99 protein-coding genes and 1 tRNA gene (2 of these 100 only partly in view) are annotated in these 114,162 nt (G+C 71.9%); 52 read left to right on the forward strand and 48 right to left on the reverse strand.

The window, feature by feature from the left end; translation table 11 throughout:
- Together OG943_RS04965 and OG943_RS04970 are read left to right on the forward strand one after the other, a co-directional pair.
- On the forward strand, positions 1 to 1,413 hold the 3' portion of the coding sequence (locus OG943_RS04965; RefSeq protein WP_328608477.1) for an ABC transporter substrate-binding protein. 414 nt of this gene lie to the left of the window's left edge; 1,413 of the gene's 1,827 nt are visible here — the last part of the coding sequence; its start codon lies off the left edge, out of view; the stop codon is at positions 1,411 to 1,413.
- Between the two features lie 227 nt (positions 1,414 to 1,640).
- Entirely contained in the window at positions 1,641 to 1,841 is a 201-nt protein-coding gene (locus tag OG943_RS04970; RefSeq protein ID WP_328608478.1) for a hypothetical protein, read from the forward strand.
- A gap of 183 nt (positions 1,842 to 2,024) precedes the next feature.
- Here OG943_RS04970 and OG943_RS04975 read toward each other — a convergent pair whose 3' ends face one another.
- Positions 2,025 to 2,489 carry a mycothiol transferase gene (locus OG943_RS04975; protein ID WP_328608479.1) on the reverse strand — a complete coding sequence of 155 codons (465 nt, stop codon included), beginning with the start codon at positions 2,487 to 2,489 and terminating at the stop codon, positions 2,025 to 2,027.
- Positions 2,490 to 2,613: 124 nt separating this feature from the next.
- Here OG943_RS04975 and OG943_RS04980 point away from each other — a divergent pair, with 124 nt between their 5' ends.
- Entirely contained in the window at positions 2,614 to 3,390 is a 777-nt protein-coding gene (locus OG943_RS04980; protein ID WP_328608480.1) for an SDR family NAD(P)-dependent oxidoreductase, read from the forward strand.
- Between the two features lie 80 nt (positions 3,391 to 3,470).
- On the opposite strand, the gene OG943_RS04985 is transcribed toward OG943_RS04980, so the two are convergent.
- A complete protein-coding gene (locus OG943_RS04985) occupies positions 3,471 to 3,779 on the reverse strand; it encodes a hypothetical protein (protein ID WP_328608481.1) in 309 nt (102 codons plus the stop codon).
- A 295-nt stretch (positions 3,780 to 4,074) separates the two neighbouring features.
- On the opposite strand from OG943_RS04985, the gene car reads away from it, so the two are divergent.
- The 6 genes from car to OG943_RS05015 all read left to right on the forward strand — a co-directional run bounded on the left by car (position 4,075) and on the right by OG943_RS05015 (position 11,334).
- Positions 4,075 to 7,560: a carboxylic acid reductase gene (gene car / locus OG943_RS04990; protein WP_328608482.1), complete on the forward strand. Its 3,486-nt coding sequence runs from the start codon at positions 4,075 to 4,077 to the stop codon at positions 7,558 to 7,560.
- Positions 7,561 to 7,791: 231 nt separating this feature from the next.
- Complete coding sequence (locus tag OG943_RS04995; RefSeq protein WP_328608483.1) at positions 7,792 to 8,748, forward strand: chitinase; 957 nt, start codon at positions 7,792 to 7,794, stop codon at positions 8,746 to 8,748.
- A 160-nt stretch (positions 8,749 to 8,908) separates the two neighbouring features.
- The gene (locus OG943_RS05000) at positions 8,909 to 9,454 is read left to right on the forward strand and encodes a methylated-DNA--[protein]-cysteine S-methyltransferase (protein ID WP_328608484.1); all 546 of its coding nucleotides are present in this window, start codon (positions 8,909 to 8,911) and stop codon (positions 9,452 to 9,454) included.
- Positions 9,455 to 9,491: 37 nt separating this feature from the next.
- Positions 9,492 to 10,106, forward strand: coding sequence for a hypothetical protein (locus OG943_RS05005; RefSeq protein ID WP_328608485.1), 615 nt, complete (start codon positions 9,492 to 9,494; stop codon positions 10,104 to 10,106).
- Entirely contained in the window at positions 10,103 to 10,669 is a 567-nt protein-coding gene (locus tag OG943_RS05010) for an RNA polymerase sigma factor (protein WP_328608486.1), read from the forward strand. Before OG943_RS05005 ends, OG943_RS05010 begins: the two co-directional genes overlap by 4 nt.
- Positions 10,666 to 11,334, forward strand: a complete 669-nt coding sequence (locus OG943_RS05015; protein WP_328608487.1) for a methylated-DNA--[protein]-cysteine S-methyltransferase — start codon at positions 10,666 to 10,668, stop codon at positions 11,332 to 11,334. Before OG943_RS05010 ends, OG943_RS05015 begins: the two co-directional genes overlap by 4 nt.
- A gap of 49 nt (positions 11,335 to 11,383) precedes the next feature.
- Here OG943_RS05015 and OG943_RS05020 read toward each other — a convergent pair whose 3' ends face one another.
- Positions 11,384 to 12,439, reverse strand: a complete 1,056-nt coding sequence (locus OG943_RS05020; RefSeq protein ID WP_328608488.1) for a LacI family DNA-binding transcriptional regulator — start codon at positions 12,437 to 12,439, stop codon at positions 11,384 to 11,386.
- Positions 12,440 to 12,664: 225 nt separating this feature from the next.
- Between OG943_RS05020 and OG943_RS05025 the strand changes: the two genes are divergently transcribed.
- The 14 genes from OG943_RS05025 to OG943_RS05090 all read left to right on the forward strand — a co-directional run bounded on the left by OG943_RS05025 (position 12,665) and on the right by OG943_RS05090 (position 27,779).
- Complete coding sequence (locus OG943_RS05025) at positions 12,665 to 14,182, forward strand: sugar ABC transporter ATP-binding protein (protein ID WP_328608489.1); 1,518 nt, start codon at positions 12,665 to 12,667, stop codon at positions 14,180 to 14,182.
- A 334-nt stretch (positions 14,183 to 14,516) separates the two neighbouring features.
- A complete protein-coding gene (locus tag OG943_RS05030) occupies positions 14,517 to 15,497 on the forward strand; it encodes an ABC transporter permease (protein ID WP_328612006.1) in 981 nt (326 codons plus the stop codon).
- On the forward strand, positions 15,490 to 16,551 hold the full coding sequence (locus tag OG943_RS05035; protein WP_328608490.1) for an ABC transporter permease: 1,062 nt from the start codon (positions 15,490 to 15,492) through the stop codon (positions 16,549 to 16,551). The genes OG943_RS05030 and OG943_RS05035 overlap by 8 nt, the downstream gene beginning before the upstream one ends.
- A gap of 17 nt (positions 16,552 to 16,568) precedes the next feature.
- Positions 16,569 to 17,642 carry a rhamnose ABC transporter substrate-binding protein gene (gene rhaS / locus OG943_RS05040; protein WP_328608491.1) on the forward strand — a complete coding sequence of 358 codons (1,074 nt, stop codon included), beginning with the start codon at positions 16,569 to 16,571 and terminating at the stop codon, positions 17,640 to 17,642.
- 21 nt (positions 17,643 to 17,663) lie between these two features.
- Positions 17,664 to 17,984 (forward strand): L-rhamnose mutarotase, encoded by a 321-nt coding sequence (locus OG943_RS05045; RefSeq protein ID WP_328608492.1) that lies wholly within the window; start codon positions 17,664 to 17,666, stop codon positions 17,982 to 17,984.
- 34 nt (positions 17,985 to 18,018) lie between these two features.
- Positions 18,019 to 19,194: an L-rhamnose isomerase gene (gene rhaI / locus OG943_RS05050; protein WP_328612007.1), complete on the forward strand. Its 1,176-nt coding sequence runs from the start codon at positions 18,019 to 18,021 to the stop codon at positions 19,192 to 19,194.
- Positions 19,195 to 19,197: 3 nt separating this feature from the next.
- Positions 19,198 to 21,240 (forward strand): bifunctional aldolase/short-chain dehydrogenase, encoded by a 2,043-nt coding sequence (locus OG943_RS05055; RefSeq protein ID WP_328608493.1) that lies wholly within the window; start codon positions 19,198 to 19,200, stop codon positions 21,238 to 21,240.
- A 53-nt stretch (positions 21,241 to 21,293) separates the two neighbouring features.
- Positions 21,294 to 22,721, forward strand: coding sequence for an L-fucose/L-arabinose isomerase family protein (locus tag OG943_RS05060; RefSeq protein WP_328608494.1), 1,428 nt, complete (start codon positions 21,294 to 21,296; stop codon positions 22,719 to 22,721).
- 5 nt (positions 22,722 to 22,726) lie between these two features.
- Positions 22,727 to 24,178, forward strand: coding sequence for a rhamnulokinase (locus OG943_RS05065; protein ID WP_328612008.1), 1,452 nt, complete (start codon positions 22,727 to 22,729; stop codon positions 24,176 to 24,178).
- A complete protein-coding gene (locus OG943_RS05070; protein WP_328608495.1) occupies positions 24,175 to 24,900 on the forward strand; it encodes a (Fe-S)-binding protein in 726 nt (241 codons plus the stop codon). Before OG943_RS05065 ends, OG943_RS05070 begins: the two co-directional genes overlap by 4 nt.
- A gap of 17 nt (positions 24,901 to 24,917) precedes the next feature.
- Complete coding sequence (locus OG943_RS05075) at positions 24,918 to 26,369, forward strand: lactate utilization protein B (RefSeq protein WP_328612009.1); 1,452 nt, start codon at positions 24,918 to 24,920, stop codon at positions 26,367 to 26,369.
- The gene (locus OG943_RS05080) at positions 26,366 to 26,944 is read left to right on the forward strand and encodes a LutC/YkgG family protein (protein ID WP_328608496.1); all 579 of its coding nucleotides are present in this window, start codon (positions 26,366 to 26,368) and stop codon (positions 26,942 to 26,944) included. Before OG943_RS05075 ends, OG943_RS05080 begins: the two co-directional genes overlap by 4 nt.
- A gap of 10 nt (positions 26,945 to 26,954) precedes the next feature.
- The gene (locus OG943_RS05085; protein WP_328608497.1) at positions 26,955 to 27,152 is read left to right on the forward strand and encodes a LuxR C-terminal-related transcriptional regulator; all 198 of its coding nucleotides are present in this window, start codon (positions 26,955 to 26,957) and stop codon (positions 27,150 to 27,152) included.
- A 42-nt stretch (positions 27,153 to 27,194) separates the two neighbouring features.
- Positions 27,195 to 27,779: a uracil-DNA glycosylase family protein gene (locus tag OG943_RS05090; protein WP_328608498.1), complete on the forward strand. Its 585-nt coding sequence runs from the start codon at positions 27,195 to 27,197 to the stop codon at positions 27,777 to 27,779.
- 31 nt (positions 27,780 to 27,810) lie between these two features.
- Here OG943_RS05090 and OG943_RS05095 read toward each other — a convergent pair whose 3' ends face one another.
- The 3 genes from OG943_RS05095 to OG943_RS05105 form a co-directional block, all read right to left on the reverse strand.
- Entirely contained in the window at positions 27,811 to 28,275 is a 465-nt protein-coding gene (locus OG943_RS05095; RefSeq protein ID WP_328608499.1) for an HNH endonuclease, read from the reverse strand.
- A gap of 98 nt (positions 28,276 to 28,373) precedes the next feature.
- A tRNA-Cys gene (locus tag OG943_RS05100) sits at positions 28,374 to 28,444 on the reverse strand.
- Positions 28,445 to 28,844: 400 nt separating this feature from the next.
- Positions 28,845 to 29,447, reverse strand: coding sequence for a TetR/AcrR family transcriptional regulator (locus OG943_RS05105; RefSeq protein ID WP_328608500.1), 603 nt, complete (start codon positions 29,445 to 29,447; stop codon positions 28,845 to 28,847).
- Between the two features lie 77 nt (positions 29,448 to 29,524).
- Between OG943_RS05105 and OG943_RS05110 the strand changes: the two genes are divergently transcribed.
- Entirely contained in the window at positions 29,525 to 30,475 is a 951-nt protein-coding gene (locus tag OG943_RS05110) for an SDR family NAD(P)-dependent oxidoreductase (RefSeq protein WP_328608501.1), read from the forward strand.
- 27 nt (positions 30,476 to 30,502) lie between these two features.
- On the opposite strand, the gene OG943_RS05115 is transcribed toward OG943_RS05110, so the two are convergent.
- Complete coding sequence (locus tag OG943_RS05115; RefSeq protein ID WP_328608502.1) at positions 30,503 to 31,354, reverse strand: LysR family transcriptional regulator; 852 nt, start codon at positions 31,352 to 31,354, stop codon at positions 30,503 to 30,505.
- 68 nt (positions 31,355 to 31,422) lie between these two features.
- Here OG943_RS05115 and OG943_RS05120 point away from each other — a divergent pair, with 68 nt between their 5' ends.
- From OG943_RS05120 to OG943_RS05130, 3 genes are all read left to right on the forward strand, one after another.
- A complete protein-coding gene (locus OG943_RS05120; RefSeq protein WP_328608503.1) occupies positions 31,423 to 32,295 on the forward strand; it encodes an EamA family transporter in 873 nt (290 codons plus the stop codon).
- A 154-nt stretch (positions 32,296 to 32,449) separates the two neighbouring features.
- Entirely contained in the window at positions 32,450 to 34,378 is a 1,929-nt protein-coding gene (locus tag OG943_RS05125; RefSeq protein WP_328608504.1) for a hypothetical protein, read from the forward strand.
- A 119-nt stretch (positions 34,379 to 34,497) separates the two neighbouring features.
- The gene (locus OG943_RS05130; RefSeq protein ID WP_328608505.1) at positions 34,498 to 35,697 is read left to right on the forward strand and encodes an HNH endonuclease signature motif containing protein; all 1,200 of its coding nucleotides are present in this window, start codon (positions 34,498 to 34,500) and stop codon (positions 35,695 to 35,697) included.
- Positions 35,698 to 35,908: 211 nt separating this feature from the next.
- On the opposite strand, the gene OG943_RS05135 is transcribed toward OG943_RS05130, so the two are convergent.
- Both OG943_RS05135 and OG943_RS05140 read right to left on the reverse strand, forming a co-directional pair.
- On the reverse strand, positions 35,909 to 38,332 hold the full coding sequence (locus tag OG943_RS05135; protein ID WP_328608506.1) for an alpha-L-rhamnosidase-related protein: 2,424 nt from the start codon (positions 38,330 to 38,332) through the stop codon (positions 35,909 to 35,911).
- A 167-nt stretch (positions 38,333 to 38,499) separates the two neighbouring features.
- Positions 38,500 to 39,639 (reverse strand): glycoside hydrolase family 88/105 protein, encoded by a 1,140-nt coding sequence (locus OG943_RS05140; RefSeq protein WP_328608507.1) that lies wholly within the window; start codon positions 39,637 to 39,639, stop codon positions 38,500 to 38,502.
- 213 nt (positions 39,640 to 39,852) lie between these two features.
- On the opposite strand from OG943_RS05140, the gene OG943_RS05145 reads away from it, so the two are divergent.
- Complete coding sequence (locus OG943_RS05145) at positions 39,853 to 42,588, forward strand: ricin-type beta-trefoil lectin domain protein (protein ID WP_328608508.1); 2,736 nt, start codon at positions 39,853 to 39,855, stop codon at positions 42,586 to 42,588.
- Between the two features lie 67 nt (positions 42,589 to 42,655).
- On the opposite strand, the gene OG943_RS05150 is transcribed toward OG943_RS05145, so the two are convergent.
- Positions 42,656 to 43,465: a maleylpyruvate isomerase family mycothiol-dependent enzyme gene (locus OG943_RS05150; protein ID WP_328608509.1), complete on the reverse strand. Its 810-nt coding sequence runs from the start codon at positions 43,463 to 43,465 to the stop codon at positions 42,656 to 42,658.
- Positions 43,466 to 43,894: 429 nt separating this feature from the next.
- Here OG943_RS05150 and OG943_RS05155 point away from each other — a divergent pair, with 429 nt between their 5' ends.
- Positions 43,895 to 46,174 carry a tetratricopeptide repeat protein gene (locus OG943_RS05155; protein ID WP_328608510.1) on the forward strand — a complete coding sequence of 760 codons (2,280 nt, stop codon included), beginning with the start codon at positions 43,895 to 43,897 and terminating at the stop codon, positions 46,172 to 46,174.
- Positions 46,175 to 46,410: 236 nt separating this feature from the next.
- Here the strand turns inward: OG943_RS05155 and OG943_RS05160 are convergent, their stop codons facing one another.
- Positions 46,411 to 46,962 (reverse strand): hypothetical protein, encoded by a 552-nt coding sequence (locus tag OG943_RS05160; RefSeq protein ID WP_328608511.1) that lies wholly within the window; start codon positions 46,960 to 46,962, stop codon positions 46,411 to 46,413.
- Between the two features lie 66 nt (positions 46,963 to 47,028).
- Here OG943_RS05160 and OG943_RS05165 point away from each other — a divergent pair, with 66 nt between their 5' ends.
- The 3 genes from OG943_RS05165 to OG943_RS05175 all read left to right on the forward strand — a co-directional run bounded on the left by OG943_RS05165 (position 47,029) and on the right by OG943_RS05175 (position 53,603).
- Positions 47,029 to 50,385: a serine hydrolase gene (locus tag OG943_RS05165; RefSeq protein ID WP_328608512.1), complete on the forward strand. Its 3,357-nt coding sequence runs from the start codon at positions 47,029 to 47,031 to the stop codon at positions 50,383 to 50,385.
- A 37-nt stretch (positions 50,386 to 50,422) separates the two neighbouring features.
- Entirely contained in the window at positions 50,423 to 52,042 is a 1,620-nt protein-coding gene (locus OG943_RS05170; RefSeq protein WP_328608513.1) for a PucR family transcriptional regulator, read from the forward strand.
- Positions 52,043 to 52,376: 334 nt separating this feature from the next.
- Positions 52,377 to 53,603 (forward strand): IniB N-terminal domain-containing protein, encoded by a 1,227-nt coding sequence (locus OG943_RS05175; protein WP_328608514.1) that lies wholly within the window; start codon positions 52,377 to 52,379, stop codon positions 53,601 to 53,603.
- 195 nt (positions 53,604 to 53,798) lie between these two features.
- Here OG943_RS05175 and OG943_RS05180 read toward each other — a convergent pair whose 3' ends face one another.
- Positions 53,799 to 54,539 (reverse strand): alpha/beta fold hydrolase, encoded by a 741-nt coding sequence (locus OG943_RS05180; RefSeq protein WP_328608515.1) that lies wholly within the window; start codon positions 54,537 to 54,539, stop codon positions 53,799 to 53,801.
- 77 nt (positions 54,540 to 54,616) lie between these two features.
- Between OG943_RS05180 and OG943_RS05185 the strand changes: the two genes are divergently transcribed.
- Positions 54,617 to 55,204, forward strand: coding sequence for a TetR/AcrR family transcriptional regulator (locus OG943_RS05185; RefSeq protein ID WP_328608516.1), 588 nt, complete (start codon positions 54,617 to 54,619; stop codon positions 55,202 to 55,204).
- 96 nt (positions 55,205 to 55,300) lie between these two features.
- On the opposite strand, the gene OG943_RS05190 is transcribed toward OG943_RS05185, so the two are convergent.
- From OG943_RS05190 to OG943_RS05205, 4 genes are all read right to left on the reverse strand, one after another.
- Positions 55,301 to 55,675 (reverse strand): RNA-binding S4 domain-containing protein, encoded by a 375-nt coding sequence (locus OG943_RS05190; protein ID WP_328608517.1) that lies wholly within the window; start codon positions 55,673 to 55,675, stop codon positions 55,301 to 55,303.
- A 395-nt stretch (positions 55,676 to 56,070) separates the two neighbouring features.
- Entirely contained in the window at positions 56,071 to 57,855 is a 1,785-nt protein-coding gene (murJ, locus tag OG943_RS05195) for a murein biosynthesis integral membrane protein MurJ (protein WP_328608518.1), read from the reverse strand.
- 106 nt (positions 57,856 to 57,961) lie between these two features.
- Positions 57,962 to 59,443 carry a carboxylesterase/lipase family protein gene (locus OG943_RS05200; protein ID WP_328608519.1) on the reverse strand — a complete coding sequence of 494 codons (1,482 nt, stop codon included), beginning with the start codon at positions 59,441 to 59,443 and terminating at the stop codon, positions 57,962 to 57,964.
- A 55-nt stretch (positions 59,444 to 59,498) separates the two neighbouring features.
- Entirely contained in the window at positions 59,499 to 60,128 is a 630-nt protein-coding gene (locus OG943_RS05205) for a TetR/AcrR family transcriptional regulator (RefSeq protein ID WP_328608520.1), read from the reverse strand.
- A 78-nt stretch (positions 60,129 to 60,206) separates the two neighbouring features.
- On the opposite strand from OG943_RS05205, the gene OG943_RS05210 reads away from it, so the two are divergent.
- Positions 60,207 to 61,403, forward strand: a complete 1,197-nt coding sequence (locus tag OG943_RS05210; RefSeq protein ID WP_328608521.1) for an amidohydrolase — start codon at positions 60,207 to 60,209, stop codon at positions 61,401 to 61,403.
- A 2-nt stretch (positions 61,404 to 61,405) separates the two neighbouring features.
- Here OG943_RS05210 and OG943_RS05215 read toward each other — a convergent pair whose 3' ends face one another.
- On the reverse strand, positions 61,406 to 61,819 hold the full coding sequence (locus OG943_RS05215) for an acyl-CoA thioesterase (RefSeq protein WP_328608522.1): 414 nt from the start codon (positions 61,817 to 61,819) through the stop codon (positions 61,406 to 61,408).
- A 19-nt stretch (positions 61,820 to 61,838) separates the two neighbouring features.
- Positions 61,839 to 62,642, reverse strand: coding sequence for a helix-turn-helix domain-containing protein (locus tag OG943_RS05220; protein ID WP_328608523.1), 804 nt, complete (start codon positions 62,640 to 62,642; stop codon positions 61,839 to 61,841).
- Positions 62,643 to 62,730: 88 nt separating this feature from the next.
- Here OG943_RS05220 and OG943_RS05225 point away from each other — a divergent pair, with 88 nt between their 5' ends.
- Complete coding sequence (locus tag OG943_RS05225; protein WP_328608524.1) at positions 62,731 to 63,285, forward strand: isochorismatase family protein; 555 nt, start codon at positions 62,731 to 62,733, stop codon at positions 63,283 to 63,285.
- A 34-nt stretch (positions 63,286 to 63,319) separates the two neighbouring features.
- On the opposite strand, the gene OG943_RS05230 is transcribed toward OG943_RS05225, so the two are convergent.
- Both OG943_RS05230 and OG943_RS05235 read right to left on the reverse strand, forming a co-directional pair.
- On the reverse strand, positions 63,320 to 63,958 hold the full coding sequence (locus OG943_RS05230; protein WP_328608525.1) for a DJ-1/PfpI family protein: 639 nt from the start codon (positions 63,956 to 63,958) through the stop codon (positions 63,320 to 63,322).
- A gap of 11 nt (positions 63,959 to 63,969) precedes the next feature.
- Positions 63,970 to 64,938, reverse strand: coding sequence for a GlxA family transcriptional regulator (locus OG943_RS05235; RefSeq protein ID WP_328608526.1), 969 nt, complete (start codon positions 64,936 to 64,938; stop codon positions 63,970 to 63,972).
- Positions 64,939 to 65,067: 129 nt separating this feature from the next.
- Between OG943_RS05235 and OG943_RS05240 the strand changes: the two genes are divergently transcribed.
- Positions 65,068 to 66,033, forward strand: a complete 966-nt coding sequence (locus OG943_RS05240) for a hypothetical protein (protein WP_328608527.1) — start codon at positions 65,068 to 65,070, stop codon at positions 66,031 to 66,033.
- Positions 66,034 to 66,129: 96 nt separating this feature from the next.
- Complete coding sequence (locus OG943_RS05245) at positions 66,130 to 66,870, forward strand: SDR family oxidoreductase (RefSeq protein WP_328608528.1); 741 nt, start codon at positions 66,130 to 66,132, stop codon at positions 66,868 to 66,870.
- Positions 66,871 to 67,054: 184 nt separating this feature from the next.
- Here the strand turns inward: OG943_RS05245 and OG943_RS05250 are convergent, their stop codons facing one another.
- Complete coding sequence (locus tag OG943_RS05250) at positions 67,055 to 67,945, reverse strand: transposase family protein (protein WP_328603197.1); 891 nt, start codon at positions 67,943 to 67,945, stop codon at positions 67,055 to 67,057.
- Between the two features lie 164 nt (positions 67,946 to 68,109).
- A complete protein-coding gene (locus tag OG943_RS05255) occupies positions 68,110 to 68,577 on the reverse strand; it encodes a hypothetical protein (RefSeq protein ID WP_328608529.1) in 468 nt (155 codons plus the stop codon).
- 126 nt (positions 68,578 to 68,703) lie between these two features.
- On the opposite strand from OG943_RS05255, the gene OG943_RS05260 reads away from it, so the two are divergent.
- Complete coding sequence (locus OG943_RS05260) at positions 68,704 to 69,498, forward strand: TetR family transcriptional regulator (protein ID WP_328608530.1); 795 nt, start codon at positions 68,704 to 68,706, stop codon at positions 69,496 to 69,498.
- A gap of 95 nt (positions 69,499 to 69,593) precedes the next feature.
- Here the strand turns inward: OG943_RS05260 and OG943_RS05265 are convergent, their stop codons facing one another.
- The 5 genes from OG943_RS05265 to OG943_RS05285 all read right to left on the reverse strand — a co-directional run bounded on the left by OG943_RS05265 (position 69,594) and on the right by OG943_RS05285 (position 75,309).
- Positions 69,594 to 71,216, reverse strand: coding sequence for a M4 family metallopeptidase (locus tag OG943_RS05265; RefSeq protein WP_328608531.1), 1,623 nt, complete (start codon positions 71,214 to 71,216; stop codon positions 69,594 to 69,596).
- Between the two features lie 296 nt (positions 71,217 to 71,512).
- Positions 71,513 to 72,613, reverse strand: coding sequence for an NADH:flavin oxidoreductase/NADH oxidase (locus tag OG943_RS05270; protein ID WP_328608532.1), 1,101 nt, complete (start codon positions 72,611 to 72,613; stop codon positions 71,513 to 71,515).
- A gap of 163 nt (positions 72,614 to 72,776) precedes the next feature.
- On the reverse strand, positions 72,777 to 73,616 hold the full coding sequence (locus OG943_RS05275; protein WP_328608533.1) for a helix-turn-helix domain-containing protein: 840 nt from the start codon (positions 73,614 to 73,616) through the stop codon (positions 72,777 to 72,779).
- Positions 73,617 to 73,623: 7 nt separating this feature from the next.
- Entirely contained in the window at positions 73,624 to 73,989 is a 366-nt protein-coding gene (locus OG943_RS05280) for a nuclear transport factor 2 family protein (protein WP_328608534.1), read from the reverse strand.
- Positions 73,990 to 74,121: 132 nt separating this feature from the next.
- Positions 74,122 to 75,309 carry a glycoside hydrolase family 64 protein gene (locus tag OG943_RS05285; protein ID WP_328608535.1) on the reverse strand — a complete coding sequence of 396 codons (1,188 nt, stop codon included), beginning with the start codon at positions 75,307 to 75,309 and terminating at the stop codon, positions 74,122 to 74,124.
- A 413-nt stretch (positions 75,310 to 75,722) separates the two neighbouring features.
- Between OG943_RS05285 and OG943_RS05290 the strand changes: the two genes are divergently transcribed.
- The 6 genes from OG943_RS05290 (at position 75,723) to OG943_RS05315 (ending at position 83,176) form a co-directional block, all read left to right on the forward strand.
- Positions 75,723 to 76,727, forward strand: a complete 1,005-nt coding sequence (locus OG943_RS05290) for a LacI family DNA-binding transcriptional regulator (RefSeq protein ID WP_328608536.1) — start codon at positions 75,723 to 75,725, stop codon at positions 76,725 to 76,727.
- Between the two features lie 107 nt (positions 76,728 to 76,834).
- The gene (locus tag OG943_RS05295; RefSeq protein WP_328608537.1) at positions 76,835 to 78,457 is read left to right on the forward strand and encodes an FAD-dependent oxidoreductase; all 1,623 of its coding nucleotides are present in this window, start codon (positions 76,835 to 76,837) and stop codon (positions 78,455 to 78,457) included.
- Positions 78,458 to 78,484: 27 nt separating this feature from the next.
- Positions 78,485 to 80,623, forward strand: coding sequence for a hydantoinase/oxoprolinase family protein (locus OG943_RS05300; protein ID WP_328608538.1), 2,139 nt, complete (start codon positions 78,485 to 78,487; stop codon positions 80,621 to 80,623).
- Between the two features lie 8 nt (positions 80,624 to 80,631).
- On the forward strand, positions 80,632 to 81,153 hold the full coding sequence (locus OG943_RS05305) for a hypothetical protein (RefSeq protein WP_328608539.1): 522 nt from the start codon (positions 80,632 to 80,634) through the stop codon (positions 81,151 to 81,153).
- A complete protein-coding gene (locus OG943_RS05310; RefSeq protein WP_328608540.1) occupies positions 81,153 to 82,427 on the forward strand; it encodes a transporter in 1,275 nt (424 codons plus the stop codon). Before OG943_RS05305 ends, OG943_RS05310 begins: the two co-directional genes overlap by 1 nt.
- Positions 82,424 to 83,176, forward strand: a complete 753-nt coding sequence (locus tag OG943_RS05315) for an alpha/beta hydrolase family protein (RefSeq protein WP_328608541.1) — start codon at positions 82,424 to 82,426, stop codon at positions 83,174 to 83,176. The genes OG943_RS05310 and OG943_RS05315 overlap by 4 nt, the downstream gene beginning before the upstream one ends.
- A gap of 118 nt (positions 83,177 to 83,294) precedes the next feature.
- On the opposite strand, the gene OG943_RS05320 is transcribed toward OG943_RS05315, so the two are convergent.
- On the reverse strand, positions 83,295 to 83,813 hold the full coding sequence (locus tag OG943_RS05320) for a lytic polysaccharide monooxygenase auxiliary activity family 9 protein (protein ID WP_328608542.1): 519 nt from the start codon (positions 83,811 to 83,813) through the stop codon (positions 83,295 to 83,297).
- Between the two features lie 266 nt (positions 83,814 to 84,079).
- Complete coding sequence (locus OG943_RS05325; protein ID WP_328608543.1) at positions 84,080 to 84,517, reverse strand: MarR family winged helix-turn-helix transcriptional regulator; 438 nt, start codon at positions 84,515 to 84,517, stop codon at positions 84,080 to 84,082.
- A gap of 73 nt (positions 84,518 to 84,590) precedes the next feature.
- On the opposite strand from OG943_RS05325, the gene OG943_RS05330 reads away from it, so the two are divergent.
- Positions 84,591 to 85,535, forward strand: a complete 945-nt coding sequence (locus tag OG943_RS05330) for an NAD-dependent epimerase/dehydratase family protein (protein WP_328608544.1) — start codon at positions 84,591 to 84,593, stop codon at positions 85,533 to 85,535.
- Between the two features lie 13 nt (positions 85,536 to 85,548).
- Here OG943_RS05330 and OG943_RS05335 read toward each other — a convergent pair whose 3' ends face one another.
- Both OG943_RS05335 and OG943_RS05340 read right to left on the reverse strand, forming a co-directional pair.
- A complete protein-coding gene (locus OG943_RS05335; protein ID WP_328608545.1) occupies positions 85,549 to 89,400 on the reverse strand; it encodes an ABC transporter ATP-binding protein in 3,852 nt (1,283 codons plus the stop codon).
- The gene (locus OG943_RS05340) at positions 89,397 to 89,858 is read right to left on the reverse strand and encodes a MarR family winged helix-turn-helix transcriptional regulator (RefSeq protein WP_328608546.1); all 462 of its coding nucleotides are present in this window, start codon (positions 89,856 to 89,858) and stop codon (positions 89,397 to 89,399) included. Before OG943_RS05340 ends, OG943_RS05335 begins: the two co-directional genes overlap by 4 nt.
- A 116-nt stretch (positions 89,859 to 89,974) precedes the next feature.
- On the opposite strand from OG943_RS05340, the gene OG943_RS05345 reads away from it, so the two are divergent.
- The gene (locus OG943_RS05345; RefSeq protein ID WP_328608547.1) at positions 89,975 to 91,501 is read left to right on the forward strand and encodes a long-chain-fatty-acid--CoA ligase; all 1,527 of its coding nucleotides are present in this window, start codon (positions 89,975 to 89,977) and stop codon (positions 91,499 to 91,501) included.
- Positions 91,502 to 91,534: 33 nt separating this feature from the next.
- Here the strand turns inward: OG943_RS05345 and OG943_RS05350 are convergent, their stop codons facing one another.
- Complete coding sequence (locus OG943_RS05350) at positions 91,535 to 92,107, reverse strand: CGNR zinc finger domain-containing protein (protein WP_328608548.1); 573 nt, start codon at positions 92,105 to 92,107, stop codon at positions 91,535 to 91,537.
- Between the two features lie 105 nt (positions 92,108 to 92,212).
- Here OG943_RS05350 and OG943_RS05355 point away from each other — a divergent pair, with 105 nt between their 5' ends.
- Together OG943_RS05355 and OG943_RS05360 are read left to right on the forward strand one after the other, a co-directional pair.
- A complete protein-coding gene (locus OG943_RS05355; protein WP_328608549.1) occupies positions 92,213 to 93,154 on the forward strand; it encodes a polysaccharide deacetylase family protein in 942 nt (313 codons plus the stop codon).
- Between the two features lie 28 nt (positions 93,155 to 93,182).
- Positions 93,183 to 94,043, forward strand: coding sequence for an alpha/beta fold hydrolase (locus OG943_RS05360; protein WP_328608550.1), 861 nt, complete (start codon positions 93,183 to 93,185; stop codon positions 94,041 to 94,043).
- On the opposite strand, the gene OG943_RS05365 is transcribed toward OG943_RS05360, so the two are convergent.
- The 13 genes from OG943_RS05365 to hpnC form a co-directional block, all read right to left on the reverse strand.
- Complete coding sequence (locus OG943_RS05365; protein ID WP_328608551.1) at positions 94,040 to 94,222, reverse strand: hypothetical protein; 183 nt, start codon at positions 94,220 to 94,222, stop codon at positions 94,040 to 94,042. The genes OG943_RS05360 and OG943_RS05365 overlap by 4 nt on opposite strands.
- Before the next feature lie 238 nt (positions 94,223 to 94,460).
- The gene (locus tag OG943_RS05370; RefSeq protein WP_328608552.1) at positions 94,461 to 95,639 is read right to left on the reverse strand and encodes a cytochrome P450; all 1,179 of its coding nucleotides are present in this window, start codon (positions 95,637 to 95,639) and stop codon (positions 94,461 to 94,463) included.
- A gap of 11 nt (positions 95,640 to 95,650) precedes the next feature.
- Complete coding sequence (locus tag OG943_RS05375; RefSeq protein WP_328608553.1) at positions 95,651 to 96,028, reverse strand: carboxymuconolactone decarboxylase family protein; 378 nt, start codon at positions 96,026 to 96,028, stop codon at positions 95,651 to 95,653.
- Positions 96,025 to 96,870, reverse strand: a complete 846-nt coding sequence (locus tag OG943_RS05380; RefSeq protein WP_328608554.1) for an NAD(P)-dependent oxidoreductase — start codon at positions 96,868 to 96,870, stop codon at positions 96,025 to 96,027. The genes OG943_RS05375 and OG943_RS05380 overlap by 4 nt, the downstream gene beginning before the upstream one ends.
- Complete coding sequence (locus OG943_RS05385; protein WP_328608555.1) at positions 96,867 to 97,061, reverse strand: ferredoxin; 195 nt, start codon at positions 97,059 to 97,061, stop codon at positions 96,867 to 96,869. Before OG943_RS05385 ends, OG943_RS05380 begins: the two co-directional genes overlap by 4 nt.
- 134 nt (positions 97,062 to 97,195) lie before the next feature.
- Positions 97,196 to 97,882: a TetR/AcrR family transcriptional regulator gene (locus tag OG943_RS05390; RefSeq protein WP_328608556.1), complete on the reverse strand. Its 687-nt coding sequence runs from the start codon at positions 97,880 to 97,882 to the stop codon at positions 97,196 to 97,198.
- A gap of 78 nt (positions 97,883 to 97,960) precedes the next feature.
- On the reverse strand, positions 97,961 to 98,962 hold the full coding sequence (hpnH, locus tag OG943_RS05395; protein WP_328608557.1) for an adenosyl-hopene transferase HpnH: 1,002 nt from the start codon (positions 98,960 to 98,962) through the stop codon (positions 97,961 to 97,963).
- Between the two features lie 3 nt (positions 98,963 to 98,965).
- A complete protein-coding gene (gene ispH / locus OG943_RS05400) occupies positions 98,966 to 100,432 on the reverse strand; it encodes a 4-hydroxy-3-methylbut-2-enyl diphosphate reductase (RefSeq protein ID WP_442874776.1) in 1,467 nt (488 codons plus the stop codon).
- 56 nt (positions 100,433 to 100,488) lie between these two features.
- The gene (gene shc, locus OG943_RS05405) at positions 100,489 to 102,408 is read right to left on the reverse strand and encodes a squalene--hopene cyclase (RefSeq protein ID WP_328608559.1); all 1,920 of its coding nucleotides are present in this window, start codon (positions 102,406 to 102,408) and stop codon (positions 100,489 to 100,491) included.
- Positions 102,408 to 103,445, reverse strand: coding sequence for a polyprenyl synthetase family protein (locus OG943_RS05410; RefSeq protein ID WP_328608560.1), 1,038 nt, complete (start codon positions 103,443 to 103,445; stop codon positions 102,408 to 102,410). The genes shc and OG943_RS05410 overlap by 1 nt, the downstream gene beginning before the upstream one ends.
- Positions 103,442 to 104,809 (reverse strand): hydroxysqualene dehydroxylase HpnE, encoded by a 1,368-nt coding sequence (gene hpnE, locus OG943_RS05415; protein WP_328608561.1) that lies wholly within the window; start codon positions 104,807 to 104,809, stop codon positions 103,442 to 103,444. The genes OG943_RS05410 and hpnE overlap by 4 nt, the downstream gene beginning before the upstream one ends.
- Complete coding sequence (gene hpnD, locus OG943_RS05420; RefSeq protein WP_328608562.1) at positions 104,806 to 105,666, reverse strand: presqualene diphosphate synthase HpnD; 861 nt, start codon at positions 105,664 to 105,666, stop codon at positions 104,806 to 104,808. Before hpnD ends, hpnE begins: the two co-directional genes overlap by 4 nt.
- The gene (gene hpnC / locus OG943_RS05425; protein ID WP_328608563.1) at positions 105,663 to 106,550 is read right to left on the reverse strand and encodes a squalene synthase HpnC; all 888 of its coding nucleotides are present in this window, start codon (positions 106,548 to 106,550) and stop codon (positions 105,663 to 105,665) included. The genes hpnD and hpnC overlap by 4 nt, the downstream gene beginning before the upstream one ends.
- Positions 106,551 to 106,703: 153 nt before the next feature.
- On the opposite strand from hpnC, the gene OG943_RS05430 reads away from it, so the two are divergent.
- Positions 106,704 to 107,900, forward strand: coding sequence for a PucR family transcriptional regulator (locus OG943_RS05430; protein ID WP_328608564.1), 1,197 nt, complete (start codon positions 106,704 to 106,706; stop codon positions 107,898 to 107,900).
- A 110-nt stretch (positions 107,901 to 108,010) separates the two neighbouring features.
- Here the strand turns inward: OG943_RS05430 and OG943_RS05435 are convergent, their stop codons facing one another.
- Both OG943_RS05435 and OG943_RS05440 read right to left on the reverse strand, forming a co-directional pair.
- Positions 108,011 to 108,775 (reverse strand): SDR family NAD(P)-dependent oxidoreductase, encoded by a 765-nt coding sequence (locus tag OG943_RS05435; RefSeq protein WP_328608565.1) that lies wholly within the window; start codon positions 108,773 to 108,775, stop codon positions 108,011 to 108,013.
- Entirely contained in the window at positions 108,775 to 109,428 is a 654-nt protein-coding gene (locus OG943_RS05440) for a VC0807 family protein (protein WP_328608566.1), read from the reverse strand. Before OG943_RS05440 ends, OG943_RS05435 begins: the two co-directional genes overlap by 1 nt.
- A gap of 150 nt (positions 109,429 to 109,578) precedes the next feature.
- On the opposite strand from OG943_RS05440, the gene OG943_RS05445 reads away from it, so the two are divergent.
- Genes OG943_RS05445 through OG943_RS05455 form a run of 3 tightly spaced genes read left to right on the forward strand, consistent with a single transcriptional unit; the run spans position 109,579 to position 113,522 of the window.
- Entirely contained in the window at positions 109,579 to 110,529 is a 951-nt protein-coding gene (locus OG943_RS05445; protein WP_328608567.1) for a DMT family transporter, read from the forward strand.
- A gap of 54 nt (positions 110,530 to 110,583) precedes the next feature.
- The gene (locus OG943_RS05450) at positions 110,584 to 112,977 is read left to right on the forward strand and encodes a WS/DGAT domain-containing protein (protein ID WP_328612010.1); all 2,394 of its coding nucleotides are present in this window, start codon (positions 110,584 to 110,586) and stop codon (positions 112,975 to 112,977) included.
- Positions 112,974 to 113,522: a GNAT family N-acetyltransferase gene (locus OG943_RS05455; protein WP_328608568.1), complete on the forward strand. Its 549-nt coding sequence runs from the start codon at positions 112,974 to 112,976 to the stop codon at positions 113,520 to 113,522. Before OG943_RS05450 ends, OG943_RS05455 begins: the two co-directional genes overlap by 4 nt.
- 15 nt (positions 113,523 to 113,537) lie before the next feature.
- On the opposite strand, the gene OG943_RS05460 is transcribed toward OG943_RS05455, so the two are convergent.
- Positions 113,538 to 114,162, reverse strand: partial view of a DUF427 domain-containing protein gene (locus OG943_RS05460; protein ID WP_328608569.1) — the 3' portion only. Its footprint extends 143 nt past the window's final position; the window shows 625 of its 768 coding nt (coding positions 144-768); its start codon lies off the right edge, out of view — the gene reads right to left on this strand; its stop codon occupies positions 113,538 to 113,540.

Below are 114,162 nucleotides of genomic sequence, written 5' to 3' on the forward strand. Positions count from 1 at the left end.
AAGGCGAACTGGTACGGCTACGTGCCCGGCCAGTTCCCGGACAACGTCAAGTCGGCGACGGCCACCGGGCCGCAGCAGGTGACGCTGCAGCTCACCGACTCGTACTCGCCGACCTGGTTCACCGGTCAGGAGCTGGCGCAGGTCGCGCCGTTGCCGATGGCGTGGGACAAGACGTCCGACGCCGCGGCGTCGGGCAGCGGCGGCTGCGCGGACGACCGCGCGAAGTGCGACGCCGTCTACAAGTACCTGTACGGCAAGAGCAAGGACCTCTCGACCTACGCCACCGATCCGCTGTGGCAGGTCGTGGACGGGCCGTGGCACCTCACCGCGTTCGACGCCGAGGGCAACATCAGCTACGACCCGAACCCGAAGTACAGCGGGCCGGACAAGCCGCACCTGGCGCACTACAAGATGCAGCCGTTCACGAGCACCAGCGCGGAGTTCAACGCGCTGCGCAGCGGGAAGACCGTGAACGTCGGCGGGGTGCAGGGCGCGGACCTGCCGCAGAAGAAGGCGTCGGAGAAGCTGCCGGCCACGAACCCGTTGCAGGCCAACTACAATCTGGTGCCCGCGTACGGCTGGGGCTGGAGCACCACGCTGCTGAACATGGACAACCCGACGTTCGGGGCGGCGTTCAAGCAGCTGTACCTCCGGCAGGCCATGCAGCAGACGCTGGACCAGGAAACCGACGTGAACGTCGCGTTCCGCGGTTACGGCGCGCCGACCACGGGGCCGGTGCCGGTCAACCCGGACAACGAATACGTGACGGCGGCCGAGCGCGGCGCCGGCCCGTACCCGTTCGACAAGGCGAAGGCCAAGGGCCTGCTCACCGGCCACGGCTGGACCCTGCAGAACGGCGCGATGACCTGCACCAGCCCCGGCACCGCGCCGAACCAGTGCGGTGAGGGCGTCGCGGCGGGCACGCGGCTGGAGTTCTCGCTGCAGTACTCGACGGGCAACCCGGCGTACGGCCGGATCATGCAGCAGTGGAAGTCGGACGCCGCCGAGGCGGGCATCGTGTTCGACCTGAAGGGCCAGGAGTTCAACGCGCTGATCAACGACATCAGCAGCTGCCACGGCTCGGGCCCGACCTGCGAGTGGCAGATGGGCTTCTTCGGCTACCAGCAGTACAACGCGGTGCCGACGGGTGACCAGCTGCTGCTGCCCGGCTCGACCGGCAACATCGGCAACTACAACGACCCGAAGCTCAACTCGCTCATCCAGGCCACCCTGCACAGCGACGACAAGAACGCACTGGCCGCGTACGAGGACTACGCGGTGAACACGTTGCCGGGGCAGATCAACATGCCGCTGCGCACGTACATCGAGGTGGTGGACAAGAAGCTCGGCGGGGTGGCGTTCCCCGCCGTGCAGACGGCCCGCGCCCCGGAGGAGTGGTACTTCACGAAGTAGGCCCGGACCCACTCGCTCGGCGGGCCCCGCGTCCGCTGAGCGAACGAGCGGGAGTGCCGGCCTCCCCCTTCCGGAGGCCGGCACTCCCGCTCGAGTCCATTGGACACCGTGAGTGGCCGTCGGCGGGAGAGATCACGAAGAGTCACACTCGAACGGATTATGAACGACCTCGGGTGTCCTTCGTTCGGCGGCGTCGCTCTACTCCGAGTGGCAGTAACCTTCGCGCCATGGACGACCGAAGGACCGCTTGCCGCACGGTCCAGATGGCGGGCCTCGGCCTCGTGGCCGGGCTGGGTTTCCTGGTTTCGAGCCTGTGGTGGGCGGCCGCCGTGTGGTGGACGTGGCTGGTCGGCAGCCTGCTGGTGGGGCTGCTGACGTGGATCCTCGTGTTCGAGCTGATGCGCCTGCGTCGCGGCGGCGGCGACTGAGCGGCGCCTGTCACCTTGGCGCACCTGTCACCCCGGGGCACCTTTCACCCCGCCGCGGTTTCACCCCGCTGCGGGCGCTGGCCGGCAACCACTGAGCCGTCGCGCCACTGTCCCGCGGCCGTCGGCGCGTCTGTCCACATCGGACGCAATATCCGGGGTGCTGCCCGGAAACCCGGCGGACGGTTATCCGCGGCCGGCCAGCAGGAGGTCCCGGGTCAGCTCGAGGTGGCCGCGGTGCTGCGCCAGCTCCTCGTAGATGTGTTGCAGCGCCATGCCCTGGCTTTCGCAGATCGGGGTGTCGCGGTATTTCGGCGGCGCTTCACCGTGGCAGGGGTCCGCCGGGACCGCCGCGGCGACGTCCGCCGCGAGCTGGCCGCGGACGGCGTGCAGCCGGGCCACCAGCTCGTCGACCGGGCCGGTGGCGGTGAACTCCGCCGCCCGGTCGCGCGGCACGGCGCGGCCCGCGACGACCTGCCCGCCCCAGAAGGAGACCACGCCGAGGCAGTGCGTGACGATCGCGTACGGCGAGTTGCCGCCCGGCAGCTCCGGGCGGCGGTTGGCCAGGTCGTCGCCGAGCCCGGTGAGGACGGCGGCCATCCCGTCCAGCGCGAGGTCGACGAAGTACAGGTATCCCTCAGCGGTGATCACGCGGGGAAGCGTAGTCGCCCGAACGGATGGATCGACGAGATTTCGCGACGGGCCGTGCGCTTCGCCGCCGTCCCTGGCATGGGGTCACGGAGCATGGGGTCACGGCCGGACGAAGGAGGAGCTTGTGACAACAGGGCGTTTCACGGACAAGGTGGCGTTGGTGACGGGTGGCAGCCGCGGTATCGGGGCCGCCGTGGCGGCGCGGCTGGCGGCCGAGGGCGCGGCGGTGGCGATCGGCTACCGCGGCAACCAGGCGGCGGCCGACGACCTGGTCGCGCGGCTGCGCGCCGACGGCGCACGGGCGTTCGCCGCACAGGCCGACGTCGCCGACCCCGAGCAGACGAAGGCGCTGGTCGAGGCGGCCGTCGCCGAGTTCGGCCGGCTCGACGTGCTCGCCTCGTGCGCGGGCATCGAGCACTTCGGCGCGCTGGAGAACCTGACCCCGGCGGACTTCGACCGGGTCTTCGCGGTCAACACGCGCGGCCAGCTGTTCGCGGTCCAGCACGCCGCGGCGCACCTGCCCGACGGCGGGCGGATCGTGCTCACGTCTTCGGTCAGCGCCTCGCGCGCGGTGTTCGGCCACACGCTGTACGCCTCGTCGAAGGCCGCGGTGGAGTCGATGGTGCTGAACCTGTCGGCGGAGCTGGGGAAGCGCGGCATCACCGTCAACGCCATCGCGCCGGGCGGCACGGCCACCGACATGGCGGCGGAGAACGCGGCCCACTACCAGCACCCGGACCTGGCCGGCCGGCTGTCGATGGACGAGTGGCTCACCTCCCACGGCGCGCTCGGCCGCCTGGCCACCCCGGCGGAGGTCGCGGCCGGGTACGCCTTCCTCGCCTCCGGCGACGCCGCCTACATGACCGGGCGCACCCTTCAACTGGACGGCGGTTTCTTCTGAGCCATCAGGGGTTCCGCGCAAATGGTGCGGAGCATCAGTCCACTCAGGACACTCGGCGATCCCGGGCGGATCAGGGCAGATCAGGGCAGGGGGAACAGCGTGATCTGCGCGGGATCGTCCGGGATCCCGATGAACCGGGCGCACTTGCGGCAGGTGACCGGCCGCCGGGACGGGGTGATCTCGCCGCCGGAGCCGAGGCCCGACCAGCCCTGATGGCAGGCGGGGGCGGGCAGTGTCAGCGAGTTGAGCCACTCGACCCAGACGACGGCGTGGACGACGTCGGAGCGGCCGATGTGCAGCCGCCGGCCTTCGAAGAGCCGGTGTTGCGCCTCGGCGAAGGCCTCCGGGTCGATCCGGTTGACCGGGAACAGGGGAATCGGCTCGCTCACCGCGTCATTATCGCCGCGCCGGGCGCCGGGGCCGGGCTCCGCGCGGTACCCGGCGTGGCGGGCGGGCCTGCGACCGTCCACAAAGGCCTATTCAGGGCCGGGTAAAGACTGAGCCGTTCGGCCTAAGATCGCTACCATTAGTGAGCGTGAAGGCACAAGGAGCCATATCTCACAAGCCGCAGCCCTGTAGGCAGTGAATCACCGACTGTAAATTTAGTTGTCGTACTACATCTAAGCGCAGGGGATCAGTGTCGCTCCCGAACGTGCGTAGCCGAAGTTCACGGGAGGGCTGACCATGACGACCGCAAGCACGGGCACCGACGAGCGGCTGGAACACCGAGCCGCCGCGCTGTACGCCGGTGACCAGCAGGTTCGCGCAGCCGATCCGCTTGACTCCGTGAGTGCGGCGATCCGGCGGCCGGGGCTGTCGCTCCAGCGGGTCGTCGCCACGATCATGGAGGAATACGCGGACCGGCCGGTGCTGGGGGAGCGGGCGAAGGAGCTCGTCACCGATCCGGCGACCGGCCGCGTCACGCTGGAGCTGGTGCCGCGGTTCGAGACGATCACCTACGGCGAGCTGTGGGACCGCGTCGGCGCCGTCGTCGCCGAGTGGCACCACGACGCGCGAAACCCGTTGGCGCCCGACGAGTTCGTCGCCATCCTCGGGTTCACCAGCACCGACTACACGACCCTCGACCTGGCGTGCACGCGGATCGGCGCGGTCTGCGTGCCGCTGCAGGCCGGCGCGACCGCGGGGCACCTGAAGCCGATCATCGCCGAGACCGAGCCGCGCATCCTCGCCGCGAGCGTGGAGAACCTGGACACCGCCGTCGAAGCGATCGCGGAGAGCGCGTCGGTGCGACGGCTGCTGGTGTTCGACTACCACGCCGAGGTCGACGAGGAGCGCGAGCAGTTCGAGGCCGCGCGGCAGCGGCTCGCGGAGTCCGGCAGCACGGTGGTCCTCGACACGCTGGCCGACGTGATCGCGCGCGGGCAGGCGCTGCCGCCGGCGCCGGAGTTCGACCCGGGCCCGGCCGGCGACCGGCTGGCCCTGCTCATCTACACCTCCGGCAGCACCGGCACGCCCAAGGGCGCCATGTACACCGACCGGCTGGTGCGCGAGCTGTGGTTCGGGTTCTGGCCGGAGAAGACCGGTTACGCGGTGCTGGGCATCAACTACATGCCGATGAGCCACGTCGCGGGCCGCGCGCTGCTGCTCGGCACGCTGGCCGACGGCGGCACCTCGTACTTCGTCGCGAAGAGCGACGTGTCGACGTTGTTCGAGGACATCGCGCTGGCGCGCCCCACCGAGATGATGATGGTGCCGCGGATCTGCGACATGCTGTTCCAGCGCTACCAGAGCATGCTGGACACCGGCTCCGGGACCGAGGAAGAGGTGAAGGCGCAGCTGCGCGAGAAGGTCCTCGGCGGCCGGCTGCTGTGGGCGGGCTTCGGGTCCGCGCCGCTTTCGGCCGAGATGGCGGCGTTCATCGAGTCCTGCATCGAGATCCCGCTGCACGACGGCTACGGCTCGACGGAGGCGGGCGCCGTCCTGCTGGACCACTTCATCTCACGGACGCGGGTCACCGGCTACAAGCTGGTCGACGTCCCCGAGCTGGGGTACTTCACCACGGACCTGCCGCACCCCCGGGGCGAGCTGCTGATCAAGTCGTCGGCACTGGTGCCGGGTTACTTCAAGCGGCCGGACGCCACGGCCGAGGTGTTCGACGGCGACGGCTACTACCGCACCGGCGACATCATGGCCGAGCTCGGGCCCGACGAGCTGGTCTACCTCGACCGCAGCAAGAACGTGCTCAAGCTGTCGCAGGGCGAGTTCGTCGCCGTCTCCCGGCTGGAGGCGGTGTTCGCGACCAGCCCGCTGGTCCGGCAGATCTACGTCTACGGCAGCAGCGAGCGCTCGTACCTGCTCGCGGTGGTCGTGCCGACGCCGGAGGCACTGGAGCGCGGCGGCGATCTGAAGGCGGCGGTGAGCGAGTCGCTGCAGCAGATCGCGAAGGAGGCGGACCTCAACTCCTACGAGATCCCGCGTGACTTCCTGCTGGAGACCGAGCCGTTCACGCCGGAGAACGGCCTGCTGTCGGGGATCCGGAAGCTGTTGCGCCCCAAGCTGAAGGAGTTCTACGGCGAGCGGCTGGAGCAGTTCTACCAGGAGCTGGCCGACCGCGAGGCGAACGAGCTGCGCGCGCTGCGCCGCACCGGCGGCGACGAGCCGGTGTTCGACACGGTGGTCCGCGCCGCGCGGGCCGTGCTCAGCTCCTCGGCCGGTGACCTGGCGCCGGACGTGCACTTCATGGACCTGGGCGGCGATTCGCTGTCCGCGCTGTCGTTCTCCACGCTGCTCAAGGAGATCTTCGACGTCGAGGTCCCGGTGGGCGTGGTCATCAGCCCCGCCAACGACCTGCGGCACCTGGCCGCGTACATCGAGGCCGCGCGTGAGTCCGGCGTGCGGCGGTCGACCTTCGCCAGTGTGCACGGCGAAGGCGCCACCGTGGCCCGGGCCGCGGACCTCACGCTCGACAAGTTCATCGACGCGGAAACCCTGGCCGCGGCGAAGGATCTGCCGCGTCCGAGCGGTCAGGCGCGCACCGTGCTGCTGACCGGCTCGAACGGCTACCTCGGCCGGTTCCTGTGCCTGGAGTGGCTGGAGCGGCTCGACGAAACCGGCGGCAAGCTGATCTGCATCGTCCGCGGCAGCACGGCCGAGGCGGCGCGCAAGCGGCTCGAAGACGCGTTCGACAGCGGTGATGCGGGCCTGCTGCGGCACTTCCGGGAGCTGGCCGCGGAGCACCTGGAGGTCCTCGCGGGCGACATCGGGGACGCGGACCTCGGGCTCGACGAGCCGACCTGGCGCCGGCTGGCCGACACCGTCGACCTGATCGTGCACCCGGCCGCGCTGGTCAACCACGTGCTGCCCTACGACCAGCTGTTCGGGCCGAACGTCGTCGGCACCGCGGAGCTGATCCGGCTGGCGCTGACCACGCGGGTCAAGCCGGTCACCTACCTGTCGACGGTGGGCGTGTTCACCGAGGAGGCCGCGGGCACCGACGAGTACTCCGACATCCGCGTCACCTGCCCGGTGCGCGCGATCAACGAGGAGTACGCCAGCGGTTACGGGACGAGCAAGTGGGCCGGCGAGGTCCTGCTGCGCGAGGCGCACGACCTGGCGCGGCTGCCGGTCGCGACGTTCCGCTCCGACATGATCCTGGCGCACAGCCGGTACGCGGGGCAGCTCAACGTGCCCGACATGTTCACCCGGCTGCTGCTCAGCCTCATCGTCACCGGCATCGCGCCGCGGTCCTTCTACAACAGCGACCGGCCCGCGCACTACGACGGGCTCCCGGCCGACTTCACCGCCGAGGCCATCACGACCGTCGGGCTGGCCGACGCCGAGGGGTACCGGACCTACAACGTGATGAACCCGCACGAGGACGGCATCTCGCTCGACGTCTACGTGGACTGGCTGAACGAGGCCGGCTACCGGATCCAGCGGATCGACGACTACGCCGAGTGGTTCACCCGGTTCGACAGCGCCATCCGCAGCCTGCCGGAGCTGCAGAGGCAGCACTCGCTGCTGCCGCTGCTGCACGCGTTCGCCCGGCCGGCCGAGGCCGTCGACGGGGCGGGCGACATCCCGACCGAGCGCTTCCGCACGGCCGTCCAGGTGGCGAAAGTGGGCGCGGACAAGGACATCCCGCACGTGTCCGCGGCGCTCATCCGGAAGTACGCGACGGACCTCGAGAGTCTGAACCTCCTCCTCTGACCCGCTGAACTGCCGTCAAGGCCTCCTTACCCGCGTGGCACGCGGGTAAGGAGGCCTTGACGGACAAAAGGGTCTTATGGGGACGGCGCGAGCGGGGCGGGGCCGCGGGCTCTTGACTTCGCTGCGTGCGGAGTCCTACCGTCTGAGTCACTTCGGTAGGAATCTTTCCTAACACCGGGCTCCTGCCGGGCACCGCCGCCTTGGTCCCCGTTGTCCCCGGAAGGATTTCCCATGGCCAGCTCTCTTTGCCGAGCCCTGACGATCGCCGCGGCGGCGCTGCTGCCCGCGGCCGCGCTGGCGGCCGGTGGTGTCGCCCAGGCCTCGCCCCAGTCACCGCTCCAGTCGTCGCCCCGGTCGTTCCCGGCGAAGTTCGCCGCGCCCTACCTCGAACTCAGCGGCGACACCGTCGGCGACATGGCCGCCGACAAGAGCGCGTCCGGCGTCGACCACTACACGCTGGCGTTCCTGATCCCGAAGAGCGGCTGCACCGCGAAGTGGGAGAACGGCGATTCCGCGGTCGGCGCGTTCAAGTCCCAGATCAGTTCGCTGCAGTCGGCGGGCGGCGACGTGATCATCTCGTTCGGTGGTGCCGAAGGCGGTGAGCTGGCTCAGACCTGCACGTCCGCGAGCAGCCTGCAGGCCGCGTACGCGAACATCGTGAAGACCTACAACGTGCACCGGCTGGACTTCGACATCGAGGGCGGCCCGCTGGACGACACCGCGTCCGTCCAGCGCCGGGACACCGCGCTGGCGGCGCTGCAGAAGGCCGACCCGTCGGTGCAGGTCGACTACACGCTGCCGGTCGCCCCGGACGGGCTGGAGGGCAACGCGCTCTCCCTGCTCAAGGACGCCAAGAGCAAGGGCGTGAAGGTCAGCACGGTCAACATCATGACCATGGACTTCGGCGACGGCGAGAACGCGCTCAACGACGCGGAGTCCGGGGCGAACGCCACTGAGAAGCAGCTCGCGAGCCTGTACGGCGAGTCCGCTTCGGCGGCGTGGGCACAGCTCGGGCTGACGCCGATCGCGGGCCGGAACGACGACAACGAGAACTTCACCCAGGACAACGCCAAGACGCTGGAGGCGTTCGCGGCGTCCAAGGGTGTTTCGCTGCTGGCGTTCTGGGAGGTCGACTCTTACGACAAGAAGGTCGGTTACGCGTACTCGAAGATCTTCGGCAAGATCTGAGCGACGCGGGACGGCCCGGCCGGGGACAGGTGCCCCCGACCGGGCCGTTTCGCGTTTCCCGCCGGGCCGCCGAAGTCCGGACCTCACGTTTCCGGCAGTCTGGACGTCTTCACGGTGGAGGGAGCACGAGGCAACCACCGGGAGCGAAGGGACGAGGGGCATGGGTGTCCGGCACACGGTCATGGACTCGCCGGTGGGGGAGCTGACGCTGGTCGCGGACGGGGACGCGCTGATCGGCGTCTACTTCGACGGGCACAAGCGCGCGCCGCGGCTGGACGGCCTCGGGCCGCGCGAGGACTCGGTGTTCGAGGACTCGGTGGTCGGCGAGGCGGCGTTCGGCGGGGGAGTGTTCGGCGAGGCGGTCCGGCAGCTGCGTGAGTACTTCGCGGGCGAGCGGACCGAGTTCGACCTTCCGCTCGCGCCCCGTGGGTCGGAGTTCGAGCGGAAGGTCTGGGCGCTGCTGACGAAGATCCCGCATGGCGAGACGCGCACGTACGGCCAGCTCGCGGCCGAGCTGGGCGACCCCGGTGCCGCGCAAGCCGTCGGGAACGCCAACGGCTGGAACCCGATCAGCATCGTCGTGCCGTGCCACCGGGTGGTCGGCGCGAGCGGCGGGCTCACCGGCTACGCGGGCGGCGTCGAGCGCAAACGCTTTCTCCTGAGCCTGGAGGAGCCGCCGGCGGCCGAGGACGGCAGGCTGTTCTGAGAATTCTGATGCGCGTGAAGGCAGGGGAGGGGGAGTCGTGACGGGCCGGAACCGGGTCACGCCCACGGGGGAGATCGAGGCGTTCGCGCTGCGCGGCGCGTGGACGGGCAACCGCGGCATCCTCCACTCGGGCCGGGAGATCGTCCGGTTCCACGCGAGCGACCTCTGGATCACCTGCGCGCTGGAGTTCCGCGGGCGGTGGCGTGCGCAGTGGCTGCCGAACCGCTGGACGCCGCTGTACTTCCACGACGAGGCGGTGGCGTTCGCTGCCGGGCACCGGCCGTGCGGCGAGTGCCGGCACCAGGACTACCGGGCCTACCGCGACGCCTGGGCCGAGGAGTCGCGGGTGCCGCAGCCGTCGGCGAAGGAGATGAACCGGCAGTTGCACAGCGAGCGCCTCTTCCGCGGCACGCACCGGCGGCGGTTCCACGAGCTGCCGTGGGCCGGGCTGCCCGACGGTGTCTTCGTGCTCCGTGACGGAGTCCCCGCGCTGGTGATCGACGGGCACCTGACCGAGTGGACCCGCGAGGGCTACGGCGCTCGCCGGCCGCGGCCGAAGGCGGGCACGGCGATGGTCGTCACGCCACCGTCCACAGTGGCCGTTCTCCGCGCCGGCTACCCGGTGCAGGTCGACGACGGGGCCCGCCGGTGAGCGCGCGGCCGTTCGAGCGGGTGGTGGACGAGCACGGGCCGATGGTGCTGCGCGTCTGCCGCGCCGTGGTGGGCCCGACCGACGCCGAGGACGCGTGGTCCGAGACGTTCCTGTCCGCGCTGAAGGCGTACCCGGAGCTGCCCGCGGACGCGAACGTCGAGGCGTGGCTGGTCACGATCGCGCACCGCAAGGCGATCGACCTGCTGCGCGCGCGGGCGCGGCGGCCCGTCCCGGTGGACGCGCTGCCGGAGGAGCCGAGCCGCACCGGCCGCCCCGAGGACTGGGACGGCGACGTGTGGCACGCGCTCGCGGAGCTGCCGGACAAGCAGCGCGCGGCGGTCGCCTACCACTACCTGGCCGGCTTCCCCTACCGCGAGGTCGCCGCGATCACCGGCGGCACCGCCGACGCGGCCCGGCGCGCGGCCGCGGACGGCATCAAAGCGTTGCGGCTGAAGGACTTGCGCGCTACGGAGCCGGGCGGCGCAGAATCGGGCGGCGCAGGGTCGGGCACGCGGGCGCCGGGCGCAGGCCGCCGGGCCGAGACCGAAGGAGCACCCGCATGACCGAGCTGTCCAGGCCCGAGCTGTCCAAGACCGAGCCATCCAACACCGAGCCATCCGGCACCGAGCTGTCCAAGACCGAGCTGCTGACAACACTGCCGGGCCCGGACGAGGCCACCGAAGCCAGGCTGCGCGCGCGACTCGCCGAGCTGGCCCAGCGCGACGGCCTGCTCGACGTCGCCTACCGGACCGTCGACTCGCCGGTCGGGCCGCTGCTGCTCGCCGCGACCGAGCAGGGCCTGGTGCGCGTCGCGTTCGGGATCGAAGGGCACGAAGACGTGCTGGCGGAGCTGGCCGGGGCGGTCAGCCCGCGGATACTGGCCGCGCCCGCGCGGCTGGACCCGGTCGCCCGGGAGCTGGACGAGTACTTCACCGGGCGACGGCGCGCGTTCGATGTGCCGCTGGACTTCCGGCTGTCCAAGGGTTTCCGCCGCGAGGTGCTCACGCACCTGGCCGAGATCCCTTACGGCCGAACGGAAAGCTACGCCGAGGTCGCCGCCGCGTCGGGCAGTCCGAGGGCGGTGCGCGCGGTCGGCACGGCGTGCGCGACGAACCCGCTGCCGCTGGTCGTCCCGTGCCATCGGGTGGTCCGCTCGAACGGCACGTCCGGGCGCTACCGCGGTGGCGAGGCCGCGAAGCTCACGCTGCTCACCCTGGAAGGCTCGTGAGTGTTTATGACGGTTAGAACCGTCATAAACACTCACGAGCCAGTCCCGGTCAAGCCCGCGGGTAGGTGGACGCGCGCACGACCAGCTCCGGGGTGAACGTCACCTGCTGGTGCTCGTGCGCCGGGTCGGTGGTCTCCTGCATCAGCAGCTCCGCGGCCGTCCGGCCGAGCTGGCGGCGCGGCTGGCGGACCGACGTCAGCGGCACGGTGGCGGCCGCGGCGAACTCGATGTCGTCGTAACCGACGATGGCCAGGTCGTCCGGGACGCGCAGGCGCAGCGCGGCGCACACCTGCAGCAGGCCCAGCGCCAGCAGGTCGTTGGCGCAGAACGCCGCGGTCGGGCGGGACGCGGCGGGCAGGCCGGCCAGGCGCTGGCCCGCGTTGCCGCCGTCGGCGACCCCCATCTGCGACGTCGTCAGGTCGACCAGGTGGTCCGGGCCGAGGCCGGCCGCGCGCAACGCCCGCAGCGCGCCCTCGCGACGGTCCCGCACCTGGCCGATGCCCAGCTGCCCGCCCACGAACCCGATCCGCTCGTGCCCCTGCTCCACCAGGTGCCGCACCGCGATCTCGCCGCCCACCACGTCGTCGACGGCGACCGAGCAGTGGCTGGCCGTGTGCCGGGTGCGGTCGACGATCACCAGCGGCGTGCCGCGCCGCGCGATCTCGTCGAGCTGGGGCGAGCCGGGGTCGACGGGCGTGATCAGGATGCCCTGCACCCGCTGCTGCTCCAGCCGGCCGAGGTAAGCGGCCTCGCGGGTGGCGAGATTGGCGCTGTTGCACAGGAACAGCGACAGGTCCTCTTCGTCGGCGGTGTCCTCCATGCCCGCGGCCACGTCGGTGAAGAACGGGTTGCGGCCGTCGAGCATCACGTACGCCAGCACGCGGCTGTGCCCGGCGCGCAGCTGCCGCGCCGATTCGTTGCGCACGAACCGCAGCTCGGCCATCGCGGCCTCGACCTTCGCCCGGGTGCCGGGGCTGACCCGGTCCGGCCGGTTGAGCACGTTGGAGACCGTGCCGAGGGAGACCCCGGCCGCGGCCGCGACGTCCTTGATGCCGGCGGCGCGGGCCTCGGCGGGCCCGGACCCGGGGGAGTCTTGCACCGTCATCGCGGCCCTTCGTGCGGAACCGGCCGGTCGGAAACCGCTGTCGGACAAGCTGCCGAACCGGTGATCGAACCCGCTGGTGAGCGGGGGTGTTGAAACGTGCCAATTGGCCTGAACCGACTGAAAAATCGTTTCATTCCTGGTTTTCGCTCGTCATTGACTTCACCTTCTGACGCATAGTAGCGTCACCGCGCCAGGTTTGTGAAACCTTTCAATCCGGAGGTCGCGATGAGGCGGCAGGAGCCGGGCCGCGTGCCCCTACTGGAGGTCCGCGGCGTGACCAAGTCGTTCGGCGCGGTCGCGGCGGTCGCCGGGGTGTCGTTCCCGCTGTTCGCCGGCGAGGCCCACGCGCTGGTCGGGGAGAACGGCGCGGGCAAGTCGACCATCGTCAAGATGCTCGCCGGGGTGCACCGGCCAGACGAGGGCGCGCTGCTGCTGGACGGCGAGCCGGTCGCGTTCTCCTCGCCCGCCGGCGCCAAGGCAGCCGGCATCGCGGTCATCTACCAGGAGCCCACGCTGTTCCCCGACCTCTCGGTGGCGGAGAACATCGTGATGGGCCGGCATCCGCGCCGCGGCCTCGGGATGATCGACCGCGCCGCCATCCGCGCCGAGGCCGAGCGGCTGTTCGCGCGGCTGGGCGTGCGGATCGACCCGGGCCGTCCCGCGCGCGGGCTGTCGATCGCCGACCAGCAGATCGTCGAGATCGCCAAGGCGCTCAGCGCGGACGCGCGGGTGCTGGTGATGGACGAGCCCACCGCGGCGCTGAGCCTGGTCGAGGTCGAGCGGCTGTTCTCCGTCGCGCGCGCTTTGCGTGACGAGGGCGCGGCGATCATGTTCATCTCCCACCGGTTCGAGGAGATCACCGAGCTGTGCCAGCGCGTGACGATCATGCGCGACGGCAAGCACGTCTCCACCGACCCGGTCGACGAGGTGACCGTCGAGGAAATGGTGCGCCGCATGGTCGGACGTGACCTGGACGCGTTGTTCCCCAAGCAGGACGTGGAACCCGGCGCGGTCGTACTGGAGGTCGAAGGCCTTGCGCGCGAAGGCGTTTTCCACGACATCTCGTTCTCGGTCAGGGCGGGCGAGATCGTCGCGTTCGCCGGGCTGGTCGGCTCGGGGCGGTCGGAGGTCGTGCAGGCGGTGTTCGGAGTGGACGGACGCGATGCCGGAGTCGTGCGCCTGAACGGAAAGAAGCTGCGCGCCGGCTCGCCGCGCGCCGCGATGTCCGCCGGGATGGCGCTGGTCCCGGAGGACCGGCGGCAGCAGGGCCTGGTGATGGACCTGTCGATCGAGCGGAACGTGACGCTGCCGCGTTCGCGCGCGCTCTCGAAGCTCGGCCTGCTTCTCGGCCCCGGTGAACGCCGCGAAGCGGTGCGCTGGACGGAGCGGCTGCGCACGAAGTACCGGCGCCTCGGCGATCCCGTCGCCACGCTTTCGGGCGGCAACCAGCAGAAGGTGGTGCTGGCCAAGTGGCTCGCGATGGCGCCGAAGGTGCTGATCGTGGACGAGCCGACGCGCGGCATCGACGTCGGCACCAAGGCCGAGGTGCACCGGCTGATGTCCTCGCTCGCGGCCGAGGGCGTCGCCGTGGTGATGGTGTCCTCGGAGCTGCCGGAGGTGCTCGGCATGGCCGACCGGGTGCTGGTCATGCGCGAGGGCCGGATCGTCGCGGAGATCCCGCGGGCCGAGGCCACCGAAAGCTCGGTGATGTTCGCGGCGATGGGACAGGGAGCGGCGGCGTGAACCCGATCAAGGCAGCGCAGGTGGCGGCGAGTGTGAGTGCGGCTAGGGCTGCGCAGGCGGCGGCGTGCGTGGCCGCGATCGAGGCGGCGCAGGTAGTGGCGAGTGTGAGTGCGACCAGGGCTGCGCAGGTGGCGCCGAGTGTGAGTGCGGCTAGGGCGGCGCAGATAGCGGCGAGTGTGCGTGCGGTTAGGGCAGCGCAGATAGTGGCGAGCGTGGCCGCGATCGAGGCGGCACAGGGAGCGGCGGCGTGAACGCGACCAAGACGGGGCCGGAGGCGGCGGGCGAAGTGGCGGCGCCTCCGCCCCACGAACCGACCGCGTCGTCCCGGAAATCGTTGCTGGGCGCGATTTTCCGGGCGCGGGAGTCGGGCATCGTGCTCGCTCTCGTCGTGCTGGTCGTGGTCACCGTGACGCAGAACCCGAGGTTCCTGTCCGGGCAGAGCATCCGCGACATCCTGCTGGGCACGGCGATCCTCGCGGTGCTGGCGGTCGGGCAGTCGGTCGTGATGATCACCCGCAACATCGACCTGTCCGTCGGGTCGGTGCTGGGGCTCTCGGCGTTCGCCGTCGGGTCGCTGCTGCGCGGGAACCCGGGCCTGCCCGTGGTGGTGGCGCTGCTCGCCGGGCTCGCGGTCGGCGCGGTCTGCGGGCTGGTCAACGGCGCGGTGGTCCGGTTCGGGCAGGTGCCCGCACTGGTGGTCACGCTCGGCACGCTGTACGCCTTCCGCGGCGTCAGCTACTTCTGGGCCGGCGGCCAGCAGATCAACGCGGACCAGCTGCCGGGCTCGTTCCTCGGCTTCGGCGACTCGTCCGTGCTCGGCGTGCCGTGGCTGGTGCTGATCGCGGTGGTGGTGATGGTGGTGGCCGGTGTGGTGCTGCGGAACTACCGAGGCGGCCGCGAGCTGTACGCGATGGGCTCGAGCCCGCAGGCCGCCCGGCTGGCCGGCATCAAGGTCGGGCGCAACACCACCGTCGCGTTCCTCGTCAGCGGGGCGCTCGCCGGTCTGGCCGGGGTGCTGTTCGCGGCGCGCTTCGGCACCATCGACGCGGCCGCGGGCACCGGGTACGAGCTGAACGTGGTCGCCGCCGCCGTGGTCGGCGGGGTCGCGGTGTTCGGCGGCAGCGGCTCGGTGTGGGGCGCGAGCCTCGGCGCCCTGCTGCTGACCGTCATCGGCAGCGCGCTGGCCGTGCTCGACATCAACCAGTTCTGGCAGCAGGCGATCGTCGGCGCGCTGATCCTGCTGGCCATCGGGGCGGACCGGCTGGTCGCCGTGCGCGTCACGCGGTCACTCAAGAAGAGGAACTCCCATGTCTGACACCGCAGCGCCGTCCGGCGGCCGGCCCGCCTGGCTCTCGCGCCTGGCGAGCTGGGACGCCGCCGTCATCCTGGTCACGGTGGTGGTGCTGCTGGTCGCCTCCGGCGCGGTCGACAACTTCGGCACCAGCCGCAACTACACCTTCCTGCTGCTCGACCTGCTGCCGATCGCGCTGATCGCGCTGCCGATGACGTTCATCATCGTCACCGGCGAGATCGACCTCTCGGTGGCGAGCACGCTCGGGCTCACCTCCGCGGTGATGGGCTCCCTGTGGAACACGGGGATGACGATCGAGTCGATCATCCCGATCAGCATCGTGCTCGGCGCGGTGCTGGGCGCGGTGAACGGCTTCTTCGTCACGGTGCTGAAGCTGCCTTCGCTGGCCGTCACCATCGGCACCATGGCGCTGTACCGGGGCCTGGCGTTCGTGGTGCTCGGCGACGGTGCGGTGGCGGACTTCCCGCGGGCCTACACCTCGTGGGTCACCGGGACCCTCGGCGGCGGCCCGATCCCGAACGTGCTGGTGCCGCTGGTGGTACTGGCCCTGGTCTTCGGCGTGGTCCTGCACGCCACGCCGATCGGGCGCGCGGTGTTCGCGGCCGGAGCGAGCGAGCAGGCCGCGCGGTTCGCCGGCGTCCGCACCGGGCGGCTGAAGTTCTGGCTGTACGTGGTGTGCGGCGCGATGTCCGGGCTCGCCGGGGTGCTGTGGACGCTGCGCTACTCCAGTGCCCGCGCCGACAACGGCTTCGGCATGGAGCTGGCCGTGGTCGCCGCCGTGCTGCTCGGCGGCGTGTCGATCTTCGGCGGCAAGGGCACACTGCCGGGTGTGCTCGCCGGGGTGGTGCTGCTGGCCGGGCTGCAGAACGCGCTGCGGCTGCAGGACGTCTCGAACGAGGCGCTCAACATCGTCACCGGGGTGCTGCTGATCGTCTCGGTGCTGCTGCCCAACATCCTCTCCTCCGCCCGCGCGGCCCTGCGGCGCCGGCGAAGGCGCTCCCCGTCCCCTGACCCCCCATCCTCTGACCCCGGAGTGCTCGCCGGTATCGAGCAGTGATCAGAAAGGTGACGAAGATGTCCCGTCGATTTCTCACCGGCGCGCTCTCGGCGGCCACCGCGGCCGGGCTGGTGCTCAGCCTGGCCGCCTGCGGTGGCACGACCAAGAACGACAGCTCCGGCTCCGGGCCCGCGCAGTCGACCGCGACCGCCGATCCCGGCGCCGCGAGCAAGCAGGGCGTCAAGATGGCGTTCCTGCCCAAGCAGCTGAACAACCCGTACTCCGACATCGAGGTGGGCGGCGGCAAGACCGCGCTCGACGAGCTCAAGGGCGTCTACAAGCTGGTCGGGCCCAACGACGCCAGCGCGTCGTCCCAGGTCAGCTACATCAACACGCTGATCCAGCAGCAGCAGGACGTGATCGGCATCGCGGCGAACGACCCGAACGCGGTCTGCCCGTCGCTGAACCAGGCCCGCAGCGCCGGCATCAAGGTCGTCGCGTTCGACTCCGACGCGGCGAAGGACTGCCGCGACGTGTTCATCAACCAGGCCTCCACGCAGGGCATCGGCGAGCAGCTGGCGAAGATGGCCAGTGAGCTGGCCGGCGGCGAGGGCGAGATCGCCATCCTGTCGGCGACCCCCAACGCCACCAACCAGAACGCCTGGATCGAGGTGCTCAAGCAGCAGCTGGCCAAGCCGGAGTACGCGAAGCTGAAGCTGGACAAGATCGCCTACGGCAACGACGACGACCAGAAGTCGTTCCAGGAGGCCCAGGGCCTGCTGCAGTCGTTCCCGAACCTCAAGGTGATCGTCTCGCCGACCACGGTCGGCATCGCGGCCGCCGCGCGTTACGTCAGCACGTCGAGCTACAAGGGCAAGGTCCAGGTCACCGGGCTCGGCACGCCGAACCAGATGCGCGCGTTCGTCAAGGACGGCACCGTGAAGAAGTTCGCGCTGTGGAACCCGGCCGACATCGGCTACCTCGCCGCGTACGCCGGCGTCGCGCTCAGCTCCGGCCAGATCACCGGCGCGCCGGGGCAGAAGTTCAAGGCGGGCAAGCTCGGCGACTACACCGTCGGGGCGAACGGCGAGATCGTCCTCGGCCCGCCGACCGTGTTCGACTCGGCCAACATCGACAAGTTCAACTTCTGATCTGTCCACAAAGGATTGACCATGGCGCGGTACTGCTTCTGCCTCCAGGTGAAGCCCGAGCGGATGGCCGAGTATGCCGAGCGGCACCGCTCGGTCTGGCCGGAGATGCGGGCCGCGCTGGCGGACAGCGGGTGGCGCAACTATTCGCTGTTCCTGCGCGAAGACGGCCTGCTGATCGGCTACGTCGAGGCCGAAGACCTAGCCGACGCCCAAGCCGCGATGGCCCGCACCGAAGTGAACGCCCGTTGGCAGGCGGAGATGGCCGGGTTCTTCACCGGGCTCGGCGGGCGGGCCGCGGACGAGGATCCGTGGCTGCTCACCGAGGTCTTCCATGCTGCTTGACAACACCGCGCGCAAGCGCCTGATGAGGAAAGACGTGATCGACTTGTCCGACCTGACGGCCGTGAAATCCGCGCTGCGGGCGCAGCGGATCGAGACGCCCTCCTGGGCGTTCGCCAACTCCGGCACCCGGTTCAAGGTGTTCCCGCAGGCCGGGGTGCCGCGCACGCCCGAGGAGAAGATCGCGGACGCGGCGACGGTGCACCGCTTCACCGGCGCGGCCCCGAGCGTCGCGCTGCACATCCCATGGGACCGCGTGGACGACTTCGGCGCGCTGACCCGGTACGCCGAAGACCTCGGTGTCGAGGTCGGCGCCATCAACACCAACGTCTTCCAGGACGAGGACTACAAGCTCGGCTCGGTCACCAACCCGGACCCGGGGGTGCGCCGCAAGGCCACCGACCACCTGCTCGAGGCGATCTCCATCATGGACGCCACCGGCTCGCGGGACCTGAAGCTGTGGTTCTCCGACGGCATCAACTACCCCGGCCAGGACGACCTGCGCGACCGGCAGGACCGGCTGGCCGAGGCGTTGCTGGAGGCCTACAACCGGCTCGGTGACGACCAGCGGCTCCTGCTGGAGTACAAGCTGTTCGAGCCCGCCTTCTACGCCACCGACATCCCGGACTGGGGCACGTCCTACGCGCACTGCCTGGAGCTGGGCGAGCGGGCGACCGTGTGCATCGACACCGGCCACCACGCGCCGGGCACGAACATCGAGTTCATCGTCGCGTTCCTGCTGCGGGCGGGCAAGCTCGGCGCGTTCGACTTCAACTCGCGCTTCTACGCCGACGACGACCTGATGGCCGGCGCGGCCGACCCGTTCCAGCTGTTCCGGATCATGTACGAGATCGTCCGCGGCGGAGCCCTCGACCCGGCGTACGGCATCCGGTTCATGCTCGACCAGTGCCACAACATCGAGGCGAAGATCCCGGCGATCATCCGCTCGGTGATGAACGTGCAGGAGGCCACGGCCAAGGCGCTGCTGGTCGACCGCGACGCCCTGCGCGCGGCCCAGCGCGAGGGCAAGGTGCTGGAGTCCAACGCGATCCTGATGGACGCCTACAACACCGACGTCCGCCCGATCCTGTCCGACCTGCGCACCGAGTCGGGCCTGGACCCGGACCCGATCGCGGCGTATCACCGCAGTGGGTACCAGGAGAAGATCGTCGCTGAACGAGCTGACGGCCAGCAGGCCGGATGGGGAGCCTGAGCTGTGCCTGACCAGAAGAGCGTGGCAGCCGAACTCGTCGCGCGCAGCAACGCGCTCGGCGCCGATCCGCGCAACACCAACTACGCCGGGGGCAACACGTCGGCCAAAGGGTCCACAGTGGACCCGGTCACCGGAGGACCCACGGAACTGTTGTGGGTCAAGGGTTCCGGCGGCGACCTCGGCACGCTGACCGAGGCCGGGCTCGCCGTGCTGCGGCTCGACCGGCTGCGCGCGCTCGTCGACGTGTACTCCGGCGTCGAGCGTGAGGACGAGATGGTCGCCGCGTTCGACTACTGCCTGCACGGCCGGGGTGGCGCGGCGCCGTCCATCGACACCGCGATGCACGGCCTCGTCGACGCGCCGCATGTCGACCACCTGCACCCGGATTCGGGCATCGCGCTGGCGACCGCGGCCGACGGCGCCGCGCTCACCAAGGAGTGTTTCGGCGACCGCGTCGCGTGGGTGGACTGGCGGCGGCCCGGGTTCCAGCTCGGGCTGGACATCGCGGCGGTCAAGGCGGCGAACCCGCAGGCGATCGGCGTGATCCTCGGCGGGCACGGCATCACCGCGTGGGGCGCGACTTCCGAAGAGTGCCAACGGAATTCGCTGGAGATCATCCACACCGCGGAGAAGTTCCTCGACGACCGGGGCCAGGCCGAGCCGTTCGGCGCCGTCGTGCCCGGGTTCGAGGCACTGTCCGAAAAGGACCGCCTGGCCCGGGCGGCCGCGCTCGCGCCGGTGGTGCGCGGGCTGGCGTCGACCGACCAGCGCCAGGTCGGGCACTACACCGGCGCCGACGTGGTGCTGGAGTTCCTGGCGCGGGAGAAGCTCGCGCCGCTGGCCGCGCTCGGCACCTCGTGCCCGGACCACTTCCTGCGCACCAAGGTCCGGCCGCTGGTGGTCGACCTGCCCGCGACGGCGCCGCTGGAGGACGTCGTCGCGCGGCTGAAGGAGCTGCACGCCGGGTACCGCACGGAGTACCGCGCCTACTACGAGCGGCACGCGACGCCGGACAGCCCGGCGATGCGCGGCGCCGACCCGGCGATCGTGCTGGTGCCGGGCGTCGGCATGTTCTCCTTCGGCAAGGACAAGCAGACCGCGCGCGTCGCGGGGGAGTTCTACGTCAACGCCATCAACGTGATGCGCGGCGCCGAGGCGGTGTCGACGTACGCGCCGATCGCGGAGAGCGAGAAGTTCCGGATCGAGTACTGGGCGCTGGAAGAGGCGAAGCTGCGGCGGATGCCGAAGCCGAAGCCGCTGGCCGGGCGGATCGCGCTGGTCACCGGGGCGGGTTCGGGGATCGGCAAGGCGATCGCCGAGCGGCTCGCGGCCGAGGGCGCGTGCGTCGCGATCGCGGACCTGAACGCGGACGCGGCGGCCGAGGCGGCCCAGGGCATCGGCGGGCCGGACAAGGCCGTCGCGGTGACCGCGGACGTCACCGAGGCGAGCGCCGTCCAGGCGGCGGTGGACGCCACCGTGCTCGCGTTCGGCGGGATCGACCTGGTGGTGAACAACGCCGGGCTGTCGATCTCGAAGCCGCTGCTGGAGACCACCGAACGCGACTGGGACCTGCAGCACGACGTGATGGCCAAGGGCTCGTTCCTGGTCTCGCAGGCCGCGGCGAAGGCGATGGTCGCGCAGGGCATCGGCGGCGACATCGTGTACATCTCGTCGAAGAACTCGGTGTTCGCGGGCCCGAACAACGTCGCCTACGGGGCCGCGAAGGCCGATCAGGCGCACCAGGTCCGGCTGCTCGCGGCCGAGCTGGGCGGGCACGGCATCCGGGTCAACGGCGTGAACCCCGACGGCGTGGTCCGCGGCTCCGGCATCTTCGCCGGCGGCTGGGGCGCGCAGCGGGCCGCGGTGTACGGCGTGCCGGAGGAGAAGCTCGGCGAGTTCTACGCCCAGCGCACCATCCTCAAGCGCGAGGTGCTGCCCGAGCACGTGGCCGCGGCGGTTTTCGCGCTCACCGGGGGGGATCTGACCCACACCACCGGGCTGCACGTGCCCGTGGACGCCGGCGTGGCGGCCGCGTTCCTGCGCTGAGACACCGCTGAGGCACCGCTGAGGCACTGACAATCGAGACTGGAGAGGACACCATGGCCGGCACCCTCGACCGGATCACCCCGCGCCGCACCCGCGTCGGCCTGGTGGCCGGCGGCCTCGGCGCGTACTGGCCGCAGTTCCCGGAGCTGCTGCCGCAGCTGCGGGCCTCGGCCCGGCGGGTCGCCGATCGTCTGTCCGATCTGGACTGTGAAGTGGTGGACGTCGGCTTCGTCTCCGACGCCCAGGAAGGCGCGGCCGCCGCGGAGCAGCTGCGGGTGGCCGACTGCGACCTGATCATCGGGTTCCTCACCACGTACCTGACCTCGAGCATGCTGGCGCCGATCGCGCAGCGCAGCGGCTCGCCCGTGCTGCTGCTGAACCTGCAGCCGACCGAGGCGATGGACCACGCGAGCTTCGACACCGGCGCGTGGCTGGCTTACTGCGGCGCCTGCCCGTTGCCGGAGATGGCGAACACCTTCCGCCGCGTCGGCGTGGAATTCCGTTCGGTGTCGGGGTACCTGGAGGACGAGCGGGCCTGGACGCGGATCGGGCGGTGGGTCAAGGCGGCGGGCGTGCGCGCGGCGTTCCGGCACGGGCGTCACGGCCTGCTGGGCCACCTGTACCCGGGCATGATGGACGTCTCGACCGACCCCACGCTCGTCTCGGCGCAGCTCGGCGGGCACGTCGAGATCCTGGAGATCGACGACCTGCGCGTGCGCGTCGAGAAGGTCACCGAGGCCGAGACGAGCGCGCGGATGGCGCTCGCGCGCGAAGTGTTCACTGTGGACGAGTCCGTAGTGGACGAAGATTTCGACTGGGGCGCCAAGGTGTCCGTGGCGCTGGACCGGCTGGTGGCGGACTTCGGACTGGACTCGCTGGCCTACTACCACCGCGGCCTCGACGGTGAGACGCACGAGCGGGTCGGTGCCGGGTTCATCCTCGGCGCGTCGCTGCTCACCGCGCGCGGCATCCCGGCGGTGGGTGAGTACGAGCTGCGCACGTCGCTCGCGATGCTGCTGATGGACCGGCTCGGCGCGGGCGGCTCGTTCACCGAGCTGCAGGCGCTCAACTTCCGCGACAACGTGGTGGAGATGGGCCACGACGGCCCCGCGCACCTGGCGATCAGCGCGAGCCGCCCGTTGCTGCGCGGGCTCGGGGTGTACCACGGCAAACGCGGCTGGGGCGTCTCCGTCGAGTTCGACGTGCGGCACGGGCCGGTGACGTTGTGCGGCCTCGCGCAGGGGCGTGACGGCACGTTCTCGCTTGTCGCGTCGGAGGGCGAGGTCGTGCCCGGCCCGCTGCTGCGGATCGGGAACACCACCTCGCGCGTCGACTTCGGCTGCGACCCGGGGGAGTGGGCCGACGCGTGGTCGGCCAGCGGCATCGCGCACCACTGGGCGCTCGGCACCGGGCACCGCGTCGGCGAGCTGACCGCGGTGGCCGACCTGCTGGGACTGGACCTGACCGTGGTGCGGGTGTGAAACGTCTGGCGGCCGTCGACCTCGGCGCGTCCAGCGGGCGGGTGATGGCCGGTTCGGTCGGGCCGGGGCACCTGGCGATCGAGGAGGTGCGGCGCTTCCCGAACGGCGCCGTGCGCGCGGCCGGGACGCTGTACTGGGATGTGCTCGGCCTCCACCGCGAAATCCTCGCCGGCCTCGGCCAAGCGCACCGCGACGGGCCGCTGTCGGGCATCGGCATCGACTCGTGGGCGGTGGACTACGGGCTGCTCGACGCGCGCGGGAACTTGCTGGGCAACCCCGTGCACTACCGCGACGCGCGCACCGAAGGCGTGCTGGAGCGGGTCGTGCGGACGGTGCCGGAGCGGGAGCTGTTCGACGTCACCGGCTTGCAGCAGCTGCCGTTCAACACGCTGTACCAGCTGGTGTCCGAAGGGGACCGGCTGGACACCGCGTCGACCATGCTGCTGATCCCGGACCTGCTGGCCTACTGGCTGACCGGGCAGGCCGGGGCCGAGCGCACCAACGCTTCCACCACGCAGCTCTACGACGTGCGGGCGCGGGCCTGGGCCGTCGAGCTGGCCGAGCGGGCCGGCGTCCCGGCCCGGCTGCTGCCGCCGTTGCGCGAGCCGGGGGAGCGGATCGGCACGCTGCTGCCGGACCTGGCCGAGGAGCTGGCGCTGCCGGAGCTGCCGGTGGTCGCGGTCGGCTCGCACGACACCGCGTCGGCCGTGGTCGCGGTGCCGGCCGAGCCCGGCGCGAACTTCGCCTACATCTCTTCGGGCACCTGGTCGCTCGTCGGGCTGGAGCTGGACCGGCCGGAGCTGGGTGACGCCGCGCTGGCCGCGAACTTCACCAACGAGGGCGGCGTCGACGGCACGATCCGGTTCCTGCGCAACGTGATGGGCCTGTGGGTGCTCACCGAGACGCTGCGGACGTGGGCCGCCCGGGGCGAGCGGGTCGAGCTGGCCGAAGTCCTCGCCGAGGCCGCCGCCGCGCCGCCGCTCGCGGCCGTGGTGGACGTGGACGCGCCCGCGTTCCTGCCGCCCGGCGACATGCCGGCGCGCATCGCCGCCGCCTGCCGGGAGACCGGGCAGCGGCCGCCGGGGACCCGTGGTGAGCTGGTCCGGTGCATTGTGGACAGTCTTGCGCTGGCTTACCGCCGCACAGTCCGGAAAGCCGCGGAGCTGGCGGGCCGGACGGTCGACGTGGTGCACGTCGTCGGCGGCGGCACCCGCAACACCCTGCTGTGCCAGCTGACCGCCGACGCGTGCGGCGTCCCGGTGCTGGCGGGCCCGGTCGAGGCGGCGGCGCTCGGCAACGTGCTCGTGCAGGCCCGGACGCTGGGCGAGGAATTGCCGGACCTGGCGGCGATGCGTGAGCTGATCCGCCGGACGCAGCCGCTGCGCCGGTACCTGCCCGCGGGCGGCGACTGGGCCGCCGCCGAAGCCCGGCTGGACACGACGGGGGTGGGCGCGTGAAGGTCGCCGTGATGGTCACCTGCATCAACGACTCGCTGTTCCCCGACACCGGCAAGTCGGTCTTCCGCCTGCTGCGCCGCCTCGGCGTGGACGCGGACTTCCCGGCCGCGCAGACCTGCTGCGCGCAGCCGATGGTCAACACCGGCTACCTCGACGAGGCCGTGCCGGTGGTGCGGACGTTCGTCGACGCCTTCGCGGGCTACGACGCGATCGTCACGCCGTCCGGCTCGTGCGCGGGCTCGGTGCGGCACCAGCACTCGATCGTCGCGCGCCGGGCGGGGGAGGAGCGGCTCGCCTCGGCGGCGCCGCGGGTGTACGAGCTGAGCGAGTTCCTCGTGGACGTGCTGGGCGTGACCGACGTGAACGCCTACTTCCCGCACCGCGCCACCTACCACCCGACCTGCCACTCGCTGCGGATGCTCGGCGTCGGCGACAAACCGCTGCGGCTGCTGCGCGAGGTGCGCGGCCTGGACCTGGTCGAGCTGCCCGCGGCGGCCGAGTGCTGCGGCTTCGGCGGCACGTTCGCGGTGAAGAACGCCGAGACGTCCACGGCCATGGGCGCGGACAAGGCCCGGCACGTCCGTGGTACCGGTGCCGAGGTGCTGGTGGCTGGGGACAGCTCGTGTCTGTTGCACATCGGCGGGCTGTTGTCGCGTGAGCGTAGTGGGGTGCGGGTGATGCACCTTGCCGATGTGCTGGCGTCCACAGAGGAGGAAGCGTGAGTGCGACGTTTGTCGGCATGCCCGCTTTTCCCGAAGCGGCAAGGAAAGCGCTCGCGGACACCCAGCTGCGCCGCAACCTCGCGCACGCCACCGGCACGATCCGCGCCAAGCGTGAGGCCGTCGTCGGGGAGGTGGCCGAGTGGGAGGAGCTGCGGCTGGCCGGGGCGGCGATCAAGGACAACACCCTGCGCCGCCTCGACGAGCACCTGCTGACGCTGGAGGCGTCGCTGCAGGCGCGTGGTGCGACCGTCCACTGGGCGCGCGACGCGGCGGAGGCGTGCGAGATCGTCGCGAGGATCGCGCACGGGCATGGCATCGACGAGGTCGTGAAGGTCAAGTCGATGGCCACGCAGGAGATCGGCCTCAACGAGGCGCTCGCCGCGCACGGCGTCACCGCGTGGGAGACCGATCTCGCTGAGCTGATCGTGCAGCTCGGTGACGATCTGCCCAGCCACATCCTGGTGCCCGCGATCCACCGCAACCGCGCCGAGATCCGGGAGGTCTTCCGCCGGGGCATGGCGGACGCGGGCCGTCCCGCGCCGCCCGGGCTGTCGGACGAGCCGGCCGAGCTGGCCGCCGCCGCGCGGCTGCACCTGCGCGAGAAGTTCCTGCGGGCGCGGATGGCCGTGTCCGGCGCGAACTTCGCGGTGGCCGAGAGCGGCACACTGGTGGTCGTCGAGTCCGAGGGCAACGGCCGGATGTGCCTGACCCTGCCGGAAGTCCTGGTCTCCGTGGTCGGCATCGAGAAGGTCGTGCCCACGTTCGCCGACCTCGACGTGTTCCTGCAGCTGCTGCCGCGTTCGAGCACCGGCGAGCGGATGAACCCGTACACCTCGACCTGGTCCGGCGTCACACCCGGCGACGGGCCGCAGGAGATGCACGTGGTGCTGCTGGACAACGGCCGCACGCGCGCGCTGGCCGACGAGGTCGGCCGTCAGGCACTGCGCTGCATCCGCTGTTCGGCCTGCCTCAACGTTTGCCCGGTGTACGAGCGGACCGGCGGCCACGCCTACGGCTCCGTCTACCCGGGACCGATCGGCGCGATCCTCAACCCGCTGCTGAAGGGCGTCGGCGTCGACGAGCAGACCGATTCGCTGCCGTACGCCTCCACCCTGTGCGGCGCCTGCTTCGAGGCCTGCCCGGTGCGCATCGACATCCCCGAGGTGCTGGTGCACCTGCGGGCGAAAGTCGTCGACGCGCACCGCGAAGGAGTGCCGAAACCCGAAGCGGTGGCGATGAAGTCGGCCGCCTGGCTGCTGTCCGACGCCCGGCGCCTCGGCCTCGCCGAACGTGGGCTGGGCGTCGCGAACCGGGCCCTGACCCGCTTCGGCCGGCGGGTGCTGCCGGGCGGGCGTCGCGCGCTGGGCCGGCTGCCGTGGCCCGGTTCACTGTGGACGAACGCCCGTGACCTGCCCGCTCCGCCACGCGAGTCGTTCCGGGCCTGGTGGCGCAAGGGCGGCCGGCCGTGAGCGCGCGCGAGGAGATCTTGGCCGCGGTCCGTGGCGCGCTGCGGGAAGCGGACCGCACGGAGGCGCCGGTGCCGCGCGGCTACCGAACCGTGACACCGCCGGACGTCGTGGACCTGTTCGCCGAGCGAGTGGTCGACTATCGGGCTTCCTTGACGCGCTGCACGGCGGCCGAGCTGCCCGACGCCGTTCGTGCGGCCCTCGGCCCGGCACGGAAAGTGTTGGTACCGGACGGTTTTCCCATCGAAGTGGCAGGCTCGGCTGACTCGGCGGAGCTGGACACGTTCGACGCCGTCGTCACCACCGCCGCGCTGGGCATCGCGACCACCGGCACGCTGGTGCTGGACCACGGGCCGGGCCAGGGCCGTCGCGCGCTGAGCCTGGTGCCGGACGTGCACGTCTGCGTGCTGCGCCAGGACCGGATCGTGCCGGGGGTGCCGCAGGCCGTGGCGGCACTGGACCCGGCGCGGCCGCAGACCTGGATCAGCGGCCCGAGCGCGACCAGCGACATCGAGCTGACCCGGGTGGAGGGTGTGCACGGGCCGAGGACCCTGCACGTCATCGTCGTCGCGGACTGAGGAGGGGGCGGTGCGCGCGTCGCTGGAACGCGAGGAGATCGCCCTGCTCGCACTGCTCGCCGAAGGCCTGCCGCTGGACGCCATCGCGCGGCGCCTGGACCTGTCCGACCGCACGGTCCGCCGCCGCGTCCGCTCCATCTGCGACCGCCTGGGCCTCGCGACCCCCATCCAGGCCGTGGTGTGGGCCGCCCGCCGCGGGCTGGTGTGAGCAGTAGCATTCGGGGCGACCGGAGCCGGAGGAAGGGGACCGATGCCCGCCGAGCTGGAGCTGATCCGCGCGGAGCTGGTGGCCGACCCGGCCAACGCCTGGGCGCGGGAGCTGGGCTACGAGCCCGTGTACGCGGTGGCGCCGGGCGCGCGGATCGCGCTCATCGGGCAGGCCCCGGGCCGCAAGGCGCAGGAGAGCGGCGTGCCGTGGGACGACGCGAGCGGCGCCAAGCTGCGCGAGTGGCTCGGCGTGACCGACGAGCAGTTCTACGACCCCGCGCTGTTCGCCATCCTGCCGATGGACTTCTACTTCCCGGGCAAGGGCGCCTCCGGCGATCTGCCGCCGCGCAAGGACTTCGCGCCCCGCTGGCACCCGCGGTTCCTCGGCGAGCTGCCGGACATCGCCCTGACGCTCCTGGTCGGCGGCTACGCGCAGAAGTTCTACCTGGGTGCCTCGGCCGGGCCGAACCTGACCGAGACCGTCCGCGCGTACCGGGACCACCTGCCGTCGAAGCTGCCGCTGGTGCACCCGTCACCGCTGAACTTCCGCTGGCAGAAGAAGAACCCGTGGTTCGAGGCCGAGGTGGTGCCCGCGCTGCGCGCGCGGGTGCGCGAGGTGCTCGCCTGAGGCGTTTCCGTCCACATCGGACGGAAACGCCTCAGTCCCGGACGGGCCGGTGCAGCTCGTCCCACGACGGCACGCGCGGGGTGATGCGCAGCGACAGCCCGGCCTCGGCCGGGGTCCGGTCGGCCTTGCGGGCGTTGCAGCTGCGTGCCGTGCCGCCGCACGCCGCGACGGTGTTGAGCCAGCTGGTGCGCTCGCCGCCGCGGGAGAGCGGCAGCACGTGGTCGACCGTGGTGGCGCGGCGGCCGCAGTAGGCGCACGTGTGGCCGTCACGCTGCAGCACGCCCCGGCGCGACCAGCGCGGCGGGCCGGAGTAGCGCCACTTCATCACCACGTAACGCAGCAGCCGCACGACCTTCGGACGCGGGAACAGGCCGCCGAAGTCGGTGCCGTCGGTCTCGTGGACCACGGCGACGTCGCGCACCAGCATGCGTATCGCGTGGGGGACGGACACGGTGTGCAGGGGCTCGTAGCCGGCATTGAGGACCAGTACTCCCATGGCGACGGGCACCTCCCTTCGGGGTTCGGGCCAGCGGTGCTCAGGGGGTGGGGCGGTGTTCAAGGAATGGGCTGTGCTCAAGGGATGGGACAGAGGGGAGGCCACGACCGGAGTCGAACCGGTTTGCGCTGTGTTGCAGACAGCTCCCTGGCCGTTCGGGCACGTGGCCGTGCGGTTTCCCGCCCGGGGATTTCCGGGCGGAACGGGCGGATCGGGGTGGATCAGGGCGGATCGGGAAAAACACCCGTCCGTGAACGAAAAGAGCCGCCCGGCTCGGTTTCCCGACGGGCGGCTCCCTGCGTACGACGCGCTGGGCACGTCACGGCGGGGAGCCTGGGGTCGCTAGGGCACACAACGGGCAGGGCTCGTCGCACACGAAACCGCGCTCGCAGCGCGCCAGGTGCATGGCCTTGCCGGACATTGCGTACTCCTCGTTCGTGGACATGGTCATCATGACCGACGCCGGACCAGGCCGTCAACGCCGATAACGTTGCGATCGCCGGGCCACGCGGGTCGCGCGGGCCCACACATTTCGGCGGACATTTCGGCGGACTGTCCGCCGGGGACGGTCAGCCCGCCCCGCCGGGCGGGGCCGTGTGCAGGAACAGTTCGAACGCGTCCTCGACGGCCGCCGTCAGTGCTTCCGGGTCCGGCCCGGCGACGCTCTTGCCCGCGCGGAAACACGCCAGCGCGAGGTGGGCGGCCAGCGTCGCCTCCCGCTCGGGCATGCCCTGCGCCCGCAGCGTGGTGATCATCGCGTCGGTCAGGTTCAGCAGCTTGCGCTCGCTGCGGTCGTGCAGCTCCGGGTTGTCGGCGACGAGCTGTACGTGCAGGCTGTAGCGCTTCGCGTCGGCCGTGACCGCGTCGCACATCGTGTGGACGGCGGCGCGCGCCTGGTCCAGCGCCTCGCGCAAGGTGGGCGGCTTCGCGGCGGGCTCGGCGCGGAGGCTCAGCAGCCGGTCGACCAGCTCCCGCTCTTCGGCGAACAGCACCTCCTGCTTGTCGCCGAAGTAGCGGAAGAACGTGGTCCGGCCGACCTCCGCGCGTTCGGCGATCTCGGTGACCGTCACGTCCGCGAAACCGCGCTCGGCGAACAGCGAGAAAGCCGCGTCGACGATGGCTTCCTGGGCCCGCCGGCGTTTGCGCTCGCGGAGTGGGGGCAACGGTGGCATGCCTCCAGGCTAGCTGGTCCGGCCCTGAGTCCTGTACGGTACTGAGTACCAATTAGATCTGAGTACCGGAGGTAACCGTGGGCACGAACACCGTGGCGAGCGCCGTGCTGATGACGGGAGCGGGCCGGGGGATCGGGCGGATCGCCGCCGAGCGGGTGCTGCGCGAGCGGCCGGACGTGCACCTGCTGGTGACCGCCCGGGGGAGCGGCGGCCTGCCGCTGGCCGCCGGGCTGGCCGAGGCCACGGGCAACCCGAACGTCTCGGCCGTGTCCTGCGACCTGGCGTCGATGGGGTCGATCCGGCGGGCCGCCGAGGAGGTCGGCGCCCGCCTCGACGCCGGCGAACTGCCGCCGCTGGCCGGTTTCACCGGCAACGCCGGGGTGCAGCTGACCAGCCGGGCCCGGGCGACCGAAGAGGGGCTCGAGCCGACGTTCGCGGTCAACGTGCTGGCGAACTACCTGTTCGTCCGGCTGCTGTGGGACCGGTTCACCGCGCCGGGCCGGATCGTCGTGGTCGGCAGCGACACGCACTTCGGCGACCTGCGGCACAACCTGGGGCTGGTGCCCGCCCCGCGCTGGGAGGGCGTCCGCGAGCTGGCCGCGCCGCGCGAAGGGGCGGAAGCGGAGACGGCGCGCGAGGGCCGGACCGCCTACTCGACCAGCAAGCTGGCGGTGGCCTACCTGGTGCACGCGTTTGCGCGCCGGCTGCCCGACGGCGTCGACGTCTACAGCTTCAACCCCGGCTACGTGCCGGCCACCGGCCTGTTCCGCGACGCCGGCCTCGCCGTCCGCTTCCTCTCGCGCACGCTGATGCAGGGCTTCACCGCGACGCCGTTCGCGCACTCGCCCGCCACGGCCGGCGCCATGCTCGCGAAGGCCGTCGCCGGGCCTCGCCCCGGAGAGACGGGCGCGTACATCGACCGCGACGCCGTCGTCCCCTCCTCGGCCGAGTCCTACGACCACGCCCGCGAGGAAGAGCTGTGGGCGACCGCCGCCCAGCTCTGCGCCCTGCCCGTCGAAGTCGGCTGAATCCCTTTCCGCACAAGGGATTCCGGGCTATCGGCGGTACAGCTTGGTCAGCAGCGCGACCGCCTCGGGGGTGGCCGGGTGCGGGTCCTGGTGAGGCCAGACCAGGTGCACCGGCACGGGCGCGGCGTCGCGGACGCGGCGGTAGACGATGCCGTCCCGGCGGTACTGCGTGACGGTGGAGTGCGGGGTGATCCCGACGCACCGGCCGGTCGCGATGGCGGCGAGCCAGTCGTCGACGTCGTGGGTGTGCTCGACGCGCGGGCGGGCGTCCTCGGGCCACAGGTCGACCGTGGTGGTGCCGGTGCGGCGGTCGATCACCAGCTCGCGCCCGGCGATCTCGGCGAGGGTGACCGTGCGGCGGCGCGCCCACGGGTCGTCGGCCGCCATGGCGCAGTAGCGGGCCTCGTAGCCGACGACGCGGTGGGCGTAGTGGCGGGCGTCGACCGCGGTGCGGAGCACGGCGAGGTCGCACAGGCCCTCGGCCAGGCCGCCGGTCGGGGTGTTGGTGCGGACCACGAGCAGTTCGACGTCCGGGTGCCGGGCGGCCCAGCTCCGCTGGAACCCGGCGGTGTGCCGGCCCAGCGCCGACCACGCGTGCCCGACCCGCACCCGGGTGTGGCCGGTGGTGGCCTCGCGGACCAGTTCGTCGGCGTCGGCCAGCAGGTGCCGCGCGCGGGCGAGGACCTGCACGCCCGCGGTCGTCGGGGCGACGCTGCGGCTCGTGCGGTGCAGCACCCGCACGCCGAGGACCCGTTCCAGCGCGAGCAAAGTCCGCGACACCGCGGCCTGCGACACCCCCAGCTCGATCGCCGCGTCGGTGAACGTGCCGGTGTCGACGATCGCGACCAGGCACCGCAGGTGGCGCAGCTCCAGATCCATGCGTCCAGCGTATAGCCGGGCCGGTTTATGCATTTTGCGCATGGATGGCCGGGGCGCAGGCTCGGGCCATGACCACGACCGAACGCCCGCCGGTGGAGGAGAGCCGCGCCGCCGGCGTGGCGCTGATGCTGGGGAGCGCGCTGGCGAACCAGGCCGGCGCGGCGACCGGGGCGCTGGCCTTCCCGGTGGTCGGCCCCGCCGGGGTGGTGGCGGTGCGGCAGTGGGTGGCCGGCGCGCTGCTGCTGGCCGTGGGACGGCCGCGCCTGCGTTCGTTCACCGCGCGGCAGTGGCGCCCGGTCCTGGCGCTGGCGGCGGTTTTCGGCACGATGAACCTCACGCTGTACACGGCGATCGACCGCATCGGGCTGGGGCTCGCGGTGACGCTGGAGTTCCTCGGCCCGCTCGCGGTGGCGCTGGCCGGCTCGCGCCGCAAGCCGGACCTGGCCTGCGCGCTCGCCGCCGCGGGGGCGGTGGTGGTGCTGGCCCGCCCGCGGCCCACCACGGACTACGCGGGCATCGGGCTGGCGCTGCTGGCCGCGGCCTGCTGGGCCGGCTACATCCTGCTGAACCGGACCGTCGGCCGTCGCCTGCCCGGTGTGCAGGGGACCGCGGCCGCGGCGTGCGCGTCCGGGCTGGCGTACATCCCGATCGGCGTGCTCGCCTTCGCGCACCACCCGCCGACGACGGCCGCGCTCGGGCAGGCGCTCGCCGCCGGGGTGCTGTCCTCGGCCGTGCCGCTCCTGGTCGACCTCCTGGCGCTGCGCCGGGTGCCCGCCGCGTTTTTCGGCATATTCATGAGCGTCAACCCGGTGCTGGCCGCGCTGGTCGGCCTCGTGGTGCTGCACCAGCACCTCGATCCGCTTGCGTGGGCGGCGATCGCGGTCATCGTGGCGGCCAACGCGGCAGTGGCCGGCCGCCGGCACCGTCCGCAAGGCGGCTGACCTCGCGGCCTTCGAGGCGCTCGCCTCCGCCGTGCTTAAAAAGGCTTACGCAGCCCTACTTTCGTGCTGCGAAAAGCTAATACGTATTAGCGTCTTGCCTTCCTCCGGCGTGGCTGCCTAACGTCGTGGCCACGCCGGACGAAGGAGTTCACCGATGGTCTTGTCGCGACGCGGGATGCTGTTCGGGACCGTGGGGCTGGGCGCCACACTGGGGCTGGGGCTCACGTTGCCCGGCGGGATCGCCGCCGCCTCCGTCGCGCCGCCGGCCGGGCCGTTCCCGCCCTTGCCGCCGCTGCCCGCCGGTGACCCGGTGCGCAAGCTGTTCACCCCGCTGGAGCAGCGATTCGGGCCGTACCTGGCGATCCTGCCCGGCATGGTGAACGACGTCGAAGTGACCGACGCCGCGACGCTCGGCTACCTGGGCGGCGGCTGGTGGCGCACCCCGAGCGTGCCGACCAACGCCCGCGTTCAGGAGCACGTGTTCACGCTGAGCTGGTTCCACGCGAACGCACGCTCGTGGAACCCGTACTCCGGCAACGCCGCCCTGCTGAAACGCCTCGACGCGGCGATCGTGCACTACCTCAACCTGCAGCACGCCGACGGGTCGTGGCCGGAGTACAGCGTGACCGAGAAGTCCAAGGCCGCCACCGGGTTCGGCCTCGGCTACCTCGCCAAGACGCTGGCCAACCTGCGCCGGGCGAACGCCCTGCCCACCCGCCGCGGCCAGATCGGCACCGCGCTGCACCAGGGCATGACGTGGTTCCTCGACCCGGCCAACCCGATCTGGGAATCGCCGATCCACTACGCCAACCAGAACACCTCGGGCCTGGCCAGCTCCACGCTCGCGCTGAAGCTGAACCCGGACGCGGCGATGCAGGCCAAGCTGGCCGGCCGCATCGCCTACCTCGCGGCGCACGGCCAGAGCCCGGCCGGGTTCTTCTACGAGCCGACCGGGATGGACATCAACTACAACTTCGAGGTGATGCTCCCGGAGCTGGCCGAGATCTACGTGCTCACCGGCGACAAGACCGTGCTGTCGATGGCCACGAAGTTCGCGAGCTGGTTCGGCTACAACATCGTGCGCGAGCCGGACGGCACCGGTTCGCTGGCCTACGTCGGCATGTCCGCCCGCACCACGGTGACCGGCTACGACAACGTGATTCCCGATCCGGACCGGACGAACCTGGCCTCGTTCTTCGTCCCGGAAGTCCCGGCGCTGGCGCCGTTCTTCACCTCGGCCGAAGACCGCGCCGCGACGCGGGCGGCGTGGGCGGCCGCGTCCGGCCCGGCCCCGGGACTGGCCAAACAGGACACTTCGCCGCGCATCATCGCGCACGCGCCGTACGGGGAATCGTTGCCCTCCAAGGCGGCCAAGCAGGCAGCGATCGCCAAGCTGCCGTACCTGGCGAGCACGGACTTCGCCGTGCAGCGCCGCGACGACCTGACGAAGCAGGCCTACACGTTCATCCGCCGTCCGGCGCTGTACCTCGCCGCGTTCTTCGGCACCCGCCCGTCCTCGGACGTGCGCAGCTCGGCCGGGCTGCTGTGGCACCCGGCCGCGGGCACGATCGTGCAGAGTCAGCAGGACGACACCCAGTGCTGGGCGAGCCTGCTGCCCAACGGGAACCCGGACGCGCGCAGCAATCTCGACGCCACCTACCAGGTCGGCGGCCGGGCCTGGGACGGGCAGCGGATCGTGCCCGGCAGCGCGGCGGTGGTGGTGGACTACGCCCTGCCGGACGGCCGGATCCGCACCACGCTGACCGTCACGCCGAACAAGGTCACCCGCGCGGTGCGGGGCACCAGCGCGCTCACCGAGCAGGTCCCGCTGGTGCTCAAGCCGACCGACGCGGTGTCCTTTTCGGACGGCACCCCGGTCGCCTTCGGCCGGAACTCCGCCGCGACCGCGACCGGCCTGACCATCCACCGCGGCGGCAAGGCGATCACCATCAGCTGGGGCACCGCGCTGGCCGCCTCGGTCACGGCGACCACCGTGAAGGTCCTCACCACCGGCGGCCGTCGTATCCACGTGCTGCGGGTCCCGCACGGCGGGACGCTCAGCACGGTGATCACCCTGCCGTGACAGGCCGCGGGGAATGCGCCCCAATGTGGTGTTCGCGGTGACTCAATAGTTGATATGAAGATGTTTTGTTCACTCGATTTGGTGACGTTTTTTGTGGGTGGCGTCGGTAAAATTGTGGGGTGAGCAATTATGGGGATTCTTCTTTACATGACGCCGTCGATGTTTTATCTCGGATTCATGAACGGGCTATCCGGGTCGCGCAGTTGGAGGCTGAGCAGGCTGCTGATGTCGCGTTGTTCGCGGCAGCGGGTGGTTCTGCCCGGTCGGTGGTGGCCGAGTTGGCGTTGGAGTTGTCGATGACAGAACGGCGCGCCGGGGCCGATGTCGCGTTGGCGCAGGCACTGGCAACCCGATTGCCGGAGACGTTCGCGGCATTCCGACGTGGAGAGATCGACGCGTTCAAGGCGCGGATGGTATTCGAGCCGACCATCGCCCTATCCGATGAGATGGCCGGTCAGGTCGATGCGATTGTGGCGACGCGGTTGGCGGGGAAGAATCCGTCGTCGTTACGGGCCGCCGTGAATCGGGTAGTGCAGAAAGTGGATGCCGAAGGATATGAGCGAAGATCCCGGGCGCGACGGCGCGACCGCAACATCTGCCTGATTCACCAGGACGAGACCATGTCCACCTTGCTGTGCGATCTGCCCGTGGAACAAGCATCGGCGATCTACACCACCCTCGACCACCAAGCGCGGAAGCTCCGTCGCGGAGACGAAGCCCGGACGCTGGAGCAGCTGCGTGCGGACGTCCTGGTCGATCGGCTGCTGAACCGGACATCGGGTGACAGTGGCATCAAGCCCGTTGTCTATGTCTATGTGGACCTTTTGACGCTGGCCGGGTTGAACGAGGAACCCGCCGAACTCTCCGGCTGCGGCACGGTCCCGGCGTGGCTGGCGCGGGCGCTCGCGGCGGACTCGAACTCGGTGTGGCGGCGGATCATCACCGAGCCCGACACCGGACAGGTCCTCAGTGTCGGCCGCACCCGTTACCGGCCACCAGCCGCCCTTGCGGACCTGGTGCAGGTGCGGGACCGGGTGTGCCAGCACCCGGGCTGTCGTCGTCCGTCGCAGTTCAGCGATATCGACCACACCCGGGACTTCGCAAAGGGCGGCCAGACCGCCGAAGACAACCTTGGCCCACGCTGTCGGCGACACCACCGCCTCAAAGACGAACCCGGCTGGTCCTGCACCACGGCACCCGGCGGTGAAGGCACGATCACCACACCGACGGGGCGGGTCTATGCGACAACACCACCACCACTGCACGAAAGCCGAGTCAAAGACACCACAGGCGAGGCCGGGCATGAGGCAGCCGCCTGACCCCGGCACACAGCCGCCGACGACGAACAGGGCCACCTCGCGCGCCACATCAAACGTGGCATCAGAAGAAACCACGTAGCACCACTGAACTCACGGACCCGGCCCCCACAAACCCAGCCCTACAAGCGACCCCACACCTCACCCCACGACAACACGCACCCCATCCAGCCCCACTGAGAAAACCTCATTGGGGCAGCTCGGCCCAGCGGGCTCAGCCGATGGTCGCGCGGTAGGAGTGGGTGCCCGCCGCCGCGGTGAACCGGCGGTCGCCCAGCCGGATCTGCGCCTGGGTGCCCGGCGGGGCGGTGACGGTCAGCGCGATCTCACTGCCGGTCCGCTGCCAGCTCACCGTGATCGGCCCGTGCGGGGTGGGGACCTGCCCGCGCGCCCAGGTGACCGGGCCGGGGTGCGGCTCCACGGTGAAGGTCGCGAAGCCCGGGCTGGCCGGGGTGACGCCGAGCAGGTCGTTGGTCAGCGCGGGCAGCACGCCGGTGGACCAGCCGTGCGCGGCGGAAGTGTAGGCGCCGTCGTACATCGAGCCGCCCGGGCCGATGCCCTCCCAGTCCGTGACGCCCGGGTCGTGCGCGGCCATCGCGCCGTACATCCGCTTGATCTCGTCGACGGCGGACGTGGCCTGGCCGGTCCGGAACCGGGCCTGCAGCTCGGGGTAGGAGGTGAACGCGTACACCCGCTGCGAGCCGCCGGGGGTGAGGGAGTCGTTGTCCATGAACGAGTTCCCGTACGGCAGCGCGGTGTGCTGCGCCAGGTAGCCGAGCGCCGAGGACGCGCGCGCCGGGTCGGCGACCCCCGCGACGACCGCGATGCTGTTGCCGTCCTGGCCGTGCCGGACCGGGCCGGTGGCGGCGTCGAGGTATGCGCCCGCCGCCGGGTCCCACAGGTAGGTGTTGACTGCCGTCGACACGGCCGCCGCGCGCTGCTGCCAGCGGTCCGCGTCGGCCGGGCGGTTCAGTGCCCGCGCCAGCTGGGCCGCGTTGGTGAGCGCCTGGACGTACAGCACGTTGTAGTAGGTGACTTCGCCTTCGCGGGGCAGGAACGCGTAGTCGCCGTAGCCGCTGGGGCGCGACAGCAGGCCGCGCGCGTCGGTCATCGACGGGTACCAGCCGTCGAGCGTCTTGGTCAGCGCGGCGTAGTACTTCGAGCCGTACGCGGTGTCGCCGGTGTAGAGCACGTAGTCCCAGCTCGACGTGACCCACCACAGTGGATAGTCGAACAACGGGAGTGTGTAGTCGTTGATGGACGCGGGCGGGATCCAGCCGTCGGCGCGCTGGTGGTCGGCGAGGTCGGCGAGCACGTTGCGGGCTGCGGCCGCGGTGTCGTGCGTGAGGTAGGTCGTGCGGCCGGACACGCCGACGTCGCCGACGTACGGGTCGCGGTCGCGCTTCGCCCCGTCGTGCAGCACCAGTTTGCCTTCCAGGGACGGGCTGGCGGCGTTGCGCGGCTCGACGTCGGTGGCGCGGAAGGTGTCGGTGACGAGTTCGTTGGTGTAGGCCGCGCCGTACCAGTAGCGGTTCAGCTCCTCGTCCGAGGACTCGAACCAGCCGGTGTAACCCGCCGGGGTGCCGAGCACACCGGTGAACAGCAGCGAGACGTCGTCGAGGCGGACCTCGCCGCTCGGGATCGCGGCCGGCGCGTCGCCGGGCAGCGCGTCGAGGCTGATCCGGACGTAGCGGAATCCGTGCAGGCCGTCGGCACAGACCTTGGTGCCGGACTGGCAGCCCTTGGCGTCCGTCCACTGTGACTGTCCACTGGGGACGGCGTGCTGGTCGGTGCCCGGCCCGCCGCTGAAGTCGGAGCGGGTGAAGTCGGACCGGTTTGTGAGGAACTGCTGGGTCTCCGAGAACGCCAGCCGCACCCCGGGATTCCCGGCCGAAGCGCCGTCGAAGGCGAACTTCGGGTACCCGACCACGACCTTGCCGAAGTCGACCACCAGCGACGGCACCGGCGGGTCGGCGACCAGCCCCGGCCACAGCTCGTTGACGCGGGTGAACTCGCCCTTGTCCGTCGCCTGGTCCTTGGTCACGGTCAGCCGGACCTGCGTGGTGGTCACCGGCCGGTCGAACGGGACGGCGAGCTGGGCCTTGGCGTTGCCGGCGACCGTCGCCGCGGTGTGCCAGGCGGCGCCGTCCCAGGTGTCGACGGTGAAGTCCTGCGGCACGCCGTCACTGCTCGACTGCAGCGTGACGCCCGGGAGCGCCGTCGACGGCGTGGTGACGGTGAGGCTGTCCGGGTACGCGGCGAGCGTGTCGTCGTTCCAGAAAGTGCCGGTGTCGCCGTCCACGGCGTTCGCGGCGTCGTAGGTGCGGGGCTTGCTGTCGTTGCCGTTGTTGGGGGCGTGCGCGCTGGACGCGGTGGCAGTGGTGCCGGCGGGCCACCGGGTTTTGGCGGGCGAGGGTGGGCGGCGCAGCGTGGTCACGCCCGCGCCGAGCACGCCCTGCGGATTCGTCACGTCGCCGCTCACCTGCGTGACGGCGACGGGCCGCACGTCCCGGCTCTGCGGCCCGACGATGTAGCGCTGCCACGACGGCGCCGCGTCCACCGGCGCGCTCGCCAGCGCGGGCACGAGCAGCACGGTGACACCCAGAGCGAGCCCACGGACCAGGCGGCGATGCCTCATGGCGAACCCTCGATCTTCAGCGGGGGACGGGGGGTTGAAACGTTTCAGACTCTGACTATAAGGGGTTTGTCAAGAGACCTGCCGAACGCCGTTAAGGCCTCCTTACCCGCGTCGGACGCGGGTAAGGAGGCCTTAACGGCGGGTCACGGCCTACAGCAGGAGCCGGGTCAGGCGCCGGTGATCTGCTCGTTCAGATAGAGGAACGCGCCGATGCCGTGGAAGTCGTTGGTGGCCCGGGGCCGCGCGAGGTAGAACTTCTCGTCGCCCACGTTGGTGCCGACGCCGATCTGGGTGATCTGCGTGGCCCCGCCGTCGGCGACCGAGACGCGGTCGCGCACGCCGGCGTACCCGGCGTCGACTGTCGGCTGGTAGTCCTTGCCGAGGTAACCGCGCTGGACCCCGCGCGAAAGCGTGTAGGTGAACAGGCTCGAGCACGACGTCTCGGTCCAGTTGCCCGCCAGCACCGGCTTGATCGGCAGCTGGAACCAGCGGCCGGTCGCGGGGTCCTGCCACTTGCGGATGCCGCCGGCGAGGTAGCGCACGATGTCGGTCAGCGCGCCGCGGTCCGGTGCGGTCTGGGGCAGCGCGTCGAGCACGTCGACGGTCGCGGCGCCGAACCAGCCGACCGCCCGGCACCACACCTCGGGGGAGTTTCCGGTGGTGGGGTTGGCCCAGCTTGCCTTGTGCGTCTCGTCGTAGGCGTGGTACAGCAGGCCGCCGGGATTACGCAAGTGACTGAAGTAGGTGAGCAGCTGCTTCGCCGCTTGCTGGGTGGCGAAGGAATCCCCGGTGTCCGCGCCGTAGTGCGCGAGGAACGGGGTGAGCATGAACGCGCCGTCGGCCCACAGCTGCCCGGTCAGGCCGGTGTTGTGGATGAACCCGCCGTCGGTCGTGCGCGGGTAGGTGTCCAGGCGCGTGCGGATGCGCTTCGCGGCGAGGGAGTAACGCGTGTCGCCCGTCTGCTGCGCGAGGATCAGGAAGACATTGCCGGCGAGCATGCTGTCGAGGTCGTTGTAGGCGTTGCCGGTGCTGCCGTCCGGCTTGACCTTCGCGGCTCCCCAGTCCTCGATGTAGTCCACGTACCGGGAGTCGTGCGTGCGCTGGTAAACGCGGTACAGGCCGAGCAGGAACAGGGCGTCGGTGTAGCCGAGGCCCAGCGAGGCCGCGGGGTGCGCGGCGATCGTCGAATCCGCGACGGCGCGGGAGAGGTCGGTGCGCTGCGCGGCCGACGCCGCCACCGGCGCCTGCAGCAGGCCGACGGCGACGAGAATAGTGCACAGTAATCGGAAAACGGTACGGGGCGCCAAGGGGAACCAGCTCCTTTGCCGGGGGTACGCGGGTGATCCTCGATGCGAATCGCCGAAACGGTCAACCGCCCGTCGGGGAAAAGAACCGGACAGAAAACGGGACTAATATATCGATGGGAGAGCCGCATTCATTGACTTCCCCGGCCGCGGCCCGCTTCCCTTGACGCGGTGCCCTGGTCGCGGGGCGCTTCGCCTCGGCTGGAGGAGCACACCATGGTCCTGGCCCGCCTGTCCGCGGTCCTGCTGCTGGTCCTCTCCGCGCTGGTCGCCCCCGCCGCGGCGGCCACCGCCGTCACCGCCACCGATGTCTCGGTGAACGGTACTTCGGCGGGCCGCGCATTCGACGGCGTCGGCGCGATCAGCGGCGGCGGCGGGAATTCGCGGCTGCTGCGCGATTACCCGCCCGATCAGCGCGCGCAGATCCTGGACTACCTCTTCAAGCCCGGCTACGGCGCCGCGGTGCAGCTGCTGAAGCTGGAGATCGGCGGCGACGCGAACTCCACCGACGGGGCCGAGCCCAGCCACGAGCACGTGCGCGGCCAGGTGAACTGCGACGCCGGCTACGAGTTCTGGCTGGGGGAGCAGGCGGTCGCGCGTAACCCGGGGATCAAGCTGGTCGCGCTGCCGTGGGCCGCGCCGGGCTGGATCGGCGGCGGGAGCTTCTGGTCGCAGGACATGATCGACTACGACATCTCCTGGCTCGACTGCGCCAAGCAGCACGGCCTGACCATCGGCTACCTCGGCGGCTGGAACGAGAAGGGGCACGACACCGCCTGGTACAAGAACTTGCGCACCGCCCTCGACGCCCGCGGCTACGGCTCGGTGCAGATCGTCGGCGACGACACCGACTGGGGCACCGCCGACGACATGCTGTCCGATCCGGCGTTCGGCCGGGCGGTCGGCGTGGTCGGCGCGCACTACCCGTGCGGCTATCTGTCCGACGCGACGTCGTGCGCCTCCAGCGCGAACGCGGTCGCGACCGGGAAACCGCTGTGGGCCAGCGAGTTCGGCTCCCAGGACGACAACACCGGCTCGGACCCGCTGATCCGCAGCATCACCCGCGGCTACCTCGACGGGCAGATGACCGGGTTCATGAACTGGCCGATCATCGCCGCCCTCTACCCGAACCTGCCGTTCAACACGGTGGGGCTGGCGACGGCGAGCTCGCCGTGGTCGGGCTCCTACCAGCTGGGCAAGAGCCTGTGGGCCACCGCGCAGGTCACGCAGTTCACCCAGCCCGGCTGGCAGTTCCTCACCGGCACCGCGAGCGGCTACCTCGGCGGCGACCGTGCGAACGGCAGCTACATCAGCCTGAAGTCGGGCAACGGCAAGGACTACTCCACCGTCTACGAGACGACCGGGGCCACCGCCGCGCAGACGGTGAACGTCAAGGTCTCCGGCGGGCTGGGCACCGGCGCGGTGCACGTGTGGTCGACCGACCTCGGCTCCGGCGAGCCGGCGGACTACTTCGTCAAGCAGGCCGACGTGACCCCGCAGGACGGCTCGTACTCGCTGACCCTGCAGCCCGGCCGGATCTACTCGGTCACCACCACGACCGGGCAGGGCAAGGGCACCGCGACCTCGCCGGCCGAGCACGGCCTGGCCCTGCCGTACTCCGACGACTTCGACAGCGACGCCACCGGCACCGAGGCGAAGTACTTCTCCGACATGCAGGGCGCCTACGAGTCCCGCCCGTGCGCCGACGGCCGCGGCGGGCAGTGCCTGCAGCAGGTCGCGCCGGTCAAGCCGATCGAATGGCAGGGCGACAGCGACGCGTACGGCCTGATCGGCGACCTCGCCTGGCGCGACTACAGCGTCGCGGTGGACGTGGACCTGCAGCAGTCCGGCACGGTCACCCTGCTGGGCCGGGCGAACACCCAGAACCGGCCGCAGAGCCGGCAGGCCGCCTACCAGCTGCGGCTGGACGAGAAGGGCGCGTGGTCGATCGCGAAGAACTCCAGCGGCGGCGAGCTGACCACCCTGGCCTCCGGCACGACCGGCGCGCCGGGGCTGGGCTCGTGGCACCGGCTCGGCCTCAGCTTCTCCGGCGACGACATCACCGCGACGCTCGACGGCGCCCCGCTCGGCTCGGCGTCGGACACCTCGTTCCCCGCGGGCCAGGCCGGTTTCGGCGTGGTCGGTTACCAGACCGATCTGTTCGACAACCTGTCGGTGACCGCGGCCCCGCCCGGCAACCACAGCGGTGTCCTCAAAGGACAGCAGTCCGGCATCTGCGCCGACGTGCCGAAGGTGAGTGACGAGAACGGCACGGCGATCGCGTTGTGGGACTGCAACGGCGGCGTGAACCAGCAGTGGACGGCGACCCCGTCCGGGCAGTTGAAGGTCTACGGCAGCAAGTGCCTCGACGGGGCGGACCCCGCGGCCGCCCAGATCCAGGACTGCACCGGCGTGCCCGCGCAGAAGTGGGACCTGCGTGCCGACGGCAGCGTGGTGAACGGCGGTTCGGGCCAGTGCCTGGCCGCGCCCGGCACCGAGCCGGCCGACGTGCTCGGCACGGCGTCCTGCACCGGCGGCCCGGAGCAGAACTGGGCGCGCAGCCCGGTGACCAGCATGCTCCAGGGCCAGGCGTCCGGCCGGTGCGCGGACGTGCCCCGGGGCGACTCGACACCCGGCAGCCGCCCGACGCTGTGGGAGTGCCACAACGGCAGCAACCAGGAATGGACGTCCACCGCGACCAACCAGCTGACCGTGTTCGACAACCGCTGCCTGGACGTGGTCGGCGGCGGCACGGCCGACGGCACCCCGCTGCAGATCAGCGAGTGCACCGGCAGCGCGGCCCAGCAGTGGCGGGTCCGGTCGGACGGCGCCGTGGTGAACGTCGCGTCGGGCCAGTGCCTGGACGTCGAGGGCGGCGGGACCGCGGACAGCGCCCCGCTGGTGATCTCCGGCTGCACGGGGGCGGGCAGCCAGAAGTGGGCCCGGGCCTGAGTTTTGCCGCCGGGGATCGGCGAGTCAGACCGCGTCCGATGGTGGACGCGGTCCGGGGCGTCGCCGCTTACCCGGCCTGGTGGGCGGTGTTCTCGACCCAGTGGGTGAACAGGTCCCGGTCGCCGGAAACCCGCAGGCCGTCGTCCAGCCCGGCGGAGATCGGCCGGCGCCGGGTCAGCACCAGCAGCAACGTGGTCGCCGGCCCGTGGACCGTGACGTCCGCCGTGCCGTGGCGATGCTGCCACGTCGCTCCCTCGGCGCCGCGTTCGACGAACCACTCGCCGGCCTCGCCGAGATCCGGCTCGTCGGCGGTGTGCAGGTACAAGGTCTGCCCCTGGCCGCGAAGCGCCTCGGCGGAGTCCGGCCGCTGGGCGGCCCATCCCGGCGAAGTCATCATCGCCAGGTGGTCGGTGATCGCGTCGGCGGCGAGTTCGGCATCGAGCCGGTAGTCCACGCCGGCGGTCGCGGCCGCGTCGGCGCGGTGGATGATCGTCTCGCAAAGGATGCGCCGCAGCCAAAACCGGGTCCCCGACCGAGCGTCACCCGCCGGATTCCACACCGGCGCGTCCTCGCCCGCATCGGCGCACGCCGCCGCCAGCAGCGAGGCCCCCTCGGCCAGCCATGACGCCCACGCGTCCTGGTCGGCGGGCAGCGCCGCGAACGACGTGGGCAGCTGCGACGGGTCGGACACCCGCTTCTCCACGATCGAGGCAACCCAGTACTGGGTCTGGCCGAGATGCTCGACAAGCTGGCCCAAGGTCCACTCCGGACACGTCGGCACCGGTGCGCCGGCCGCGGCGCCGCGCGCGGCCTCGGCGAACTGCGCGGTCTGATCCACCAAAGCCTGTCTGTACCGCTGCATCGTCAGCTCGATCATCGGCCGCAACCTCTCATTTCGGGTGAAGTCGTGGTCAGTAGATCAGACGTATCCGCGGTGAAAGTCATTGCGTGGGCAGCGAGATTATCCGTAAGGGAACCCCGCGCGTGCATGATGATCTTGGCCCGTTGCGGCAGCCGACCTCGCAACACGCTGACCAGGGCTGTCTCTCAGATGCCCGGTGCGGTTGTCGTCCGCCACCGTTGTGGGACCACCGGCCGTACCGCCAGTCTGAAGTAGCCGATGAGCGGACGTGGCGGCAACGCACTCCGAAGCACGCATCGTTGAAGAGATCCCTGGGCGAGCTCATCTCGAACTGCCCCGATACCTGGCATCGTCTGGCGTGTACAGCGATATCCGCGGCCAAGCCGGCAACACCGGGGCCATAATCGGGCCATGAGCCGCCAGCCTGACCCTGCCCTACCCCGTGTGGCCAATACGGTCACGGGTGACGTGACTGGGAACGTGGTCATGGCTGGGACGATCCACGATGGAGTCCATATCCATCTGCCGGCCCGGCAGAAGGCATCGCTGCCGTACCGATATGGGACCACGCCCCCACGAGCGGCGTCGTTCCAGTGCAGGACGATCGCCACCGACCTCGCGGTGGCGATCAACCCAGGCCGCACCGCGGTGCTGGCTTCCGACCGCACGACCTCGGCCAGTGTGCTGTCCGGGCTGGGTGGGGTGGGCAAAACCCAACTCGCCCTGGACTACGCCGAGACGATCTGGGCGGCGCGTGAGGTCGATCTGCTGGTGTGGATCACCGCGACCTCCCGGGACGCGATCGTGTCCGACTACGCCCGTCTGGTTGCCGACCTGACCGGCACCGAGGACACCAACCCCGAACGCGACGCCCAACGGCTGCTGGCCTGGCTGGCCGCCACAGACACACGGTGGCTGCTGGTCCTTGACGACGTGCAGGCTCCGGCGGATCTGCGCGGCTTATGGCCCCCGGCGACCCCGTCCGGACGGGTCGTGGTCACCACCCGCCGCCGCGACGCCGCCCTGCGCGGGCACGGCCGCCGGGTGATCGAGGTCGACGTGTTCACCCCTGTCGAGGCCGTCACCTACCTGACCGGTGCCCTGGCCGACCGGCCGCACCTACTCGACGAGGTCACTGAACTGGCCGGCGCTCTGGGGTGTCTGCCGGCAGCGTTGGCCCAGGCCGGGGCGTTCATGCTCGACCGCGACCTGTCCTGTGCCGCCTACCAGGAGCGGTTGGCCGATCGGCGACGCCAGTTGGCCTCACTATTGCCCGAGGAAGAGGGGTTACCCGATGAACATCGGGCGACTGTGGCCGCCACCTGGTCGTTGTCGATCGAGCATGCGAACCGGCTTGAGCCGATCGGGATCGCGGGGACGTTGCTGGAGGTAGCGAGCCTGCTGGACCCCAATGGAATCCCGGTTGACGTGTTCACCGCTGCTCCGGTGCTCGCTCTGCTCGCCGCCGGCACCGGGCGGCAGGTGGACGCTGAACAGGCACGGGACGGACTGGGGTGCCTGCACCGACTGAGCCTGGTCACCCTGGCGCCACCCTCGGACTCAGAGCATCGGGCAGTACGAGTGCACGCCTTGGTGCAGCGAGCCACTAGCGACAGCCTGTCCCAGACACGGCTACCCCTCCTGGCGTGCGCGGTGGCCGACACGCTGCTGCTGGTGTGGCCGGAGATCAAGCGGAGTACCGGGATGAGCCAAATGCTTCGGGCCAATACCGACGCACTGAATGAGATCGCAGCCGAGTGTTTGTGGGAATCGGGCGGGCATTCGGCATTGTTTCGTGCCGGGCTCAGCCTCGGCGAGAGCGGGTTGGCCGTCCAAGCCACGGACTATTTTCAACGGTTGCACGCCGCCGCCGTTCTACATCTCGGTGCCGACCACCCTCGTGCTCTGGCCGCTCGCTTCGAACTCGCGCTATACCGCGGGCAGGCAGGCGACCCGGCAGGCGCCGTCACCGCGCTGGAGGAACTGCTGGCTGACCGGTTACGGGTGCTCGGTGCCGACCACCCCGACACCCTTGTCACCCGCGTCAGTCTTATCAAACGACGTGGGCAGGCAGGCGACCCGGCAGGCGCCGTCACCGCGCTGGAGGAACTGCTGGCCGACTGGGTACGGGTGCTCGGTGCTGACCACCCTCACGCGCTGATCACCCGCCACGAACTTGCTCACTGGTGCGGGCAGGCAGGCGACCCGGCAGGCGCTGCCACCGCGTTCGAGAAGTTGCTGGCCGACCGCGTGCGGGTGCTTGGCGCTGACCACCCGGATACCCTCATCACCCGTAGCAATCTCGCTCAGTGGCGAGGGCAGAACGGCAACTCGGCAAGCGCCGTCACCGAGTTGGAAAGGCTACTTGCCGACGACGTGCGGGTGCTTGGCGCTGACCACCCTCACACACTGATCACCCGCAGCAATCTCGCCCACTGGCGAGGCAATGCCGGCGACCCGGCAGGTGCGGTTGCCGCGCTGCAAGAGCTGCTGGCCGATCAATTGCGGATGTTTGGCGCTGACCACCCGGATACCCTCATCACCCGTAACAATCTCGCTCAGTGGCGAGGGCAGGCCGGCGACCCGGCAGGTGCCGTTGCCGCGCTGGAAGAGCTGCTGGCCGACTCGATACGAGTACGAGGCACCGACCACCCAGATGTGCGGATCACCAGTGCCAACCTCGCTCATTGGCGGAGGCGCTTGTTGAATAGCCCATTCCCCTGACGTCGCCGTACTGTGCCTGCCGCTCTGAGCACCGCCGGATCCAAGCGCATGGCCAGCCACCCGCTGGCAGGGCAGAGGCAGCAGACCATCCGCTCATGCCGCATACAGCACGTTCGGCGCGGCGCGCGGTAATGCCCGATGTGAACGCGTTCTGGAACTGCCCCGTTGGTTCAGGTCGTGCGCTCGGCGATGAATACGAACTCACGACCTGGTCGATCGGGGACGGCAGCCTGCCGTCACTCTGGCCGGTGTGCCCGCACGAGTGGGAGGTTGGGCGGCATTGCCTCGGCGGCGGCGATGCGGACGAACCCAGCATCCTTGAGCTCCGCCGCCAAGGCCTCGAACGACCGTTCCTGGATGCCCCACAGCTTGCGCAGCAGAGGATCGAGTACCCGGTGGGCGCCGCCATTCGTCCTGCCGTCGGCGCCTGAGCGCGGTGACCGTGGCGGGACGTTCGGGGTCACCAGCAACCCTCCCGGCCGTAAACCCTGGTCGCGGTCGGCCACTCGACCACCCGGGGCGAGAGCTTCCCGTTCGGCGCCCTGGTCGGCGACGGCGGGCGGCACAACCGTTCGATCACCACGTTTTTCCTCGGCGAGTGCACCGGCCTCGCCCCCGACCTGACCTGGCTGGCCCAGCAGGTCGCCGACGGCGTCCTCGCCCCGCAGATCTCCTGGCGCGGCAGCTGGGCCCAGGCCGGCGAGGCGGTCGGTGAACTGCTGGAGAACCGGTTGCACGGCAAGGCGGTCTTGGAGATCGGCTGAACGGCTCGAGAGCCGGGAAACCACCGCGTCGCGCCAAAACTGGTACCTGTGGAGAAGACACAGTGAGCGACCACCAGCGAGGAGACACCGGTGACAAGACGCCCGCGCATCGATGACCTGACCGCCGTCGCGGTTCCCGAGCAGCCGGCCCTCTCGCCCGACGGCAGCCGGGTGGTCTACGTGCTCCGCACCGCCGATGCCGAGGCCGACCGCACCGCTCGCGCGTTGTGGCAGGTGGGCGTCCCGTCCGGGCGGCCCCGGCGGCTGACGCGGGGCGGCTCCGACGTCTCCCCGGCGTGGTCGCCCGACGCCACCCACGTGGCGTTCCTGCGCACGCAGGACGACGGCGCCCCTCAGCTGTGGCTGCTGCCCGCGGACGGCGGCGAGCCCGAGCAGCTGACCCGGCTGCCGCTCGGCGCCGGCGGCCCGGTGTGGAGCCCGGACGGCACCCGGATCGCCTTCACCGCCGCCGTCGACCTGGAGGCCGTCGACAACGAAGACGACGCGGCCCGGGAGCGCCGGGCGAAAGCCCCCGTCGCGTCGGATCGATTGGGACACAAGGCCGACGGCGCCGGGCCGCTGCGCTCACTGCGCCAGCACCTGCACGTCCTGGACGTCGCCGGGAAGAAGGTCCGCCGTGTCACCGACGGCGACTGGCACGCGAGCGACGCCACCTGGTCGCCGGACAGCAAGAAGCTCGCCTTCACCGCGGCCACCGCGCCGGACGCCGACCTCGTCTCGCGCGTCCCGGTGTACACAGTGGACGCCGACGACCCCGCGGCCGAGCCGGTCCTCGCCGGGCTGGCGGAAGGCCTCGGCGTGACGGCCGAGTGGCTCGCCGACGGTTCCGGCCTGCTGGTGATCGGGACGGAGACCGCGGCCACCGGGCAGCTCCGCCTGCTGCGCCTGCCGTTCGACGGCGAGCCGGCCGAGCTCGCGGCTTCCCTCGACCGCAGCCTGATGCCCGGCGGGCCCGCGTACCCCGGCGCGTTGCCGCAGCTCACGAACGAGGGCCGGGACGTGCTGTTCTGCGTTCGCGACCGCGGCTGCACCCACCTCTACTCGGTCCCGGCCGACGACAGCGACCGGCCGCGCCCGGTCGTGACCGGCGCCGGACGGGTCGTCGCCGGTGTGTCCGTCGCGGGCGGGACCGCCGCGATCGTGCTGGGCACGCCGTCCTCGTACGGTGAGATCGTCGCCGTCGACCTCGCCACCGGCACGGAGACCGTGCTGACCCGGCACGGGATCGAGGACGTCGAGCCGTTCCGCCGCGAGGAGCGCGAGTTCACCATCTCCGACGGCACGGTGGTGCAGGGCTGGCTGGTCCGTGACCCGGCCGCCGACGGCCCCGGGCCGCTGCTGCTGGACCTCCACGGCGGCCCGCACGGCGCGTGGAACGGCGCCGCCGACCAGCTCCACCTCTACCACCAGGAACTCGTCGCCCGCGGCTGGACGGTGCTGGTGCTGAACCCGCGTGCGAGCGACGGCTACGGCGAGGCGTTCTACACCGCCGCTCTCGGCGCGTGGGGTGTGGCCGACGCGAAGGACTTCCTGGAGCCGCTGGACACCTTGGTCGCCGAGGGCGTGGCCGACCCGGCCCGGCTCGCCGTCACCGGGTACAGCTACGGCGGCTACATGACCTGCTACCTCACCAGCCGCGACAGCCGGTTCGCCGCGGCCGTGGCCGGTGGCGTGGCCAGCGACCTGACCAGCATGGTCGGCACCTCCGACGAGGGACACCTGATCACCGAGTACGAGCTGGGCGGGCAGCCGTGGAACGGCGGCCCGGACCTGGCGGAGATGTCGCCGTACACGAAGGTCGCCGACGTGCGGACGCCGACGCTGATCCTCCACGGGGACAACGACCTGCGCTGCCCGATCGGGCAGGCCGAGCAGTGGCACACGGCCCTGCGCGAGCGCGGGGTGCCGACCCGGCTGGTGGTCTACCCCGGCGGCAGCCACCTGTTCATCCTCGAAGGGCCGCCCTCGCACCGGCTCGACTACAACCGCCGTGTTGTCGACTGGGTCGAGCAGTACGCCGCTGACCCGGACGGCCCGCGGCGGCCGCGGATCGACGCCGCCCACTGGCAGCGCCGGCTCTCCGCGCTGGCGAGCCGGCACGGCGTGCCCGCGGCGCAGCTGGGCATCCTGCGGCTGCACCCGGGCGGCGAGGACGAGCTGGTCGAGGCCGCCCACGGGGTGCTCAACGTCGCCACCGGCGTCGAGGCGACCACCGATTCGGTTTTCCAGATCGGCTCGATTTCCAAGGTGTGGACCACGACTGTGGCGCTGCAGCTCGTCGAGGAAGGCCTGCTCGACCTCGACGCGCCGCTCACCGATGTGCTGCCGGAGCTGCGCCTGGCCGATCCCACCGCGGCCAAGCAGATGACCATGCGCCACCTGCTCACGCACACCAGCGGCATCGACGGCGACGTGTTCACCGACACCGGCCGTGGCGACGACTGCCTCGAAAAGTACGCCGGCCTGCTGGCCGAGGTGGCGCAGAACCATCCCCTCGGCGCCACCTGGTCCTACTGCAACTCCGGGTTTTCCCTTGCCGGGCGGGTGATCGAGAAGCTCACCGGGTCCACTTGGGACGCCGCGGTGCGCGAGCGGCTGGTCACTCCGCTGGAGCTGAAGCACACCGTCACGCTGCCGGAGGAGGCGTTGCTGCATCGCGCGGCCGTCGGGCACTTCGGGGACGACGAGCCGGAACCCGCCCCGGTGTGGGGACTGCCGCGCTCGGCCGGGCCCGCCGGGCTGATCACCGCGACCGCCGCCGACGTGCTCGGCTTCGCGCGCCTGCACCTGACCGGCGGGCTGGCCCCGGACGGCACCCGCGTGCTCGGGGAGGAGGGCGCGGCCGCGATGGCCGCGTTCCAGGCGGACCTGCCCGACAAACACGCGCTGGGCGACTCGTGGGGCCTCGGCTGGATCCGGTACGGCTGGGACGGCCACCGGCTGATCGGGCACGACGGCAACACCATCGGCCAGTCGGCGTTCCTGCGGCTGCTGCCGGAACAGGGCCTCGCCGTCGCGCTGCTCACCAACGGCGGCAGCACCCGCGACCTCTACCAGGACCTCTACCGGGAGATCTTCGCCGAGCTGGCGGACGTCGAAATGCCGGTGCCGCTCGGCCCGCCCGCGGAGCCGGTGGCCGTCGACTTCGAGCCGTACCTGGGCACTTACGAGCGGGCGGGCGCGCTGATGGAGGTGTTCCGCGGCGAGGGCGGGGCGAGGCTGCGCGTCACCATCACCGGCCCGCTCGCCGAGCTGCTGCCGGACAAGGTGCAGGAGTACACGCTGGTCCCGGTCGAGCCGGGCTTGTTCGTGGTCCGGGCCACCCAGGGCCGGGGCTGGATCCCGGTCACCTTCTACCCGCTGCCCACCGGCGAGGAGTACCTCCACTTCGGCGGGCGCGCGACCCCGAAGGTGGCCATAGGCTGAGCACCTGACTCCCCAGCTCCGGACGGTGCCCTGACCTGTGAACCCGTTACCGCACAACGGCCTCGGCCGCGTTCTCGACGACCTCGGCGCGACCCTGCTCGAACTGGTCCACGGGAGCCCCGCCGCGGTGCGCATCGGCGGGGTGGTGATCCACGACCCGCTCGAGGACAGCGTGCTGCCGCGGCACGCGCTGGTGCTCGGCGTCGGCCTGCGCGAGCCGGGGGAGGTCCTGCGGCTCGTCCGGGAGCTGGGGCGGCAGGAGGCGGTCGCGCTGGTCCTGCGGGCGCCGGTGCCGGTGCCGGACGAGCTGGCGGCGGCGGCCGACGAAGCGGGCGTCGCGCTGCTCGGCCTGACCCGGGGCGCGTCGTGGGCGCAGCTGGCCGCGCTGCTGCGTTCGTCGCTGGCCGAGATCGGGGACGCGGGGCCCCCGATGCTGGGCGGGATGCCGTCCGGCGACCTGTTCGCGCTGGCCAACGCCATCGCCGCGCTGATCGACGCCCCGGTGACGATCGAGGACCGCGAATCCCGCGTGGTCGCGTTCTCCGGCCGCCAGGACGAGGCCGACGCGTCGCGCGTGGAGACGATCCTCGGCCGTCAGGTGCCCGAGCGGTTTTCGCGGCTGCTGACCGAGCGCGGGGTGTTCCGGCACCTCTACCGCACCGATCAGCCGGTGCACTTCGAGGTGCCGGACGAGCAGACCGAGGGCCTGACCGTGGCGCGGGTCGCGGTCGCCGTGCGGGCGGGCGACGAGCTGCTGGGCTCGATCTGGGCCGCCGTGCGCGAGCCGCTGAGCGAGGACCGCGGCCAGGCCCTCGTCGACGCGGCCCGCCTGGTCGCCCTGCACCTGCTGCGGATCCGCGCGGGCGCCGACGTCGAGCGGCGGCTGCGGACCGAGCTGCTGGGCACCGCACTGGAAGGCGGGGCCGGGGCGCGCGAGGCGCTGAACCGGCTCGGCGTCGCGGACCAGCCCGTGGTGGTGCTCGCGCTGGCGCTGCCCGGGGGAGACGGCGTTGTGGACGCCGGGCACGTGACCGCGCGCCAGCGGTTGAGCGACAGCCTCGCTTTGCACCTGAGCGCCGTGCACCCGCGCAGTGCCGCCGCGCTCGTCGGCGACGTCGTGTACGGCCTGATTCCGGTGGGGCACAGCGATATCCCTGCCGAGGAACGCGGGGTGCGGATCGCCGGCGACTTCCTGGACCGGCTGGGGGAGCGGGCCCAGGAAGCGACGGCCGTCGCGGCCGTCGGCCCGGTCGCGCGCGATGTCGCGGAACTCGCCGTGGCGCGGGAAAACGCCGACCGCACGCTTCGGGTCCTGTGCGCGGGCCACGCCCGTGGCCTGCGGGTCGCGCGGCTGGCCGACGTCCACGCCGAGTCGCTTGTGCTGGAACTGCGCGACATCGCGGCCGCCCGGGGCGATCGGCCCACCGGCGCGGTCGCCCGCCTGCTGGCCTACGACGAGCAGCACAACACCGGCCTCGTCGAGACTTTGCGCGCGTGGCTGGACGCTTTCGGCGACGTGGTGGCGGCCGCCGCGGCCGTGCACGTCCACCCGAACACGTTCCGCTATCGCCTGCGCCGCCTAGCCGAGGTCGGCGACGTGGACCTGGCCGATCCGGACGCCCGCTTCGCCGCGTTGCTGCAGTTGCGCTTGCTCTAACGAGTGAATTCGGTGGGCACATTCAGTAGGCGAAGGTGCCACCTCGGCGTGACTTTCGGTCACCGTCGGCCCGTCCGGGCCTGTGACCACGGGGTATTCGCGCGGCCGGCGGCAGATCCCTAGTGCCCCTAATGGGCCGTACCCCGAAGCCCCCTAGTGCTGCCCCGCAAGACCCGGGGCAGCCCCCGATGGCCTGCTGGTGGCGCCGCCCTAAGTTCGTTCCGGAGCCACCGGCTCGTCGGCATGTCCGATAGTGCCGGTCTCGCGGTGCCGATCTCACGGTGCCGGTCTCGAACACCGCCGATCTGTTGTCATTAATCAGGAGAAATCAATTATGGGCCCGGTGCAGACGCTGCACGAATTCGCGTTGAACCTTCTTGGCGACCCGCAGGCGCTGGCGGAGTACAACGCCAACCCGCAGGGTGTGCTGAACGACGCCGGTCTGGGGGACCTGAGCGCGGCGGACGTCCACGACATCATGCCGCTCGTGATGGACACCGCGCCGCTGCCGGCCGCCGGCTCGCCGGCCGCGTTCGCCACCGGTGACGTCACCGGCACGCTGGACCACGTCGCCGCGTTCGCGCCCCGCGCGGAAGAAGCCGCCCACAGCGCTTCGGGCGCTCTCGGCGGCGAGTCCGGCGTTCTGACCGGGGTCTTCGGCGCGGTCAGCGACGTCGCCGACCAGACCGGCCTGAACACCGCCACGCACGGCGTCCTCGCGGACGTTTCCGGCGGCGTGGACAGCGTCGCTTCCGCGGTCAGCGGCGTGCCGCTGGTCGGCCCGCTGGTCGACGCCGGCGCCATCGACCTGCAGCACACCGTCGGCGCGGTGGGCGACCACCTCTTCGACGGCAAGCTGGTCGGCAGCGTGGTCGACGCCACCACCAACCACCTCGGCGACGCCCTGCTGTGGAAGGCCGCGGTCACCACCGTCGCCCAGGTGCCGGCCGTCGGCGGTCCGCTGAGCGGCGTGGTCGAGGACGTCCGCGTCGGGGGCAGTGGCCTGCTCGGCCAGGTCAACGGGGTCATCGGCTCCACGCCGGTCGGCGTCAACGCCGAGAACATCCAGCCGCACGGGGACTTCGGCGCCGCCGGCGACCTGTCCGGCACGCTGGACCACGCGGCCTCGGCGCTGCCGGTCGGGCTCCCGGCCGTGCCCGCCCTCCCGGCGGTCCCGGCGGTTCCGGGTGCCTCGGTTCCGGGCGTTCCGGCCCTGCCCGCCGTCCCGGGTGTCCCGGCGCTGCCCGCGGTTCCGGGTGTCCCGGCGCTGCCGGCCACGCCGGACGTGTCGGCCACCGTCGGCTCGGTCACCCACACCCTCGCCGGTGTCACCTCGCACCTGCCGGTCGCCGGCGACGCGGTGAACCACGCGCTGGCCGCGACCGGTGAGCACACCGACACGGGCATCCGCAGCGACGCGGTGACCAGCGACCTCACCGGCGCGACGCACTCCGGCGACCTGGTCAGCAACGTGGAGAACCACGCGCACGACCTGGCCAACGGCCTCGACCTGCACCACGGGCTCGAGAGCGCGCTCGACGGTCTCCACCTCGGGCACTGAGTTCCCGAGTTCAAGGCCTGATCTCAGGCACTGATCTCTGGCACTGATCCAGGGCTCTGGCACAGAGCCGGTCGCGGGCCCGGGCCTTCCTCACGGGAGGCCCGGGCCCGTTGCCGTCGGTACCGGCGACGCCTTCGCCGCGCCTGCCCAGCGCGGGTCCGCCTCAGGCGTCCGAGAACTCTGGGGCGCCGGAAATCAGCCCAGGGCCCAGAAATCGGTGAGTATCCGGGCGCCGCGCGCCGGGTCCTGGATCATCCACCAGTGGCCGAGATCGGGGAGTTCCGCCACCCGGGCGCCCGCCCGTGCCGCGGTGCGCCGGCGCTGCTCGTCCGTGCCCACGAAGTGGTCCTGCCCGGCCAGGACGGCGAGTCCCGGCCGGCGGGTCAGGCCGGTGAGGTCCCGGCCGAGTTCCGCTTTCACCGGCTGGGCGGCGGACCGGTACAGCGCGAGCATCGCCGGCCCCAGCGAGGGGTCGTGCCCGGTGGCGATCTCGGTGGCCAGGTCGTCCGGGAAACCGAGCCCGGCGAACGCCGCAAGGCGCTTTTCGGCCGAGCCGAAGCGTTCCTCGACCGCCGCCTCGCCCGCTCCCGGGGTCTGCCAAACCTGGGCCAGCTCGTGCCACACGTAGTCCGGGTCGAACGTCCCGAGCGCGTCGCTGACCCAGCTGCGGACCAGGTCCGGCCGGGTCTTCACGGCGCTGACCACGTGGCTGCCGCCCCAGTCGTGCCCGACCAGGTCGACCGGTTCGTCGATCTCCGCGAGCCGCTCGATCAGCCAGTCGCGGTATTCCCCCACCGTGGCCCCGAATCCGGGGGGCAGCGGGGCGCCGAACCCGGGCGGCGACAGGCACACCACGTCCTTTCGTTCCAGTTCGGCGAGCAGCGGCCGCCAGATCGCGGCGGTCTCCGGGTTGCCGTGCACGAACACCGCAGGCATCGATTCCTCCTCGTTTCAGGAACCCCAGGGTTACATACTTGTCGGCCGACACGCAAGTTTCTTTGGTACTGTGCGGCATGCCCCGACTCACCCAGGCACAACGCCGGGCCCAGACCGGCTCCGCGCTCCTGCAGGCCGCGGCCGAGATCGTGGTCGAGGGCGGCGTCGCGGCGCTGACGCTCGCCCGGGTCGGCGAGCGCGCGGGCTACAGCCGCGGGATCGTCACCCATCACTTCGGCTCGAAGCAGGCCCTCCTCGACACGCTCGCCCGGGCGAGCCAGAGCGGGTTCGTCCCCGGCGTCGGCGACGAACCCGGCCTGGACCGGCTGCTCGCCCTGATCGACGGCTACGTCGCGGCCCTCGGCGGCGCGGGCCCGTTGCGCCGCGCGTTCCTGTTGCTGTGGGCCGATTCGCTGACCTCGCCGGAGCTCGCCGGGGTCTTCCGCGAACGGGACGAGGGCTTCCGGACGGACCTGCGCGCCGACGTCGGCGCCGGGATCACGGCCGGGGACATCCGCCCGGACGTCGACGCCCGGGACACGGCGGTCGCGGTCCTCGGCGAGCTGCGGGGCATCGCCCTGCAGTGCCTGCTCGATCCCGCGGCCGTCGACACCGAGCGCCTCCGGCACGCCGTGCGGGAGCAGTGGCGCCGGGCGCTGACCTGACCGCCCCAATGTGGCGTTGGTTGCGCTCAACGCACCCAAGTGGCGTTCGGTGCGTCAGACGCACCGAACGCCACATTGGGGCGCTGGGTGGCGGGCTCAGCCGAGCGGGCCTTGCCGCGCCCGGAACTCGTCCAGCTCACGCCGTTCGCGCTTGGTCGGGCGCCCGGCGCCGCGTTCCCGCCGGGCGACGGGCATCGAGGCCTCCGGCGGCGGCGCCGGGGTCCGGTCGATGAGGCAGGTGGCGGCGTCCGGGGCCCCGACGCGTTTCTGGATCACCCGCGCGACCTCGACGATCCGGGTGACCGGCCCGTTGCGCAGCCGCACCTCGTCACCGGCCACCACGGAGGTGGCGGGCTTGGCGGGCCGGTCGTTCACGCGGACGTGCCCGCCCCGGCACGCCGCGGCGGCGTCCGCGCGCGTCTTGGTCAGCCGCACCGCCCACAGCCACCGGTCCACTCGGGTCGATTCCACTCGTCCATGATGGCCCGTTTCCGCCCGCGGCGCGCCGCTGGGGCCGGACGGGTCCGCGGCGAGGCGGCCGGTCGGTGCGGTCGTCCGCGGCGAAGCGCACGGAGAACTGTTGCCCGGCAAAGGGAAGCGCCAACCGGGAGACGGTGTGCCGGGCCGTCGCGGTGCCGGGCACCCCGGTCTTCAGCAGCCGCGTGCGCTTGCGCGAGCTCCGAAGTACGCCATCACGCCGCCGCCGGCGATGAGCAGCAGGCTGATCAGGCCCATCTTCGACACCCGTTCCCGCTCATCCCCGGTCCGTCACCGGGTTTCGCGCCCGATGACAGAGGGGCCGGGCGAGCTTCGGAACACCCTGGCAGCGCGGCGAAAATGAACTCTCCGGGCAACTCGCTCCCCGGTCAGGACCGGGCCCGCCGCAGTCCGGCGATCCGGCGGGTGATCGGGTCGAACTCGCTGATCTTCAGTGCGGCGAGCAGGCCGAAGGAGACCCCGGCGCCGACCAGGCCCTCCAGCGGCAGCCGGACGATGGCCTGCCAGCTGGGGCCGAGGGAGGCGGGCACCACGAGCCCGGTCAGGTACGCCGCGCCGCCGCCGAGGGCGCTGACCGCGGTGGTGACCAGGATGACGCGCAGCGCGCGCCGGCTGCGCAGGTGGCCGAGCCGCACCCACAGCCAGACCTGCCCGACGACCGCGCCGATGACGTAGGTCGCGCCGTTGACCAGCATCGCGCCGAGCACGATGTGCTCGCGGTCGAGCAGGCCCTGGCAGAGGAACAGCATCGGGATCTTCACCGCGGTCATCACGATCATGATCAGCGTCGGCGTGCGGGCGTCCTTCATCGCGTAGAACACGCGCAGCTGCAACAGAACCATCGCGTACGGCAGCAAGCCGAGCGCGGAGATCGCCAGCGTCTGGCCGAGGCGGTCGGCGTCGGCGAGAGTGCCCTTGCCCCAGGTGAAGATCGCGATCCCGATCGGCGTGCCGATCGCCGCGAGGATGGCGGAGCAGGGCATCAGCAGCACGGTCGAAAGCCGGGCGGCGTAAGACAAGTCGCCCACCAGCCGCTGGGTGTCGCCGTCGGCGGCGGCCCGGCTCATCCGCGGCATGAACGCGGTCAGCAGCGAAACGCCGATGACGCCGTAGGGGAGCTGGAACAGCAGCCACGCGTAGGTGTACGCGGTGACGCCGCCGCTGGTGCCGCTCGTCAGGACGTTGGTGTTGACGACGAGGCCGAGCTGGCTCACCCCGACGTAGCCCAGGATCCACGCGGCCAGCCCGCCGAACTCCTTCAGCCGCGGGTCGATGCCCCAGCGCCAGCGGAACCGGAAACCGCTGCGCAGCAACGGCGGGATGAGCACGACGGCCTGGCAGACGATGCCGAGGGTCACCCCGAGCCCGAGCACCAGCAGCTTCGGGTCGCCCATCCGGACCGGGCTCAGCGAGATCTCGCCGGGCACGAGGTAGAACGCCCCGAGCGTGACGAGCACGACGAGGTTGTTGAGCACGGGCGCCCAGGCCGGCGGGCCGAACACGTTCTTCGCGTTGAGGATCGCGGCGAACAGCGCGAACAGGCCGTAGAAGAAGATCTGCGGCAGCACGAGGTAGCCCAGCGCGGTGGTCAGCGCGGGGCTGGCGTCGGGGGAGGAGCTGTCCACGTAGAGCATGGTGAACAGCGGCGCGGCCGCGACGGCGCAGGCCGTGCCCAGCGCGAGCAGCACCAGCGCCATGGTGATCAGCCGTTGCGCGTACGCCTCGCCGCCGTCGGGGTCGTCGTGCGAGCGGACCAGCAACGGGATCACCACGCTGGACAGCACCCCGCCCAGTAGCAGCTCGAACACCATGTTCGGCAGGGTGTTGGCGATGTTGAACGAGTCGTTCACCACGCCGGTGCCGATGATCAGCGCCAGCGCGACCTTCCAGCCGAACCCGGTGATGCGGCTGACCAGCGCGGCGACGGCCAGCCGGCTGCTCGACTGCGCCACCGAGCCGGCCGGCTGCCCGATCGGCGACGGCGGCGGCTGCGGGACCGCGACCTGCACCGCGATCTGCGTGTACGAGCGGGGCACGTCGAGATCGCGGGTCGGCCAGTGCGCGCCGCCGGGCAGGCTCAGATCGGACGCGTCGAAGGCGATGAACGCCGTCGCCTCCTCGGGCTGTGGCCGGGTCCGATCGTCGTGCTGCATGAGACGACCCTGCCAGCGGGGGTGGCGGCTGTCGACGCCGACCAGTCAGGCGAGCCTGGGCGGTCCGTGCTCCTTGCCCGTTCCGGCAGTGCGGAACGGTGCCGGTTCAGGGCATTCGTGCCCAGAAGTCCAGGCTGTGCTCCGTGACGTAGTCGACGGCGCCGATCCGTCCCGGGGCCAGCGACTGGACGTGGCCGGCGCCGGGCCAGTCCGGCAGGCCCGGTGAGGCCGGGTCGCCGTGGCGGGCGAAGGCGGTCCAGTACCGGTTCATCCCCTCGGCGAGTTCCTGTTGCGCCGCCGAAAGCGCGGGCCCGCCGGGGAGGTCGAACTGGTAGGCCAGCTCGCTGCCGTGCTGGGCGCCGGTGGGGAAGCCGGGGATGAGCACGGGGGCGTCCTCGTCGGCGAACTCGTAGCACCAGGTGCCGGTGTGCGCGGCGAGGGCCTGGCCCAGTTCCCAGACCGGCCGGGCCCAGGCGCGGTCGGTGCTGACCCGCGCCCAGGCGAGGCTCGGGGTCGCGAAGCGGTCGAGGGGGTAACGCGCGGCGACCTCGTCCGCGGAGTCGCCGAACGCCTCGGCCAGCAGCTGCGGGTAACTGTCCGCAGTGACGGGATTACCCGCCAGGCCAACGAAGAAGCGGGCCTCGTCGCGGGTGGTGCCCAGCATCAGCGGCATCCGGTGGAACCGGCCGGCGGGTAGCGCGTCGGCGGGCGACTCGGGCAGGACGGCGCCGCCGAACGCGGGCCGGATGAAGGCACCCGACGCCGGGAGCAGGTCCGCCACCGGGACACGCCGGAGCTGCGCCAGCGCCGACTCGGGGTCGCTGCCCGGCTTGACCCAGCCGTGCTCGATCGCGACGGCGGCGCCGAGCTGCTCCAGCTCGGCCACCGGCGACCACATCGGCGGGAGCGCCGGGATGCCGGGCATGAAGGTGTGCGCGGGCGTCGCGTCCAGCGCGCCGAACACGCTCTGCAGGACCGCGCGGTGGAACAGCCCGGCCGAGCCGGGCGCGGTCAGGTGCGCCGCGACGGTGAGCGCCCCGTGGGACTCGCCGACCAGCGTCACGTTCGCCGGGTCACCGCCGAACCGCGCGATCTCCCACCGCACCCAGCGCAGCGCGGCCTGCTGGTCCTGCAGACCGAAGGTGCCGCTGCCGTCGAGGCCCGGGTGGCCGAACCAGCCGAGCACGCCGAGCCGGAAGTTGGGGGCCACGACCACGACGTCTCCGGTGACGGCGAGCCGCCGGGGGTCGTAGGTGGACGCGGTCTCGTTCGTCCCGCCGCCGCCGTGCAGCCAGACCAGCACCGGGCGCCCGGCGCGCGGGGTCGCGGGCACGGTGACGTTCAGCGTCAGGCAGTCCTCGTCGACCGAGCTGGTGGCCGCGAACGACTGCGCGGCCTGCGGTGCGGGCGGGCCCGGCTCGGTCGCGTCGCGGACCCCGGACCAGGGCTCGACCGGCGCGGGCGCGCGCCACCGCAGCTCGCCGACGGGCGCCGCGGCGTACGGGATCCCCTGGAACGACTGGTGGTCGTCTCGTTGACGGCCGCGGATGGTGCCGTCGGTCAGCTGGACGGTCACGGGCTCGGTCATCGGGTGCGCTCCCTCGGTGGCAATACGATCATATTGCTACCTTAACCCTACGAGCTTATGGCTGTCGCGGGGATTCCCGCCGGCGCGAGGTGAACACCGTGCCGATGGACTGGTCCAGCACGTCGCGGGCCGGGAACGCGTCCGCGCCCGACAGCGCGACCTGGTCGGCCAGGCCCTGCGTCGTGGCGAGGATCAGGCGGGCGGCGAGTCCGGCGTCGAGGGCGGGCTCGACTTCGCCGCTCTCCTTGCCGCTCTCGACCACGGACGTGACGTACTCGAGCAGCCCGCCGCCGGACCGCCGGGCGACGGCGGCGAGGCCCGGGTCGTGCTGGGCCTGGGCCTGTAACCCTTGCCGCACACGGTATTCGAGGTCTCGCTCCGCGTCGAGGGGCAGCAGTTCGACGAGGGTGTCGAGTAGTACTTCCGCGACCGGGCTGCCAGCGGCCTCGCCGTTACGGACGCGGACCTGCACTCGCTCGCTCATCCGGGCCACGGCGTCCTCGTAGGCGAACCGCAGCAGCGCGTCCTTGCCCGCGAAGTAGTGCTGGATGAGCCCGACGGACACCCCCGCCTCGCCCGCCACCCGCGAGAACGACACCCCGCCGAACCCGTCGGCGGCCAGCAACCGCTGGAACGCCCGTGCGATCTGCGCCCGGCGCTGATCGTGATCGACTACTCGTGGCATGGGGATATCATACAGGCGTATTGGTACGGTGGGGCTGGGTGGCCCAGAGGGTGCGGGCGTTTGGGATACCATCCGGTCGTGGCTGAAGTGATTCTGGCGAACGTCCGCCCGTGGGGCGGCGAGGCTCGCGACGTGGTGGTCCGTGACGGGGTGATCGCCGAGGTCGTCCCGGCGGGTACGGCATCGGGACAACAGGCGCCGGTGACCCGGATCGACGGTGGTGGCCGCCTGGCGCTGCCGGGGTTCGTCAACGCGCACGCCCACGTGGACAAGAGCTGGTGGGGCCAGGACTGGGTCTCCTACGGCGGCGAGCCCACCACGCAGGGCCGGATCGCGCACGAGCGCGCGGAGCGGGACAAGTACGGCATCCCCGGTGTCGACGGGGTGGTGGCGGTGCTGCGGGAGTTCCTGCGCCACGGCACGACGGCCACCCGGTCCCATGTGGACGTCGACCTCGGCGTCGGGCTGACGGGCATCGAGGCGGTCACCGAAGCGGCCGCGGTGCTCGGCGGCGCCGTCGAGGTGGAGGTCGTCGCCTTCCCGCAGGACGGGGTGCAGCGCCGGCCCGGGGTGCTCGACCTGCTCGACCAGGCGGCCGCCGCCGGGGCGGCCAGTATCGGCGGCCTCGACCCGGCCTCGATCGACCGGGATCCCGTGGCCCAGCTGGACGGGCTGTTCCGGATCGCCGAACGGCGCGGCGTCGGCCTCGACATCCATTTGCACGACGGCGGCGAGCTGGGCGCGTTCCAGTACGAGCTGATCATCGACCGGACCCAGCGGACCGGATTGCAGGGCCGGGTCACGGTCTCGCACGGCTTCGCGCTGGGCGAGCTGCCCGCCGGGCGCCAGTCCGAGCTGCTCGACCGGCTGGCCGAGGCCGGCATCGCGTGGGCGACGGTCGCGCCCGTCCGCTCCGCCCCATTGCCGTGGCGCGGCATGGCTGAGCGGGACATCCCGATCGGGCTGGGCACCGACGGCATCCGCGACCTGTGGTCCCCGTTCGGCGACGGCGACCTGCTCCGGATCGCCCTCGGTTTCGCCCGGCTCCACGGCCTGCGCACCGACGAAGACCTCACCTACGCGGTCGAACTCGCCACCAGCCGCGCCGCCCGGTTCGTGCACCGTGCCCGCCACGGCATCGAGCCCGGCGCCCGCGCCGACGTGGTGCTGCTCGACGCGCAGAACGTCCCGGACGCACTGGTCCGTGTCCCTCGCCGGGCCCTGGTGATGGCGGGCGGCGAGGTCGTCGCGCGCGACGGCGAACTCACGCTCTGAAGCTAAAGGCCCAACAGCCCGGGCTCGGTGGCGTGGGCCCGCCAGTGCTCCTCGGGACGCGGCACCAGGCGCCGTTCGGCGAGGTCCAGCAGCCCGCAGACGCTGGTCACCTCGGCGACCAGCAGGCCGTCCGCGCGGTGCAGCTGCTGCCGGATGCTCGACGTCTTCCCGCCGCTCCACTCGTAGGCGGACGTGACCGTGACGGTGTCGAGGGCGCGCAGTTCCCCGAGGTGCCGGATCGTGGTCGTGAGGTTGACCGGGCCTACGCCGTGCTCGCGCAGCGCGGTGAGGTCGACGCCCGCCGCGGCGAGGCCGGCCCACCGGGCGTGGTCGGCGTAGGCCAGGTAGGCGGGGCCGCGCACGTGGCCGTTGGTGTCGAGGTCGTCGGCGCGGACGGTGAGCGTGATGGGGTCCATGTCCCGGATGATCGGCCGGTCAGGACGCCGCCGTCTGGTCGGTTTCGGCCACGCGGTCGTGACGCGCGTAACTGGCGACGAGCTGGGCAGGCGAGGAGCCCGACAGGCGCAGGCATTCGTGGCCCAGGTGCGACTGGTCGGCGAACCCCAGCTCCGCGGCGATCGTCGACAGCGTGGTGCGGCCGGCGGCGAGGTCGTCGAGGCGGCCGAGGAAGCGGTGGAAACGCAGTACGCGGTGCAGTTCCTTCGGGCCGTACCCGACGGCGTCGCGGACCCGGCGCCGTAACGTCCGGTCGCTGACGCCGAGCCGGCCGGCCACCGCGTCGACCCGGGTGTCCGGAGTGGACAGTGCGCGCACGGCCGTCGCCATCGCGGGGTCCGGCTCGAAACCGTGGCGCAGCCGCCGTCCGACGAACTCCGTCAGCACGATCCGTTGCGCGGCAGGCGTTTCCGCCGCGGTCAGCTCGTCGACGAGCCGGGTCCGCAGCAGGTCGTGCAGGTCCACCACGGTGTCCGCGGCGAACCCCGGCCCGAGCAGGCCGCCCGCCGCGCCGCAGCGCAGCCGGACCCCGACCGCCGTGCCGGAGCCGGACAGCGGGATCCGCACCGGGGCGGCCGCGCCGACGACCACCAGCCGACGGCCGTTCCACGCCAGGTCCACGCACCCGTCCGGCAGCACGCGCAGGTCCCGCGCCCAGCCGGGCACGCCCTCCCACGAGCACTGGACCACCGAGGCCAGCCCGGCCGGCGGCGGCACCTCGCGGTACCGCGACACCCGCCGTCCGGCGTCGTCGGCCGCGGAGAACCGGAGCGGGACCACCATGACGGCCATTGTCCACCCGGATCGGCGGATCCGGCCCGCCCGGGGCCGCGGACGAAGTAGCGTGGGCCCGGACCCCGAGGAGGAAACCGTGACGACACTGGAAAACCGGCCGAACACCGCACTGCTCGTAATCGATGTGCAACGCGAAGTGGTGGCTGAGGCGTACGAGCGGGACAAGGTCGTCGCGAAGATCGCAGGGCTGGTCGAGCGGGCGCGGGAGGACGGCGTGCCCGTCGTCTGGGTGCAGCACTCCGACGAGGGCCTCGCCCCCGGCAGCGACGACTGGCAGATCGTCCCCGAGCTGGACCCGCGCGAGGCTGAGCCGCTGGTCGGGAAGCAGTACGGCGACGCCTTCGAGGACACCACGCTCGAGACCGTGCTGGCGGGCCTGGGGGCCGGGCGGCTGATCGTCACCGGCGCGGAGACCGACGCGTGCGTCCGCTCGACGCTGCACGGTGCCTTCACCCGCGGCTACGACGCGACGCTGGTCACCGACGCCCACACCACCGGCGACCGCACCGCCTGGGGCGCACCGCCGCCGGACCAGGTCATCGCGCACACGAACCTGTACTGGTCCCACCAGGCGGCACCGGGGCGGACGGCGGCGGCGGTCGCCGCCGCGGACGTGCGGTTCCGCGTCTAGGAGCGGGTCCGCGCCCCCGCAGGTCCAGGCGCCCTCAGGCGCGGACGGCGCGGTACTCGTCCACCCGCGCCATGACCGCGGCGTCCACCTTGCTCGGGTGGCCCGCGTCGAACGGCGGCTCGGGGTCGTACTCGATCAAGGTCTGGGTGGCCTTCGCGGCGGTGGTGTCCACGAGCAGCTCGGCCAGCCGCAGGGCCATGTCGATGCCGGAGGAGACGCCCGCGGCGATGATCAGGCGCAGGCCCAGGTGCTCGATCACGCGCCGCGTCACGGGCTTCGCGCCCAGCTCGGCCAGCTTGTCCATGGCGCTCCAGTGCGTGGTCGCCTCCAGCCCGTCCAGCAGGCCCGCGGCGGCGAGGATCAGGGAGCCGGTGCAGACGGAGGTGGTGAAGTGGGCGCCGACGTAGGTGTCGCGGGTCCAGTCGACGAGCGGGCCGCCGTCGAGCAGCTTGCGGGTGCCGACGCCGCCCGGCACGACGACCACGTCGGGCGAGGGCACCTCGTCGTAGGTGGCGTCGACGGTGAGCCCGAGGAAGCCGTTCTCGGTGCGGATCTCACCGCGCTGCTCGCCGACGAACACCAGGTCCAGCGAAGGGATCCGTTGCAGCACCTCGTACGGGCCGATGGCGTCGAGCGCGGTCATCCGGGGGAAGGCGGCGATCGCGACCTGCATGGTGAGTCCTTTCAGGACGGTCCGGCGGCGAAGTGCCGACGGTAGTGGGCGGGTGACACACCGAGGCGTCGCACGAACGCCCGGCGCATGGTCTCGGCGGTGCCGAAGCCGGTGCGGCCGGCGACCGCGGTCACCGGCGCGGGCTCGGACTCCAGGAGCCGGCGGGCGGCATCGACGCGCACCTGCTCCACGTAGTCGCCGGGCGGGCAGCCGAGCTCGCGGACGAACTCGCGGCTGAAGTGCCGCTCGCTCATGCCCGCGTGCGCGGCGAGTGCGGGCACCCGCAGGTCGGCGTCCGGATGGCCGTGGATCAGGTCCTGCGCCTCGCGGATGCCGGGCTTGCGGGCCGGCTCCGTCCACACCGGACCGGCGTACTGGCTCTGCCCGCCCGGGCGGCGCAGGAACACCACCAGCGTGCGCGCGACCTGCTGGGCGACGTCCACGCCGTGGTCGGCCTCGACGAGCGCCAGCGCGAGGTCGATGCCCGCGGTGACGCCCGCCGACGTCCAGACCCGGCCGTCGCGCACGAAGATCGGGTCGGCCCGCACGTCGACTTCGGGGTACGCGGCACCGAGCTGCCCGGCGTACATCCAGTGGGTGGCGGCGGTGTGGCCGTCGAGCACCCCGGCGGCGGCGAGCGGGAACGCGCCGGTGCACACCGAGACGACCCGCGCGGACCGGCCGGCCGCACCGCGCAGCCAGCCGACCAGCTCGTCGTCCGGCGGCAGGTCCCGCGCGCCGGTCCCGCCGGGCACGAGCAGGGTGCCGATCTCGCCCGACGACGGCAGCGGGCCGTCCGGGACGAGCTTCAGCCCGCCGTCCGTGGTCACCGGCTCCGGCGTGGCGGCGACCAGCCGCACGGCGTAACCCGGGGCGTCGCCGAGGTACCGGGTGGCGTACGCCAGCACCTCGTGGGGCCCGGTGATGTCGAGTACCTGCACGCCGTCGAAGACGGGGATCAGGACCAGGTGTTCTCGCACCCGACCAGCGTCGCACCGGGCGGTCATGGCAGCAATGACACGTATCCCACTTATTCAGCCATCGGGCGTGTCCCCTGCGGGCCGCCCGGGGCGGGGCCGTACCGTCGAAGGCGGCTTGAGGAGGTGCTGGTGGTTCGGATCTCGGACCGGGCGTGGCCGTCGACGGTGGTGCCGAGCGACGGGCACGAGCGCGCCCAGGCCACCGGCGTGCTGTTTCGCCGCATGGGCTGGGTGACCGAGCGGCTGACCCGCGACGAGCGCGAGGACGTCGACCGCCAGCTGGAGTTCTGGTACGGCAACGGCTACTGCCCGGACGCGCTGCTGGTGGCGCTGGGCGCTCTCCCGGACGGCACCCGGCAGCGGCCCCGCGGGGCGGGGGAGCGGCCGGGGGACTTCCTGCGCTCGCGGCTGAACGGCTGGTTCAGCGACGAGGCCCAGGCGTCGATGACCGACGTGCTGGAGCCGCCGCGGCAGGGCCAGACGTTCGAGGCATGGTTCGCCGCGAGCCGCCGCCGGGCGCTCGACGACGGCAGCTACCGGCGCCGCCCGCAGCTGAGCGAGGCCGGCACCAAGGCCCGTGAGGAGGCCCGCGAGTTCGCCGCGTCGCGACGGCGGGATCCGCTCGCCCGGCTGCGCGAGAGCGAGCGGCGGCGGGCGGACGCGCTGGAGAGCCTCAAGGTCCCGGGCGTGGAGCCCGCGCGTGACGCCGTGGTCCCGGTCGCGCCGCCCGAGGTGCGGTCCACGCCGCGGATGGTCGCCGGTTACGCCGGGCGCCGGTCCGTCGCCGCCCACTCGCCCCAGGTCGTGCGGATCGTGGAACGGCTGCGCGCCGAGAAGCGCGGGCCGTCGAAGGCCGAGCTGGCCGTGCTCCGCAACGCGGTGCGCGACGCTCACCACAACGCCGGCCTCGGCACGCTGGAGGCGGCGAGCGCCCAGGTGAGCGACGAGGCCGGCGTCCTCACCCCCGAGGGCACCCGCATCCTCGCGTTCCTCGACCAGGCCAGCGCCACCCAGCTGCCGCTCGACGCGATGGTCGCGATCCTCACCCTCGCCGTCGACACGCCGGTCGAAGAGCCTTTCCCGCCCCGCGACTGAGACAGGGTCGCCGCAGCCATGGATCGACAGACCATGGTTGCGCCCGTCGGATCCCGCCAAGCTCGGGGGAGAACCGAACGGGAAAGGACCACGAAGATGAAGCAGACCGGGAACACCGTTTTCCTGACCGGGGCGACGTCGGGCCTCGGGCTCGGCCTGGCGCTGCGGCTGCACGACCTCGGCAACAAGGTGATCATCAGCGGGCGGCGCAAGGACCTGCTCGACCGGATCGCCGCCGAGCACGCGGGGATCGAGACCGTGACCCTCGACGTGGCCGACCCCGCGCGGATCACCGAGGTGTTCGGCGAGGTCACCCGCGCCCACCCGGAGCTGAACGTGGTGGTCACCATGGCCGGGATCATGCTGCGGGAGAACCTGCTGGACCCCGCGCACCTGGTGACCGCCGAGGCCACGGTGGCCACCAACCTGCTCGGCACGATCCGTGTCCTGTCGGCGTTCCTGCCGTTCCTCGCGGAGCAGGAGGACGCTGCCGTGGTCACCGTCAGCTCGGGGCTGGCCTTTGTGCCGTTGCCGCTGACGCCGACCTACGCCGCCACGAAGGCCGCGATCCACTCGTACACCGAGTCCCTGCGCGTTCAGCTGGCGGACACGCCGGTGCGGGTGCTGGAACTGGTCCCGCCCGCCGTGCGGACCGCGTTGATGAACCAGGAGAACGACGAGAACGCGATGCCGCTGGAGGCGTTCCTCAGCGAGACGATGACCCTGCTGGCCGCTCAGGACGACGGTGAGCTGCTGGTCGAGACGGTGAAGCCGTTGCGCTACGCGGAACGCGATGGGTCGTACCCGCAGCTGCTGAGCATGCTGAGCGGGTACTGATACGCGGTTCTTTGCTGACCCGAGGCTCCCGGTGACCCTGGCTGGGTTGCGCCCCAATGTGGCGTTCGGTGCGTTCAACGCAACCAACGCCACATTGGGTGCGTTCTACGCACCCAACGCCACATTGGGGTTGTTTCATCGTGGTTTGTGCTGGTCAGGCTGGGTTGACTGATCGTGGTAACCGTCAAACCGCGGCGGGCCGGGCAGTGTCGCGGACGCTCTGCTCGTGCTCCACAAGCACGAGCAGAGCCCGCACCAACGTCGTGACATGACGGGCATCCATCCGAACCTTGGTCAAAATCCGCCAAGCTTTCAGGGCGGCGAAGCCACCCTCCACCGCACAGCGCATCCCGCTGAACGCCGCGTTCGCCTGCTTCTGCCCCGTCGTCAACGGCCGGTTGGCCTGAGCTTTGTACGGCGTAAGCACGATCTGCTCACACAACCCACCACACCGAAAGCAGTCGCGGGTGTCGCGGACGTCTTTGTGCCAGCCATGGAAACCCTTGTCGCCGGCCGGGGTCAGATCGTGCTCATGCAACCGGTCACGGACCCGCAACCGACGTGCAGCGGTGATATCGGCGGTCTTACCCGCCAGGACCGCCGACACCCACAGCAACCGGCCCTGTTCGTCGCTCAGCCCGAGCACCACCAGCCCGTGTTGTTTGTGTTTACCGCTGTAATTGGGTCGGTTGGCGGTGCCGGCGCGGCGACGGGTCCGGATCAGCGTCCCGTCCACCAGCACCACCACCGCTGCCTGGGCGGCCAGCCGCCGCAGGACCCGTCCCAGCCGTCGGGCCCGGGCGGCGAGCAGCGTGATGACTTCCAGCACCCAGCGCCGCACCGTGCTCGCTGAGACACCGTTACCACCGCTGATGTCGGCCAGGCGCTGGTCGTGGCGCAGCACCGCCAGCACCACCAGCGCCTGCCCGGCAGGGCCGGCTTTACGCCACCGCGACCGCATCTGCCGGCGACGGGTGCGGATCAACTCGGCGACCATCTGCAGGGTCTGTCGCGACAGGGGAAGGGTGACCTGATAGGAAATGGGGTCGAAGCCCTCGGCGGGTTGTTGACTCACATCTCGATCTTGCCGAGGGCTTCACTCATGCCCGGGACGCCACACCGTCCCGCCACCACTTCCTGCCAGACCAACCGAAACGACCTCGCCTCACCGCCGCCACCAGCCACAACCACGATGAAACAACCCCATTGGGGCGCTTCGGGCCAGACCGGAGGGCAGCTTCAGCGGCGCGGGTGCAGCGCGGCCAGTACCGCGCCCAGGCTCGGCAGCCAGCGCTGCCGCGGGTCGGGGGCGGTGAGCCACTCCACTGCCAGGCCCGTGGCGCGCGGGCCGATCGGCAGGGGGACCAGCGCGCCGCAGTCGAGCAGCTCCACGTCCTTCGGCAGGGTGCCGCGCGGGGGGACCAGGCCGTCGGTCTCGGCGAGCAGTGCGGCTCGCGCGCCGTGCTGGGTGGGCAGCGTCAGCGCCGGGCCCTGGCAGCCCGTCGCGGCCAGGCGCTGCAGGACCGGCGTCGCCGTGAGCTTCGGCAGGGTGACCGCGCAGAGACCGTTCTCCAGCACCAGGAACAGCCCCTGCCCCCGCCACTGGACCGACCAGCCGAACAGGCGCCCGTAGTACGCGTCGAAACGCTCGGACTCCGGCCGCGCGGCGCCGGGGCCGGTCGGCTGGAGCTGCTGGTCGAGGGTCATCGTCGACGCCTTCCGCTCGGTCGGGAGTGCTCTGGGGCCTGCTCGGGCGCAGTGGTGCCCGAAACCCGTCATCCAGTCTAACGGCACTCAGTGCCACTAGCAAGCCGGCTGCTACCGTTCCGGACCATGACGGAATCGCCGCGCCGCTCGCCGGCCACGCGGGTCGGGGCCACCGCCGCCGGCCGCCGGGAGCTGCGCCGGGCGCTGGCCTCGGCCGCGATCGACCTGTTCGTGGCCCAGGGCTACGAGGCGACCACCGTCGACGAGATCGCCGCCGCGGCGGGCGTCGGGCGGCGCACGTTCTTCCGCTACTTCGACGCGAAGGACGACGTGATCTTCGCCAACCACGACGAGATCGTGGCGGAGATGGAGCGGGTCTTCGAGACCGCGGACCCGGGCGGCGACCCGGTCGAGGTGGCCTGCGCGACGGTCGGCCTGGTGCTCGACTACTACGCCGCGGACCTCGACGTCTCGGTCAAGCGGTTCGCCCTCACCCGCACCGTGCCTTCCTTGCGGGACAAGGAGGTCGCGACCGTCGACCGGTACCAGCGCGTGCTCGCGCGCTACCTCCGGCGGCGGTTCGCCGAGCAGGGCGACGACTCCTCGGGCCTGCGCGCGGCCGTCGCCGCCGCCGCGATCGCCGCCGCCAACAACCACGTGCTCCGCAGCTGGCTGCGCAGCGGCGGAAAGGACGACATCGCGGCCAGCGCCGCGCACGCGTTCGCCCTCGTCGCCGACGCCTTCCGCAGCCGTCCCGAGGCCGCTGGTGAGCCCGGGGCTGTCGGAACTGCTGGGACCACCGAAGCCACTGTGATCGCCGTGATGAGCACCGCGACGCCGCTGCACGAGGTCGTCGCGCGGGTGGGCGCGGCCCTGCGCAGCGCCGGAGCCGATCCAGGACAAGTGCACTCAGTGCCGTAATCCGGGGACCGACCCCGGAAATGGCGGAAGCGCCGCCAGCCCATGAAGACCGACGGCGCTTCCGTGTTCTGGGGACGGAGCTGGTGAATAAGGGTTTACGGCGCCTTGTCCAGCTGCGTGGCCTTCACCGCGTTGCCGACCTGGGTGCAGTCGGCGGTGGTGGTGCCGGCGACGCCGGTCTGGGCGTTGGTGCTGCAGGCCGAGTTCAGGGCCGTGCCGAGGTCCTTGAAGGTGGACGTCGGGCGGAGCAGGTTCTCCACCTTCCACCACAGCGCGATGGACTTGTCCTCGCCGAGGCCGGTGATGGTCTGGCCGTTGAAGCTGTCGCCGTCGGTGATCAGGTAGTCGACCTTGTCGACGACACCCGCGTCGATGTGCGGGTCGCCGTTCTCGTCGGTCCAGTACTGGCCGTTGACGCGGTCCGGCCCGGCGCCCTCACCCGAGTTGGCCGGGTTCTTCATGTCGCGCACCTGGCCGATCGACGAGCCCGCGCCCATCATCCAGCGGTTGTCGCCCTGCACGTTGGCGTCCTTGGCCTTGAAGGCGATGAACTGGCCCATCACGTCGGACATGCCCTCGTTCAGCGCGCCCGCGTAGCCGCTGCCGAGCTGCGAGGTGTGCTGGGTGACGCCGTGGGTGAGCTCGTGACCGGTGATGTCCATTGTGGTCACGCCCTCGCCGAAGGCCATCTGCTCGCCGTCCCAGAAGGCGTTGGCCCACGGGCACTGCTCCTGGCCGTTCTCGGTCTCGCACATGCGGACGGTGCCGCGCAGCGCCTTGCCCTTGCCGTCGCCGTAGTCGGCGCCGATGTTGGCGGTCAGGTCGTAGGTGGCGGCGGTGTTGTAGAAGTCCTGGGCCGCACCGAAGAAGTCGTAGACGTGGTTGACGTCCTCGGTCGCGACCGGGTCCTGGCCCTCCGTGCGCGAGATCTTGAACGCCTGGCTGGCGCCGCAGCGGATGTCCTCCAGCGTGGCGGTGTCGAGGTCGACGACCTTGCGGTTGGCGTCGCAGACCTCGCGGTTCACCCCCGCGTGCTTCGTCTCGCCCCACACGGTCAGCACCTGGCCGCTGCCCGCGCCGACCACCGCGGTCCACTTGTCCTCGGGGTCGATCCCGTTGACCGGCACGAAGTAGGTGGGCACGGCGGTGGCGTTCTTGCTGTCGCCGCCCAGGCTCGCGTCGTACCAGTACGCCTGCTCGGCGCCGGCCTTCAGGCCCGCGGACTTGCCGGCCTTCTTCGTGACGGCGGCCAGCGCCGCCTTCGAGGCCCGGTCCTGCGCCCCGCGCGCGTCGGCGGGGAAGGCGCCTTCGCTGTGCTGGGTGGTCTTGCCGAGCGCGGCGAGCAGCGAGCCGTGGGAGTCGAGGTCCTGCACGATCTGCGCGCCGTACACCGGCACGCCGCCGATGGTCTGCTGCAGCCGCGCGACGTTGCCGCCCGGGAGCGCCTGCACGCCCGCCAGCTTCAGGTCGCCGACGCCGAGGCCGAACTGCTTCGCCAGTCCCGCGATGTGGGAACCGGCCGCCGCGGCGACGTTCCCGGCCTGGGCCTGCGCGGCCGCGAGGGGCGCCGCGGGGTGGACGGCGATGACGCGGCCCTGGGAGTCGGTGCTCACCTGGCCGGTCTGCTGGGTGGCCGCGGTGGCGGCACCACCCGCCGCCACCAGGAGTGACGACGTGGCCAAAGCCGTCGTCAGAACAGCCAGCCGTTTCGAAGACATGGATCACCTTCCGCGTAGAGGGTCATCCCGAGTGACCCGCTGCGGGCAGTTTCGATAACGGGGCCACCAGTAATAAGGGCCGAAAGTAGGGAGTGGCGGCGAGACCCGTCGTTGGATAGAAACCGTATAAAACGGACAGTCGTCGCCGGTTTTCCCTGGAGTACAACGGTTTCTGGCCGAAAAGGCAGAGTGGACCGGCGGAACGACGGTGGGAACCGTTGTCGGAAAAGGTGATCGCCGGGCTGCTGGTGCTCCTTTGTGGACGCATCCGGTTCGGACCGGCGTCCCCTCGTGCGTCAGGCGCGGTGATACTGGATCGGGGAGGGCACTTCGCCGCCCAGCGCGGCGGCGGCGTGGCGGGCCCAGTACGGGTCGCGCAGCAGTGCCCGGCCCAGCAGGACGGCGTCCGCGCGGCCGTCCGAGAGGATCTCGGCGGCCTGCTCCGGCTCGGTGATCAGCCCGACGGCGGCGACCGGCATCCCGGCCTCGGCGCGCACCCGCTCGGCGAACGGCACCTGGAAGCCCGGCGAGGCCTCGATCTTCGCGTCCGGCGCGGCGCCGCCGGTGGACACGTCGAGCAGGTCGACGCCGCGGGTGTGCAGTTCCTTGGCCAGCCGCACGGTGTCCTCGGCGGTCCAGCCTTCGCGGGGGTCGGCGGCGTTCTCGGTCAGCCAGTCCGTCGCGGAGACGCGGAAGAACACCGGCAGGTCCGCCGGCCACGCGGCGCGCACCGCGTCGACGACCTCCAGCGCGAAACGGGTGCGGCCCTCGAACGAGCCGCCGTAGCTGTCGGTGCGCCGGTTGGTGAACGGCGACAGGAACTGGTGCACCAGGTAACCGTGCGCGCCGTGGACCTCGACGACGTCGAACCCGGCGGCACGAGCGCGTTTCGCGGCCTCGCCGAACTGGCGGACGATTTCCGCGATCTGTTCTGTGGTCAGCTCTTCCGGCGTCGTGGAGGCCTCGGTGAACGGCACAGGGCTGGCGCTCACCGGGGTCCAGCCGTATTCCGCGCCGGCCGGGATCGGCGCGCCGCGCTCGACCCACGTGCGTTCGGTGGAGGCCTTGCGGCCCGAGTGCCCGAGCTGGATGCCCGGCACGGTGCCCTGCGTGCGCAGGAAATCGGTGATCCGGCGGAACGCGGCGGCCTGCGTCTCGTTCCAGATGCCGAGATCGTACGGGCTGATCCGGCCTTCGGGGCTGACGGCGGTGGCCTCGGTGAGGATCAGCCCGGTGCCGCCGGCCGCGCGGGCCGTCAGGTGGGCGAAGTGCCAGTCGGTCGGGGTGCCGGCCAGTTCGCCGCTCGGGGCCGCGCTGTACTGGCACATCGGCGCCATCCACACGCGGTTCGGGATGGTCAGCGACCGGAGCGTGTACGGCTCGAACAGCGGGCTCATCCTGGCGTCTCCACGGAGTGTGTGGGGTGCGGGGCCGCTAGGCGCGGCAGCCTTCTACCGGCTCCGACAATAATTGCCCACGCGGATTAGTTTCAAGGGACGGGCCGGTGGGGTGCGTCATAGGAGGGCGGCCGCTCGGTGAGCGTGGCCAGGGGCTGCGCGGTCAGCCGGTCAGCGTCGCGAGCCGGTCGGCGTCCGGTGAGTCCGCCGGCGCGCTGAACAGCACCACCCGCAGGTCGCCCGGCTCGACGGTCAGCACGTCCTTGTCCAGGGTGAACGAGCCCAGCTTCAGGTCGTCGACCGTCAGCCGGTCGGTCTGGGGCCGGGGCCGGTGTTCCGCGTCCCACCGGCCGGCGAACTCGGCGCTGACCGCGCGCAGGTCGCGGACGAGGTCACGCAGCCCCGGGTCGGCGGGGTAGCGGCGGGTGGCGGCGCGCAGGTCCGCGGCGATGGCGGCCCGGAACCCGGCCAGGTGCCCGGGGGAGCGGAAGACGGTGGACGGCGCGTCGGTGAACGTCCGCCAGGCCATGTTGCGATCGCGCCCCTGGCCCGTCCCGGCACCGCAGTTGAAGGCCGTCCAGCGGGGGTTGCCGGCCAGTACGTTCCAGGCGGCGTCGCACAGGCAGGTCGGGACCTCGGTCAGCCGGTCCAGTATCCGGCGGGCCGCCGGGGTGATCTCCTGGGGCACCGGCCCGCCGCCGGTTTCGGGCCGGCTGTCCGGGGCGGCGAACCCGGCGGCGAGCCGGAGCTGCTCGTGGTCGTCCCGGTCCAGCCGCAGGGCCGCGGCGAGCGCGTCGACCACACTCGCCGACGGCAGCCGGCGGCCCTGTTCCAGGCGCCTCAGATGCTCTTCCGAGACGCCGGCGAGGTAGGCGAGTTCGTCGCGGCGCAGCCCGGGAACGCGCCGCGGGGTGGGCGCGACGAGGGGGACGCCCGCCGCGTCCGGGGTCAGCCGAGCCCGGAAGGCCCGCAGTATCGAACCGAAGTCGCTGTCTCGTCCCACCCGGCCATTATGGCTGCGGCGCGTCCACCGGCTCCATGTAGAAGCGCGTCCGGGCGATCAGCTCGCCCTCGACGACCATGACGATCACGCCCCGCTGGTGGAACCGGGCGCCGTCCGGGCCGGAGCCGTCGAACTCCCACTCCGCCCAGACCCCGTCGTCGGTGCGGGCCACCCCGGTCACCGTGGCCTTGATGTCCGGGAAAGCCGCGAAGAGCTTCTCCCAGTTGCTCCGGACCTGGTCCCGTCCGGTGAACGACCGGGACGGGTGCGCCGGGAAGGTGGTCGCGTACCCGGGCGCGAAACACGCGGTCAGCGCGTCGAGGTCGTGCCGGTTGATCGCGTCGGCCAGCCGGTCGGCCGCGGGGTGGGTCATGTGTCCTCATCATTGCTCAGCTGTTGGGGCACCACCCACGCTAGCGAGGCACTCCGGATCCCGCCTGGGCCAAGTTGTACCCCCCGGGGGCGTGAGCATCCACAAGGGACACTCACGCCCGGTCGAGCTGTTTCAGCGCAACGCGTTCACCGTGACGGTGAGCGTGTCGGGGTCGCCCGCCTGGACGGCGCCGCTGAAGTCGGGGCCGGGGGAGACGTCGTCGTACGGGAAGGCGTAGCCCCGGTTGTCCGGCAGCTTGCTGTGCACGATCCGGGCGTAGTGGTTGGTCTCGGCGGCCTGGTAGAACTTCGCCGGGTCCTCGCCGGTCGGCTGGTTCGCGTTGTCCAGCAGCGTGGTGCGGTTCAGCGCGGCGGCGAGGCGGGGGATGATCGCCTTGCGCGCGTCGCTGTCGCCGTCCTTGATCGCGAACGGGCCGCTGTCGCAGCTCCACACGTCGGCCGTGGCCGGCTTCGTGAAGGCCTCGCCGTTGTTGAACTTCAGCACGCCGTCGGAGCCGACGCGGCCGGTGAACGAGCCGAGGCTGGGCACCTGCGTGTCGACGGTCAGGTCCGTGCCGGTGTACTTCTGCCACACCTGGTCGATGTAGCCGTCGAGGTAACCGCCGAACTGGTCCGCGCGGTAGTGCGCGCTCAGCGCCCGCACCGGGGTGCCGTCCGAGCCGGCCTCGATCAGCGAACTCCAGGCGCCGCCCTGGGTCTTGAGCGCGTCGGCGATCGGGTCCAGCGACTTGGCGGGCAGGCCCGGCACGGTCTGGTCGCCGGAGCCGGTTGTGGTCAGGTGCAGGCCGAGCGGGATGGCGACGAAGTCGACGTAGCTGATGTTGGCGAACAGCACGGCGTCGTTGAAGGTGAACTCGCAGAACGACCAGTTGCGGTTGTAGTTGGCGTCGCCGGAGTTGAGGAAGCTCGGGTGCACGAGCGCGGGGCCGGGGTTGACGAAGAAGTCGAGCTTGTCGTCGGTGACGAAGTAGACCCGCGCGCCGGCCATCTTCGGGATGTTCACCTGCGAGAGCGTCTTGATCGGGATCGCGCAGTCCTCGGCGAGCGGCGTCTGCTCCGCCGACGGTGACGGCGGGTAGTACGGGGTGCCGTCGGCCTTGATCACCACCAGCTTGTTGTCGGGCGTCGTGCCGGTGACGTAGGCGTAGGTCGCGCCCGCGCCCGACTGGTCGTCGAACGCCAGCTTGAACGTGTCCGGGGTCGCTGCCCGGTTCAGGGCCGCGGACGCAAGGCCGTTGCCCCACAACGGAAATGTCGCCGCCGCCGCGGACGCGCCGAGAAAAGCTCGCCGGGAAATCAAGGAAACCGCCTCCAGGGATAGCGCTGTTGATCGGTTCAGTGCCGGGCACCGTAGGCACGCGGGGGAGTGAAGGTCAACGAATAACCATGGGGTTGGCCCTTTTTGTCAGTGAATTACGGACGGAAGTCGGTGCGCCCGTGCCCCGGCGGGCCGAGGTCTGGACCACTTGGCGCACGCGGTCTGGACCACCTGGGTGAGCCGCGCCGGGCGTCCCTGAAGGCCACCTTCAGGGACCTATATGCCCTGAAGGTGGCCTTCAGGGCACGACGGCTGCGATCTCGCTTGTCAAGGTGCTAATACGTATTAGTCCCGCCATCAAGCCGAATCGGACAGAATCCACCGGCAAGGTTGACGGGGGCCTTCGCGTCGCAGAGCCTTCGCTAATCCGCATTAGCGACGAGGAGGTGCGGCAGGTGGCAGCGCGAGGCAGCACCCCGCGGCAGGCCGACATCGCCCGGATCGCCGGGGTTTCCCAGGCGACGGTGTCCGTCGTCCTGGCCGGCAACCGCGGCGTGCGGATGGCCGAGTCCACCCGGCATCGGGTGCTGGAGGTCGCCGAACGGCTCGGTTACGTGCCGCACCCGGTCGCGACGCGGCTGGCGTCGGCGCGGTCGAACATGCTGGGGCTCTACACCTTCCGCACCACGTTCCCGACCGACACCGCCGACTCGTACCACCCGATCCTGGCCGGGGTCGAGGAGGAGGCGGCGGCGCTGGGGCAGGACCTGATCCTGTTCACCGGCACCGCCGGGTCCGGCGCCCTGCGGGAGGCGGCGATCCGCCGCACCCGGATGGCCGACGGCTGCCTGTTCTTCGGCCGGCACGTGCCGGAGGAGCCGGTGGCGCGGCTGGTCGACTCCGGCTTCCCGTTCGTCTACATCGGACGGCGACCGGAGCTGGGCGGGCGGATCCCGTACGTCGGGGCCGACTACGTCACCGCGGCGGCGGAGGTGCTGCGGCGGCTGACCGCGCTGGGGCACCGCGAGATCCGGTACGTCCGCGAACTCGACGAGGCCCCCTCGTCCAGCGACCGGCAGCGCGGGGTGCTCGAAGCGGCGCCGCACACGGAGATCGTGCGGGTCGGCGGGCCGGAGCTGCACCCGGACACGGTGCGGGGCTGGGTCCGCGACGGCGTCACCGCCGTGGTGGTCGAGGGCACCGACACCGGGGCCGCGCACGCCGCGGTACGCACCGCGGTCGAAGCCGCCGGACTGTCCACTCCGGACGATCTCTCGCTGGCCGTGCTCGGCGGCCCGCCCGGGGTGAGCGGCTTCGAGGTGCCGATGCGGGAGATGGGCCGGTGCGCGGTGCGCCTGCTCGTCGACCTCGTCACCGAGCAGGAGACGACACCGCAGCAGCTGCTGTGGTGCCCACCGGTGGCCGGCGGTTCTGTCGGCGCACCACGATCCCGTTACTGATCCGACCGGAAGCAGGCGGATACGGTCTGCAGCCGAACTGCCGGCCGGAACCCGTTTCCGCCGTGACTGTAGCCGGATCAGTAACGAACGACACCGAAGGACGGAGCATGGCTGAACTCGGCACCGAGATCCTCGTGGCAGGCGGCGGGACGGGCGGCGTGGCCGCCGCGCTGGCCGCCGCCGGAGCGGGGCATCGGGTCGTGCTGACCGAGGAGACCGACTGGGTCGGCGGCCAGTTCACCGCCCAGGCGGTGCCGCCGGACGAGAACCCGTGGATCGAGCAGTTCGGCGGCACGGCCTCGTACCGGCAGTTCCGCGACGGCATCCGCGACTACTACCGGCGGCACTACCCGCTGCGGGCCGAGGCCGCGCGGCTGGCGGACCTCAACCCGGGCGCGGGGCGCGTCAGCAAGCTGTGCCACGAGCCAAGGGTCGCGCTCGCGGTGCTCGAGTCCCTGCTGGCCCCACACCGCTCGGCCGGGCGGATCACCGTGCTCACCGGGCACCGGCCGGTTTCGGCCGAGGTGACCGGCGACCGGGTCGACGCCGTCACGTTCGAGGGCCCGGACGGTGAGCACACCACGGTGCGGGCCGCGTACGTGCTCGACGCGACCGAGAACGGCGACCTGCTGCCGCTCGCCGGCGTCGAGTTCGCCGTCGGCGCCGAGTCGCGCGCGGAGTACGGCGAGCCGCACGCGCCGGAGCGGGCGGACCCGGGGAACCTGCAGGGTTTCACTTACTGCTTCGCGGTTTCGCACCACGCGGGCCAGGACCACGTGATCGACCGGCCGTCGATGTACGGCTTCTGGCGCGACTACCGGCCCGACTTCTGGCCCGGCCCGCTGCTCGGCTTCCTGGCGCCCGACCCGCGTTCGCTGGAACCGGTGCCCCGCACGTTCGACCCGAATCCGGACACCGACCCATTGGCCGTCAGCGCGGACCAGAGCGCCGACGCCGGGGACAAGGAGCTGTGGGGCTTCCGCCGCATCCTGGCCCGCGGGCTGCACCGGCCCGGCGCGTTCGACTCCGACCTCACCCTGGTCAACTGGCCGCTCAACGACTACTGGCTGCGGCCCGGGCTGGAGATCGACGGCGTCAGCACGGCCGACGACGTCGTGCGCGCCCACCACGAGGCCAAGCAGCTGTCGCTTTCGGTGCTGTACTGGCTGCAGACCGAGGCGCCGCGGCTCGACGGCGGCACCGGCTTCCCCGGCCTCAAACTGCGGCCGGACGTCGTCGGCACCAAGGACGGGCTCGCGAAGTCCGCGTACGTCCGGGAGGGCAGGCGCATCCGCGCGGTCACCACGGTGGTCGAGCAGGACGTGTCGCTCGACCTGCTCGGCGCGGCCGGGCGGAAGTACCACCCGGACTCGGTCGGCATCGGCAGCTACCGCCTCGACCTGCACCCCTCGACCGCCGGCGACAACTACGTCGACGTGCCGAGTGTGCCGTTCGAGATCCCGCTCGGCGCGCTGCTGCCCCGGCGGATGCGGAACCTGTTGCCCGCGGGCAAGAACATCGGCACCACGCACATCACCAACGGCTGCCACCGGCTGCACCCCGTGGAGTGGAACGTCGGCGAGGTCGCCGGCCATCTCGCGGGCTTCGCCCTGCGCCGCGGCGGCGAGCCCCACCAGGTCCGCAAGGACCCGAAGCTGTTCGACGAGTTCGCCCGTCTGCTCGACCAAGCCGGCGTCGAGCGGAGCTGGCCCGAAGTCCGCGGCTACTGAGCCCCATTTCCCCAGGAGGTATGGACAATGACGGTCCATCCCGGTCCCGTGCGGATCGGCATCGACGTGGGTGGCACGTTCACCGACGCCGTCGCCGTGGACGCGCACTCGTTCGAGCTGCTCGGCCAGGTGAAGGTGCCGACCAGCCACGACCACGCCGACGGCGTCGCCCACGGCATCCTGGAGGCGCTGGAGAAGCTGCAGGCCGAGGCCGGCATCGGCGCCGGTGACGTGTCGTTCCTCGCGCACGGCACCACGCAGGCCACCAACGCGCTGCTGGAAGGCGACGTCGCCACGGTCGGCATCGCGGGGATCGGCGCGGGCTTCGACGGGTTCGCCACCCGGCGGCTCGCGGCGCTCGGCAAGATGGAGCTGGCTCCCGGCCGCCGGCTGCCCCTGCGGTACGCCGCCGTGCGCGAGCCCGGCGAAGCTGATGCGGCCGTCACTGCATTGCGCGAGCAGGGGGCCGAGGTGATCGTGGCCGTCGAGCCGTTCAGCGTCGACGACCCCGAGGGCGAACGCGCGGTGGTCGCCGCGGCCCGGGAGCGCGGAATGCTCGCGACCGCCACACACGAGATCACCAGCCTGTACGGCCTCACCAAACGGGCCCGCACGGCGGTGCTGAACGCGGGCATCATGCCGCGCATGGTGTCCACGGCCGACCTGGTCGAGGCCAGCGTGCAGCGGGCGGGCATCACCGCGCCGCTGATGGTGGTCCGCGGGGACGGCGGCGTGATGTCGCTGCCGGAGATGCGCCGGCGGCCGCTGCTGACGGCGCTGTCCGGGCCGGCCGCGGGCGTGGCCGGCGCGCTGATGGGGGAGAAGCTCAGCGAGGGCGTGTTCCTGGAGACCGGCGGGACCTCCACCGACATCAGCGTGATCCGCCGCGGCCGGGTGCAGGTGCGGCACGCGCGGCTCGGCGGGCGGGAGACCTACCTGCCCGCGCTGGACGTCCGCACGGTCGGCATCGGCGGCGGCTCGCTCGTCCGGTTTTCCGGCCGCGCGGTCACCGAAGTCGGCCCGCGCAGCGCGCACATCGCGGGGCTGCCGTACGCCTGCTTCGCGCCCGCTTCGGCGCTCACCGGCGCGAAGCTGGTGACGGTCTCGCCGCGTCCGGACGACCCGGACGACTACGTGGCACTCGAGGCGGCGGACGGCCGGCGGTACGCGCTCACGCTCACTTGCGCGGCCAACGCTCTCGGCGTCGTACCAGCCGGTTCCTACGCCCGAGCCGAACCGGAGGCCTCGCGCCTCGCGGTGCTGCCGTTGGCCGAAGCGCTCGGGTTGTCCGTGGAGGAGGCCGCGCGGATTGTGGTGCGCCAGGCCGTGAAGCCGGTGCGCGCGGTCGTCGAGACGCTGGTCCGCGAGTATCGCCTCGACCACCCCTCGCTCGTCGGCGGGGGCGGCGGCTCGGCGGCGGTGACGCCGTTCCTCGGCGAGGAGACCGGGCACGACTGGCGGATCGCGGCGCACAGCGAGGTGATCAGCCCGCTCGGCGCGGCGCTGGCGCTGGTGCGCGAGTCCGTCGAACGGATCGTGCCGAGCCCGTCCAACGCGGACATCCTCGCCGCCCGTGCCGAGGCCGAGGCGGCGGTGGTCGCGCAGGGCGCGGACCCGGCCGGGGTCGAGGTCGACGTGACCGTGGACCCGACCCGCAACCTGATCCGCGCGGTCGCCACCGGCGCCACGGAGCTGCGGACCAAGGACCGTTCGTCCACTGTGGACGAAGCCGCGATGCGGGACGAGGTGGCGCGCAGCCTCGGCGTGCCGGCCGGCGAGGTGGGGGAGCTGGCCGCGACGGCGCAGCACCGCGTCTTCGGCGCCCGCGCCCGGCGTCACGGCTGGCTCGGGCGGTTCGCCGCGCCGGTGGAGCACGTGCGGGTGGTCGACGCCGAAGGGGTCGTGCGGCTGCACAGCGCCGGGGCGCTGGTCGAGAAGACCGACGTCGGCGCCGCGCCGGGCCGCCTCGCGACGCTTGTCGACAAACACACTCGGTACGGCGACGGCGGTTCGCGCGCGCCCGCCGTGTGGCTGCTCGTCGGGCCGAAGATCGCCGACCTGTCCGGGGTCCTCGACCGAGACCAGCTCGTGGCGCTGATCGGGGCCGAGCTGAAGACCCGGGCGGCGGACGAGCCGGTCGTCGCGATTCTGGAGGACCGGCGATGAGCACTGGGATGGGCACTGACTTGGACCTGGCTGTCGCCCTGCTGCGGGCGACGCCGACCCACGAGAACCGGCCCGAGGCGCAGCTGCGTGGCTGGGCCTCGATCGCACTGGCTTACGGCGACGAGCTGGCCGCCGCGCCCGACGAGGATTCCGGCGTCCGGATCGTCGAACGCGACGGCGGGATCCGTGACGGTGAGGTGCTGCTCGCCGAGTACCGCCGCGCCACCGTGACGCTGTACCGGGATTCCTTGGCCCGCATGGAAAAGCTGGCCGCGCGCAAGGGCTGGGACGTGACGCCCGAGTGCCTGCGCAAGGCCGCCGTGGCGCACGAGCTGGCGCACCACCGGCTCGACATCCGGGAGCTGAACCGGCGGCTCGGGCACACCGCCGCGCGGCTCGGCCCGTTCCGCGTCCGGGGCCATGTGGCGGGCGCGGACGAGATCGTCGCGCACCGTTTCGCCCACCACCGCAGCGGACTGGGCGTCAGCCCGCTGCGGCTCTCTGCCGCGCTCGCCGAAGGGAACCGCTGATGGGTATCGCGATCCTGGCCCTGATGGCCGTCGGGGTGGTCCTGATGCTGACCCGGGTGCTGCCCACCGCGTTCGCGCTGGTGCTGCTGGCGCTCGGCATCGCGCTGCTCGCCGGGGCGCCGCTGTCCGGCGGCAAGAACGACATCCTCACCAGCGTGCTGCAGACCGGCTCGGCGGCGCTGGCGTCGACGATGATCGCCGTGCTGCTGGGCTCGTGGCTCGGCACGCTGATGGACGAGACGGGCATCGCCGCCACGCTGGTGCGCAAGATCGTCGAGTTCGGCGGCGAGCGGCCTTCGGTCGTGGCGCTGGGGGTGTTCGCCGTGTCGATCCTGTGCGGCAGCATCACCGGCTCCGCGCCGGCCGCGATGCTGGCCGGGGTGGTCGGCATCCCGGCGATGATCGCCGTCGGCGTCACGCCCGTGGTCGCGGGCGGCACGGTGCTGATGGGCATCTCCGCGGGCTCGCCGCTGGAGCTGCCGGTGTGGCAGTTCCTCTCCGACGCGCTCGGCGCGCCGGTCGGCGACGTCAAGACGATCATGGTGAAGCTGTTCCCGATGGCGCTGGTTGTCGGCATCGCCTACGTGCTCATCGAGACCCGCCGCCGCGGCACCCGGCACGCCTGGGCCGTCCGCCTCGACCGGCCGAAGGCGCGGGTCCGCCGCGGCGACGCGCCGTGGTACGCGCTGATCACGCCGCTCGTCCCGATCGTGCTGGCGCTGGGCTTCGCCGTGCCGATCGTGCCTTCGCTGCTCGTCGGGATCGTCTACGCGCTGGTGACCACCACGAAGTGGGGCGAGCTGAACGGCCGCGCGCTGCGTTCGCTGTACAAGGCGTTCCAGGTGGCGGCGCCGCCGATCGTGCTGTTCATCGCGATCGGGATGCTGCTCGCCGCGGTGAAGCTGCCCGGGGCGAAGAGCGCGCTGACGCCGATCGTGTCCGCGATCAGCCCGGCGTCGGCGGTGTGGTTCGTGGTGGTGTTCGTGGTGCTGGTGCCGCTGTGCCTGTTCCGCGGGCCGCTCAACGTGTTCGGCCTCGGCGCCGGGGTCGCGGGGGTGCTGGTGAGCGGCGGGATCTACCCGCTGTCCGCGGTGGTCGGGCTGATGGCCTCGTACAATCAGGTGTTCAGTGTGTCCGACCCGACGAGCACGCAGACGGTCTGGGCCGCGCAGTACTCGGGCGTCCGCCCGGAGAAGGCGATGATTTCGACGCTGCCCTACACCTGGGTCGTCGCGCTCGGCGGGATGGTGCTCACGGCGGTGCTGTACCTGTGAATGCGGTACCGGTGATCACCACGTCCGACGGCTTTCGGCTCGACTCGGCGTGGCATCCGGGCGGGCCGTCCGCGGTGGTGCTGGCACACGGCATCACCGGCGATCTGACCGAGCAGGGTTTGTTCGTGACCCTGGCGGAAAAGCTGGTCGCGGCGGGGTTTTCGGTGCTGCGGTTCTCCTTTCGCGGGCACGGCGCGAGTGAGGGACGGCCTCGTGACATGACCGTGGCGGGGGAGTTGCTGGACCTGAGCGCCGCGGTCTCGGCCGCTGCTTCGGCCGCCGGGGGTCCGGTGTCGGTGGTCGCGTCGAGTTTCGGCGCGGTGAGCACCACGCTGTCGCTCGCCACGCTGCCGGTGCGGTCGGTGGTGTTGTGGCAGCCGGTGCTGGACCTGCGCCGGACGTTCCTGGAGCCGGAGCTGCCCCGGGGGATCAAGCTGTACTCGGACCGATCTTCGTTGCGGGATAAGGGTTTCTTCGACATCGAGGGCCGGTTCGAGCTGGGCGCGCCGCTGTTCGAGGAGTTCACCCGGCTGGACCCGCGGGCGGCTTTCCTCGCTGCCGAAGCGCCCGCGTTCGTGATCCACGGCGACGCCGACGAACACGTGTCGCACGACATCGCCCGCGCCACCGCGGCCGCCCGCCCCGGGACCGGCTGGTGGTCGGTTCCCGGCGACGGGCACGGCTTCCGCCGCCGCGGCCCCGAGGTGATCGCGGCGACGGTGCGCTGGCTGGCTTCGCGGGCCGGCTAGTGTCTCGCTATTCTGCCGGTTCTTTGCGCCCCAATGTGGCGTTGGTTGCGTTGGACGCACCCAATGTGGCGTTCGGTGCGCTGGACGCACCGAACGCCACATTGGGGCGCTCTGAGCTTCAGCCCACCTGCAGGTCGATGCAGGAGTAGAACGCGTTCGCCGTGTCCGCGATGTTCCACACGGCCAGCACGGTCTGCCGTCCGGTGTGGCCGCTCAGGTCCACCTGGTGCGAGACGGTCTCCGGCGGCTGCTGGTTGTGGCCGTCGAAGCTGGCGACGAGGTCGTTGCCGACGTAGTACTCGTAGCTGGCGGTGCTGTGCCGGGCGGTGAACGTCCAGTCGAACGTCGCCGTGGTGCCCACCGGGGTGGCCTGCCAGCCCTTGCTGTCGTCGTTGAGGTCGGCGAACTGCGCCAGCCCGCCGTTGCAGCTGTGCAGGCCCTTGGGGCCTTCGACGCTCTGGGGCTCGTAGGTGATCTCGCCGCACGAGACCGTGTGCTGGGCGCACTGCGCCTGCCGGCTCGCGGGGGAGTTGACGTAGCCGTGCGCGCTCGCGATGCCGGCCGGGCTGACCAGGACGAGCACCGGCGCGAGCACCGCGCCCGCGAGTGCGGCGACCAGTTTCCGGTTCGCTTTCATACCAGCTCCTTCGGGGAAGGCTCGCTTCCCGCCACGGCGTTGTGGCACGGCGGAACAACGGCACCGGGCCGGATCATCGAGGGTGCCGGGGCGGGAAGGTGCTCGAGCGAAGGGAATTTGTGGTCTAGACCATACGCCAGTTGGTCGCGAAAGGTCAACGGGTTGCAAAGTATCCCCATTTGTTGGTAAGAAGCCAACCAAGGGAGGCTTGTGGACGGCGGGCTCGACGAGGCCGGCACGTCCACAAAGGACGATATTCGGCGGGGTCAGTTCTCCAGCAGGGTGCGCAGCGTCCGGCGGAACTGGGCCGACGCACTCGGGCTGATCGCCGCGAGGAACGTCTTCTCGGCTTTCCGGTAGGCGACCGTCGCGGCATCGTAGGTCGTCAACCCCGGTTCGGTGAGTTCGACGACGTTCCGGCGCCGGTCGGCCGGATCCGGTCGCCGCCGGACGATGCCCTTGTCCTCGAGCGCGTCCAGCAGCGCGACCATCGTCGTGCGGTCGATGCCGAGCGTCTGTGCCACCTGTAACTGGGACGCCGGTTCCCGGTGGGCCAGTACCCGCAGCGCCCCGAAGTCCTTGCCGTCGATCCCGAACGGGGCGAGTGCCGCGTCCGTCAGCGCCGCGAACTTCAGGTGGGCGTGCTTGAGGAGGTAGGCCAGGACGTCGTGCAGGTCGGTGCCGGGGCTCGCTTCGGTGGACACGGGCACCAGCTTACGCTTAAGCTGATTGTCAGTAGTGCTGACGATCAGCTCTGCGACCAATGAAAGGCACGACATGATCCTCGTTACCGGGGGCCTCGGTTTCATCGGCTCCCACACGGTCCGCGCGCTCGCCGAGGCCGGTGAGGAGTGCGTCCTCCTCCAGCGCCGCAGCCCGCAGCTCCCGCCGCACCTCGCCGGCTTGCCGGTGCACGTCGTCCAGGGCGACGTCGCCGACCTCGACGCCCTGCTCGCCGCCGGCAAGCAGTACCCGATCACCGGGATCGTCCACCTTGCCACCGCCCTGCCGTGGAAAACCACGGAGGCGGACCCGATCACCGGCACCGGCCGGGCGCTCGAGGCGTTCCTCAACATCGTCCGCGCCGCACAGACCCTGGGTGTGCGCCGCGTCGTGACCGCGAGCACCATCGGCGTCTACCACGGCGCGGCCGAGGGGCCGCTCACCGAGGACCAGCCGCTCTCCTTCGACTACCGCCACGTCATCCCGACGTTCAAGAAGATCACCGAGCTGCTCGCCGGCCACCTCTCGCGCGTGACCGACGTCGAGATCGTCAACGCCCGGATCTCCGGCACCTGGGGCCCCGGAGGACACCTGCCCGACCCCTTCTTCGCCGCCTCGACGCTGGCGCTGGCCGCCGCGCGGCGAACCGAACCCGATCTGTCCGGGCTCCTCGCGCCGCCGCACGTCGAGGACTCGCTCGATCTGCTCTACGTCAAGGACACCGGTCGCGCGCTGGCGCTTCTGCAGCTCGCCGGCGAGCTGCACCACTCGACGTATAACGTCGCTTCCGGTCGTGCCACGAGCAACGCCGACGTCATCGCCGCGATCGAGTCCGCCGAGCCCGGCTTCCACTTCGAGCTGCCCTCGGCCGGCGCGCGCCCGGTGACCTGGCTCGACATCACGCGGCTGCGCGAGGACACCGGATTCGAACCCCGGTACGACACCGCCGCCGCGGCCGCCGAGTACATCGCCTGGCTCCGCGCCGGAAACGAGCGGTGAACTCCGACGGGCCTCACCCCCGCCCGCCCGACAGCAGCTCGAACGCCTGCCACATCCCGGCGTACCGGCCGTCGCGGGCGAGCAGCTCGTCGTGGCTGCCGATCTCGGCGACGCGGCCGCGGTCGAGCACCACGATCCGGTCGGCGGCGCGGGCGGTCTGCAGGCGGTGCGCGATGACGATCGTGGTGCGGCCGTGGGCGAGGGTCTGCATGGCCTCGGCCACCCGGGCCTCCGCGGCGAGGTCGAGGTTGGACGTCGCCTCGTCCAGCAGCAGGATCGCCGGGTCGACGAGCTGGGCGCGGGCGAGTGCCAGCAACTGGCGCTGCCCGGCCGAAAGCGACCGGCCGCGCTCGGCGATCTCGTGCCGGTAGCCCCCGGACAGCGACGCGACGAAGTCGTGCGCGCCGACCGCTCGTGCGGCCGCTTCCACCTCCGCGTCGGTGGCGTCCGCCCGGCCGTAGGCGATGTTGTCGCGGACGGTGCCGGTGAACAGGAACGCCTCCTGCGGCACGTAGCCCAGCTGGCCGCGGTAGCCGGCGAGGTCGAGCGAACGCAGGTCGTGGCCGTCGACCCGGACGGCGCCGGAGTCCGGGTCGTAGAACCGGGACAGCAGCTTGATCACGGTGGACTTGCCCGCGCCGGTCTCGCCGACGAGCGCCACCGTCTCGCCCGCGGCGATCGTCAGGTCGACCTCGCGCAGCGCCTCCGGCGGCTTGGCCCCGGGGGCGAGTGAGCCCGCCATCAGCCGCGGGTCGGCGGGGCCGCGGCGCTCGCCGGTGGGCCGCGCCGGCGCGGCCGGGTAGGAGAACCGGACGTCGCTGAAGGTGATCTCGCCGCGCAGCCGGCCCGGGTCGAGCGGCGTGGCGGCGGGCGGGGTGAGCGTCTCCAGCCGCATCAGCTCGGCGATGCGGCTGACGGAGATCCGCGTCTGCAGCCACGAGTCGAACACCTGCGAGAGCTGCTGGATCGGGGAGAAGAACAGGTCGATGTAGAGGATGAACGCGATCAGCGCGCCCGCCGTCAGGTGGCCGGAGTGGATCATCCCGGCGCCGACGCCGAGCACGATCGCGTCGGCGCCCGCGGAGAGGAACTGCACGAACGGGAAGTAGGTGGCCGCCAGCCGCTGGGCGGAGAACCGCGAGTCGAGGTAGTCACGGCCGAGCCGGCGGAACCGGCGCACCGTCTCGTCTTCGTGCGCGAATGCCTGCGACTCGCGCACGCCCGACAGGCTCTCCTGGAAGTCCGCGTTGACGATCGCGACGCGGTCGCGGGCCACGTCGTACAGCTTGGCCGCGCGGCGGCGGAAGATCACCGTCGCGATCGCCAGCGGCACCACCACGGCCAGCGTGCACAGGCCCAGCTCCGGGTTCACCACGACCAGCGTGACCCCGACCCCGGCGAAGGTGACCAGCGCGACCAGCGCCGAGAGCAGCCCGTTTTCGATCAGCGACTCGAACTGGTCGACGTCGGTGGTCATCCGGGTCATGATCCGGCCGGCCATCTCGCGCTCGTAGTAGTCGAGCGAGAGGCGTTGCAGCTGCGCCCAGATCCGGATCCGCAGCGACAGCATCACCCGCTGCGCGGTCCGCCCGGTCACGAACGTCTCGGCGACCTCGTCCAGCAGCGCGGCGAGCGTGATCACCAGGAACAGCCCGGAGGCGGTGAACAGCACCACCTGCGAGCCCTGCAGCACGCCGTTGTCGATGCCGGTCTTCACGAACACCGGCCCGACCACGGACGCGACGGCGTCGGCGACCACCAGCAGCAGGCCGAACAGCAGCGGCAGGCGGAACTGGCGCAGGATCGTGCCGAGCGAGAACCCGCGCTGCTGCTTGGACTCTTCGGCCAGGTCGACGTCGGCGAAGTCCCGGATCGGCTTCAGCTCGTCGACGCGGGCGAGCAGTTCCGGCGTCGGCGGCAGCGCGCTGCGCCAGCTGCCGCCCGCCGAGCCGCCCAGCCCGGCGCCGAGGCTCGGCGCGTGCGTGTTCGCGGTGGCGAGCCGCTGGCCGTTGCCTTGCGGCGCAGGGGTTTGCCAGGCGGATTCGGTGATCGTGCTCAGTGCTTCGATGCGGTCGCCGACCTTTTCCGCGGCCGCCTCGTCCAGCCCGGTCAGCAGGCTTCGGTAGAGGGCGCTGCGTTTCAGCAGCTCCTCGTGGGTGCCCTGGTCGGCGACCACGCCGCCGTCCAGCACCACCACGCGGTCGGCCAGGTGCAGCGTCGAACGGCGGTGGGCGACGAGCAGGGTGGTGCGCCCGGACAGCACCGTGCGCAGGGACGCGTTGATCGACTCCTCGGTGTTCGCGTCGACGGCGCTGGTGGCGTCGTCCAGCACCAGGATCCGCGGGTCGGTGAGGATCGCGCGGGCCAGCGCGATCCGTTGCCGCTGCCCGCCGGACAGCGACAGGCCGCGTTCGCCGACCACTGTGTTGTACCCCTGGGGGAGCGCGGAGACGAAGCCGTGGGCCTCGGCCACTTCCGCGGCGGCGATGACCTCCTCGTCGGTGGCGCCGGGACGGCCGTAAGCGATGTTGGCGCGGATGCTGTCGGAGAACAGGAAACTCTCCTCGAACACCACGCCGACCTGTGAGCGCAAGGACTGCAGCTTCAGCGAACGGACGTCGTGGCCGTCCACCAGCACCGCGCCGGAGCCCGGGTCGTGGAAGCGGGAGACGAGCATCGTCGCGGTCGTCTTGCCGCTGCCGCTCGGGCCGATCAGCGCGACGCGCTCGCCGGCGCCGATGTGGAGGTCGAAGCCGCGCAGTACTTCCGCGTCGCCGGAGTATCCGAAGTGGACGTTGTCGAAGCGGATCTCGCCCCGGGCGGGCGGCAGCTCCACCGCGTCCGGCGGGTCGGCGATGGCGGGCGGCAGGTCGAGCAGCTGGAAGATCCGCTCGACGCCGGCGCGCGCCTGCTGCCCGATCGACAGCACCGCGGCGAGCTGCCGCGCGGGCGCCATCATCTGCCCGACGTAGGTGGAGAAGGCGAGGAACGTGCCGAGGCTCAGTTCGTGGCGCAGCGCCAGCCAGCCGCCGAACACCAGGATCGCCACCTGCCCGAGCGACGGGATCGCCTGCAGCAGCGGCTGGAACCGCGCCTGCAGCCGGACCGCGCGCAGCTGCGTGCCGTAGAGGTCGCCCGCGGTGTCCGCGACGCGCTTGAGCTCACGGTCCTCCTGGCCGAACGCCTTCACCACGCGGACGCCGTTCACGTCCTCGTCGACGATCTGCACCAGGTCGCCCTCGCGCTGCTGCGCGGCCCAGGTCGCCGGGAAGATGCGCAGCCGCATCCGGTACGACACGACCAGCAGCAGGGGCACGACCACCAGGCTGACCAGCGCGAGCAGTGGCGAGAGGACGAGCATCACGCCGAGGGAGAGCAGCAACAGCAGGATGTTGCCGCTCAGGATCGGCAGCAGCCCGAGCAGGCCCTGCACCAGCGCGGAGTCCGACGTCGCCCGCGCGACCAGCTGCCCGGTCGGCATCCGGTCGAGGTTGGTGAAGTCCATCCGCTGCAGGTGGGCGTGCATCTCGTTGCGCAGGTCGTACTGCACGGCCAGCGCCACCCGCCCGCCGCGGTAGCGCCGCTGGTAGGCGAACACGAAGGCGGCCGCGGCGACCACGAGCAGCGCGACCAGCCACGGCCACAGCTCGGCCTTGTCACCGAGGATCACGTCGTCGACGATCTGGCGCTCCAGCAGCGGCACCACGGCCTGGCACGCGCTGCCGAGCACGGCGGCGCCGAGCGCGATCACCAGCTCCCGCCGGTGCCGCAGCACGTAGCCGCCGAGCCGGCGCAGCCAGCGCGGCTTCTCCGCCGGGTTGCCCGTTTTCGTGCCTGCCTGCGAGGTGGTGGTGTCGGTGCTCACCGGGGCTGGGTCATCGTTTTGGTTTCCGCCTTCTCTGCCATGACTTCGTCGATCGCCGAGCCGAGCCGCACCAGCGTCTCCAGTAGCTGGGCGCCGTCCGGGGTGCGCGCGGCCAGGCCGGTGACGCGCTCGACCATCTCGGCCTCAGTCCGGGCCAGCAGCTCCTCGCCCGACGGGGTCAGCGAGAGCGCGGTCGCCCGCTGGTCGCCGTCGACCTCGCCGCGCACCAGGAGGCCGCGTTTCGTCAGCGCGTCCACGGCCGCGCTGATCGCCGGACGCCCGAGCGCGAGCCGTTGCGCCACACGGGAAGCGCGCTCGTCCCCTGAAGCGATGGCGGACAGCACGCGGTAGTGCGCGAGGTTCAGGTCGGCGGACGAGCGCTCCAGCACGCGCGAGGCGCGGGCGAGCGCCCGGACGGCCAGCACGGCCGTGGTCTCCGGAGGCGGGGTGATCGTCATGCCTTCGACCGTACTCCATGATGGTTCGATCGTCGAACAAGTTCTCCGGGTAGGTCAAACCGAACCGCATTCGGTAGCCTGGCGGGCAGAACGAGGTTCGGAAGGTCGTGCGGACGATGAGTTTCAATCTGGCCACCATGTTGCGGGAGACGGCACTCGCCGAGCCGGGCAAGGACTTCCTGCGGTTCCCGACCGGATCGCTCACTTACGCCGAGGTCGACGAGGCGTCCGGCCGGGTCGCGGCGGCGCTGCGGGCGCGCGGCCACCGGCCGGGGGACAAGGTGGCGCTGCAGCTGCCGAACGTCCCGGAGTTCGTGTCCGCCTACTTCGGCATCCTCAAGGCCGGGCTGGTCCTGGTCCCGCTGAACCCGCTGCTCAAGGCCGGGGAGATCGCCTACCACCTGGCGGATTCCGACGCCCGGCTGCTGATCACCGGCGCGTTTTCGGCCGGCGAGGCGCTGGCCGCGCTCGCCGAGGTGCCGGATGTGGCCGCGGTGGTCGTCGGTGCGGAGTTCGACACGGCCGCCTGGCCTGCCGGCACCGGCGCGTTCGACGATCTGCTCGCCGCCGAGGGCGACGACGAGGTCCACCCCGGCGCCGCCGACGACACCGCGGTGCTGCTCTACACCAGCGGGACCACCGGACGCCCGAAAGGCGCCGAGCTGTCCCATTTCTCGCTGTACATGACCTGCACCATCGGCGGCCAGACGTTCGGCACCGAGCCCAGCGACGTGGTGCTCGCCGTGCTGCCGTTCTTCCACGTCTACGGCCTGTCCAGCATCCTCAACGGCGCCGTGCGGCACGGCCGGACCGTCTCCGTGGTGCCGCGGTTCGAGCCGAAGGCGGTGCTGGAGGCGATCGAGCGCGACCGCGTGACGATCATGGCCGGCGTGCCCACGATGTACCACGCGCTGGCCGCGGCCGACAGCTCCGGTTACGACACCTCCAGCCTGCGCATCGGCAGCTCCGGCGGGGCGGCGATCCCGGAGCGGGTGCTGCGCTCGTTCGAGGAGAAGTTCGGCATCCCCGTGCTGGAGGGCTACGGGCTGTCGGAGTCCTCGTCGACCGCGACCGTCAACCCGGGTGCGGACCGGCGCAAGCTGCTGTCCATCGGCAAGCCGATCTGGGGTGTGCAGCTGCGGATCGTCGACGAACAGGACCGGCAGCTGCCGCCCGGCGCGGAGCACGTCGGCGAGATCGTGCTGCGCGGGCACAACATCACCAAGGGCTACTACAAGCGCCCCGAGGAAACGGCGAAGGCGTTTCGCGGCGGCTGGTTCCACACCGGCGACCTCGGCTACGTCGACGAGGACGGTTTCGCGTTTGTCGTCGACCGCAAGAAGGACCTGGTGATCCGCGGCGGCTACAACGTCTACCCGCGTGAGGTCGAGGAGCTGCTCTACACCCACCCGGCCGTCGCGGAGGCCGCCGTGCTCGGCGAGCCGGACGACCGGCTGGGCGAGGAGGTCGTCGCGGTCGTCTCGCTGAAACCCGGCGCGGTGGCGGAGCCGGAGGAAATCGTGGCGTGGGCGAAGGAACGTATTGCGGCGTATAAGTATCCGCGCCGGGTGCGGATCATCGACGAGCTGCCCAAGGGGCCGACGGGGAAGATCGCGAAGCTGCTGTTGCGCGAGAACTCGTGACGGTGCTGGCCGGTCTCAGCTGCTCTGGTGGTCTTAACTGCTTTGGCGGGACCGGCTGAGCGGCGGGTTCCCGCGCTGGCGCGCGCGGTAGGCGGCCGCCTTCATCTTGTTGCCGCAGGTCGCCATGCTGCACCACTCACGGCGGAAGCCGCGGGAGTGGTCGAGGTAGACCTGGGTGCACTCGGGGCGGCCGCATTCCTTGAGCAGCTCGGCGTCGGAGCCGCCGAGGATGTCGACGGCGGCGCGCGCGACCGCGGACAGTGCCTGCTCCGCCGTGGCCTCGACCCGGCGGCCCTCGCGGGTGAGCTGGGGGACCACCGGCGGCCGGCTCGCCGCGTGGTTGAGCAGCGTGAGCGCCTCGTCGTCGTAGGACTGGTGGGTGAGCCGCGCGGCGACCAGTGAGTAGATCGCCTCGCGCAGGGTCAGCGCCGCCGCGAGGTCGGCCGGACGGCTGCCCGGGCCGGCGTCCACTGTGCCGGACTCGAGAAACCAGGCGTCGAGGCTGCCCGGTGAGCCCAGCTTCTCCAGTGGCGCCGCGTTCCGCCGGGCGCGCAGCGTGCCCACGAAGTCGAGCGCGGGGTTCTCGCAGGGGAAGGCGTGCTCCATCGCACCAGTTTGACAGGTGACGAATCAGTGTGCAACAACCGCTCTGACCGGTGACGGATTTCGCGAGTGGCCGTTTCCCGGCGGACGCCGTGCCATCCTGGGCCGATGACAGCTCCCCGTGACCCGGCGCCCGTGACCGGACTGCGTCCCCGCGATTTCGTCGGCTACGGCCGGTATCCGCCGCAGGTGCGGTGGCCCGGTGACGCGAAGGTCGTGGTGAACCTGGTCGTCAACTACGAAGAGGGCGCTGAATACTCGGTCCCCGACGGAGACGGCCGTAACGACGGCTGGGGCGAGTACGCGTACGAGGTCGGCCCGGAGGTCCGCGACCTCGGCACCGAGACGCATTACGAATTCGGCAGCCGGGTGGGGATCTGGCGGCTGGCGCGGATCTTCGACCGCTACGACGTGCCGGTGAGCGTCGGCGCGTGCGCGGTGGCGCTGGAGCGGAACCCGGCCGTGGCGGAGTGGATCCGCGAGCGCGGCCACGACGTGGTCGGCCACGGCTGGCGCTGGCTGGACTATGCCCGGATGTCCCTTTCGGACGAACGCGACCACCTGCGCCGCGCGATCGAATCGCTGGAGCGCACGACGGGACAGCGGCCGCGGGGCTGGTACGTGCGGTCGTTCCCGAGCGAGCGCACGCTGGACCTGCTGGTGGAGGAGGGCGGTTTCTTCTACGACTCCGACCCGTGCAACGACGAGCTGCCGTACTTCACCCCGGCGGGCGGCCGTGAGCTGCTGATCGTGCCGTATTCCAAGGTGTACAACGACACCCGCTACCTGCTGAGCCCGACCTACGGCTCGCCCGCGCAGTTCTTCGAGAGCCTCCGGCTGGGCCTGGACTACCTGTGCGAGGAGGCCGACGACGGCGTCGGCGCCCGCATGATGACTGTCGGCCTGCACCCCCGCTGGAGCGGCCAGGCCAACCGCGCCGCGGCGATCCGCGACTTCGTCGTCTACGCGGCGGAGAAGGAGGGCGTCCGCTTCATGCGGCGGTTGGACATCGCGCGGTGGTGGCTCGACCATCACACGGAATGGGCGTGACCCGGCATCGCCTAGTTATGGTGAGCTGATGCGCAGCGACCTGAAGACCGTGTCCGTTCCGGTGGACGGCGGGGCCCTCGCCGTCGAGGTGGCGGAGTCCGATTCCGCCCCGTTGCTGGCGATCCACGGCGTGACGAGCAACTGCCGGCTGTGGAACTGGCTGCGGGCCTCGGCGCCGGAGCTGTCGCTGGTGATGCCGGACCTGCGCGGCCGCGCCGGGAGTTTCGGTGTGAGCGGCCGGTCTTCGCTGCGTCAGCACGCCGAAGACCTGGTGCGAGTACTCGACGCGCTGAGCCTGGACACGGTCGACGTCTGCGGAATGTCGATGGGCGGTTTCGCGGCCGTCGAACTGGCGACGGGCTGGCCGGACCGGGTGCGCGGGCTCGTCCTGGTGGACGGCGGGCTGCCGATGGCCGCGCCGGTGGGGCTCACGCCCGAGATGCTGCCCGCCGCGTTCACGCCCCAGCTGGGGCGGCTCGCACGGCCGTTCGAGGGTGTGGAGGAGTATTTGGCGTACTTCACGCGGAACAGCCCGCTGCTTGATCCTGCTGATCCGTTGCTGCGGGATAATCTTGCCCACGACCTCGGCTCTGACGGGCGTGTGAGGCTCAGCCCCGAAGCCGTGCTGTCGGACGCGGAGGACGTTTTCTTCGGTGAGTCTTCGTGGTTACGCTTGACCGGGCCGGTTGAGCTGGTTTGTGCGGAGTGGAGCGTTGGGCCGGATACTCCGCCTGCTTATCCGGACGAGGCGTTGGCCGGGTTTCGTTCGCAGCTGCCCACCTTGCGGGAGCCCCGGCGAATCCCGGGTGCGGACCACGCGGCGACGATCATGACCCACACTGGGGCGGCTGTGGTCGCCGACGCGATCCGCGCTGTCGTGGCTGACTAGCTTCTGGGTCGCCGACGGCCGGGATCGAGCAGCGTGACACCTGGCCCGAGTTTGTCGGTACCGGTCACAACCATGTCCCGCCCCAGCGAGATGGTGATCTGCAGATCCGCGAACGGGGCCAGGTCGACTTCACCGGCGTGAACATTCAGGGCCAGATAGCGCAACGAGCCGAGCTTCACGAGGGGCGTTAGGTCGATGTCGGAACAGCGGAGGAATCTCACGGATTGGAAGGGCAGCGGAGTAAGGACGCCACTGCCTCGCCGACCTTCAGCAACGCGCTCTCGATGACCGTGACGCCCCCTCGTCCGCCGTTTCCGTGCGGGACAGTGTCGCACGATTCGCGAAGGGCGTTACCGCGTAAGCGAAAAACCGCAGGCGCCGGTTATCCCGCCGCCTGCGGTCGCTCGGATCCAGGTATCACCAGGTGACGGGCAGCTCCCGCACGCCGTAGTTCGTGCCGTGGACGTCCATCGGGACCTCGTTCTCCGGCACCGCGAGCCGCAGGTCCGGGAACCGGCGGAACAGCTGCGGCAGGATGGTCTTCAGCTCGGCGCGCGCGATGTTCTGCCCGAGGCACTGGTGCACGCCGTAGCCGAAGGCCAGGTGCCGGGTCATCCGGCGGTCGAAGTCGGGCACGTCCGGGCGGTCGAACGTGCGCGGGTCGCGGTTGGCCGCGGGCATGGCGACCACCACCAGGTCACCCGCGTGGATCCGCTGCCCGCCCAGCTCGACGTCCTCCTTCGCCACCCGGCCCAGTCCGAATTGGACGATGGTGAGGTAGCGCAGCAGCTCCTCGACCGCGGGGCCGATCTTGGCCGGGTCGCCGACGAGCTGTGCGCGCTGAGCCGGGTGCGTGAGCAGGGTGAGCGCCGACAGGCCGATCATCGCCATGGTCGTGTCGTGGCCGGCGAACAGCAGCAGCGCGCCGATGCTCACCAGGTCGCGGTCGGTCAGGATCGAGCCGCCGGCGTCCGCGGTGCGGATCAGGTCGGCGAGCAGGCCGGTGGCCTTGGGGTCGCCGCGCAGCGAGGTGACCAGGTCGCCGATGTAGCCGGTCAGCCACCGCGCCCCCGCGGTGCGCTCCGCGTGCGTCTTGCTGACGTCCATCATCACCTCGGTGGCGTGGTGGAAGCCGTCCCGGTCGCCGTACGGGACGCCCAGCAGCTCGCAGATGACCAGGCACGGGATGGGCAGCGCGAGCGCCTGGACCAGGTCGGCCGGCTTCGGGCCGGCGGCGAGCGCGTCCAGGTGCTCGGTGACGATCCGGTCCAGGTACGGCTGCAGCGTGGTCTGCACGCTCTTCGGCGTGAAGCGCCCGGCGAGCAGCCGCCGGTACTGGCCGTGGTCCGGTTCGTCCATCATCACGAACGTCGGGTCGAGGCCCTCTTCGCCGGCGCCTTCCTCGGGGGCGACGTCGTGGCGCGGGCGGCGGGCGCTCATCCTCGGGTCGGAGAAGACGGCGCTGCCCTCTTCGAAGCGGGTGACGAGCCAGCCGTCCTGGCCGTTGGGGAACCGGACCCGGGTCACGGGCTGGTCCTCCCGCAGCCGGTCGTACTCGGCGGGCGGGTCGAACAGGGTGGTGCGCGTGGTGGGCATCGCGGGCAGGGTCACTGCGGGTCCTCCGGTTCCGCCGCGGCGAGCGCGGCTTCGACTCCCTGGTGCAGCTGGGTTCCGTTGCCCCAGCCGACGTAGTAGTGCAGGTGCAGCACGGCTTCGCGCAGCTGCTCGGCGGTCAGCTCGTCGTTCGCGAGCGCGCCACGGACCTGGATCTCGATCAGGTCCGCGCGGCCGAGTGCCGCGGTGGCGCCGAGCACGAGCAGGCGACGGTCGCGAATGGACAGACCGGGGCGCGCCCAGATCTCGCCGAAGAGATGGTCGACGGTGTCGGCCAGCATCGGCGACTCGATGGCGGGCATCGACTGGCTGAAGCCGGGACCGTAGACGGCGTCCATGATTTCCAGGCCGCGGCGGCGGTTGCCGGTCATGATCCCTCCGGATAGGCGAGGGTGCGCGGCCCGGCTTCGCGGGCCAGGTCGACGAGCGGCACGGACAGGCCCAGCTCGCCCGCCAGCTCCTGCGCGGCGGCGAGGTCCTTGTCCAGCAGCACTTCCACCTGCGGCACGACCGGCCGGTTCACGGGGTGCTCGGCGATCTGGTCGCGCAGCCAGGACAGCAGCGTGGCGCCCGCCGGGTCGGCCGTCTCGATCACCTCGACCAGCGTGGCCGGGTCGACGCCGGCGGCCCTGGCGAGCGTGACGGCCTCGTGCACCACGGTCCAGCTGCCGTAGGTGATCACGTTGCGGGCGATCTTCGTGGCCATGCCGGCCCCCGGCGGTCCACAGTGGACGACGCGTTTCGCGAAGTCCGCCAGCACTGGGCGGGCGCGCTCGACCACGTCCGCGTCGCCGCCGAGGATGGCGACCATACCGTTCTCCGCCGCCCGGTCGCCGGGGGTGACGCCGCAGTCCAGCAGCGACACCCCGGCGGCGGCGCAGGCCGCGCCCAGTTCGTGCACGACGGGGACGGCGACCGTGGAGAGCAGCACCACGGTCAGGCCGGGGTGCGCGGCGGTGAGGATCCCGTTCTCCCCGGTCAGCACGGTGCGCGCCTGCGCGGCGTCGACCACGGCGACCAGGACCACGTCACTGGCCGCGGCGACCTCGGCCGGCGAGCCCAGCGGGGCGGGCACACCGGCGAGTCCCGCGGCGGCGTCCGGCCGGAGGTCGTGGACGGCCGGGGTGCGGCCGCTGCGGGCGAGGCTCACCGCGACCCCGCCGCCGATCATGCCGAGCCCGACGACCCCGGCGCGCGGCCCGGGGACGGTCACGCTCGCACCTCGATCGCCAGCGCCGGGCAGATCTCGGCCGCGTCCCGGGTGGCCTGGTGGAACTCGGCGGGCGGGTTTTCCTGGAGCAGGACGACGATGCCGTCGTCCTCGCGCTGGTCGAACACCTCCGGCGCGGCCAGGACGCACTGACCGGCGCCGCAGCACCGGGATTCGTCGACGGTGACGTGCATGGGCACTCTCCCTCGGGGGTGCGGAGTTAACCTAACTAAGTTCAGTTAACGCCGCGAGAGGGCACTTCGCCAAGCATTCACGGGAAATGGAGTGCTGTGTTCCAGGCCACAGCGATCCGGAAAGCAGGCCCGGGTCAGGCGTCGTCGACGATGGTGGTCGCCAGCAGCCGCTCGACGTCGGTCTCGGCCGGGCAGCTGGGCTCGTCGACGGGCTCGCGGGCCACCAGCGCGTCGACGAGTCCGGCGGCCATGCCCTCCAGCATCTGCGGGGCGGCCGGGACGAAGAAGCTCAGCTGCAGCGAGACCAGCCCGTGCAGGCCGGACCACAGGGTGTGCGCCGCCTGCCGGGGCGGGAGCGACAGGGAGAAGCCCGCTTCGAAGCAGCGGGAGACGGCCGCGCGCAGGCGGCTCGACACGGCGCGGGCCGGGTGCCGCCCGGCGCGTTCCAGCTCCAGCTCGGGCTGGCGGACCTCGTACATCAGCCGGTAGTGCCCGGGGCTCTCCACGGCGAACCGGCAGTAGGCGTGCACCTGAGCGAGCAGCCGCCCCCGGGCGTCCCCTGCGGCCACGGACTCGTCGGCGACGCGCATCTGGTGGGCGAGCTGCTCGTACTTGTCGGCCAGCGCCGCCCACACGAGCTCGGTCTTGTCGGCGAAGTGCAGGTAGATGCTGGGCGCCGCGACCCCGACCTCCTTCGCGACCGCGCGCATGGTCAGTTTCTCGTGACTGCCCCACTCGTCCAGCAGCCGGTTGACCGCCGCGAGCACGTCGGCCCGCAACTGCTCGCCCTGCCCACGCCGGCTCCTCGGCCGATCTGCCACGCGCCCACCTCCGGCCCCCAGGCTAACCGGACCGGGCACTCCCGGTCCGGTCAGCCGAGGCGTGGGACGAGCCGGGCGTCAGTGCCCGACGGCCGCGCGCACAGTCTCCTTCAACGAGCCCAGCGTGGCGATCACGGCGGTCGGCTCGTAACCGCAGTGGGCCATGCAGTTGTCGCAGCGAGGATCCTTGCCGCGGCCGAACTTGTCCCAGTCGGTTTCCTCGATCAGTTCCTTGTAGGTCTTCGCGTAGCCGTCGTCGAGCAGGTAACACGGGCGCTGCCAGCCGAGCAGCGAGTACGACGGGATGCCCCACGGCGTGCACTCCAGCTCCCGCTTGCCCTCGAGGAAGTCGAGGAACACGGGGGAGTGGTTGAGGCGCCAGCGTTTCCGGTTGCCGCCGCCGAACGCCTTGGCGAACAGCTCCCGCGTGGCCTGCACGCCGAGCCAGTGGTCCTGGTCCGGCGCCTTCTCGTAGGCGTAGGCGGGGGAGATCTGCATGTTGTCGACGCCCAGCTCGTTCAGGTAATCGAGCACGCCGACCACGTCCTCGGCGGAGTCGCCGTCGAAGAACGTCGTGTTCGTCATCACCCGGAACCCCTTCTCCTTGGCCAGCTTGATCGCGTCGACCGCGGCCTGGAAGCCGCCCGCCTTGCGCACCGACTCGTCGTGGCGCTTTTCCAGGCCGTCGATGTGCACCATCCACGCGAAGTTGTGGTGTGGCTTGAACTTGTGGATGTGCTTGGGCAGCAGCAGGGCGTTGGTGCAGAGGAAGACGATCTTGCGGCGGTCCAGCAGCTGCTGCACGATCTCGTCGATCTTCGGGTGCATCAGCGGCTCACCGCCCGCGATCGACACCATCGGCGCGCCGCTCTCCTCGATGGCGCCGACCGCCTGCTCCACCGGCATCCGCTGTTTGAGCAGCGTGTGCGGCTGCTCGATCTTGCCGCAGCCCGCGCACTTGAGGTTGCAGGCGAACAGCGGCTCCAGCTCGACCAGCAGCGGGAACTTCTCCTTCCGCAGGACCTTCTGCTTCATCAGGTAGCCGCCCAGCCGGACGGACTGACGCAACGGCATGGCCATCGCTCAGAGCACCTCCCGAGGTAGAGTGAAAGTGATTGACTCCTCCGTCAGCCGGCGTTCGGCGACGGTCACCGGCCCCAGCCCGCCCAGTCCCGCCACGACCTCGTCCACGAGGTGCGGCGGGGCCGAAGCGCCCGCGGTGAGGCCGATCGTGCGGACGCCGGCGAGGCGGCGCAGGTCGAGGTCGGAGCTGCCGTCCAGGAGCACGGCCGGGGTGCCCTCGCGCTCGGCCACCTCCACCAGGCGGCGTGAGTTCGACGAGGTGCCGGAGCCCACCACCAGCACCAGGTCCGCCTCACGGGCGATCGCGCGCAGCGCCTGCTGCCGATTGGTGGTGGCGTAACAGATGTCGTCCTTGCGGGGCGCGGAAAGCCTGGGGAACCGTTCGCGCAGCACGGCCGCGATCTCCTCGGCTTCGTCCAGCGCCAGCGTGGTCTGCATGGTGTAGGCGACGCGGGTGGAATCCCGTGCGGTGACGGTGCGCGCGGCCGCGACGTCGCCGACGACCACGACGTCCTCGGGTGCCTCCCCGACGGTGCCTTCGACTTCCTCGTGCTCGGCGTGCCCGATGAGAAAGACGGTGTCGCCGCGCCCGCTGTAACGGCGGACTTCGTTGTGCACCTTGGTCACCAGCGGGCAGGTCGCGTCGATCACCGTGAGCCCGCGGCCGGTGGCGTCACGGCGCACCGCGGGCGTCACGCCGTGCGCGGCGAGCACCAGCGTCGCGCCTTCGGGCACCTCGGCCACCTCGTCGACGAACACCGCCCCACGCTCCTGGAGCCGCCGCACCACGTGGGTGTTGTGGACGATCTGACGCCGCACGTACACGGGCGCGCCGTGGCGGTCGAGCGCGCGCTCGACGATGTCGATCGCCCGCTCCACCCCGGCGCAGAACGAACGCGGGCCGGCCAGCAGCACGTGGCGCTCTCCGGTGGCCGCGGCCCACGCGGTGAGCGCCGGGACCGCCGCGCGCAGGCTGCGCAGCCCGGCCAGGCCGTGCCCGAGCGTGCCGGGCCGCAGCAGGGGCGCGCCCGCGGTGTCCACGATGGACCGGACGACGGCGAACGGCTGACCCGCCGCCGCCAGCCGATGTGACTCCATGTCGACCGCGAGTGCCCCGGTTCCGGCCAGCTCCGCGCGTTCCCGCTCGGTGACGACGTGGTCGCTGCCCAGCACAGGTCCGATATGGACGGTCAGGCCGAGCCGTCGCAGTGCGCCGGCCAGCAGGGGAGCGGACGGCACGGGCACGGCCCCGTCCGGGCCGCGGACCTCGTCGGCCACCACGAGGTCGCCGGGCCGCACGTGCGGGACGAGCCCGCCGCCGATCCCGGCGACGATCCGCGGACCGGCCGGGAGCCGTCGCGCGGTGGCCGCCGCCCGGCGCGGTCCGAGTCCAGTGTGGACAGTGGGCAGCTCACTCCGCGCCGCGCGCAGGGCGGCCTGCTCGATCCGCAGCGGCGCGCAGAGCACCGCCTTCAACCCAAGAGCTCGTGAGTGTTTATGACGGTTAGAACCGTCATAAACACTCACGAGCCGTTCCGCACGTACCGGCCGAGCGCGGACAGCGGGAACACCACGCGGTAGAGGTGGTAGGACAGGTAGAAGTCGCCGGGGAAGCCGGTCCCGGTATGCTGCTCCTCGTCCCAGCCGCCGTCCGGGCGCTGCCGTTCGACCAGCCAGTGCACGCCGCGCGCCGTCGCCTCGGCGTCCCGTTCGCCCGCCGCGAGCAGGGCCAGCAGCGCCCACGCGGTCTGCGACGGCGTCGACTCGCCCCGCCCGGCCCACGCGGGGTCCCGGTAGGAGCGCAGGTCCTCGCCCCAGCCGCCGTCGGTGTTCTGGTGCTCGGCCAGCCAGGTCACGGCGCGGCGGATCCTCGGGTCGGAGCCGGGCAGCCCGGCGGCGACCAGCGCGGGCACGGCGGCGCCGGTGCCGTACACGTAGTTGGCGCCCCAGCGGCCGAACCACGAGCCGTCGGGCTCCTGGTGCTCCAGCAGCCACCGCACGCCGCGGCGGCACTCGCGGGTGCCGGTTTTCCCTTCGGCCGCCAGCATTTCGACGACGTGCGCGGTGACGTCCGCGGACGGCGGGTCGATCACCGCGCCGAAGTCGCAGAACGGCAGCTTCGTCGCGAGCACCTGGGTGTTGTCGGCGTCGAACGCGCCCCAGCCGCCGTCGCGGGACACCATGCCCTCCAGCCACTCGACGCTGCGGTCGATCGCGCCGCGCAGCCGCAGGTGGTCCGGCTTGCCCAGGCGCCGCAGCGCGAGCACGACCTCGGCGGTGTCGTCGGTGTCCGGGTAACCGTCGTTGGCGAACTCGAAGGCGAACCCGCCCGGCTTGACCGACGGGCGGCGCACCGTCCAGTCGCCGGGCACCCGGATCTCCTCGCCCAGCAGCCATTCCCCGGCCCTGACCAGTGACTCGTCACCGGGGGAGACGCCCGCGTCGAGCAGCGCGGTCATGGCCAGCGCGGTGTCCCACACCGGGGACTGGCACGCCTCCAGGCGCCGGACGCGGCCCTGTTCGGTCTCCTCGTGGATGGTGAACCCGTCGAGCCCTTCGAGCCCGGCCTTGAGCGCCGGGTGGTCCAGCGGGTAGCCGAGCAGGTGCAGCGCGAGGATCGAGTACACCCACGGCGGCTGGATGCCGCCCCACGACCCGTCGGCCTCCTGCCGCGCCAGGATCCACTCCGCGGCCTGGCGCAGCGCGACCTTGCGCACCGGGTTGAACGGCAGCTTGGCGTAGGCGTGCAGCGCGGTGTCGAGGTTCTGGAACACCCCGTCCCACGTCCACGGCGGCGCGGCCTTCCGCGGCCGCTTGCCGGCCCGCAGCTCGTCCACGCCGAACGGCAGCTTCCGCACCGGCTTCAGCGTCGCGACCACAGTGAGCGGCACGATCGTCTGCCGGGCCCAGCAGGCGAAGTCGTAGACGTTGAGCGGGAACCACGACGGCAGGAAGATCAGCTCCGGCGGCAGGTTCGGCAGCTCGTCCCACGACCACAGGCCGAACAGCGCCAGCCAGATCCGGGTGAACACGCGCGTGCCTTCGAGACCCCCGTTGCTCCGGACGAACTCCGCCGCGGGCACCAGCCACGGCGCGTCGGCCGGGTCGCCCGCCAGCCGCAGCGCCACCCACGCCTCGACCGTGGTCGACAGGTCGGCCGGGCCGCCGGGGAAGGTGGCCCAGGTGCCGTCGGCGCGCTGCTGCGAGCGGATCCAGCGCGCGGACTCTTCGGCCACGCGCGGGGTCAGGATGCCGAGGAAGTGGCGCAGCAGCAGGTCTTCCGCGTCCATCGTGACGTTCGTGGCCAGCTCGCCCTTCCACCAGCCCGCGGCTTCCTGCTCCCCGCGCAGGAAGCCGATGCCCGCGGCCACGGCGTCCGCGGCGGACCGCTCCGGCTCGGGGGCGGAGTCCGAGGTGGACGTGTCCTGGACGGTCTGGGTCATCACGCCTCCCGGCCGGCGATGAACCGGGCGATCTCGATCAGCTCCGCGCGCGGTTCGCTGGGTAGCTCGGCAATCGCGGCCTCGGCCGCGGCGACGCGGCGCCCGGCTTCGGCCGTGGCCCAGTCCCGTCCGCCCGCGGACTCGACGAGCCCGGCGATCCGCGCCAGCTCGGTCTCGTCGCCGGTCTCCGGCCCGGCCAGCCAGCCGGCCAGCTCACGCCCGACCGTCCCGCCGTGTCCGGTCGCGTACGTGATCGGCAGGGACTTCTTGCGCGCCCGCAGGTCCGAGAACACCGGCTTGCCGGTGACGGCCGGGTCGCCCCAGATGCCGAGTATGTCGTCCACCAGCTGGAAGGCGAGGCCGATCTCCTCGCCGTACCGCGTCAGCGCCTCGACCACGGCGGCGGGCGCCCCGGCGAGCACGGCGCCGATGGCCGCGCTGCCGGACAGCAGCGCGCCGGTCTTGCCGCCCGCCATGGTCACGCACTCCGGCAGCGTGACGTCGTCGCGCTGTTCGAACGCGACGTCGAGGAACTGCCCGTGGATCAGCCGCCGGGTGGTCTGGGCGAGCAGCCGCCCGGCGGCTACCGCGTGCGGGGAACCGCTGTCCAGCACCACTTCCTGGGCCAGCGCGAGCATCGCGTCACCGGTCAGGATCGCGCTGGCCGCGCCGTGGAGCGACCACACCGTCGGCCGGTGGCGGCGCTCGGTGTCGCCGTCCATGAGGTCGTCGTGCACCAGCGAGAAGTTGTGCACCAGCTCCACGGCGACCGCGCCGGGCACCCCCGTCTCCGGGGACGCGCCGGCGGCCTGCGCGGACAGCACGGCGAGCGCGGGCCGGACGGCCTTGCCCCCGTTTCCCCGCACGGGCACGCCGTTCGCGTCGGTCCAGCCGAGGTGGTAGGCGCTGATCGCGCGGCTGTTCTCGTCCAGCCGCCCGACGGCCGCGCGCAGTGCGGGCGACACCGTGTCGCGGCACCGGGCCAGTGAGCCCGGCGCCGCGGGCGCGGCGGTGGCGGGGCGCATGGTGGCGGTCATGCTCCGACTCCCTCCCTGACGTCATGGATGTTCTCGTCGGTGTTTTCGCCGAGGAGGGCGCTCGCGGCGGCCGCACCGCTGCGCGCGGCGCCCTCCATCGTCGCGGGCCAGCCGGTGGCGGTCCACGCCCCGGCCAGGAACAGGCCGCGCTCGGCCGTCGCGGCGGGTGGCCGCAGTGATGCGCTTCCCGGGCTGGGCCGGAAAGTCGCGTGCCGCTCGCGGGTGACGAAGAAGTCGAGCACCTGCGCGTCACGGGCTTCGGGCAGCAGGGCGGTCAGCTCGGGCAGCAGCCGCTCGCGCAGGGCCGCCGTCGGCAGGTCGATCAGGTCGTCGGCGGCCGAGAGCGACATCGCGAGGTACTGGCCACTGTCCAAACCGGACTGACGGGTGCGGTCGAACACCCACTGCACGGGGGTGCGGACCCCGGCGGCGAACGGCTCGTCCAGCACCCGGCGGTCGAGCACCACGTGCACGTTGACGATCGGGGAGCTGCCGAGCCCGCCCGACCAGCCGGACGGCAGCCGGACGGCGCCCTCGGGCGCGAGCCGTTCGGTCACCGGCGGCGGGGTGGCGAGCACGACCTGGCTGAAACGGCCCTCGCCGTCGTCGGCCCGCACGCGCCAGCCGCGCCCGCGCCGTTCGATCGACCGGACTTTGACGCCGGTGCGGACGTCCGCGCCGGCCTCGGCCAGCCGCGCCAGCGCCGCGTCGCCGTGCAGCTCGCGCAGCGGCACCAGCGACCAGCCGATGTCGGCGGCGGCCGGATCGGTGAGCAGCCCCTCCTGGAACACGGTCGCGGCCAGGCTGAGCGACGCGTCGTCCGCCTTGGCGTTCAGCGTCGCGACGCCGACGAGGTCCCACAGCACCTCGATGGCGGCGGCGCTCTGCCCGTGCCGGCGCAGCCACTCGCCGAACGACTCGCGGTCCGTGCGGTCGGCGGCCGGGTCGACGCGCTTGAGCGCCAGCGCCGCGAGCGCGAACCGCGCGCGGTCCAGCGGGCGCAGGTGCCCGTAGCGCAGCAGCGACGCGGCCAGGTGCAGCGGAGCGGGCAGGTCACCGCGGCGCAACCAGGTCGTCGCGGCCGAGCCCGGCGTGCGGATCGGGATCGCCAGCCGCGGCTGGAGCGCCACCCGGTCGGCGACGCCGAGCCGGTCCAGCAGCGCGAGGTAAGCCGTGCAGCAGCGCAGGAACACATGCTGCCCGTTGTCCACGTGCAACTCGCCGCGGGTGAACGAATAGGTCAGCCCGCCCAGGTGCGGCCGCGATTCGTACAGCGTCACGGATCGGCCCGCGTCCACACAGCCCAGTGCCGTCGCGATGCCGGCGAGGCCGCCGCCGATCACGGCGATCGGGGGCTCTTTCACCGCGGGCTCCCCAGCAGCGCGCGCACGGCCACCACGGCCTTTTCCCGACCGGACAAGGAAAGCCGGCGGTCGAACACCCGCGAGGGCTGCTCGTCGATCCGGTCGAGCAGGGTGCGGTAGATGCCGGACATCGCCGTGCAGCAGGCCGCGCTGCGCCGGTCGAGCGAGGGGACCAGGCGCAGCCCGCGCCCGTACCAGTCCCGCGAGCGGGCGGCGCCGGCGCGCACCAGCGCGGTCAGGCCGCCGTCGGGATCCTCGAGCCGGCCGTCCTCGCCCACGGCCAGCTCGACGCCGAACCGGTCGAGGTCCTCCTTCGGCAGGTAGACACGGCCGTTGAGCAGGTCCTCGCGGATGTCACGCAGGATGTTGGTCTGCTGCAACGCGATGCCGAGCTCGTCCGCGTAGGTCGAGGCCTCGGGATCGGGCCGGCTGCCGAACACGCCCAGGCACAGCCGCCCGACCGAGCCCGCCACGCACCGGCAGTACTCCACCAGGTCCTCGAACCGCACGTAACGACGGCCGGTCACGTCCATCTCGACGCCGTCGAGCAGTTCCTCGAACGCGCCGAGCGGGATCGGGTAGCGGCGCGCGGCGTCGGCGACCGCGACGTACACCGGTTCACTGCTCGCCCCGAGGTCGCCGAGCGACTTGCGGATGCCCGCCAGCCCGGACAGCTTCGCCTCAGCGGTCAGGTCGCCGTCGCCGATGTCGTCGACGATCCGGGCCAGCGCGTACACGGCGCACAGCGCGGCCCGCTTGTCCGGTGGCAGCAGCCGGATCCCGTAATGGAAGTTGCGCGCCTGCTCCTTGGTGACCTGCGCGCAGTACGCGTAGGCGTCTTCGATCGTCGTGGTCATGCCGACCGCCTCCCCGCATTCGATCCACCCGGTGCCGCACCCAGCCCCAGCCACACCAGCCACACCAGGACACCGGCCTTCGACGGCCGTGCCCGTGTGCCCAGCACGTCACCGCCGGTCGCGCGGAGCGCGTCGGCCGTCGCCAGCCCGCCGGCGACGAACCCGCCGACCGTCAGCCGGGCCCAGCCGTGCAGCCGCCCCACCAGCGGAGCGCCGCTGCCCAGAAGGGCGGCGGCGCGGTCGATCTCGAAGCGCATCAGCTCTCTGAATTCGCGAGAGCCGTGCGCCGCGCCCAGTTCCGTCTCGGCGACCCCGAAGGCGGCCAGGTCTTCCTGCGGCAGATAGACCCGGCCGTTGTGGAAGTCCTCGGCGACGTCCTGCCAGTGCTCCACCAGCTGCAGCCCGGTGCAGACCCGATCGGACAGCTCCGCTGCGCGCTCGTCCCGCACGTCGAACAGCCGCAGCACGATCCGGCCCACCGGGTCGGCCGAGAGCCGGCAGTAGGCCAGCAGGTCCTCGTACGCCGGATACCGCGTGACGTGCTGGTCCTGCAGGTTTGCCTCGACCAGCCGCTCGAACGGCTCCGCGTCCACCCGCCCGCCGTGGATCGCGGGCAGCAGGCCGCGGATCACCGGGTGCGTGGGCTCCTGGCCGTCCCAGGCGCCGGCCAGCTCCTCGCCGAAGGCCTTGAGCTGGGCCACCCGGTCGCCCTCGGCCTCGTCACCGAGGTCGTCGATCGTGCGCGCGACCGCGTAGACGGCGGTGAGGTCGGCGCGCAGTCGCCGGGGCAGCACCCGCAGCGCGACCGGGAAGTTTTCGGCGCGCTGCTGCTCCCGCAGGCCGTCGGTGTCCGGCGTGTGACGTCCAGGTGAAGTGGGACTCATCGCCCCCAGTCTCGCTCGCTCGGATGGGCGGCTTCTGCAACCGAGAGAAGAATTTTCCCGGCTTCGACTTGGCACGAACGGACAAAATGGGGTGAGGATGAACCCGACCGAACCCGTTGACCTGCTATCGCTGGGGAAGGGCGAGCTGCGCGCATGGGATCAGACCAGGTGGCCCGGTTGGGTGAACTCGAGACCGTCGTGAGCAGGCGGCTGCCCGCCATCCTGAACGAGGTGCGGGACCTGCTCGTGGAACAGCACCCCGACTACGCGGCGTTCCTGACCGAGGAGCTGGCGGAGGTCGTGACGGCCAGCGCGGGCTTCGTGCGCCGCCTGACCAGCCTGGCCGCGGCCCCCGAGCACCACCTGCCCGCGCTGGGCTCCGGCGTCGAGCAGGTGGTGTTCGAGGAGATCGGCCGGACGCAGTACCGCCAGGGCCGGCGGGTGACGAGCCTGCTCGCCGCGTACCGGGTCGGCGCCCGCGTCGCGTGGCGGCACGTGTCCGAGGTGGCGCTGGAGCTGGACGTGCCGGCCGAGCTGTTCGCCTCGCTCGCCACCACGGTGTTCGCGCTGGTGGACCAGCTGTCCGAGTCCTCGCTGCACGGCTATCTGCTGGAGCAGTCGGACGCCGTGCGGGCGCGGGAGGGCCTGCGCGACGAGCTGAGCGAGCTGCTGCTGTCCGACCGCGCCGACATGGCCGCGGTGCGGTCGGCCGCGGTGCGGGCCGACTGGCGGATCCCGAAGTCGGCGGCCGTCGTGCTGGTGGAGGGCGACAACGAGCTGGGCCGCGAGCTGGTGTCCCGGCTCGACGACACCTGCCTGCGGCTGCGGCGCCCGGGCCTGCTGGTCACGATCGTGCCGGACCCGGCGGGCCCGGGGCGGCGCGCGTGGCTGGCCAGGGCGCTGCGCGGGGCCGGCGCGGTGGTCGGCGCGTCGGTGCCGCTGGACCGGCTGCCGGCCAGCCTGCGCGTCGCCGAGGTGACCGCCCGGCTGCGCCGCGACCACCTGCTCAGCGACGACCCCGTGTTCGCCGACGAGCACCTCGACGCCATCATCGTGCACCGCGACGACCGGCTGCTCGACGTGCTGCGCCGCCGCTGCCTGGCCCCGCTCGACGAGCTGAACGACTCGGCCCGCGAACGGCTGTCGACCACGCTCACCTCGTGGCTGCTGCACCTCGGCGACCGCAAGGCCGTGGCCGAGGACCTGCACATCCACCCGCAGACGGTGTCCTACCGGCTCGGCCGCCTGCACACGCTGTTCGGCCCGCAGCTGGACGACCCGGCTGTGCGCGCGACGCTGATGCTGGCACTGGCGTGGGGCCCGCCGGGGGAGACGGCCGAGAGCGCCTGATCCCCGCGCCGCTGAGCGCCTGCGACCTTGTGCCCTGAAGGCCACCATGAGGGCATCTGCGACCCTCATGGTGGCCTTCAGGGCGCGTCACGCGTGGACACCGGCAAGGGTCAGCTGGAGGCGCCGAACCTCGTCGCGAGAGTGCGGTAGACGCCGGGGGCCGCGCCGCGCAGCGCGACGGGCAGGCGCAGCCAGCGGGGCACGTAGTAGTCGCCGGGGCGGGCGGCGGCGCGCACCACGGCGGCGGCGACCCGGTCGGCGGGCACCGGCCGCGGGGTCGTGCGGGTGTAAGGCGTGCCGCGGCGGTCGAAGAACGCCGTCCGCACCACTCCGGGCACGACGACGCCGACGTCGACACCCGTGCCGTGCAGCTCGTAGCGCAGGCTGTCGGCGAAGGCGTCGAGGCCGGACTTCGTCGCCGCGTACACCGCTTCGCCCGCGACGCCGGTGCGGCCGGCGATCGACGTCACGAACACGATCCGGCCGTGGCCCCGCGCGAGCATGCCGGGCAGCAGCGCCCGGGTCAGCTCCAGCGGCGCGGTCAGGTTCACCGCGACCAGCCGTTCCAGCTCGGCGCCGGGCAGGTCCGGCAGCGGCCCGGCCCAGCCCAGGCCGGCGTTGTTGACCAGCACGTCCACCTGCCCGGTGACGGCCAGCGCGCGTTCCGCGAGCCCCGCCGCGGCGCCCGGCTCGGCCAGGTCGGCGTCGAGCGCGGTGCCACCGGTCTCGACGGCCAGCGCGGCCAGCCGCGCGCGGTCACGGCCGTGCAGCAGGACGTGCGCGCCCGCGGCGGCGAACCGGCGGGCCGCGGCCTCGCCGATGCCCGAGGACGCGCCGGTGACCAGCGCGGTCGTGCCGGCGGGACGAGCGGGCATCAGAGCCCCGGCAGCGCGGCCGGGCGCGCCCCCATCCGCAGCACGATGCCCTCGGAGCGCAGCGACCGCCGGAACCACCACAGCGAGCCGACGATCGCGATACCCACCAACGTGTAAGAACCGGCGGTGCTGACCATCAGGAAATTGCCGACGGTGGCCTTGGCCAGCATCAGCAGCGTGCCCGCGCCGTTCACCGCGAAGACCAGCGCCCACAGCAGCGAGACGCGCTGGAAGAAGCGCCGCATGCCGGGGTGGCCGGACAGCGAGTCCGGGAACGCGCAGAAGTCACCCGCCAGGCGGGCGAGCAGCGGCCGGTTGAACGGGGCGGACACCAAGAACAGGCTGGCTACCAGGAAGTTCTGTAATGTCGGCTGCAGGAAGTAGAGGAAGGCACTGCCGGTGGCCAGGCCGAGCACGGTCCGGGCGATCAGCAGCGCGGTGGTGAGGAGCAGGACCGCCGGCACGCGTTTGCGCAGGACCAGCCGGGCGATCAGCACGGTGGCCGACCAGCAGAGCGCCGCGAGGACACCGCTGTCGAAGCTCACCAGCGTGAGGAGGAGGTAGAACAGCCCGGCCGGGATCAGCGTCGACTCCAGCAGATGCCGGCCCCCGCCGAACACGAGGTTACGGAACGAGGGGAGGTCGATCGTCATGGAGTGTCGCATGCAGCTGAAGTACCTCCGGTACGGGGCAGCCGTCCCCTCTGGGGCCAGGAAAGTCCGGTCTCGGGCACCCGGGGGCCGGGGAACTCAGGCGCCTGGGAGTGCCCACAGCATAGGCTCACCGGATGGGGATGGTGTGAGGTGAGTGCGACCGGGGTGGTGCTGTTCGTGGCCGTTCCGGCCGCGGTGCTGAGCGCGGCCTGCATCGGCATCGCCAGCGCCGCCCAGGCCAGGGCCACCAAAGAGGTCGAGACGGGCAAGCCGCTCGACCTCACGCTGTTCCGCAGGCTGATCGGCAGGCCGCTGTGGCTGATCGGCATCGCCGCCACCGTGCTCGGCCTCGGCCTGCAGCTGACGGCGCTGGCGTTCGGGCCGCTGCTGTTCGTGCAGCCGCTGCTGATCACCTCGCTGATCTTCGGCGGGCTGGCCGCGTCCCGGCTCGAGAAGCGGCGGCCGGACCGCGTGATGGTGGGCGGTTCGCTGCTCTGCGTGGCCGGCCTCGCGGCGTTCCTCGTGGTGGCCCGGCCCAGCGGCAACGGCGACGTGTTCGTGACCGGTTCCGCCCTGCTGCCACTGGGTATCGCGCTGGGCGCGGTCATCGTGGCGGGGATGGCGCTGGCCGCGTTCAGCGGCTCCGGCTCGGCGCGCACGCTCGGCCTGGCCGTGGCCACCGGCGTGCTCTACGGCCTCACCGCCGGCCTGATGAAGGTGGTCGCCGGCCAGTTCCGGGCGGGCTTCGGCGAGCCGTTCCGGCACTGGACGCTCTACCTCGTCTGCGTGATCGGCCCGCTCGGCTTCCTGCTCAGCCAGAACACGTTCCAGCAGGGCCGGTTCCTCACCCCCGCGCTGGCCGTGATCACCGCGCTCGACCCGCTGGTGGGCGTCGCGATCGGGCTGTCCTGGATGGGCGAGTCCGCCAACGGGAGCCCGCTCGCGCTGGCCGGCGAGGCGGTCGCGGGGCTGGTGATCGTGGTCGGCATCGCGCTGCTCGCCACCCGCGCCTCGCACCTGTCGGGCACGCCGGAGGACGACCACGCCGAGGCCGGCCCGGACCACGACGACGGGTACGGCCTGGCCGGATCCACCTGTTAGCAACGCGGTGGTCCGCTGCCGCTCTGGTATGGCGAAGGGGGCGCGTTGGAGCGCGTGCTGATCGTCTCGGCGAACATCGGGGAGGGGCACAACGCCACCGGGCGGGCGCTGGAGGGCGCCGTGCGGGAGCGCTGGCCCGGGGCCACGGTGCAGTGGCTCGACACCCTCGACGTGCTCGGGCGCGGCTTCGGGCCGTTGTTCCGCCGTCTGTACGTGGCGAACGTGGAGAGCACCCCGTGGCTGTACGAATTCTTCTACACCGCGATCTGGCGGTTCGCCTGGTTCGCCGCCGTGGGCAAGCGTTTCGTCGGCGCGGTGTGCGGTCGGCGGCTCGCCCGGCCGGTCGCCCGCTTCGGCCCGGACATGGTGCTCTCGACGTACCCGATGGCCACGGCGGGGCTGGCCTGGCTGCGCCGCCGGGGACGGCTGGACGCGCGGATCGGCGCGTGGGTCCCGGACTTCGCGCCGCACCCGTTCTGGATCTACGGCTCGGCGGACCTCACCATGGTGATGCACGACGTCGCGGTGGGCCCAGCGCGGCGTAGCTCGCCGTCGGCTGTGGTGGGTGTGTCCGCGCCGCCCGTGAGCGCGGAGTTCTTCCCCGGGGACCGCGCGGGCGCGCGCCAGCACCTCGGCGTGCCGCCGGAGGCGTTCGTCGCGCTGGTTTCGGGCGGCTCACTGGGGTTCGGCGACGTCCGGGGGACGGTGCTGGAACTGCTCGCCGCTCATCCGGACGTGCTGCCGATCGCCGTCTGCGGCCGTAACGAGGCGCTGGCGCGGACGCTACGGCGGATCGGCGACCCCCGGCTGCGGGTGGTCGGCTGGACCGGCGAGATGGCCCGCTACACGATCGCCGCCGACGTGGTGGTCACGAACGGCGGGGGCGCGAGCGGGCTGGAGGCGCTCGCCTGCGGGCGTCCCGTGCTGATGCGCCGCCCGATCGCCGCGCACGGCAAGGCGAACGCCCGGCTGATGGCCGAGGCCGGCCTCGCGCTGGTGTCCGAAAAGGACGGTGAGCTGGCGGAGACCGTCCGGGCCCTGCTCGCCGAGCCGGACCGGCTCAAGTCGATGGCCGAGGCCGCGACCCGCCACTGCGACTCGGCGACCCCGTTGACGGCGGCGCTGGAGTCGCTTGTGGACGGTCCGCGGAACCCGGCCCCGGAGCGGCTGCGCGCGGAGGACGCGCTGTTCCTCCACGTGGCCACTCCCGAAGTGCCGCAACAGGTCGGGGCCGTCCTGATGCTCGACCCGAAGGCCGACGGCACCCCCGCCACCCGCGCCGACGCGGCCCACCTGCTGGCCGCGTTGCCCGGCCTGCGCGCCCGCCTGCTGCCCGGCAATGGCCTGAGGCGCGCGAAGTGGCAGGAGGCCCCGGCGCGCGGAGTCGAGGACATCCTCACCGACGTCGTGGCCGAACCCGGCGCGGACTTCGAGACGGCGCTGACGGCGGCGATGGACGGCTTCTTCTCCGTCGGCGTCCCGCCGGAGCACCCGTGCCGCGCGCGGCTGGTCACCGGGCTGGCCGGCGGGCAGGGCGCGTTGCTGATCGCGCTGCACCACGCGGCGAGCGACGGGATCGCGGTGATCGGCGCGCTGGTCGGGCAGGCGCGGGGCAAGGCTTCCGTGGTCGTGCCGCCGCCGGTCCGGCGTTCCGGCCGCGCGTCGGTGCGTCGGCCGGGCTGGTTCACCGAACGCCGGTCCGCGGCGGCGCGGCTGGCCCGTGGGGTCTGGGCGCTGGCGCGGTCGGGCACCGCGCCGCGAGTGCGCTGGGAAACCGGGATCGACGGCCCGGAGCGGCATTTCGCCCGCGCACACCTGTCTGCGCCCGAAGTGCGGGCGGCGGCCCGGCGGCTCGGCGCGCCGGCCACGGACCTGGTGCTGGCGCTGCTCGCGGAGGCGCTGCACCGTGAACTCGGGGCGGCCGCGCCGGAGCGTGTGCGGGTGCTGATCCCGATGTCCATTCGCGACACCGGCACGTTCCGGCAGCTGGGCAACCACACCGGCGCCGCGTCGGTGGACCTGCCCACCGCCCCGATGCCGCCGGCGCGACGCGTGGCGATGACCCACGAATCGCTGCGGGACCAGGTCGGCCGCGGCGCGCCGCGCGCGGGCAACGCCGTGGTGCGGGTGCTCGGCGTGCTGCCACCGTGGCTGCACCACCACCTCGCGCGCCTGGTCTACCGCGGCACGTGGTTCAGCGTGATCGCCTCGGTGCTGCCCGGCGCACGCTCGCCGGTGACACTGAACGGCTCGCTGATGCGGACCGTCTACCCGGTCCTTTCGCTCGCACCCGGCGCCCCGGTCGCTGTTGGCGTGATGACTTGGGCTGATCGGTTCACGGTCTGCGTCACGGTGCCTGCCGCACATGCCGCGCGGGGTGACCGGCTGGCGGCCGGGATCACTGCGGCCTTCGCGGACTTGCAGGCCGGGCTTGGGTGCGCGCCATGACCGAGGCCGGACCCGTCGCCTGGCCACCGGCCCCGATCAGGACCGGGCGGCTGGTGCTCCGTGAGCCCGAGGCCCGGGACCGGCCGGGGATCATCGAGCTGTTCGCTTCTCCTGAGGTGCACGCCTACCTCGGTGGCCCTCGACCGCGTGCCGAGCTCGAGCGCACGGCGCCCGAGGTGCCCGGGCGGCGCTTCGGCTTTTTCGTGATCGATCTCGACGGCGCGACAGTCGGCGTGGTCACGCTCGATCGGCGCGCCCCGGAGCGTCCGGGGCACATCCGTCCGGAAGCCGGGGAGACCGAGCTCGGCTACCTGTTGCTGCCGGAGGCGTGGGGGTTCGGGTACGCCGCCGAGGCGTGCGCGGCGGCACTCGGCTGGTTCGCCGGCGCGCGACCCGGCGAGCCGGTGGTGCTCTGCACCCAGACCGCCAACGACCGTTCGATGCGCCTCGCGGCGAAGCTGGGGTTCACCGAGGTGGAGCGGTTCGAGGAGTACGGCGCCGAGCAGTGGTTCGGCGTGTGGTCCCCGGTCACGCCGTCCGACTGAGCACCGGCCCGACGGTTACTTGAAGAAGTGTGTCGAAGGCCGGGGGATCTCCTCGCCGTCGACGAAAACGTCGAGTTTCTCGTTGTAGAACGAGACCAGGCCGGCGATCGGGGTCATCGCGACGGTCGGGAAGTCGTACGACCAGGCCAGGTCCTGGTGCAGGACGTCGCCGGTGCGGATCGACCAGTAGCCGGTGGTGCGGCCCTTGTACGGGCAGGCCGAGACCGTGGCGGTGGGCACGAGGTGGGTGAAGTCGACCTCGGTGCGGTTGAAGTAGTAGCGCGTCGGCAGGCCGGTTTCGAACAGCAGCACCGGCGAAGACGACTCCGCGAGCGTCACGCCGTCCAGCGCGACGCGGACATGGCGGGTCGAGCGCAGCGCGTCCACCCGCGTGTACGGGTTGCGCGGGTGCACGAAGACCTCTTCGTCCTCCTCGAACCACGAGTCGAGGGCAGTCCACTCGAAACGCACGTGTGCGGCCAGACCGGAGACGGCGTCTTCGCCGTACACGCGCGCCGCCGCGGGCTTCACGACGTCGCCGACGTGCAGGGCGTGACGGCGGGCAGTGCCGCGCTTGAGCCGTTGCGGATGGTCCTCGTCGACGAGCAGGCCGGGCGTGACGTCGGCGAGCGGGATGTAG

The organism is Amycolatopsis sp. NBC_00345, from assembly GCF_036116635.1.
Taxonomy (GTDB): Bacteria; Actinomycetota; Actinomycetes; order Mycobacteriales; family Pseudonocardiaceae; genus Amycolatopsis.

What these genes read in the sequence shown, in the direction of transcription:
- OG943_RS05340 (WP_328608546.1), bottom strand. Translation starts at nt 89,858, where the DNA reads ATGACGATCACCCCGCCTCCGGAGACCACGGCCGTGCTGGCCGTCCGG.
- OG943_RS05435 (WP_328608565.1), bottom strand. Translation starts at nt 108,775, where the DNA reads ATGCCCGCTCGTCCCGCCGGCACGACCGCGCTGGTCACCGGCGCGTCC.
- OG943_RS05345 (WP_328608547.1), top strand. Translation starts at nt 89,975, where the DNA reads ATGAGTTTCAATCTGGCCACCATGTTGCGGGAGACGGCACTCGCCGAG.
- OG943_RS05410 (WP_328608560.1), bottom strand. Translation starts at nt 103,445, where the DNA reads ATGACCGCCACCATGCGCCCCGCCACCGCCGCGCCCGCGGCGCCGGGC.
- OG943_RS05120 (WP_328608503.1), top strand. Translation starts at nt 31,423, where the DNA reads ATGACCACGACCGAACGCCCGCCGGTGGAGGAGAGCCGCGCCGCCGGC.
- OG943_RS05300 (WP_328608538.1), top strand. Translation starts at nt 78,485, where the DNA reads ATGACGGTCCATCCCGGTCCCGTGCGGATCGGCATCGACGTGGGTGGC.
- car (WP_328608482.1), top strand. Translation starts at nt 4,075, where the DNA reads ATGACGACCGCAAGCACGGGCACCGACGAGCGGCTGGAACACCGAGCC.
- OG943_RS05180 (WP_328608515.1), bottom strand. Translation starts at nt 54,539, where the DNA reads ATGCCTGCGGTGTTCGTGCACGGCAACCCGGAGACCGCCGCGATCTGG.
- OG943_RS05075 (WP_328612009.1), top strand. Translation starts at nt 24,918, where the DNA reads ATGCCCGCTTTTCCCGAAGCGGCAAGGAAAGCGCTCGCGGACACCCAG.
- OG943_RS05280 (WP_328608534.1), bottom strand. Translation starts at nt 73,989, where the DNA reads ATGACCCACCCCGCGGCCGACCGGCTGGCCGACGCGATCAACCGGCAC.
- OG943_RS04995 (WP_328608483.1), top strand. Translation starts at nt 7,792, where the DNA reads ATGGCCAGCTCTCTTTGCCGAGCCCTGACGATCGCCGCGGCGGCGCTG.
- OG943_RS05350 (WP_328608548.1), bottom strand. Translation starts at nt 92,107, where the DNA reads ATGGAGCACGCCTTCCCCTGCGAGAACCCCGCGCTCGACTTCGTGGGC.
- hpnH (WP_328608557.1), bottom strand. Translation starts at nt 98,962, where the DNA reads ATGGCCATGCCGTTGCGTCAGTCCGTCCGGCTGGGCGGCTACCTGATG.
- OG943_RS05045 (WP_328608492.1), top strand. Translation starts at nt 17,664, where the DNA reads ATGGCGCGGTACTGCTTCTGCCTCCAGGTGAAGCCCGAGCGGATGGCC.
- OG943_RS05320 (WP_328608542.1), bottom strand. Translation starts at nt 83,813, where the DNA reads ATGAAAGCGAACCGGAAACTGGTCGCCGCACTCGCGGGCGCGGTGCTC.
- OG943_RS05185 (WP_328608516.1), top strand. Translation starts at nt 54,617, where the DNA reads ATGCCCCGACTCACCCAGGCACAACGCCGGGCCCAGACCGGCTCCGCG.
- OG943_RS05150 (WP_328608509.1), bottom strand. Translation starts at nt 43,465, where the DNA reads ATGATCGAGCTGACGATGCAGCGGTACAGACAGGCTTTGGTGGATCAG.
- OG943_RS05095 (WP_328608499.1), bottom strand. Translation starts at nt 28,275, where the DNA reads ATGGGAGTACTGGTCCTCAATGCCGGCTACGAGCCCCTGCACACCGTG.
- OG943_RS05060 (WP_328608494.1), top strand. Translation starts at nt 21,294, where the DNA reads ATGGCCGGCACCCTCGACCGGATCACCCCGCGCCGCACCCGCGTCGGC.
- murJ (WP_328608518.1), bottom strand. Translation starts at nt 57,855, where the DNA reads ATGCAGCACGACGATCGGACCCGGCCACAGCCCGAGGAGGCGACGGCG.
- OG943_RS05430 (WP_328608564.1), top strand. Translation starts at nt 106,704, where the DNA reads ATGGGATCAGACCAGGTGGCCCGGTTGGGTGAACTCGAGACCGTCGTG.
- OG943_RS04970 (WP_328608478.1), top strand. Translation starts at nt 1,641, where the DNA reads ATGGACGACCGAAGGACCGCTTGCCGCACGGTCCAGATGGCGGGCCTC.
- shc (WP_328608559.1), bottom strand. Translation starts at nt 102,408, where the DNA reads ATGACCCAGACCGTCCAGGACACGTCCACCTCGGACTCCGCCCCCGAG.
- OG943_RS05205 (WP_328608520.1), bottom strand. Translation starts at nt 60,128, where the DNA reads ATGCCACGAGTAGTCGATCACGATCAGCGCCGGGCGCAGATCGCACGG.
- OG943_RS05385 (WP_328608555.1), bottom strand. Translation starts at nt 97,061, where the DNA reads ATGCACGTCACCGTCGACGAATCCCGGTGCTGCGGCGCCGGTCAGTGC.
- OG943_RS05355 (WP_328608549.1), top strand. Translation starts at nt 92,213, where the DNA reads ATGACAGCTCCCCGTGACCCGGCGCCCGTGACCGGACTGCGTCCCCGC.
- OG943_RS05245 (WP_328608528.1), top strand. Translation starts at nt 66,130, where the DNA reads ATGAAGCAGACCGGGAACACCGTTTTCCTGACCGGGGCGACGTCGGGC.
- OG943_RS05330 (WP_328608544.1), top strand. Translation starts at nt 84,591, where the DNA reads ATGATCCTCGTTACCGGGGGCCTCGGTTTCATCGGCTCCCACACGGTC.
- OG943_RS05125 (WP_328608504.1), top strand. Translation starts at nt 32,450, where the DNA reads ATGGTCTTGTCGCGACGCGGGATGCTGTTCGGGACCGTGGGGCTGGGC.
- OG943_RS05105 (WP_328608500.1), bottom strand. Translation starts at nt 29,447, where the DNA reads ATGCCACCGTTGCCCCCACTCCGCGAGCGCAAACGCCGGCGGGCCCAG.
- OG943_RS05255 (WP_328608529.1), bottom strand. Translation starts at nt 68,577, where the DNA reads ATGACCCTCGACCAGCAGCTCCAGCCGACCGGCCCCGGCGCCGCGCGG.
- OG943_RS05370 (WP_328608552.1), bottom strand. Translation starts at nt 95,639, where the DNA reads ATGCCCACCACGCGCACCACCCTGTTCGACCCGCCCGCCGAGTACGAC.
- OG943_RS05375 (WP_328608553.1), bottom strand. Translation starts at nt 96,028, where the DNA reads ATGACCGGCAACCGCCGCCGCGGCCTGGAAATCATGGACGCCGTCTAC.
- OG943_RS05455 (WP_328608568.1), top strand. Translation starts at nt 112,974, where the DNA reads ATGACCGAGGCCGGACCCGTCGCCTGGCCACCGGCCCCGATCAGGACC.
- OG943_RS05230 (WP_328608525.1), bottom strand. Translation starts at nt 63,958, where the DNA reads ATGCAGGTCGCGATCGCCGCCTTCCCCCGGATGACCGCGCTCGACGCC.
- OG943_RS05025 (WP_328608489.1), top strand. Translation starts at nt 12,665, where the DNA reads ATGAGGCGGCAGGAGCCGGGCCGCGTGCCCCTACTGGAGGTCCGCGGC.
- OG943_RS05305 (WP_328608539.1), top strand. Translation starts at nt 80,632, where the DNA reads ATGGGCACTGACTTGGACCTGGCTGTCGCCCTGCTGCGGGCGACGCCG.
- OG943_RS05200 (WP_328608519.1), bottom strand. Translation starts at nt 59,443, where the DNA reads ATGACCGAGCCCGTGACCGTCCAGCTGACCGACGGCACCATCCGCGGC.
- OG943_RS05000 (WP_328608484.1), top strand. Translation starts at nt 8,909, where the DNA reads ATGGGTGTCCGGCACACGGTCATGGACTCGCCGGTGGGGGAGCTGACG.
- OG943_RS05295 (WP_328608537.1), top strand. Translation starts at nt 76,835, where the DNA reads ATGGCTGAACTCGGCACCGAGATCCTCGTGGCAGGCGGCGGGACGGGC.
- OG943_RS05440 (WP_328608566.1), bottom strand. Translation starts at nt 109,428, where the DNA reads ATGACGATCGACCTCCCCTCGTTCCGTAACCTCGTGTTCGGCGGGGGC.
- OG943_RS05310 (WP_328608540.1), top strand. Translation starts at nt 81,153, where the DNA reads ATGGGTATCGCGATCCTGGCCCTGATGGCCGTCGGGGTGGTCCTGATG.
- OG943_RS05265 (WP_328608531.1), bottom strand. Translation starts at nt 71,216, where the DNA reads ATGTCTTCGAAACGGCTGGCTGTTCTGACGACGGCTTTGGCCACGTCG.
- OG943_RS05090 (WP_328608498.1), top strand. Translation starts at nt 27,195, where the DNA reads ATGCCCGCCGAGCTGGAGCTGATCCGCGCGGAGCTGGTGGCCGACCCG.
- OG943_RS05175 (WP_328608514.1), top strand. Translation starts at nt 52,377, where the DNA reads ATGGGCCCGGTGCAGACGCTGCACGAATTCGCGTTGAACCTTCTTGGC.
- hpnC (WP_328608563.1), bottom strand. Translation starts at nt 106,550, where the DNA reads ATGAGTCCCACTTCACCTGGACGTCACACGCCGGACACCGACGGCCTG.
- OG943_RS05270 (WP_328608532.1), bottom strand. Translation starts at nt 72,613, where the DNA reads ATGAGCCCGCTGTTCGAGCCGTACACGCTCCGGTCGCTGACCATCCCG.
- OG943_RS05015 (WP_328608487.1), top strand. Translation starts at nt 10,666, where the DNA reads ATGACCGAGCTGTCCAGGCCCGAGCTGTCCAAGACCGAGCCATCCAAC.
- rhaS (WP_328608491.1), top strand. Translation starts at nt 16,569, where the DNA reads ATGTCCCGTCGATTTCTCACCGGCGCGCTCTCGGCGGCCACCGCGGCC.
- OG943_RS05135 (WP_328608506.1), bottom strand. Translation starts at nt 38,332, where the DNA reads ATGAGGCATCGCCGCCTGGTCCGTGGGCTCGCTCTGGGTGTCACCGTG.
- OG943_RS05145 (WP_328608508.1), top strand. Translation starts at nt 39,853, where the DNA reads ATGGTCCTGGCCCGCCTGTCCGCGGTCCTGCTGCTGGTCCTCTCCGCG.
- hpnD (WP_328608562.1), bottom strand. Translation starts at nt 105,666, where the DNA reads ATGACCACGACGATCGAAGACGCCTACGCGTACTGCGCGCAGGTCACC.
- OG943_RS05020 (WP_328608488.1), bottom strand. Translation starts at nt 12,439, where the DNA reads ATGACGGTGCAAGACTCCCCCGGGTCCGGGCCCGCCGAGGCCCGCGCC.
- OG943_RS05035 (WP_328608490.1), top strand. Translation starts at nt 15,490, where the DNA reads ATGTCTGACACCGCAGCGCCGTCCGGCGGCCGGCCCGCCTGGCTCTCG.
- OG943_RS05260 (WP_328608530.1), top strand. Translation starts at nt 68,704, where the DNA reads ATGACGGAATCGCCGCGCCGCTCGCCGGCCACGCGGGTCGGGGCCACC.
- OG943_RS05215 (WP_328608522.1), bottom strand. Translation starts at nt 61,819, where the DNA reads ATGGACCCCATCACGCTCACCGTCCGCGCCGACGACCTCGACACCAAC.
- OG943_RS05220 (WP_328608523.1), bottom strand. Translation starts at nt 62,642, where the DNA reads ATGGTGGTCCCGCTCCGGTTCTCCGCGGCCGACGACGCCGGACGGCGG.
- OG943_RS05115 (WP_328608502.1), bottom strand. Translation starts at nt 31,354, where the DNA reads ATGGATCTGGAGCTGCGCCACCTGCGGTGCCTGGTCGCGATCGTCGAC.
- OG943_RS05360 (WP_328608550.1), top strand. Translation starts at nt 93,183, where the DNA reads ATGCGCAGCGACCTGAAGACCGTGTCCGTTCCGGTGGACGGCGGGGCC.